Raw genomic sequence first — 113,149 nt, forward strand, 5'->3', positions numbered from 1 at the left:
GGCTTGGCCTCGACCTCGGCCTCCACCGTTTCCGGGGCGGTGGCCGCGGCCTTGCGGGTGCGACGGGGCTTGGTCGCCGGGGCGGCCTCGTCCGTGCCCTCGGCCGTCGCGACGGCCGTTTCGGCAGCCGGCTCGGCCGTCTTGCGGGTGCGGCGCGGCTTGGCCTCGGTCACCTCGGCGGCGGCCTCGGTCACAGGGGCGGCCTCGGTCACCGGAGCCTCGGTCACCTGGACCTCGGCTGCCTCGGCCGACTTCCGGGTGCGGCGACGGCGCGGCTTCTCCGGGGTCTCCAGCGCGGCCGGGCCCTCCGCCGTCTCGACGGCGGCCTCGGGCGTCACGGTCGCGGCAGCGGCCGGCACCGCCTCCGCCGGGGCTCCGGCGCGCGTGCGGCGACGGCGGCGCGGGGTGCGGGCCGCCGAGGGCTCCTCCGCGGCACCGGTCTCGGCGGCAGGCGCCGAGGCGGTCGTAGCGGGGGAGGCGTCCAGCGGAGTACCGCCCCGGGTGCGGCGGCGACGGCGCGAAGTGCGCGCCGGGCGCTCACGCTCGGCAGTGGCGGACTCGTCGCGGCCGTCGCGGCCGCCCCGGCCACCGCGAACGCGCGCATTGCGGCCACCGGTCTCGCCCAGGTCCTCCAGCTCCTCCGCGTCGAGCCCGGCGCGGGTGCGCTCCGAGCGCGGCAGAGTGCCCTTGGTGCCCTCGAGGATGCCGAGGTCCGAGAACAGGTGCGGGGAGCTCGAGTACGTCTCCACCGGGTCGTTGAACTTCAGCTCCAGCGCCTTGTTGATCAGCTGCCAGCGCGGGATGTCGTCCCAGTCGACGAACGTGATGGCCGTGCCCTTCGCGCCCGCCCGGCCCGTACGGCCGATGCGGTGCAGGTACGTCTTCTCTTCCTCGGGGGACTGGTAGTTGATGACGTGGGTCACGCCCTCGACGTCGATGCCGCGCGCGGCGACGTCGGTGCAGACGAGGACGTCGACCTTGCCGTTGCGGAAGGCCCGCAGAGCCTGCTCACGGGCGCCCTGGCCGAGGTCGCCGTGGACCGCGCCGGAGGCGAAGCCGCGGCGCTGCAGCTGCTCGGCGATGTCGGCGGCCGTCCGCTTCGTACGGCAGAAGATCATCGCGAGCCCGCGGCCGTCGGCCTGCAGGATGCGCGCGACCATCTCCGGCTTGTCGAGGGAGTGCGCTCGGTAGACGAACTGCTTGATGTTCGCGACCGTCGCGCCCTCGTCGTCCGGCGCGGTGGCGCGGATGTGGGTGGGCTGCGACATGTAGCGGCGCGCGAGGCCGATGACCGCGCCCGGCATGGTCGCCGAGAACAGCATGGTCTGGCGCCTGGCCGGCAGCAGATTGATGATCTTCTCGACGTCGGGCAGGAAGCCCAGGTCGAGCATCTCGTCGGCCTCGTCGAGCACCAGGCTCTTGATGTGGCTCAGGTCGAGCTTCTTCTGCCCGGCCAGGTCCAGCAGTCGGCCCGGGGTGCCGACGACCACGTCGACGCCCTTCCTCAGGGCCTCGACCTGGGGCTCGTAGGCCCGGCCGCCGTAGATCGCCGTCACGCGCACGTTACGGACCTTGCCGGCCGTCAGCAGGTCGTTGGTGACCTGGGTGCACAGCTCGCGCGTGGGGACGACGACGAGCGCCTGGGGGGCGTCGGTGAGGGCCTCGGGCCGCGCGCGGCCCGCCTCGACGTCGGCGGGGACGGTCACGCGCTCGAGGAGCGGAAGGCCGAAGCCGAGCGTCTTGCCGGTGCCGGTCTTGGCCTGGCCGATGACGTCCGTGCCGGAAAGGGCGACGGGGAGCGTCATCTCCTGGATGGGGAAGGGATTGATGATGCCGACGGCTTCCAGGGCCTCGGCAGTCTCGGGCAGGATTCCAAGTTCGCGGAACGTGGTAGTCAGGGTTATGCCTCTTCTGTGTGCGCGGTGCGAGGCGAGCGCGGGGGGTCATGACTGACCGTGTCGGGGACGTCGGCTGCCGTACGGACGAGCCACTTGGGCAAGCCGTAAGACACGGGACCACTGCCGACGCTCTAGCGCTCGTACCGCTGAGGGTGTCCCTCCGGTCGTCGTACGTAATGAGCCGTACGGCCGGGGAGGGCTGTCGGGTCGGAGCCGATCGGGCCACCGACCGGGCATCCTCATGCGTGCAGCCTGTCAGAAGACGTCGAACACCGTCGACGCACTCTCAGCAGGCGCATTACCACCATACCCCGGATTGGCGCACATGCGATGGCCGATTTGGTCACGTAGTCGTGGTCACAGTGGTTGGCCAGGGGCTTCCGAGGTACGGCAAGCGGGCTATTGTGCGCCTCATGACTAGCTCTGACAAGCCTGAGAACGCGTCCGCCGCACCCACCGAGCACACCGGTGTCGCCGCCCAGGACTGGGCGCAGGCCTCCGCCGACCCGCAGTACCGTGCCGCGGTGGTGGACCTCCTCGGCGCGCTCGCGTACGGGGAGCTTGCGGCGTTCGAGCGGCTCGCGGAGGACGCCAAGCTGGCGCCCACGCTCGCGGACAAGGCGGAGCTGGCGAAGATGGCCTCGGCCGAGTTCCACCACTTCGAGAGGCTGCGGGATCGGCTGACCGAGATCGGCGAGGAGCCGACCGCGGCGATGGAGCCCTTCGTGGCGGCCCTGGACGGCTTCCACAAGCAGACGGCGCCCTCGGACTGGCTGGAGGGCCTGGTCAAGGCGTACGTCGGCGACTCGATCGCGAGTGACTTCTACCGGGAGGTCGCGGCCCGCCTCGATTCCGACACGCGTGAGCTGGTCCTCGCCGTCCTCGACGACACCGGGCACGCCGGGTTCGCGGTGGAGAAGGTGCGCGCGGCGATCGACGCCGACCCGCGCGTGGGCGGCCGGCTGGCGCTGTGGGCGCGGCGGCTGATGGGCGAGGCGCTGTCGCAGTCGCAGCGGGTGGTCGCCGACCGGGACGCGCTGTCGACGATGCTCGTGGGTGGCGTTGCCGACGGGTTCGACCTCGCGGAGGTCGGCAGGATGTTCTCGCGGATCACCGAGGCGCACACCAAGCGGATGGCTGCGCTGGGCCTCGCGGCCTAAGCGCCGTCGCGCTCCGTGGGGGGTGGTTTCGGCCGATTCACGGTTGCGGGTGCGGCCCGGCTGGGCCCGCAGTTCCCCGCGCCCACCGGCGGCTGCGCCGCGCCGCCCCCTGTCCCGGTGCCTACGCCGTCGCTGATCGTCGGCGCAGGCGGGCTGACGGGCGCAGGAGCAGGGACAGCGACGCTGCCGAGACGATCGCCGCGCCCAGGAGGTTCAACAGGACGCTGCCCGAGCCGAGGGCGCTGTGGGTGACGAAGTCGCCGAAAAGGGCTCCGGCGACGCCTGTCGAGAACACCAGGGGCCGGGCGGGCAGGCGGTGTGACAGCCGGTGGGTCGCCGCCCAGGCGAGAATCAGACCGAGCACGGCGGATCCGATTGCTTCCAGGATCATCTCGGGGGTCCCTCCCACGGCCGGCCTGTGCTTCACGGTCGTAGCCGGTCATACCCGTGACCTGCGGATTGCAATCCTCCTCCGTGGGCGACTTGTGCTCCGTCCGTGCGCAGGCCGCACAGGCGGAAGGGCCCGACGGCACAGTGCCGCCGGGCCCTTCTCGAACCGGGTCTAGAGAGTGCCGAAGCCCACCTTGCGGACCGTCGGCTCGCCGATCTCCACGTACGCCAGGCGGTCCGCCGGGACCAGGACCCTGCGGCCGCGCTCGTCCACGAGGCTCAGCAGCTGCGACTTTCCGGCCAGCGCCTCGGCCACCACACGCTCGATGTCCTCGGCGCTCTGACCGCTCTCCAGAACGATCTCGCGGGGCGCGTGCTGCACGCCGATCTTGACCTCCACGGCTATGTCCCTCCGACGGTCAGTGAAGTGCGCGATCTTCCGCGCCGTACCCAGCACACATTAGCCCGGTGAGCGGACGTACACGCTGCGGGCCGGAACGCCAACAGCGAACACCGCACGGGAACAAATGCGCGTCAGTGGTTCTCGGTGCCGTGCAGCGGGAATCCGGCGATGCCCCGCCAGGCCAGCGAGGTCAGCAGCTGCACCGCCTGATCGCGCGGCACGCTGCGGTCGCTGTGCAGCCAGGAACGCGCCACCACCTGGGCGAGGCCGCCGAGCCCGGAGGCGAGCAGCATCGACTCCGCGCGCGAGAGGCCCGTGTCCTCGGCGATGACTTCGCAGATCGCCTCGGCGCAGTCGTTGGTGACCTTGTCGACCCGCTCGCGCACCGCGGGCTCGTTCGTCAGGTCCGACTCGAAGACCAGACGGAAGGCGCCGCCGTCGTCCTCGACGTACGCGAAGTAGGCGTCCATGGTCGCCCGCACGCGCTGCTTGTTGTCGGTCGTCGACGCGAGTGCGCCGCGCACGGCCTGGATCAGCGACTCGCAGTGCTGGTCCAGCAGGGCGAGGTAGAGGTCGAGCTTGCCGGGGAAGTGCTGGTAGAGCACCGGCTTGCTGACGCCCGCCCGCTCGGCGATGTCGTCCATCGCGGCCGCGTGGTAGCCCTGTGCGACGAAGACCTCCTGGGCGGCGCCCAGCAGCTGGTTCCGTCGGGCTCGGCGCGGCAGACGGGTGCCACGCGGGCGCGCCGCCTCAGTTTGCTCGATGGCTGTCACGCCGCCTCCCAGAGTCGTCCACATGCGGTGTCAGCCGCGCGGCCATCGTACTTTTCGGTAACCGTGGTGTGCGCGGTGCGAGCGCAGAATTTCACGTACCGGACGGCTACGAAAGCCACAAAGCCAGGCTTACACGGTCGGAGGGGTGCCGAGTCGTCCTGCGTGGTCAGCGGTAATCCTCTTCGTCGATCGCCACCACGCGCGCCTGTTCGATGAGATCGGCCTCGTTTCCGCGGGCCGGATCCACTCCCGTGAGCGGGTCGTCGCGCTCCGGCGTGATGTCGGCGTGCTGCTCGACGGCGTCACCCTCCGGGGCCTCCACGTCGATCGACGGGGTGTCGTCGGCCGGCAGATCCTCGATCACATCGGGCTCAATGGGGTCATAGGCCATGGTGGGCTCCCTTCCTACGAACGTCCCTGGAAGCAGCAGGGGCCACATGCGGGTGCCCTCGGTACGAGCCTAGGAGACACCTGATCCGGACGCCATGCCATGGACGCCCGTTCGCCGCATGGTTCCCCCGCCGCATGGTTCCCCGGTCCGGGTTTCCGTCACGACAGGTGTCAACCTGTGACGGCGAACACATGAGCCACAACGTGATCGTCTCGTAACATTGCCGCATGTCTTCGACCGAGTTGCCGTCCGTAACGGCCGCCAGTGTCCTCCCGAAGGTGGCGCCCGTCCGGGTCGGCGAGGGCGAGCGACTGAGGTCGGTGGGGCTGTCGGGGGTCACGCTGTCGGTCCGTTCGCGGCGCCCCGCGCGCGAGGGGCTGCCGTCGGCGCTGTACGTCCACGGGCTCGGCGGTTCCTCGCAGAACTGGTCCACCCTGATGAGGGAGCTGGACGGTGTCGTCGACAGCGAGGCGGTCGACCTGCCCGGCTTCGGTGACTCCCCGCCCCCGGACGACGGCAACTACTCCGTCACGGGGCACGCGCGCGCGGTCATCCGTTATCTGGACGCCGCCGAGCGCGGCCCGGTCCACCTCTTCGGCAACTCCCTCGGCGGAGCGGTCGCCACGCGCGTCTCCGCCGTGCGGCCCGATCTCGTACGCACCCTGACCCTGGTCTCGCCCGCCCTTCCGGAGCTGCGCGTGCAGCGCACCGCGATGCCCACGGCACTGCTGGGCGTGCCCGGGGTGGCCGGGCTCTTCACCCGGCTCACCAAGGAGTGGACGGCCGAGCAGCGCGTGCGCGGCGTGCTGGGGCTGTGCTACGGGGACCCCGGGCGCGTGTCGCCGGAGGCGTTCCAGCTGGCCGTGGAGGAGCTGGAGCGGCGGCTGGAACTGCCGTACTTCTGGGACGCGATGGCACGCTCCGCGCGCGGGGTGGTCAATGCCTACACCCTCGGGGGTCAGCACGGGCTGTGGCGCCAGGCCGAGCGCGTGCTCGCCCCGACCCTCCTGATCTACGGCGGCCGCGACCAGCTGGTCGGCTACCGCATGGCCCGGAAGGCCGCCCGCTCCTTCCCCGACTCCCGCCTCCTGTCCCTGCCGGAGGCGGGGCACGTGGCGATGATGGAGTACCCGGAGGTGGTGGCCGGAGCGTTCCGGGAACTCCTCGCGGACAAGGGCGAGTTCGGGGGCGCGGGCGAGTCCGGGACGGCCGGCGCTGCCCGGGGCGCGGACGCCGTGGCGCCCGGTGCCGGATCCGATACGACCACCGGGGGCGACGTCGCCGCCACGGGCGCGGGGAGCTGAGGGCCGAAGTGGGACGCCACAGCCGCCGCGGACCGGCCCCCAAGGACGACTCCGCCGACATAGCCGCCCGGCGAGGGGGTCGGGGCTCCGCCTCCGGCACTCCGCGCGAGACGCGACAGCCCACCCTGCCCGGCCAGCGCCAGGCACCCGAGGGCGCGCCCCAGGGGTACGGCACACCGCGCACCGCCCAGGGCACACCCGGTTTCCCGCCCGGGACCCCGGCGGGAGGCACACCGCGCTTCCCCGACGGCACTCCGGCCCAGGGGATGCCGCGCTTCCCTGGCGGCACGCCCGCCCACGGGACTCCGCGTCTGCCCGACGGCACGCCTGCGCATGGTGTGCCTCGGCTTCCGGACGGCACGCCCGCCCAGGGTGTCCCCCGGTTCCCAGGTGGGCCGGCGACGCAAGGCGGCCGGCGTGCGCCCGAGGGGACTTTGGCGCACGGGACTCCGCGTCCACCCGACGGCACCCCCGCCGCCGGCGTGCCTCGGCTTCCCGACGGCACCCCTGCCCACGGTGTGCCGCGGCTCCGCGGCGGTGCCGCGCCGGCCCGGGGCGGGCATCCCGAGCAGCGTGAAGTCGGCGGTGGCTGGGGAGAGTTCGCGGGAGCGGCCGGAACGGGCGTCGGGGTTGCCCCTGGAGGACGGCAGGGCTCCGGCGGGCCCGGTGCCGCCGTTCCGCGGCAGCGGCAGGGTGGGCCGGGTCGTTCCGGCGGTGGGCCCCGGCAGGACTACCTGGAGGCCTTCGAGGAGGACGCCGACGTCTTCACGCCCCGCTCCGGCCGGACGGAGTCCGCTCAGGAGCAGGAGTCGTACGACGCCGGTGCCGAGCCGGCGGCCGACGGGGGCGAGGCGCCGCCGGCCGGCCTGCCCGCGCAGCGTGGCGGCGGCAAGGGGCGGGCCTTCACCGGCATCGCGGCCGCGGCCGTGACCACCGTGCTCGCGGTCGTCGTCGCCGGGCAGGTCACCGACCGCCACGACGCCGACGTACGGTCGCAGTCCGCCACCGACCTGGAGCGCGGCACCCGGGTCCCCGGGCAGAGCGCCCCGTCCGCCGCACCGAGCGTGGCGACGCTGACGTACGAGCAGAAGATGGACCGGAAGTACCCGCTCGGCGCCACGCTGCAGGGCTCCGGAAAGTTCGACACCGTCCCCGGATTCGACAAGGCGCCCGGCAAGGGGCAGAAGTACACCTACCGCGTCGACATCGAGCAGGGACTCGGCCTGGACGGCGAGCTGTTCGCCGCGGCCGTGCAGAAGACGCTCAACGACAGCCGCAGCTGGGCCCACGGCGGCGCCCGTACCTTCGAGCGCGTCTCCTCCGGAAAGCCCGACTTCGTGATCACGCTCGCCAGCCCCGGCACCACCGCCAAGTGGTGCGCCAAGTCGGGCCTGGACACCACGGAGGACAACGTCTCCTGCGACTCGGCGTCCACGGAGCGCGTGATGATCAACGCCTATCGATGGGCGCAGGGCAGCAAGACATACGGGGACAAAATCCACCCGTACCGGCAGATGCTCATCAATCACGAGGTGGGCCACCGGCTCGGCCACGGCCATGTGTCGTGCCAGAAGGACGGCGAGCTGGCGCCGGTCATGCAGCAGCAGACCAAGTTCCTCGACCACGACGGAATCCACTGCCTGCCCAACCCCTGGCCCTACCCCGGGAGTTGACGGGCGCCGCTCGCGTCACATTGACATGAGCAGCAAGGTCGTTCATATTTTTGCGCATGTGGTCTAGTCATGCCGTCTCCGACAGCGCCGCCATCGAGCTGGCGCTGATCGGCGTGACCGCGCTCTGCGTGGCCGACATCCACTGTCACTGACGCCGCCTCCCTGGCGTTCGCGTCGCGACTCTCCTCCCCTTTTCGTCCGTGGCCGTGTCACGGATTTTTCGACGACCCGACGCCGGGGCCGACGTCTGCTCGCAGCCGTCTCACTCCTCGTCCACATGTCTCACTCTTCGAGAATTCCTCGATCAGTTCCCCGAGAGGTCGTCTTTCCGATGCGTCAACCGTCCGTCATAGCGCGCCGCGTGGCAGCGGCATCCGTCAGCCTGGTCGTGGCAGCGGGCGCCGCCGCCTGCGGCCCGAAGGACAACGATGCCAAGGGCTCCGGTGGCGACTCCGCGCCGCACAAGGGCGGCACGCTGACCGTTCTGAACTCCGAACCGCAGCAGGACTTCGACCCCGCCCGCCTCTACACCTCCGGCGGCGGCAACGTCCCCTCGCTCGTGTTCCGCACACTCACCACGCGCAACCGGGAGAACGGCGCGGCCGGCGCCAAGGTCGTCCCGGACCTGGCCACCGACACCGGACGCCCCAGCAAGGACGCGACCGTCTGGACGTACACCCTGAAGAAGGGCCTGAAGTACGAGGACGGCACCCCGATCACCTCGGCCGACATCAAGTACGGCATCGAGCGCTCCTTCGCCCCCGAACTCTCCGGCGGCGCACCGTACTTGAGGGACTGGCTGGTCGGTGCGGCCGACTACCAGGGCCCGTACAAGGACAAGAAGGGCCTCTCGGCGATCGAGACGCCGGACGCGCGGACCATCGTCTTCCACCTGAACAAGCCCGAGGGCGAGTTCCCGTTCCTGGCCACACAGACGCAGTTCACGCCCGTCCCGAAGGGCAAGGACACGGGCACCAAGTACGAGGAGCACCCGATCTCGTCGGGCCCCTACAAGGTCGTGAAGAACGAGAACGACGGTGAGCACCTGGTGCTCGAACGCAACACGTACTGGTCCACGGCCGTCGACGCCGAGCGCAAGGCCTACCCGGACACCGTCGACGTCCGCTCCGGCCTCGACTCCTCCGTGATCAACCAGCGGCTGTCCGCGTCTCAGGGTGCGGACGCGGCCGCGGTCACCACGGACACCAACCTCGGCCCGGCCGAGCTCGCCAAGGTGACCGGCGACAAGGAGCTGGCCGCGCGCGTGGGCACCGGCCACTTCGGCTACACGAACTACATCGCGTTCAACCCGAAGGTGAAGCCGTTCGACGACATCAGGGTGCGGCAGGCGATCTCGTACGCCATCGACCGGTCGTCCGTGATCAACGCGGCCGGCGGCTCCGCGCTCGCCGAGCCCGCGACCACCTACCTGCCCGACCAGAAGTCCTTCGGCTACGAGCCGTACGACCTCTTCCCGGCGGGCAGGGCCGGCAACCCGGCCAAGGCCGAGGAGCTGTTGAAGGAGGCCGGCCACAAGAACGGGCTGACCATCACCCTCACGCACTCCAACGACAAGAACTTCGAGACCAGCCCGGAGATCGCCACCGCCATTCAGGACGCCCTGAAGAAGGCCGGCATCACGGTCGAGCTCCAGGGTCTGGAGGACAACGACTACCGGGACAAGATCCACAGCGTGCGGACCGAGCCCGGCTTCTTCCTCGCGCACTGGGGTGCCGACTGGCCCTCCGGCGGTCCCTTCCTCGCCCCGATCTTCGACGGCCGGCAGATCGTCAAGGACGGCGCGAACTTCAACACGGGCCTGCTCGACGACAAGTCGGTCAATGACGAGATTGACGCGATCAACAAGTTGACCGACCTCGACGCGGCCGCCAAGCGGTGGGGTGCGCTGGACAAGAAGATCGGCGCGCAGGCCCTGACCGTGCCGCTGTTCCACCCCGTCTACAAGCGCCTGTACGGCAAGGACGTCAAGAACATCGTGATCAGCGACTGGACCGGCGTTCTGGACATCTCCCAGGTCGCGGTCAAGTAGCGCCGTGAGCGAGGCACTTGTCGCCACCCGGGCCCCCGGGACGGACACGCCCGTCCCGGGGGCCTCGGGGGCCCGTCAGTTCTGGCGGCGGCTGCGGGCGCAGCGCGCCGCCCTCGTCGCGGCGGTCGTCGTCGCGCTGCTCGTCCTGGTCGCGCTCGCCGCGCCGCTGCTCACCGCCCTGGAGGGCCAGGACCCGACCACGTACCACCCCTCCCTGATCGACTCCGCGCGCGGGGGCGTGCCCATCGGCTCCTTCGGCGGCGCCGGCGCCGGCCACTGGCTGGGCGTCGAACCGCAGACCGGGCGCGACCTGTTCGCGCGGCTGGTCTACGGAGCACGGGTGTCGCTGGGCGTCGCGCTGGCGGCGACCGTGGTGCAGGTCTCCATCGGGGTCGTGATCGGCGTGGCCTCCGCGCTCGGCAGCCGATGGGTTGATCAACTGTTGAGCCGTATCACGGACGTCATCGTCGCCATGCCGCTGATGATCATGTCCCTGGCGCTGCTGGCGATCGTGCCGTCGAGCTTTCCCCGGCCCGTCCTCGTCACCCTCGTCATCGGCCTCATCGCCTGGGGCAACATCGCGAAGATCGTGCGCGCCCAGACCCTCACCCTCAAGGGCCTCGACTACGTCTCCGCCGCCCGGCTGAGCGGGTGGGGCACCTGGCGGATCGCCCGCCGCGAGCTGCTCCCGGGGCTGGCCGCGCCCGTCATCACCTACGCGGCGCTGCTCGTCCCCATGAACATCTCGGTCGAGGCCGCCCTCTCCTTCCTCGGTGTGGGCGTGAAGCCGCCCACGCCGTCCTGGGGGCAGATGCTCACCAGCGCCGACGTCTGGTACCAGGCCGCACCGCAGTACCTGCTGCTGCCGGCCGGCGCCCTGTTCGTCACCGTCCTGGCCCTGACCGTCCTCGGCGACGGCGTGCGCACCGCACTCGACCCGCGCGCGGCCTCCCGCCTGCGCGTCGGCACCGGCCGAAAGAGCGAGAGCGGGACCGGGAAGGAGGAGACCGCATGAGCGGCTTCGGTGGGTTCGTGCTGCGCCGCGCCGTCGGCATGGCGGTCACCCTGCTCGCCATCTCGGTGATCGTCTACGTCGTCTTCTACGCCACCCCCGGCAACGTCGCCCAGATCACCTGCGGCCCGCGCTGTTCGCCGGAACAGGTGCACCAGGTCGCCGAGCAGCTCAGGCTCGGTGACCCGCTCTACCTGCGCTACTGGCACTTCCTGGAAGGCCTCGTCGCCGGCCGGGACTACTCCACGGGCACCTCGGTGGCGCACTGCTCCGCACCTTGCCTGGGGCTGTCGTACCAGAGCGACCAGCAGGTCATGGACATCATCCTGACCAAGCTGCCGGTCAGCCTGTCGCTCGTCCTCGGCGCGATGGTGCTGTGGCTCCTGCTCGGCGTCGGCACCGGCGTACTCTCCGCCTGGCGGCGCGGCCGGATCTCCGAGCGCCTGCTGACCGCCCTCACCCTCGCGGGCACCGCCACACCCGTCTTCGTCATCGGCCTCGTGCTGATGATCGTCGTCTGCGGCGAACTCCAGCTGCTGCCCTTCCCGCAGTACGTGAACTTCACCGACGACCCCGAGCAGTGGGCGTGGAACCTGCTGCTGCCCTGGCTCTCGCTCGCCCTCATCGAGGCGGCCGCGTTCGCCCGGCTCACCCGCGCCTCGATGCTGGAGACGCTCGCCGAGGACCACATCCGCACCTTCCGCGCGTACGGCGTGGGGGAGCGCTCGATCGTCGGCCGGCACGCCCTGCGCGGCGCGCTCGCGCCCGTCATCGCGCTGAACGCCAACAACGTCGGCTCGGCCGTCGGCGGCGCCGTCCTCACCGAGACCCTGTTCGGCCTGCCCGGCATCGGCCAGGAGCTGGTGCACGCGGTGAAGGTGGTCGATCTGCCGGTGGTCGTCGGCATGGTCCTGGTCGTCGGCTTCTTCGTCGTCATCGCCAACGCCGTCGCGGACGTCCTGTACGCGGTGGCCGACCGACGGGTGGTACTCGCATGAGCCTGGTGGACGTCACGGACCTGACGGTCGAGTTCGGCTCGCTGCGGGCCGTGGACGGGCTCTCCTTCCGGCTGGAGCAGGGCGCCGCCCTCGCGCTGGTCGGCGAGTCCGGCTCCGGCAAGTCCACGGTGGCCGGCGCCCTGCTGGGCCTGCACCGGGGCACCGGGGCGCGGGTCGGCGGCTCGGTGCACGTCGCCGGCACCGACGTACAGCAGGCCCCCGACGCGGAACTGCGGCGGCTGCGCGGTGCCGGGGCCGCCATGGTCTTCCAGGACCCGCTGTCCTCGCTCGACCCCTACTACGCGATCGGCGACCAGATCGCCGAGGTGTACCGCGTGCACACGCGCGCCTCGCGCCGCGCCGCACGCGCGCGTGCCGTCGAGGTGCTGGAGCGAGTGGGAATTCCGGACGCACAACGCCGGTCCCGGTCCCGCCCGCACGAGTTCAGCGGCGGCATGCGTCAGCGCGCCCTCATCGCCATGGCGCTCGCCTGCCGGCCGGACCTGCTGATCGCCGACGAGCCCACGACGGCCCTCGACGTCACCGTCCAGGCCCAGATCCTCGACCTGCTGCACACGCTGCGCGAGGAGACCGGCATGGGCCTGCTGCTCGTCACCCACGACGTGGGCGTCGCCGCCGAGAGCGTCGACGAGGTGCTGGTCATGCGGCACGGCCGGGCCGTCGAACACGGCCCGGTCGGCACGGTCCTGGCGGCGCCCGCGCAGGCGTACACCCGCGAACTGCTCGACGCCGTCCCGCGCGTGGACGCACGGCGCACCGCCTCCGAGGCGTCCGACGAGGTCGTGCTGGAGGCCACCGGGCTCCGGCGCGAGTTCGGGCGCGGCAAACGGGCGTTCGCGGCCGTGGACGACGTCTCGCTGACCGTCCGCCGGGGCGAGACCCTGGGCGTCGTGGGGGAGAGCGGCAGCGGCAAGACGACATTGGGCCGCATGCTGGTCGGACTGCTCGAACCGACCGCCGGCGACATCCACTACGCGGGGCGCCCGCACACCGGCGTGAACCCGGCCGTCCAGATGGTCTTCCAGGACCCCGTCTCCTCCCTCAACCCCCGCCGCAGCGTGGGGGAGTCGATCGCCGACCCGCTCCGCGCGCGGGGGAGGGACGAGCAGCAGATCCGGGGGCGCGTCGTCGAACTGCTGGAGCGCGTCGGGCTCGAAGCGGCCCACTACGACCGCTACCCGCACGAGTTCAGCGGCGGACAGCGCCAGCGCGTCGGCATCGCCCGGGCGCTCGCCGCCGATCCGCGTGTCATCGTCTGCGACGAGCCCGTCTCGGCGCTCGACGTCACGACACAGGCCCAGGTGGTCGAACTGCTCGGCGAGCTGCAGCGCGAACTCGGCCTCGCGCTGGTGTTCATCGCGCACGACCTCGCCGTCGTTCGCCAGGTCAGCGACCGGGTCGCGGTGATGCGCCGCGGACAGGTCGTCGAGTCCGGACCCGTCGACGAGGTGTACGACGCCCCGCGCGAGCCGTACACCAAGCAGCTCCTGGCCGCCGTGCCCGCGCTCGACCCGCAGCTGGCGGCGGAGCGGCGGGCGGCCCGGCGGGAGCCGGCCGTGGCGTAACGATACGTACGTGGCCGATCACCGTCCGATCGCCTAGCGCGGCAGAACGCGACCCGCACGCGAAAGTTACGACCGTTCACCCCTTTTGGTGGCGCGATGGACAACCGTCCGTCGCGCCACCGCCTTGTCCGCATACGTTCGTCCCGCTGCGAGCCGCCGGGACCAAGGCGGCTCCCACTCACGGGAGATCGGGGGTGCACACGTGCGCATCGGACTACTTACGGAGGGTGGCTATCCGTATGTGAGCGGTGACGCCGGGCTCTGGTGCGACCGGCTCGTGCGCGGGCTCGCACAGCATGAGTTCGACCTCTACGCGCTCAGCCGCAGCCGACAGCAGGAGGACGCGGGCTGGGTCCCGCTCCCCGAGCAGGTCAGCCGGGTCCGTACGGCCCCGCTGTGGACGGCCGAGGACGACGAAGTCACATACGGGCGGCGCGCACGCCGGCGCTTCACCGAGTGCTACGGGGAACTGGTCGGGGCCTTGTGCGCCGGATCCGACACCGCTTCCGGTGATGCGTCCGCTCACAAGGCGGACCGTTTCGGCAGCGCGCTGTACGGCCTCGCCGAACTCGCCCGCGACGAGGGCGGACTGGTCGGCGCGCTCCGCTCCGACACCGCCGTGCGCACCCTGGAACGCGCCTGCCGCGCGCCCGGGGCGCTGCGCACGGCACGCGAGGCGCGCGTACCCGACCTGCTCACCGTCACCGCACACCTCGAACGCGCCCTGCGCCCCCTCTCGCTCGACTGGTACGGCGACGACGACCTCGGCGCGGCCGACCTCTGCCACGCCACCGCCGGCGGCCCGGCCGCCCTGCCCGGACTGCTCGCCCGGCACTTCGCCGACGTACCCCTGCTGGTCACCGAGTACGGCGTGCAACTGCGCTCGCACTACCTGGCCCTCGGCCCCGACGCCGCCGCCCCCGCCGTACGCGCCCTGCTCGCCGCCTTCCACGGCCGGCTGGCCACCGAGGTCTACCGGCGGGCCGCGATCCTCACACCCGGCAACGCGCACGCCCGCCGCTGGCAGGAACGGTGCGGTGCCGACCGCACCAGGATCCGCACCGTCCACCCGGGCATGGACGCCTCCCGCTTCGCGGAGGTCGGCGAGTCCCCGGACCGCGCCGACGCGGACACGCTCGTCTGGGTCGGGCGCGTGGAACCCACCAAGGACCTGGTTTCCCTGCTGCACGCCTTCGCCGAGGTCCGCAGAGAGGCGCCGAAGGCCCGCCTGCGCATCGTCGGCGCGCCCGCGGGCCACGAGGGCCCGGCCTACCTGCGCCACTGCCGGGCCCTGGCCACCCAGCTCTTCCCGGACGAGGCGGAGGGCGTGCACGCGGTCGGCGACAACCCGGTCTCCTTCGAGGAGATCGGCGGCCCCGAGGCCCCGACGCTGCCCGACGCGTACGCCGGCGGCGCTGTCGTCGTCCTCTCCAGCGTCGTCGAGGGCTTCCCGATCAGCCTGGTCGAGGCCATGTTCTGCGGACGCGCCACCGTGTCCACCGACGTCGGCGCGGTGGTGGAGGTCATCGGCGGTACCGGCCTCGTCGTGCCCCCGCGCAATCCGCGGGCGCTCGCCGAGGCGTGCGTGGCGCTGCTGCACGACCCCGAGCGCCGTGAGCGCCTCGGTGCCGCCGCCCGCGCCCGCGCGCTCGAACTGTTCACCGTCGAGCAGAACATCACAGCATTTCACAGCATTTACCTGGAGATCGTCTCGCGCTGTCCGGTACGCCGCGTCGTCCTCGACGAGGCGGGCGCGCCCCTGCCGTTCGCCGCGCCGGCCGAGGCCCACGTCCCCGTCCGCTGGACCGGCCCCACGGCCCGCGTACTGACCCGGGGCGTTCCGGGCTGGGCGGCGGGCGGCCCGGTCCGCGCGACCCCGCTGGCGGCTCCGGAGGGGGCGCGGTGAACGGCTCCGGCGGGCTGGACGACACCCGCGACACCCGCGACGACTGGGACGTCATGAGCCGGCCGGGCCGACAGGACCGTCCCGCGATGCCGGGCGGCGCCGACGCCTGGGACGAGCGGTCGGGGGAGTGGCCGGCCGGTGCGGGGGCTTCCGCCGAACCGGGGCCCAAGCCGCCCTCGGCAGCGGAGACTTTCTCCGGAGCGGCTCACCCGCGGACGCCCTCGGCGCCGGTGCGGGCCGCAGCGGACTCCGGGTCCGGCAGGAGCCGTCGACCCACCGCCCGGCGCGGTGCCGCCGACCCCGTGAAAACCCTGCTGCACCGTCACCGGGAGCTGTGCGAGCGGGCCGTGGACCCGCTGGAGATCGCCGCCGGGCTGGAGGCCCACGGCGTCACCGACCGCACCGCCGCCCGCTTCCGGCACCGCGACGTCTTCTCGCTCGCCGAGGAGCTGTACGCGCGCGTGCCCCGCGACGGCACCCCACTCCCCCAGCCCGAGCTCCTGCGCGCACCCCGTGTCCGTGCCGACTGGGTCCTGCTCACCCTCCTGCCCGGAGCGCTCGGCGCGGCCGTCGTGACCGGGCTGCACCTCACGCAGGGCCGAACCCGCCTGCTGGTGGCCCTCGGCGGCCTCCTCGCCGTCGGCCTCGCCAGCCGCGCGGCCCTGCGCCGCGGCCCCCTCGCCACCGAACCCGGCGCACCCCCGTGGCGGACGGCGACCGGCACGCGCGCGTGCACCCTCTGGCTGCTCGGGTACGCCCTTCTCGGCGACGGACTCCTGAACGCGGTCGTGGCAGGCGGCCCCGACGACCTGCCCACCGGTGTCCCGGACGGCCCCTGGCCGATGGCCGTCGCCCCCGTCCTGGCCCTCACCCTGGCCTGCGCCCCGGCCGCCTGGTGCGCCCACCTCCTCACCGCCGGTGCCCGCCGCAGGCTCGCCGGCAGCCGGGGCCTGGAGGACTTCACAGCCGCCGCCCGACCCCTGCTGCTCGGCGCGTTCGCCCTGTTCCTGGCCGCCCTCACCGGCCTGCTCGCCCTGTGCGGCGCCGTCCTCGACGAGAACGCGGCCTACCCCCAGGCCCTCGCCCTCGGCGCCCTCCTCCTGCTCGCCCGCCTCCTCACCGTGCACCACCACCGGCACGCCCCCGCCCTGACCCTGGGTGCGGCGGTGGCCGTCGAGGTGGCGGCCCCCGCCCTGCTCCTGGCCGGCCGGCTGCCCGGCTGCACCGTCCTGGCGACCCCTGTCCAGACCCTGGTGGACGCCTGGGGCCCGGCCGCCGTCCCGGCGCTCGCCTGCGGCACCGCGGCCCTCGTCCTGCTGGTCCACGCTCTGCGCACCCTCACCCAGGCCTCGGCCCACGCGCCGACGGGAGCACCCGGGTGAACCTTCCGCCACCGGTCCGAAGCGAGCCCGCCGCCACCCGCCCCGAGCGCGTGGCAGCACCGGGCCGCGGACGAGGCCGCGGGCGCCCGGCCCACCGCCGGAGGCAACCGCACCACCCCTTCGAAGGAGAAGACGAGATGACCACCTCCCGACACGGAGCGCCCGGAGCGTCCGGAGCCTTGGGAGCAGCCGGAGCGCACACCCCGGGAGGCGCCCGATGAGGGTCCTGCTGATCGGAGCCAACGGATACATCGGCCGCTTCGTCGCCGACCGCCTGCTCGCCGACCCGGCCGTCCAGCTCACCGCGCTCGGCCGCGGCGACGACGCCGACGTCCGCTTCGACCTCGCCACCGGCAGCCCCGGAGCGCTCACCCGCTTCCTTGACGCGGTCCACCCCGGAGTCGTCGTCAACTGCGCCGGCGCCACCCGCGGCGGTGCCCGAGAGCTCACCCGGCACAACACCGTCGCCGTCGCCACCGTCTGCGAAGCCCTGCGCCGCAGCAGCTGCAGCGCCCGCCTGGTGCAGATCGGGTGCGGCTCCGAGTACGGCCCCAGCCAGCCCGGCTCCTCCACCGCGGAGGACGCCGTGCCCCGCCCCGGCGGCCCGTACGGCGTCAGCAAACTCGCCGCCACCGAACTGGTCCTCGGCTCCGGTCTCGACGCCGTCGTCCTCCGGGTCTTCTCACCCGCCGGACCCGGCACCCCGGCCGGCTCCCCGCTCGGCCGGCTCGCCGAGGCCATGCGCCGCGCCATGCAGTCCGGCGACGGTGAACTCAAACTCGGCGGCCTCGGCGTCCAGCGCGACTTCGTCGACGTCCGTGACGTCGCCCGCGCCGTGCACGCCGCCTCTCTCTCTGCCGCGCAGGGCGTCATCAACATCGGCTCCGGCCGTGCGGTCCGGCTCCGCGACGCCGCCGCCGTCCTCGCCCGGGTCGCCGGATACGGCGGCGCCCTGCACGAACTCGACTCCCCTGCCGTGCCTTTGCGCAGCACCATCGGGCACCCCCGCACCGACGCCGACCACGCGGCCCCGGTCGCCTATCCGTATCCGGACGGCTGCGGCAGCTGGCAGCAGGCCGATGTGCGCACCGCCCGCGACCGGCTCGGCTGGCGTCCCCGGATCAACCTCGAAGAATCCCTGGCCGACATCTGGATGGAGGCGGCATGCCGCATCTGACCAGCACCACAGCGGGCACCACCAGCACCGGCATCCGTACCGCCCTCGGTGTCCCCGGCTACGCGCATCCGCTCGTCGCCCCGGCCCAGTGGGCCGAACTCGCCCGCCCCGGCACCCCGCTGGACTGGGTCGTGCTCAACGTCGCCGCCGGGCCCGGCACCCGCCCCGACCCGCACTGCCTGGAAGCCGCGGGCCGGCTGCGCAACGCGGGCGTCCGCGTCCTCGGCCAGCTGGACCTCACCCACGGCGCCCGCCCCCTCGCCGACCTGCTCTCGGACGCGCACCGCCACCTCGACTGGTACCGCGTCGACGGCTTCCTGCTGGACCGCACCCCCACGGACCGCGCCGCGCTCCCCGAGGTCCGCCGTGCGGTCGGCGCGCTCCGGGCGATCAGTGACATGGCCCACATCGTCCTCGGCCACGGCAGCCACCCGCACCCGGGGTACGCGGAGAACGCCGACCAGCTGGTGACCTTCTCCGGCCCCTGGTCCGACTACCGCTTCTCGCAGGTCGCCGAGTGGACCGCCGACTATCCGCCCGACCGCTTCTGCCACTTCGTGCACGGCGTGCCCCGCGGTCATCTGGAAGAGGCGCTGCGCATCGCGCGGTGGCAGGGAGCGGCGACGATCTACTTCACGGACCGCACCGACCGCGGTGGCCGCACCGACCCGTGGGAGACGATGCCCGGCTACTGGGACGAAATCGTCTCGCGGGTCGGAACGGGTGTCTCGGAATGAAGAAGGCCGTGGCAGTGTTACGAGGAGAACAACCGTAGTGATTGACCGACCAACGGAGTCCCCGTGTCGCTGCCACCCCTGGTCGAGCCAGCTGCTGAGCTCACCGTAGACGAGGTCCGCCGGTACTCCCGCCACCTGATCATCCCCGACGTCGGGATGGACGGGCAGAAGCGGCTGAAGAACGCCAAGGTGCTGTGTGTGGGCGCCGGCGGCCTGGGCTCGCCGGCGCTGATGTACCTGGCCGCCGCGGGCGTGGGCACCCTCGGCATCGTGGAGTTCGACGAGGTCGACGAGTCGAACCTGCAGCGCCAGATCATCCACAGCCAGGCCGACATCGGCCGCTCCAAGGCCGAGTCCGCGCGCGACAGCGTCAAGGGCATCAACCCGTACGTGAACGTGATCCTTCACGAGGAGCGGCTGGAAGCCGACAACGTGATGGACATCTTCAGCCAGTACGACCTGATCGTCGACGGTACGGACAACTTCGCGACCCGCTACCTGGTCAACGACGCCTGCGTGCTGCTGAACAAGCCGTACGTGTGGGGCTCGATCTACCGCTTCGACGGCCAGGCGTCGGTCTTCTGGTCCGAGCACGGCCCCTGCTACCGCTGCCTGTACCCGGAGCCCCCGCCGCCGGGCATGGTGCCCTCCTGCGCCGAGGGCGGCGTGCTGGGCGTGCTGTGCGCATCCATCGGCTCCATCCAGGTCACCGAGGCGATCAAGGTCCTCACCGGCACCGGTGAGCCGCTGGTCGGCCGCCTGATGATCTACGACGCCCTGGAGATGCAGTACCGCCAGGTCAAGGTCCGCAAGGACCCGAACTGCGCGGTCTGCGGCGAGAACCCGACCGTCACCGAGCTCATCGACTACGAGGCCTTCTGCGGCGTCGTCTCCGAGGAGGCCCAGGAGGCGGCGCTCGGCTCGACGATCACTCCCAAGCAGCTCAAGGAGTGGATCGACGACGGCGAGAACATCGAGATCATCGACGTCCGCGAGCCGAACGAGTACGAGATCGTCTCCATCCCGGGCGCCAAGCTGATCCCGAAGAACGAGTTCCTCCTGGGCACCGCCCTCGAGGGCCTCCCGCAGGACAAGAAGATCGTCCTGCACTGCAAGACGGGTGTCCGCAGTGCGGAAGTCCTCGCCGTCCTGAAGTCCGCGGGCTTCGCGGACGCCGTCCACGTCGGCGGCGGCGTCATCGGCTGGGTCAACCAGATCGAGCCGCAGAAGCCGGTCTACTGATCACCGGTCCCGCTGACCGGCGGGACTGACGAAGCCCACGGCTCTGACCAGTTCAGATGCTGTGGGCTTCTGTCGTTGTCAGCCGGCAACCGCATGTCGCAGGCCGAACCTACTTGAGGTTGACGGTTTGCATTTCGGTGCCGGTGCTCGCCGGCCTCGTGATCGTGATGCTCTTGCCGAACGTGTGCGAGTCGTTGTCGCTGTCCACGCAGGTGACCTTGACGTTGGCCTGCAGGCCCTGCGTCGGAACCTTCGTGAAGGTCACCGAGTAGGACTCCGACACGTTCTCGCCGGAGAGCTGATCCGACGCGCTCTTCCCCTTGGCGGCTATGGTCACATCAGTCGCTGAGGAATCCTCGAATCGCTCGCAGCTCGCGGTTCCCGCCACGGTGACCCTGGCTGAGTTCGGATTGCCGTGTGCCGTACCGGTCGCTGCCGCAGGAACGACGACTGCCAGCGAGGCCACGACGATGGCGGAGCCGAGCCTGTTCGCCTTGCTGCTGAAATCCCGCATTCCAGTCTCCACTTGTCTGCTTCGGACCGCACTGACGAGGACGTCGGGCTGCGTGAGCCTGGGTACGGCGTCGCATCGCCACTGCGGCGTGCCGTCGCGTGGGTGGTTGCGCCTGCCCGTGGGCATGAACGAACTCACGCTGTTGGTGCGTGAGGCCGGGTGTGCTGCGCTCGGGGAGGCGCGGAGTGTCATGGTGGCCGGTGCGTTCCGGCTTCCGACGCCTGTCGATCCGCTTGCCGGCTGCGACGACGGCAACTGTGGCGCCTACAGTCCGACCGTAGCGACTCCTGGGTAGGATGTCCACTTATGGGCTAGTTGTTGTAATTGATTCCTCAACTGCCGTGCCCTGCTGCGTTTCTGGCCCGGAACGCGGGCCATCGGCAGGGTGCCGGCCGTCGTCATGAGCAGACCGTGCCGTCCTTGGGCACCGTCCCGTCGAGCAGGTAGGCGTTCACCGCCGAGTCGACGCAGCCGCTCCCGTTGCCGTACGCCCCGTGCCCCTCGCCCTTCCAGGTGAGCTCAACGCCGACGCCCTTGCCCAGTTCGTCGGCCATCCTGCGGGCACCCTCGTACGGCGTCGCCGGGTCCCCGGTGTTGCCGACCAGCAGGATCGGTGCCGCACCCGGCGCACCGACCTCGGGGGTGTCGTACTGGCCCGGCACCGGCCAGTCGTGGCACCAGCCGGCCGTGTCCCAGCCCAGGAAGTCCCCGAAGACGGGCGAGATCCGCTCGAACTCCGGCAGCAGCCTCTTCGTCTGCGCGAGCGTCGGCCGCTGCCTGTCGTCCAGGCACGATATGACCCGTTGGGCGTGGCCCCTCGTGCCGTAGTGCCCCGAGGCGTCCCGCTCGTTGTAGTCGTCCGCGAGCGCCAGCAACTGCGAACCGTCGCCCTGCTCGGCCGTCTTGAGAGCGCTGGTCAGCCGGGGCCACCCGGCCTCGCTGTAGAGCGGCACGATGATGCCGGTGACCGCGAGCGTCTGGTTCAGCTTCCGCCCGGACGACGTGGGCAGCGGTTTCGCGTCGAGCCGCCGGAGCAGGTCCACGATCTTCCGGGAACCCTGCTTCGGGTCCTGGCCGGTGGACTTCAGGTAGTCGTCCAGGGCCCGTTGGAAGCCACGGGCCTGGTTCTCGGCGTGGCCCACCGCGTCCGCGGTCGGGTCGACCACCGCGTCGAGGATCAGTCTGCCGACCCGCTTCGGGAACAAGTGGGCGTACACCCCGCCCAGTTCGGTGCCGTAGGAGATGCCGAAGTAGTGCATCGTCCGGTCGCCGAGCACCTGCCGCATCAGGTCCATGTCGCGTGCGGTGTCGGTCGTCGAGACGTGCGCCATCAGCGGGCCGGCGGCCTTCTGGCATCCCTCGCCGAAGGCGGTGGCGTCCTGCAGGTACGCCTTCTCCTCCGCCGGGGTGTCCGGGGTGATGTCCACGCCCTCCGCCGCCTCGATGTCCCGGTCGTCGCGGCAGCGGATGCCCTCGCTGGCGCCGACCCCGCGCGGGTCCCAGCTCACCAGGTCGTAGTGCTCGCGGAGCTTGGAGACGGTGGCCCCGTAGTACGGCATGACCGACACGCCCGAGCCGCCGGGGCCGCCGAAGTTGAACAGCAGCGAGCCGATCCGGTTGCTTCCGGTCGCCTTCGCGCGGATAAGGGCGAGGTCGATCGTTCTGCCGCCCGGCTTCGACCAGTCCAGCGGGACTTTGAGCGTGCCGCACCGCCATTCGTCGCTCGGTGCGCCCGAGTCCCCGGTGGCCTTGCAGCGACGCCAGTCGAGGTGCTGCGAGGTGAGCGAGGCAGGGAGGTCCACCGTGGCCGGTGGCGCCGATGCGTGAGCCTGGCCGGTCTCCCCGGCCGAGCCGGTCCCCTTGCCCTCGTCATGGCCCCCGTCCGACGAGCCGCCGCATCCGGCCACCAGCAGCGCTGCGGCCGCGACGGCCGTCCACCGCAGGAATCGAGACATGCGCACCCCCTCGCAGGCCCTCCGCGTCGTGCCGCGGCGGGCGTTCAGGCCATGGTAGGCGGAGCGCGATCAGCCCGCGCCAGCCTGTGGATAACCCTTTGACCTGCGACTTTGTAAGGGTGATCGGAGGTTTGTTCAGGGATTCCCGGATTCTAGGAGCAGACCGTGCCGGCCTTCGGCACCTTCCCGTCCAGCAGGTAGTCGTTCACCGCGCTCTGCACGCACTTGTTCTTGCTGTCGTACGCCCCGTGCCCTTGGCCCTTGTACGTCAGCTCGACGCCGACGCCCTTGCCGAGCGCGTCCACCATATTCTTCGCGCCCTCGTACGGGGTGGCGGGGTCGCCGGTGTTGCCGACGACGAGGATGGGCGCCGAGCCCGGCGCGCTGACGTCGGGGTGGTCGGCGGCCCCGGGCACGGCCCAGTCGGTGCAGCTGACCATGCCCCAGGCCAGGTAGTCCCCGAACACCGGGGAGGCGGCACGGAACTCGGGCACCGCCCCCTGGACGTGGTCCGCGGTGTACCGCGGCTTCTCGTCGGCGCAGTTGATGGCGATGTTGGCCGCGGTGATGTTGCTGTACTCGCCGTTCTCGCTGCGCCCGTTCATCGAGTCGGACAGCAGCATCAGGATCTTGCCGTCGCCCTCGTAGGCCTGCTCGAGCCCCTCGGTGAGGTACTCCCAGAAGTCCTTGGAGTACAGGGACTGCGCGATGCCGTTGGTCGCCGCGGTCTGGGTCAGCTGCCGCGGGAAGATGCCGGGGATCGGCTTCTTCTCCAGGTCCGCCAGCAGTTTGGCGATGCGGTCCTTGACCTCCTGCGGGGTGTCGCCGATGGGGCACTCGGTCGTCTTCGAGGTGCAGTCCTCGGCGAAGTTGTCGAGCGCGAGCTGGAAGCCCCTGGCCTGTCCGAGCGCGCTCTGCTCGGGGTTCAGGGTGGGGTCGACGACCCCGTCGAAGACCGCCCGGCCGACGTTCTTCGGGAACAGATGGGCGTAGACGCCGCCGAGTTCGGTGCCGTAGGAGATGCCGAAGTAGTGCAGCTTGTCGTCGCCGAGGACCTGGCGCATCAGGTCCATGTCGCGGGCCGCGTCGGTGGTGCGCACATGCGGCAGGATCGTCTTGGAGTTCTTCTCGCAGGCCGAGTTGAACTGTCTGGTGCGGTCCAGCAGCTGGGCGCGCTCGGCGCTGTCGTCGGGGGTCGCGTCCTGCTGGAAGAAATCGTCGAGCTGGGCGTCGTTCTTGCACTCCACGGGCGCGCTGCGGCCGACCCCGCGCGGGTCGAAGCTCACCAGGTCGTAGCGGGTGTTCAGGGCGGCGTAGTCCGCGCCGAAGGCGGGCAGCGTGGTGACGCCGCTGCCGCCGGGGCCGCCGAAGTTGAACACGAGCGAGCCGATCCGCCGGCTCGGGTCGCCGGTGGCCTTGGCGCGGATCAGGGCGATGTCGATGGTGCCGCCCTTGGGGTCGCTCCAGTCCCGGGGTGCCTTCATGGTGGCGCACTGCCACTTGGCGCCGCTGGGCAGCGGGGACGGAGGGGTGCCGCCGCCCTCCGCCTCGGACGGCACCGGGCAGTCCTTCCAGTCCAGCTTCTGAGCCGGCAGGTCCCCGTCCTTGGCACCCTCGCTGCATCCGGCCAGCAGAGCGGCCAGCACCACGGCGCTGGTGGTCAGAGCGGCGGCACGCAGCCGGAAGGGGTTCGCCATACATCCATCCTGCGCGCGCGCAGGCCGCGGCGCGCGGGACGCGAGCCGTACGAGGTACGCCCCTGGCCTGCTGCGCAGGCCTGTTCCGCGACGCCGCTCCTACAGGGCACCCTTGCGCGTGAGCTGGTTGAAGGCGAGCCAGCCGGGCAGCACCGGCAGCCACAGCGTCAGCAGCCGGAACAGCAGGACGGCCGGTGCGGCGACCTCCTTGGGGAGGCCGACGGCGATCAGGCCGAGCGTCAGGCTCGCCTCGACCGCGCCGACGCCGCCCGGGGTGGGCGCCGCGGAACCGAGCGCGTTTCCGGCGAGGAAGACCACGGCGACACTGGCGATGCTCAGCGAGGCCGAGTTGTCGCCGAAGGCCCGGATGGAGGCGTCCAGGCACATCACGAAGCAGAAGGTCAGCAGCAGCATGCCGCCGATGCCGGTGACCAGCTTCTGCGGCCGCTGGAGCACGTCGAGCATGCGCGGCACGACACCGGCGAACAGCGACCGTACGCGTGTGACGACGAATTTCCGCAGGAACGGCACCGAGGTCACCACGAGCACCAGTACCGCCACGGTCAGCAGCCCCGCGATGACCGTCCGGGACGGAGACAGCGACGGCGTCTTCTCGGTACCGGTCAGGTAGCCGAAGGACAGCAGCATCAGGATGTGGCAGCCGAGCCCGAACAGCTGCGAAGCGCCGACGCTCGCCACCGCGAGCCCCGGGCGCACGCCCTGGCGCTGCAGGAAGCGCGTGTTCAGGGCGACACCGCCGACCGCCGCAGGCGCGACGATCTTCACGAAGGACCCGGCGACCTGGGCTGCCGCCGTCCTCAGGAACGGCACCCGCTCCGGCACGAACCCCAGCAGGGCCATCGCGGCGGCCACGTAACTGAGCGCGGAGAACAGCACCGCGGCGATCACCCAGCCCCACTGGGCGTTGGCGATCAGCGGGCCGAACTCGATGTGGGTGAGCTGGGTCAGCAGGAAGTACGCACCGATGGCACCGGCGATGAAGCTGATCAGCGTGCGTGGCCGCACCCGCTCCAGACGGGCCGGCTCCACGGGGGCCTGCGGCCTGATCAGCAGCACCTCGTGGCGGATCTGCGTGAGCAGATCCTCCTCGCGGGCCTCGTCGAGTGCCTCGTCCAGGGCCCGCTTCTCGGCCCGCTGCTCGGCCCGGACCGTCTTCTTGTCGCGCTTTTCGAGCACGGGTCCGGCCGTCTCGGAGGCCTCCGCCAGCCGGGCCTGCTTGGCCTGCCGGGATGCCTCCAGCACCGCCTCGCGCTCACGCTGGGCCCGCTCGCGGGCCAGCTTGCGCAGCGTCGCGCGCGTGGAGCGCGTCAGTGCGATGGGCTGCAGCATCGGCAGGCAGTCGGCGACCGCGTCCGGGCCGAGCACCCCGACGGCCGAGGCCACGGCCCGCTCGGCGCCCACCCGCAGACCGAGGGTGGTGACCAGCTGCGCGACGTCCATGCGCAGCAGCAGATCGCCGGCCGCGATCTCGCCGCCGCGCAGCTCCGCGAGGATCACCTTGCCGGAACGATCCACCAGTATCGCGTCACCGGCCAGCCTGCGGTGCGCGATGCGCCGGGACTGCAGGGCCTGCACCTGGTGCCAGGTGTGGCGCAGCAGCTCGTCGGTGATCTCCTCGTCCGGCAGCGAGTCCAGCGTGCGTCCGCCGGTGTGCTCGTAGACGAGGATCACCGCGTCCGGGCCGAGTTCCGAGGTGGCGATCAGCTTGGGCGCGTTGGCGCCCGCCGCGATCGCCGCGTACGCGAGCAGTGCCTCCTGCTCCAGCGCCTGGCGCAGCGACTGGAGGCTGGAGCGGGTGGCGAAGCCGCGCAGGGTCAGATTGCGCCAGGCACGGTAGAAGAAGCCCTGGGCCTGCTGCTCCCGGTCGACGACCGTGACGTCCAGCGGCGGGCCGTCCTCCAGGGTGACGAAGTAGCGCCGTCCGCGGTCGCCGTTCTCCGTCTCCACGGACTCCTCGCGAGCCGCGCTGACGGGGTGGAAGCCGACGTGCCTGAGGCCAGCCATCAAGGTCCGGCCGGTGGGGCGGACATTGGGCGAGCCGACCGCGTACAGCGTGCCGTAGGCGACGGTCCAGCCGATCAGCACCGTCAGGATGATCGAGAACGGGGTCGTGTAGCCGGTGACCAGCATCGAGAACGCGTCGAGCAGCAGCACGATCCACAGCACCGCGCGCCATCTGGGTCTGCGGGACATGCCGACGGCCGTCATATAGGCGATGACGGGTGCGAGATAGCCGTGCACCGGGTCGGTCAGGGCGTGGATGTCGCCCGGTGAGGGCTGGGTCAGCGCCTCCTGGATGGAGCCCGGGGCGGCTCGGGCGACCCACAGGTCGGTGGCGAGGGTCACTCCGTGTGCGAGGACGGCCGCCAGGACGCCGTCGGCGATCCGCAGCCCGTCCCGTTTGATCAGCCGCTCGATCGCGAAGGCGACCGGCACCAGGAGGATCGCGATGCTGGACGCGAGTCCGGCGATCTTGATCAGCAGGTCCGGGGCCTGCCCGGTGCCCTTGTTGATGTCCTGTTCGAGGCCCGAGGTGGTGCCGTGCGCGAACGCGGCGATCGCGAGCAGCACGACGATGGCGCCCACGCCCACCAGAAAGCGCATGAGGTCGGAGGGGCGGTGCACGCGCGCGGGGAGCAGCGGTTCGTCGCCCTCGACCTCCTCCGGATGAGGATCCTCGGCACCGGAGCCCGGGCCCTCGTCGGAGCGCGGGCTCGCGGGGACGTGTGCCCCCCCGGCCGCCCCGGTGACGTCGCCACGCGCACGCGTGCCGTCGTCGCGCGCACCGTCGTCCGTGCGCACGTCCTCGCTCGGAGTACGCGGAGAACCGGTGTCGTCCGGGCCCGTGGCGCCGGTGTCGACCTGGCCGGAGCGGGCGGTCTTGGGACGCGCGGAAGCGTCAGGGGTGCCCTCCGCGCCTTCGGGGTGCACGCCCTGCTGCATCATGGTCTCTTCTTGGTCTCGTATCACCGGTCACTGCCCGCACGATGGTGGCATGCCCCACCGGCACACGCGGGCATCAGGGTGCGGATGGGCGGTCGGACAGTCTGCCGGAAGCGCCGCCCGAGGGCGAGGGGCCCGGTCCCGGACTTCCGTGCCGCGTTGTCGGTGGGGTGCGGCAGGATGGGGCGAATGAGCGAGCAGAGCCCTGCCGAGGACACCCGAGAGGGGTACGCGGACGCGTTGCCGGAGTACGCCGAGCGGGTCCTGGAGGTCGCCGAGCGCATTCCGCCGGGCCGGGTCATGACGTACGGCGATGTCGCCGAGTGGCTCGAGGAGGGCGGCCCGCGCCAGGTCGGCCGGGTCATGGCCCTCTACGGGGGAGCCGTCCCCTGGTGGCGCGTGGTGCGCGCCGACGGGGCGCTGCTTCCCGGCCACGAACTGAGTGCCCTCGATCACTACCGCGCGGAGGGCACGCCGCTGAAGGCGGCGGGCAGGAGCACCGAGGGCCATCTGCCGCGGCTCGACATGAGACGCGCGCGATGGGACGGCGGCACGGTCGCGGAGGGTCACACCTGACAGCTTCCGCCATCGGATGCCCCTGAGGGGAACCTGTGGCCCGTATGAGGGACACGGGGGACGCCCGTGGCATGACGTACGTTCGTGTGGTGAGGGACCCACGTGACACGAGGGCCACGAGAGCCGCGAGGGAAGAAGCGGAAGCCCTGCTTCTGTCCGAGGCGGCGGCGTAGCGTCGGCTGCACGTGTCCCCCTCACCCCGCGGCCACCGCCTCGCACGCGTGACCGCCCGCCCACCAGCACAACCACCAGGACCGGCGAACCACGTGAGCTCCTCATCCTCCATCAGGCGCCTGCCGCACCCCCCGGTGCGGCAGGGGAGCCGTGGCGCTTACCGACTGGTCCGTACCCCGCCTGCCGAAGTGGATCCCCCTCGTCTTGACGCGGCACAGCGCGCCGTGGTTGACCGCAGGACCGGACCACTCCTCGTTCTCGCAGGTCCGGGCACCGGCAAGACCACCACCCTGGTGGAGTCCGTGGCCGCACGAATCGCCCGTGGCGGGGACCCGGAACGGATCCTGGTGCTGACGTTCAGCCGCAAGGCCGCCGTCGACCTGCGCGACCGCATGGCCCTGCGCATCGGCGCGGCCCGCGCACCCCGGGCGACCACCTTCCACTCGTACTGCTACGCCCTGGTCCGAGCCCACCAGGACAGCGGCCTGTTCATGGAGCCGCTGCGCCTGCTCTCCGGCCCCGAGCAGGACGTCGCCGTGCGCGAGCTGCTGGCCGGGCAGCCCGAGCTGGAGCGGCTCGGCCTCGACCACGTGAGCTGGCCGGACGAGCTGCGCGCCTGCCTGACCACGCGCGGTTTCGCCGACGAGGTCCGTGCCGTCCTCGCCCGCAGCCGCGAGCTGGGCCTCGGCCCCGGCGCACTGGACGCCTTCGCCCGCCGCATCGGCCGCCCCGACTGGCGCGCGGCCGCCGCCTTCCTCGCCGAGTACCTCGACGTCCTCGACCTGCAGGGCGTCATCGACTACGCCGAACTGGTCCACCGCGCGGTGCTGCTCGCCCACCGCCCCGAGGTCGCGGCACGGCTCGCCGCCCGGTACGACGCCGTGTACGTCGACGAGTACCAGGACACCGACCCCGCCCAGGTACGGCTCCTGCAGGCCCTGGCCGGCGGCGGACGCACGCTGGTCGCCTTCGGCGACCCCGACCAGTCGATCTACACGTTCCGGGGCGCCGACGTGAACGGCATCCTGGACTTCCCGGCGGCCTTCCCCCACGCGGACGGCCGCCCGGCCCCCGTCGAGGTGCTGCGCACCTCCCGCCGCTCCGGCGCCGCCCTGCTGGCCGCGACCCGCCTGATCACCCAGCGCATGCCGCTGCCCCGGCTGCCCGCCGAGAAGGTACGCGCCCACCGCGAGCCGGCGGCCGTGCAGGACGGCGGCCGCGTCGAGGTCTACACGTACCCGACGGCAGGTACGGAACAGGACAACATCGCCGACATCCTGCGCCGCGCGCACCTGGAGGACGGCGTCCCCTGGAGCGACATGGCCGTCCTCGTACGCGCCGGCTCCCGCACCATCCCCACACTCCGCCGCGCCCTCACCGCGGCCGGCGTCCCCCTGGACATCGACGGCGACGACCTGCCCCTGCGCCACGAGCCGGCGGTCGCCCCCCTGCTGACGGCACTCAGAGCGGTGGCCACGGCAGAGGCCGCGCGGCGCCCCGCTGAGGAGGCGCGCGGAGAGGCAGAGGGGACGGAGGCCGACATGGACGGCGCTGCCGGCGTCGGCAGCGTTGTGCTTGCCGAGGCTGACGTGGATGGCGCTGTCGATGTCGGCAGCACTGTCGACGTCGCCAGGGATGCGCTTGCCGAGGCCGATGGGTACGGCGCTGCCCACGCCGACACCGATGCACTCGCCGAGGCCGACGCGGACAGCTCTGCCGAAGTCGGCCCCCGTGCGCCCGCCGCCGAGCCGGCCGCCGACGCGTACTGGCTCGACGCCGAGACCGCCCTCACCCTGCTCGCCTCCCCGCTCGCCGGCATGGACACCGCTGATCTGCGTCGACTCGGGCGTGCCCTGCGCGAGGAGGAGCGGGTCGCCGGGAACCCGCTGCCGCCGCCCTCGGACGAGCTGCTCGCGCGGGCGCTCGCCGAACCCGAGCGCCTGGTGACGCACGACCCGGCGTACGCGCGGGGGGCGCAGCGCCTCGGTGCGCTGCTCCGCAAGGCCCGTGAACGCCTCGCGGGCGGCGGTACGGCCGAGGAGGCGCTGTGGGACCTGTGGGAGGGCACGCCCTGGCCCACGCGTCTGGAGCGGGCCGCCCGGCGCGGCGGCGCGGCGGGCCGTAACGCGGACCGCGACCTGGACGCCGTGTGCGCCCTGTTCGCGACCGCCGCGCGCGCGGAGGAGCGCACCGGAGGACGCGGCGCCCTGAACTTCCTGGAGGAGATCGACGCCGAGGACATCGCCGCCGACACCCTCACCCGCCGTGCCGTGCGCCCCGACGCCGTACGCCTGATGACCGCCCACCGCGCCAAGGGCCTGGAATGGCGGCTGGTGGTCGTCGCCGGCGTCCAGGAGGGACTGTGGCCCGATCTGCGCCGCCGCGGCTCTCTCCTGGAGGCCGACCGCATCGGCCGCGACGGACTCGCCGAACCCCTCACCCCGGGCGCGTTGCTCGCCGAGGAGCGCCGTCTGTTCTACGTGGCCGCCACGCGCGCGCGTGACCGTCTGGTCGTCACCGCCGTCAAGGCACCGGCCGACGACGGCGACCAGCCCTCCCGGTTCCTGACCGAGCTGGGTGTCGAACCCCGGGACGTCACCGGCCGCCCGCGCCGCCCGCTCGCCGTGGCCGCGCTCGTCGCCGAGCTGCGCGCGACCACCGTCGACCCGCGCGCCTCCGCGGCCCTGCGGGAGGCCGCCGCCCGCCGTCTGGCGAGGCTCGCCGCGCTCGCCGACGAGGACGGCCGCCCCTTGGTGCCGTCCGCGCATCCCTACCGCTGGTGGGGCATGTTCGAGCCGACCGAGAGCAAGGTGCCGCTGCGCCACCACGACCAGCCTGTCGTGCTGTCCGGCAGCGCCCTCGACCAGCTCGCCAACACGTGCGCCCTGCAGTGGTTCCTGGGCCGCGAGGTGAAGGCCGACGCGCCCGCCACCGCCGCCCAGGGTTTCGGCAACGTCGTCCACGTCCTCGCCGACGAGGTCGCCTCCGGCCGCACCCCCGCCGACCTCGACGTGCTCATGGAACGCCTGGAGTCGGTGTGGAACGCGCTCGCCTTCGACGCGCCCTGGAAGTCGGCGCAGGAGAAGGGCAACGCGCGCGCGGCGCTCGAACGCTTCCTGAACTGGCATGTACTGGACCGCACCGGCCGCACCCCGGTGACGAGTGAGCAGGACTTCGACGTCACCCTCGAAGCGGGCGACTACCAGGTCCGCATCCGTGGCCAGATGGACCGTGTCGAGGCGGACGGCGAGGGCCGCGCCTACGTCGTGGACTTCAAGACCGGCAAACAGGCACCCAGTGCTGCCGAGGTGGCCCGCCATCCGCAGCTCGCCGTCTACCAGCTCGCCGTCCGTGAGGGCGCCGTGGACAACGCCTTCGACGGCGTACGCCCGGAGCCCGGCGGCGCGGAACTGGTGCACCTCAGGCAGGGCGCGGCCAAGCGGGACGGCGGCGAGAGCCTGCCCAAGGTGCAGGCACAGGAGCCGCTGGCGGGGGAGTGGGTCGGCGAGCTGCTGGCCACCGCCGCAGGGAAGGTCCTCGACGAGCAGTTCACCCCGACCGCCGGCCAGCACTGCACGCACTGTGCGTTCCGTGCCTCCTGCAGCGCCCGGCCCGAGGGGCGGCACGTGGTCGAGTGACCGGCGCCAGGGGCGAGGGTGACGTACGGCACCACAGGCGCTGACCTGCTTTTCTTCCTCCCCGAGCGGTCGATCCGTCCCCGGATGTCAGTGCCCGCCGCTAGCCTCTGACGACATGCCCGCCCGTATCACCGACCCCGAGCAGCTCAAGGAGCTCCTCGGCATCCCGTTCACCCCGGAGCAGACGGCCTGCATCACCGCGCCGCCCGCACCGCAGGTGATCGTGGCCGGAGCCGGGTCGGGCAAGACCACCGTGATGGCGGCCCGCGTGGTCTGGCTGGTCGGCACCGGCCAGGTCGCCCCCGAACAGGTCCTCGGCCTGACCTTCACCAACAAGGCCGCGGGCGAGCTCGCCGAGCGCGTCCGCAAGGCACTGATCAAGGCCGGCGTCACGGACCCCGACGTCATCGACCCGGACGATCCGCCCGGCGAACCGGTCATCTCGACGTACCACGCCTTCGCCGGCCGTCTGCTGACCGACCACGGCCTGCGCATCGGCCTCGAGCCGACCTCCCGGCTGCTGGCCGACGCCACCCGCTACCAGCTCGCCGCGCGCGTGCTGCGCGAAGCCCCCGGGCCCTACCCGGCGCTGACCCGCTCCTTCGCCGACCTCGTCAGCGACCTGCTCACCCTCGACTCCGAGCTGGCCGAACACCTCGTCGCCCCCGACGAACTGCGTACCTGGGACGCCGGACTGCTGCGCACCCTGGAGGGCGCCAAGCTCACCAACGCCGATCTGCGCAAGGTCCCCGACACCGCGACCGCCCGCCGGGAACTCGCCGACCTCGTCGTGCGCTACCGGGCCGCCAAGCGCGAACGCGACCTGCTCGACTTCGGCGACCAGATCGCCCTGTCCGCCCGCCTCGCCGGCGTCCCCGAGGTGGGCCGGCTGCTGCGCGAGGAGTTCCGTGTGGTGCTCCTGGACGAGTACCAGGACACCTCCGTGGCCCAGCGCGTCCTGCTGTCGGGCCTGTTCGGCGGCGGCACGGGCCACCCGGTGACCGCCGTCGGCGACCCCTGCCAGGCCATCTACGGCTGGCGCGGCGCCTCCGTGGCCAACCTGGACGACTTCCCCGAGCACTTCGCCCACGCCGACGGCAGCGCCGCCACCCGCCAGGCGCTCAGCGAGAACCGCCGCAGCGGCGGACGCCTCCTCGACCTCGCCAACGGCCTCGCCGAACCGCTGCGCGCCATGCACGCGGGCGTCGAGGCCCTCCGCCCGGCCCCCGGCGCCGAACATGACGGCACGGTCCGCTGCGCCCTGCTGCCCACCCACGCGGAGGAGATCGACTGGATCGCCGACTCCATCGCCCACCTCGTACGCACCGACAAGGCCCCCGGCGAGATCGCCGTACTGTGCCGCACCGCCACCGACTTCGCCGAGATCCAGGGCGCCCTCGTCGCCCGCGACATCCCCGTGGAGGTCGTCGGCCTCTCCGGCCTGCTGCACCTGCCCGAGATCGCGGACCTCGTCGCCGTCTGCGAAGTCCTCCAGGACCCCGGAGCCAACGCCTCCCTGGTCCGCCTGCTGACCGGCCCGCGCTGGCGCATCGGCCCCCGCGACCTCGCCCTCCTCGGCCGCCGCGCCCGCCTGCTCGTCGCCCACGCGCGCGTGGACGACACCGACGACCCCGACCGCAGACTCGCCGAGGCCGTCGAAGGCGTCGACCCGTCCGAGGTGATATCGCTCGCGGACGCCCTGGACACCTTCCTGGAGGCACCTCTCGACGACCGCGAAGGGGACGACGACGGGCTGCCGTTCTCCCCGGACGCGCGGGTGCGCTTCGCCCGCCTCGCCGCCGAACTGCGCGACCTGCGCCGCTCCCTGTCCGACCCGCTGATGGACGTCCTGCACCGCGTCCTCGCCGTCACCGGCCTGGAAGTGGAGCTGTCGGCGTCCCCGCACGCCCTCGCCGCCCGCCGCCGCGAGACCCTGTCCAACTTCCTGGACATCGCGGCCTCCTTCGCGGCCGGCGACGGCGAGGCCACCCTGCTCGCCTTCCTCGGCTTCCTGCGCACCGCCGCCCAGTACGAGAAGGGCCTCGACAACGCCCTGCCCGGCGGCGAGAACACCGTCAAGGTGCTCACCGCGCACAAGTCCAAGGGCCTGGAGTGGGACGTCGTCGCCGTCCCCGGACTGGTCCACGGCACCTTCCCCAGCGCCCAGGGCCGCGAGAAGTGGACCGCGCAGGCCAAGGTGCTGCCGCACGCCCTGCGCGGCGACACCGACACCCTGCCCGACGTCGACTCCTGGGACTCCCGGGGCATGAAGGCCTTCCACGAGGCCATGAAGGACCACCAGCACACCGAGGAACTCCGCCTCGGCTACGTCACCTTCACCCGCCCCCGCTCCCTCCTCCTCGGCTCCGGCCACTGGTGGGGTCCCAGCCAGAAGAAGCCACGCGGACCCTCCGACTTCCTCCAGGCCCTCCACGACCACTGCGCCGCCGGGTACGGCGAGATCGAGGCATGGGCCGACGAGCCCGCCGAGGACGAGGAGAACCCGGCCCTGCACACCGCCACCGCCGACCAGGTGTGGCCCCTGCCCCTGGACGACGCGGCCCTGGCCCGCCGCCGCGCGGCCGCCGAAACCGTCCTCACCCACCTGGACACCCTGGCCGCCAGGCAGGACGGCCAACCGCCCGCCACCCACGACCCCGCCGCCTTCGACGACCCGGACTGGCCCGCACCGCCGGACGAAGAAGACCCCGACTGGCCCGCCCCGGCGGACGACGAGGACCCGTACGCCGAAGCGTTCCCGTACGACGAGGACCCCTTCGCCGGGGAGACGCCGTACGACGAGGGCGTCACGTCCCCGGAGGAGCCCGCCGACTGGGACTCCTGGACCGGCCAGCGGCCGACCGTCCCCCACCAGGCGCCCGCCCCGGCCGAGCCCACCCGGGCCGGCGAACGTGCCGCCGAGCGCACCCACGCCACCGAGCCCGCGCACCGCACACGCTTCACCCCCGAGGAAGCCCGCGCCATCGCCTCCTGGGACCGCGACCTCGACGCGCTCACCGGCGAGCTGCTGCGCGCCCGGCAGACCGTCACGGACGTCCCCCTGCCGGCCACTCTGACCGCATCCCAGCTGCTGCTTCTCGCGGAGGACCCGGACGGGCTCGCACAGGAACTCGCGCGCCCCATGCCGCGCCCCCCGCAACCCGCCGCCCGCCGGGGCACCCGCTTCCATGCCTGGGTCGAGGCACGCTTCGAGGAACTGACACTGCCCATGCTGGAGCCGGACGAGCTGCCCGGCAGCGAGGCCGAGATCGCCGACGAACGCGACCTCGAAGCCCTCAAGGACGCCTTCGAACGCACCGAATACGCCCACCGCACCCCGTACCGGACCGAGGCCCCCTTCCAGCTCACCCTCGCCGGCCGCGTCGTACGCGGCCGCATCGACGCCGTCTACCGCACCGGCGACGGCGACGCGGCGACCTACGAGATCGTCGACTGGAAGACCAGCCGCACCCGCAGCGCCGACCCCCTCCAGCTCGCCGTCTACCGGCTGGCCTGGGCCGAGCAGCAGGGCCTGCCGCCCGAGTCGGTCACGGCCGCCTTCCTGTACGTGCGCAGCGGCGAGGTCGTACGCCCCGCGAACCTGCCCGACCGGGCCGCCCTGGAACGGCTGCTCACCGGTGACCCAACCGAGTGACATGCAAGAGCCACGTAAGGGATCCCGAGTGTGACGAACAGCCCGCCGAGGATGTCCGTGCGGGCCGATAGGCTCGTGAGCATGAGCCAGACCCCGGACAGCGCCGTCCGTACGTTCATCGAGCAGCAGCGCACCGCCTTCCTCGACGACCTCGCCGCATGGCTGCGCATCCCCTCCGTGTCGGCCCAGCCCGACCACGCGCCCGACGTACGGGACAGCGCCGACTGGCTCGCCGCCAAGCTCCAGGAGACCGGCTTCCCGACCGCGGAGGTCTGGCCCACCCCCGGCGCCCCGGCCGTCTTCGCCGAATGGCCCTCGGGCGGCCCGCAGGCGCCCACCGTCCTCGTCTACGGCCACCACGACGTCCAGCCCGCCGCCCGCGAGGACGGCTGGGACAGCGAGCCCTTCGAGCCCGTCATCCGGGACAACCGCCTCTACGCGCGCGGGGCTGCCGACGACAAGGGCCAGGTGTTCTTCCACACACTCGGCGTCCGCGCCCACCTCGCCGCCACCGGCCGCACCGCCCCCGCGGTCAACCTCAAGCTGCTGATCGAGGGCGAGGAGGAGTCCGGCTCCGAGCACTTCCGGGCCCTCGTCGAGGAGCGCGCCGACCGGCTCGCCGCCGACGCCGTGATCGTCTCCGACACCGGCATGTGGTCCGAGGACACCCCGACCGTCTGCACCGGCATGCGCGGCCTCGCCGAGTGCGAGATCCGGCTGTACGGCCCCGACCAGGACATCCACTCCGGTTCCTTCGGCGGCGCCGTCCCCAACCCGGCCACCGCCGCCGCCCGCCTGGTGGCCGCCCTGCACGACGAGCACGCGCGCGTGGCCGTCCCCGGCTTCTACGACGGCATAGCCGAGCTGACCGACCGCGAACGCGAACTCTTCGCCGAGCTGCCGTTCGACGAGGAGCAGTGGCTGCGCACCGCCAAGTCGTACGCCACCCACGGCGAGGCCGGACACACCACCCTGGAGCGCATCTGGGCCCGCCCGACCGTCGAGGTCAACGGCATCGGCGGCGGCTACCAGGGCCCCGGCAGCAAGACGATCATCCCCTCCTCGGCCTTGGTGAAGCTGTCCTTCCGCCTGGTCGCCGGCCAGGACCCCGACCACATCGAGAAGGCCGTCCGCGCCTGGGTCGCCGAGCAGGTACCCGCCGGGATCAGGCTCGAGATCAGCTTCGGCCCCGCCACGCGCCCGTGCCTGACCCCGCTCGACCACCCCGCGCTGCAGTCCGTGGTCCGCGCCATGGGCCGCGCCTTCCAGAGCCCGGTCCGCTACACCCGCGAGGGCGGCTCCGGACCCGCCGCCGACCTCCAGGAGGTCCTCGGCGCCCCCGTCCTCTTCCTGGGCATCTCCGTCCCCTCCGACGGCTGGCACGCCCCCAACGAGAAGGTCGAACTCGACCTCCTCCTCAAGGGCGTCGAAACCAGCGCCTACCTGTGGGGCGACCTCGCCGAGAACTGGCGTCACGCACCCTGACCGACAGGCGCCGTACGGGACCGCATCGCGCGCGGGGCACACTGGAGGGACCGCCCGCACGCCAGCCCGAGCCCGCCCCGGTGCCCTCCCGGCCCACGCCCGCCCGAAACCGCCCGCCGAAACGAACCTTTCCACTGGGGGAGTTGGAAGCACCGTGACCACCTGGACCGACGACACCGCCGACCGGCCCATCTCGCTGACCGCCCCGAGCGGCATCGACCGCGCCGCCCACCACCGGCTCGACGAGGCCTGGCTCGCAGCGGCATGGAGCCACCCCACCACCCGCTGCTTCGTGGTCTCCGGCGGCCAGGTACTCATCGACGAGACGCCCGACGGCCGGACCGAACTCGTCATGACCCCCTCCTTCGAGGCACCCCTCACCGAGGCCCACCGCTACTTCCTCGGCATCGACGAGGACGGCGTCAGCTACTTCGCCCTCCAGAAGGACGCACTGCCCGGCCGCATCGACCAGTCCGCCCGCCCGGCGGGCCTGCGCGAGGCCGGACTCCTGCTGTCACCGCGGGAAGCGGGCCTCATGGTGCACGCGGTCGGCCTGGAGAACTGGCAGCGCACCCACCGCTTCTGCTCCCGCTGCGGCGAGCGCACGGTCATCGCCGCGGCCGGCCACATCCGCCGCTGCCAGGCCTGCGGCGCCGAGCACTACCCGCGCACCGACCCCGCCGTGATCATGGCCGTCACCGACGAGGAGGACCGGATCCTGCTCGGCCGCCAGGTCCACTGGCCCGAGGGCCGCTTCTCCACGCTCGCCGGTTTCGTCGAGCCCGGCGAGTCCATCGAGCACTCGGTACGCCGCGAGGTCTTCGAGGAGGTCGGTGTCACCGTCGGCCAGGTCGAGTACGTGGCCAGCCAGCCCTGGCCCTTCCCGTCCAGCCTCATGCTCGGCTTCATGGCCCGCGCCACCTCCACCGACATCGACGTCGACGGCGACGAGATCCACGAGGCCCGCTGGTTCTCCCGCGAGGAACTGCACGCGGCCTTCGAGTCGGGAGAGGTGCTGCCCCCGTACGGCATCTCCATCGCCGCCCGCCTGATCGAGATGTGGTACGGCAAGCCGCTGCCGACGAGGAGCTTCATCTGAGGCCACGGGCACGCGCTCGTGTGGGACAGGACACAAAAAGGCGGCTCCCGAGGCACCACAGCCTCGGGAGCCGCCTTTCCCACAGGCCCGGACCGGCCTGTTACGCGGCGAGCTTCTGCTTCACCTGCGCCAGCGACGGGTTCGTCAGCGTGGAACCGTCGGCGAAGAGCACAGTCGGGACCGTCTGGTTTCCGCCATTCGCCTTCTCCACGAAAGCGGCGGACGCAGGGTCCTGCTCGATGTTGATCTCGGTGTAGCCGATGCCCTCTCGGTCCAGCTGCTTCTTCAGCCGCTGGCAGTAGCCGCACCAAGTCGTGCTGTACATCGTCACAGTGCCCTGCATATCTCTCGCGCTCCTCAGGCAGCTCGGGGAAGGTCGTCCAGGAGCACAACGTAAGGGACCGGGGGCGGCATTCCCGCCCGGGGTATCCGGCCCCGGCTGTGACACCTGCCGCATTAGTACGACCGCAAGGGCCCGCCTGTGGACAACCGGCACAGCAGTCCCGGACGACCTGGCAGCATTGCCGTGTGACAGCAGCAACGCACTCCACCCTCTTCCCGCGGACACCGGACTCGGCCGACGCGGTGCTCGAAGGGCTCGACCCCGAGCAGCGCGAGGTGGCCACCGCCCTGCACGGCCCGGTGTGCGTCCTGGCCGGAGCGGGCACGGGCAAGACCCGGGCGATCACCCACCGCATCGCCTACGGGGTCCGCGCCGGGATCCTCCAGCCCTCCAGCGTGCTCGCCGTCACCTTCACCAACCGCGCCGCAGGCGAGATGCGCGGCCGCCTCCGCCAGCTCGGCGCCCACGGCGTCCAGGCCCGCACCTTCCACTCCGCCGCGCTGCGCCAGCTCCAGTACTTCTGGCCGAAAGCGATCGGTGGCTCCATGCCCCGGCTCGTCGACCGCAAGATCCAACTCGTCGCCGACGCGGCCGCCGCCTGCAAGCTCCGCCTCGACCGCGGCGAGCTGCGAGACGCCACCGCCGAGATCGAATGGTCCAAGGTCACCCAGACCGTCCCCGCCGACTACCCGTACGCGGCAGCAAAGGCCGGCCGCGAAACCCCACGCGACCCCGCCGAGATCTCCCACCTCTACGCGGCCTACGAAGACCTCAAACGCGACCGCGCGGTCATCGACTTCGAAGACGTCCTGCTGCTCACCGTCGCCATCCTCCAGGACCGACACGACATCGCCGAACAGATCCGCGCCCAGTACCAGCACTTCGTCGTCGACGAATACCAGGACGTCAGCCCCCTCCAGCAGCGACTCCTGGACCTCTGGCTCGGCAAGCGCGACAGCCTGTGCGTCGTCGGCGACGCCAGCCAGACGATCTACTCGTTCACGGGCGCAACACCCGACCACCTCCTCGACTTCCGCGCCCGCCACCCCGGCGCCACCGTCGTCAAGCTTGTCCGCGACTACCGCTCCACCCCCCAGGTCGTCCACCTCGCCAACGGACTGCTCGCCCAGGCCAGCGGCCGCGCCGCAGACAACCGGCTGGAACTCGTCTCCCAACGCGCCTCGGGCCCCGACCCCGTCTACACCGAGTACACCGACGAGCCCGCCGAGGCCGAAGGCGCCGCCCGCCGCATCCGCGAACTCATCGACGCAGGCATCCCCGCCGCCGAGATCGCCATCCTGTTCCGCACCAACTCCCAGTCCGAAACCTACGAACAGGCCCTCGCCGACGCCGGAGTCCCTTACCAGCTCCGCGGCGCCGAACGCTTCTTCGACCGCCCCGAGGTGCGCAAGGCAGGCGTCGCCCTGCGCGGCGCAGCCCGCTTCGGCGGCAACGACTCCCTGCTCGACGACGCCGTCGACCTGCCCTCCCAGGTACGCGCCGTCCTCTCCGGAGAAGGCTGGACCAGCGAACCCCCCGCCGGCTCCGGCGCCGCCAGAGAACGCTGGGAATCACTCGCCGCCCTCGTCAACCTCGCCCACGACTTCGCCGCAGCCCACCCCAAGGCCACCCTCGGCGACTTCGTGGCGGAACTCGACGAGCGGGCGAACGCCCAGCACGCCCCCACCGTCCAGGGCGTCACCCTGGCCTCCCTGCACGCGGCCAAGGGCCTGGAATGGGACGTCGTCTTCCTGGTCGGCATCGCCGAGGGCATGGTGCCGATCACCTACGCCAAGACGGACGAACAGATCGAAGAAGAACGCCGCCTCCTCTACGTCGGCGTGACCCGCGCCAGAGAACGGCTCCACCTCTCCTGGTCCCTGTCCCGCTCACCCGGCGGCCGCCCCAACCGCAGGCCCAGCCACTTCCTCGACGGCCTGCGCCCCGGCTCCACCGCCACCGTCGGCCGCACCGGCACGGGAGCCACCGGAAGCATCGAACGCGGCACCCTCACCGAGATCCCGGCCGTCCCGCGCCGCACCCAGCGCACCCCGGCCCGCTGCCGCGTCTGTGGCCGCACCCTCACCGACGCCGGCGAGATGAAACTGATGCGCTGCGAGGACTGCCCCTCCGACATGGACGAAGGCCTCTACGAGCGGCTGCGCGCCTGGCGCGCCGTCGAGGCCCGGAGCAGCGGCCAGCCCGACTTCTGCGTCTTCACCGACCGGACCCTGATGGCCATCGCCGAGGCACGGCCCGACAGCCCGGCCGAGCTGTCCCGCATCCCCGGCGTCCTCAGCCGCAAGCTACAGCGCTACGGAACCGAAGTTCTGGCCATCTGCGCAGGTCAAGAAGGTGGAGAAGGCGACGAGGACGACTGATACGAACTCGTCGAAAAAATAGTTTGCGCATGCCCCAGCAATCCCCATAGGTTCTAGGCACGGGAACGGCGGCCTTCTCGAAGGCCCTGATCCCGTGTTGTACTTGCATATCCGAACGGACTGGCTCACCCCAGTCCCCAAGACGCCGAGAGGAGGCGAGTCCAGTGATCAGCATCAACACCAGCTCCATCAGCACGGCCAAACTGACCGATCGCTCGACCGTCTCCACGTGCATGCTCGGCGCCTCGAACCAGGGCACCGGTCTGTCCGGCATCCGTGCCGACCGTCCGGCGTCCTCTCTGTCTCTCGCGGGTCTTCCCATCCGTGAGCGCAATGAGCGACCGACCAAGGCACTGGAAGCGGTAGTGGCACGGGCGCATGCCTATGCCTTTGCGGCAGCCGGTGCCGGATTCCGGAAGCAGACGACGCAGCACCACCTGATGTGGGCCTTCCGTGGGCCAGAACCCTGGAGTGATCCAGCCTGATCGCCGATCAGGCCGGCGCCTTCAGGGCCGCGGAACCCCACCCGGGATCCGCGGCCCTTCTGTTTGCCCCGAACGGGGACGACAGAGCGAAGGGGCCTCGGGACAAGGAAAGAACCCGGTACCAAGCCGACACCCGGTCAACCGGCCGGAACGACCAGACGAGGAAGACCAACCGTGCAACTCGAAGCGCACGCCCCGTCCGTACCGCCTTCACAAACGATCCCCCCGCCCGGCCTCACGGAGGACTCCACCTTGACCCCCCTCACTGCGCTCACCGCGCTCGACGACGCCATCGAGAACCTCGGCGTACCCGTCCCCTGCCGCTCCTACGACCCGGAGGTCTTCTTCGCCGAGTCGCCGGCCGACGTCGAGTACGCCAAGTCCCTCTGCCGCACCTGCCCGCTGATCGAGGCCTGCCTCGCCGGCGCCAAGGAGCGGCGTGAGCCCTGGGGCGTCTGGGGTGGCGAGCTGTTCGTCCAGGGCGTTGTCGTCGCCCGCAAGCGGCCCCGTGGCCGCCCGCGCAAGAACCCGGTCACGGCATGAACACCGCAGGAACGATCGATCGCCCCCTCACGCACGACCCCAAGAAGCAGGCCCCGATGAAGCCGTCCACCAGCGAGCCCACCGGCTCCGCGACCCCAGACTTCACGATGAACGGCGCGACCGGCTCGCGTCAGAACAGGACCCGAGAGATGCAACTCATCCCAGAAGCCCTGGCCCGTGCGCATATGCACGAGCGCCTGCACGACGCCGCGCGGGAACGTCAGGCCCTGCGCCTGATGACCGCCCGACGGATGCAGCGCCGGGCGGAACGCGCCTCGCTGCGCGCCCGCCGTGCGCTCGCCATGGCCGTCATGCAGTAACCCAGCACACCTGAAGCGGTGGCCTCCCGGCCCAGGGAGGCGAAGCCTTCCCCGCGGGGGCCGGTCCGACCGAACGGACCGGCCCCCGCGGTGCGTTGTGCACGGCGATCCACCGGCCGGCGAGTTATCGTCGCCAGGTGACGAGTCCTCCCCGAGGAAGTGATCAGGGCGGCTCCACCACGGAGCCACGCCCCCTCGTGTGCGCCCGCTGCGGCACCCCCGCCGGCGGCCCCCAGCCGACCACCTGGACCTGCTCCGTGGAGAACGGCATCCGTCAGTACTTCTGCGACGTCTGCTCCCGGGAGAACCTGCGGGCGATCGAGGGGCGGCTGGACTCGTCCTGGTGGTGAGAACGCTTCTCCGGGGCCCTCCCCCCTCCCCACCCCCTCCCCCTCCCCCTCCCCACCCCTCACCGGCACCGTGGCAGCCCGGCAGCCCCGGTCACGCCTCCGCGGCCGGTTCCTCCTCCATCGGTTCGTCCTCGAGTACGAACCCGGGCAGCCACTCCTCCAGTTCGTCCCGCAGTCGTACCGTGGCGCCCAGTTGGCAGAGCACGCCGATGGTGCTCAGCGTCACCCGGTGTATCAGCAGATAGGCCGGTGGCAGGTTGAGCTGCTTGCCCAGCTGGTAGGCGGGAGAACGGGGGTCGGCGATGCGGGCGGCCTGGCTGCGCATCCATGAGCGGGTGAAGGTGAACGCCTCGACCCGGGCCGGCTCGATGATCGGCAGCAGGTAGTCGAGGACCGCGTCGGGGTCCAGCTCTATGGATTCCTTGACGAACCCCTCCGCGCACAACTGCTCGTAGACGGTTTCCGCCTCGTCGTCCAAAGTCATCCGCAGCGAGATGCCGATCGGTGCCGGCAGGCCGCCCGAGAGCCGGTCGACCGTGCCGAAGTCCAGGACGCCCAGACGCCAGTCGTCGTCGCCGTCCGGGCCGCCGGGCAGCAGACGGAAGTTGCCGGGATGCGGATCGGCGTGCAGCAGGCCGGTGCGGGCCGGTCCGGAGAAGAGGAAGCGGGCCAGGAGCTGGCCGGCGCGGTCGCGCTGCTCCTCGGTGCCGTCCGTGATGATCTCCGACAGCGGGATCCCGTCGATCCACTCCGTGACCAGGATCTGCTCGCACTGGTGCACCACGGCCGGAACCACCACGTCCGGGTCGTCCGCGAACTCCTGCGCGTGGGCGTCCTGGGCCTGGGCCTCCAGCGCGTAGTCCAGTTCCTCGGAGACGCGGTCCCGCATCTCCGCGATCAGCGGCTTGATGTCCATGCCGGGGATGAGCGGACCCAACAGCCGGGCGAAACGGCTCAGTTGACTCAGGTCGGACAGCAGGGCCTCGCCCGCGCCCGGGTACTGCACCTTGACCGCCACCTCACGGCCGTCGCGCCACACCGCCCGGTGCACCTGCCCGATGGAGGCCGCGGCCGCCGGCTTGTCCTCGAACTCCAGGAACAGCTCTCGCCAGTCCTCTCCCAGCCGCTCCTCGAGCACCGCGTGCACCGTGCGGGTCGGCATCGGGGGCGCCGCGTCCTGGAGCTTGGTCAGTGCCGCGCGGTAGGGGCCGGCGACCTCCTCCGGCAGGGCGGACTCGAAGACGGACAGGGCCTGCCCGAACTTCATGGCTCCGCCCTTCAGCTCGCCGAGGACTTTGAACAGCTGCTCCGCGGTGCGCTGTTGCAGCTCCCGGCCGACGATCTCCGCGGACTCGCCCACGATCCGCTTGCCCAGCCCCCAGGTCGCCCGGCCTGCGAAGCCGAGCGGGAGCGCGGCGAGCTTGGCGGTCCGGGTGACCGCCTTCCGGGGAAGATCAGACATGCGCCCTCCAAGTCCCAGTCGGCCGCGCCGCGCCTGCCTCGCGTCATCGCTCCGTCGACGGCCGTTGCACCGCCATTGTCGCGCGCGGCTCCCCGTCGGTTGAGGAGAGCTCCCCATTTCCTCTCTCCGCGGCCCCGCACCCGCATGCCGGGTGCGGCCGCACCGGTCGGGAATGCCAGTTCAGACCGGGCAGGGAGGTCTCCCAGCGGGCCCCCGTGCTGGACGGTGCTGCCCCGTCGAGGAAGGCGAGGGCGTGGGCGGCGGCCAGCCCGGCGACCGTGGTGGCGAGTGCCAGGTCGCAGGCGCCCACGCGGCGGGCCTTTCCGGAGCGCCACTGGGCGACCAGGCGGGGCCAGGCGGGGTCCCGGTCCGTCCGGTCCTGGTGCAGACAGCCGGCGCAGCTGGTCTCGCCGGGCAGGACGAGCGGTCCGACGATCCCGGTGCCTTCCACGACGCCTGCGTACAGGTGGGGTGTTCCCGAGGTCAAGAGGGGTTCGGCTGTGAACGGGTCCGGTGTGTGCACGGCGACGTCGTCCCTGGGGGCGAGGATCACCAGGGAGAGTCCGGGATCCTCCGTGCCGCAGCGGGTGGAGCGGGTGGAGCGGGTGCGGCGTGGTGGGCGGTCGGGGGCGGCGCGGCGGACGGCTGCCCGTGCCGCCTCGGCCCGGCGCTCGCGAAGGGAGTCGGCGGGCAGCCCGCCCGGGGCCACGTCCCACGGTTCCACGCGTCCCACGTCGCGCACGTCGACCTCGCCGACGCCGGCCCCGGACAGTACCGAGGCCAGTACGGCGCCGACCCGCCCCGCGCCTCGTACCTGCACCCGTAGGGAGCGGCGGGTCGCGAGCCGGCCGAGGGCGCCGCCGGGTTCGGGGGTGGTCAGGGAGAGGGAGGCGAGGTCGGGGCGGAGTCGCTCCAGGACGTCCGTCTTCTCGCGCAGGGTGTCCGCGGCGGGTCCGCCGCCGCGCGTGTCGTCGAGCAGGCCGGCCCGGGCCAGCCGGTCGAGGAGTGCGTCGACGTGGCCGTCCTGCAGGTCCATGTGCCGGCCCTCCTCGCGCAGCAGGGGGAGGGCGCGGGTGCCGTTGAGCAGTTCCAGGAAGCTGCCCGTGGCCGTGTCCATCGGTGCCAGTGTCATCGCGTGCGCCGGGGTCATGCCGAACTGCACGGTGTTGAGGTCGCGCCAGCCGCGCCGCAGCGCGGGTTTCACCATCGGATGCATGACAGGTCCCCCGTATCCCGTGAATTGCCCTGAAATATTCCTTGAGTCCATGGGTGTCCATGACATTCGTGGACATCCGTGTTGTCGGTGAAGCCGGTCATGCTCCGTCGACGCCTGCCAGCATGCCGGGTCGGGCTGACGGGAGGCGGGCGTTGTCCACAGGCGGGGGATGATCGTCGTACGAATGGGGTGTACCAGTCGGGCATATCGGTCGTACAAATCAAACGCATGGTGGGGCATCGGCATCGAACCGTTCCGGAGCCGGGACTTCGGTGCTGTCCAGCGGGTAACGTCGGGGCGTGCCCGCCGACCCCCTGCACCGCGCCGGAAAGCCACAGCGCAGCACGACGAGCCAGCCGCCGAGCGGCTCGGGGGCGAGCGCGATCGAGGTTCGCAGGAGTACCCGGCGCCGCCGCACGGTCTCCGCGTACCGCGAGGGCGATCGCACCGTCGTACTGATCCCCGCCCGGATGTCCGAGGCGGAGGAGCAGCGCTGGGTGACCGTCATGCTCGACAAGCTGGCCGCCCAGGAGAGCAAACGGGTGCTGGGCGACGCGGAGCTGACCGAGCGCGCCGAGCGGCTGTCGGACCAGTACTTCGAGGGCCGGGCGCGCCCCGCCTCCGTGCGCTGGGTCACCAACCAGAACACGCGGTGGGGTTCGTGCACCCCGGCCGAGGGCAGCATCCGGCTCTCGCACCGGCTGCAGGGGATGCCGGAGTACGTCGTCGACTACGTGCTGTGCCATGAGCTGGCGCATCTGCTGGTGCCCGGTCACGGGCCTGACTTCTGGCGGCTGCTGGAGTCCTACCCGCGCACCGAGCGGGCTCGCGGTTACCTCGAAGGGGTGGTGGCGGCCGAGCGGCTGCCGCATGTGCCCGGCGCGCGCGGGGAGTGAACGGGCGCCGTAGATCCGCCCCCGGGCGCGGTTGTGTACCGGGTCTGTACCGGCTGCGTCCGATGTCGGGGTTTGCCGTTAGCCTGGCGCGACGCACTCGCATTCGGGATGGGGGACGGTCGTAACGCATGGCCAGGGAATTCCAACGCGGCCACAAGGCCAGGATCAGTGACCTCACGGTGGGCACGGATCTGTACGTAGGCGTGCAGATCTCCGCCCCCGGACTGACCTTCGACATCAGCTGCTTCGGTCTGGACGCCGACGAGCGTCTCTCGGACGACCGGTACTTCGTCTTCTTCAATCAGCCGAAGTCCCCGGAGGAGTCCATCCAGCTGTTGGGTACCCAGTCGGGCGACACGGAGTCGTTCCGGGTCACCCTGGACCGGATCCCCTCCCAGATCCGCAAGCTGTCCTTCACGGCGACCATCGACGGTGCCGGGCAGATGTCGCAGATCAATCCCGGATACGTGCGCATCGTGGCCGGCGGCGAGGAGGTCGCGCGGTACTCCTTCAACGGCTCGGAGTTCTCCACCGAGCGGGCCGTGATGCTCGGCGACTTCTACTTCAAGGACGTGTGGCGGTTCGCCGCGGTCGGTCAGGGCTTCGACGGCGGCCTGGAGGCGCTGCTGAAGAACTTCGGCGGCGACGTGCTGGAGGAGGAGGCGCCCGCCGCCCCGCAGCAGCCGCAGTCCGGCGCCGCCCCCGGCTTCGCCCCGCCCGCGTTCGGCGCCCCGGCCGCACCGGCTCCCGCGCCCGCCCCTGCTCCGGCACCCGCGCCCGCTCCGCAGGGCTTCGCGCCGCCGAGCGCGACTCCGCCCCCGGCCCCGGCCCCGGCCCCGGCGCCCGCACCGAACGTGCACGCTGCGCCGACGATCATCGCCCCCCTGACCCCGCCCGCCGGCGGCACGGTCCATCCGCCGGCCCCGGCGCCCGCGCCCTACGGCCAGCCGCCGCAGCAGCCGTCGTACGGCGGCCAGCCCGGCGCGCCGATGCCCCCGGGCTACGGCCAGCAGCCCTCCTACGGCGGTCAGCCGGGCGCGCCCATGCCGCCTGGCTACGGCCAGCAGCCGCCCTACGGCCAGGTCCCGGGGCAGCAGGCCGCCTCCTACGGAGTGCCGCAGGGCGCTCCCCAGGGCGGTGCCGGTGTCACGGCCGCGCTCCAGGCGTTCAAGGAGACGCCCACCGGGCAGCGCTGGACGCAGCAGAACAAGAAGCTGATCCGTGTCGACCTCGGCATCGGCGGGCAGCCCGTGCTGGCCCGGCAGGGCAGCATGGTGCTCTACCAGGGCAAGGTCGACTTCAGCTACAAGGGCGCCGGGTTCGCCGGGCGGCTCGTGGGCAGCGCGACCGGCCAGGAGATGCAGCTGATGCGCTGCACGGGCAACGGCCAGGTGTTCCTCGCCGAGAACTCCACCCACCTGCACCCCGTCGAGCTGCAGGGCGAAGCGATCTGCGTGTCCGCGGAGAACGTCCTCGCCTTCGACGAGAGCCTCCAGTACGAGGTCCGCCGCATCGAGGGCCACGGCATCCCGGGCGGCGCGCTGTTCACCATGCAGTTCCAGGGCACCGGCACGATCGTAGTCAAGACGCACGGCACGCCCGTCGTGCTGCCCGTGACGCCGACGACCTTCGCCGACTGCAACGCGGTGGTCGCCTGGTCGGCGGCCTCCCAGGTGATCGTCTCCAGCCAGGTCCGGATGCGCCGCAACGCCTACCCGGGCGACACCGGCGAGAGCGTCAACCTGCAGTTCCGGGGCGCCCCCGGCAACTTCATCGTCGTCCAGCCGTACGAGGTCTGAGGGAGCCCGTCATGAACCAGCCGCTCGCGGGCTATGCCCCCGCACCCGTCACCGCCCGTATGGAGAACCACGGCGACCACATGCTGAAGGTCGCCCTGCAGACCGGGAACGACCTCCTCGCGCGCGTGGGGTCGATGGTCGCCTACGAAGGCTTCATCCAGTACGAGCCCAACCCGCCGGCCGTGCGCCAGATCGCCCGCGACTGGATCACCGGCGAGGGCGCGCCGCTGATGAAGTGCTCCGGCGACGGACTGCTCTACCTCGCCGACTACGGCGCCAACGTCGTCGTGATCAACCTCAACGGCGACGGCATCTCCGTCAACGCCACCAACCTGCTCGCCTTCGACGCCCACCTCAACTGGGGCGTGGAGCGCGTCAAGGGGCTCGCCAAGTTCGCCGGGCAGGGCCTGTGGAACACGAGGATCTCCGGGCAGGGCTGGGTCGCGCTGACCTCCCGGGGCAAGCCGATCGTCGTCGACTGCGGCGGCGGTGAGGACGAGACGTACGTCGACCCCGACGCGCTCGTCGCCTGGTCCCCGAACCTGAAGGTGAAGGGCAAGCGCAGCTTCAAGGCCCAGTCACTGATCGGCCGGGGCAGCGGTGAGGCCTACCAGATGGCCTTCTCCGGCCAGGGCATCGTCGTCGTCCAGCCCAGCGAGGACAGCACCGACCGCCTCCGGTTCCGGGGCTGAGGGGGAGCCAGAAACATCATGCAGAGCCCGCTTTTCGCGTACAACGACTCCCAGACACAGGAGCGTTGGAGCCTGCAGAACAAGCAGATGCTCCGGATCACCCTGGAGGGTCACGACGACCTCCTCGCCCGCAAGGGCACCATGGTCGCCTACCAGGGACTCGTCGAGTTCGACGCCGAGTACCGCAGCAACAGCCAGGCACGCGCGCGTGCGTACACCGGCGAGGGCCTGGACCTGATGCGCTGCCACGGGCAGGGCACGGTCTACCTCGCCAACCTCGCCCAGCACGTGCACGTCATGGAGGTCGAGCAGGACGGCCTGACGGTCGACAGCAGCTACGTCCTCGCCATGGACTCCTCGCTGCACCACGAGGCCATCGCCGTCGACAGCCTCTACGGCATCTCCGGGTCCGGGAAGTACCAGCTGAACATCACCGGGCGCGGCAAGGTGGCCCTGATGACCTCGGGCGCGCCGCTGCTGATGCAGGTCACGCCCGACAAGTACGTCAACTGCGACGCCGACGCCATCGTCGCCTGGTCCACCGGGCTGCGGGTGCAGATGCAGGCCCAGACCCACTCCTCGGGAGTGTGGCGGCGGCGTGGGAACACCGGTGAGGGCTGGGAGCTGAGCTTCATGGGCTCCGGATTCGCGCTCGTGCAGCCCAGCGAGCTGCTGCCGCCGCAGAACGCGCAGATCGGCCAGGGCCTCGCCGCACAGTTCGGCATGGGGCAGCAGGGGGCGCGCGGCCAGAACCAGGGCAACGTCTGGAGCTGACCGTCCGGAAGGCAAACGTAAGGGGCGACCGCTATGGCGGCCGCCCCTTACTTGTTCAGAGCCTGGCGCGGGTCGCGTCCAGCAGGCGTACGACCGACTCGTCCGCCACGTCCGCCACCTCGTCGTAGGCGAACCAGCGCACGTCCAGCGACTCGTCGCTGACCACGTGCTCGGCGTCGCTCGGGGCCAGCGCCGCGTACTGCACGTCGAAGTGCCAGTGGCACGGCGGCGGGATCGGATGCCGGTCCAGGCGCACCGGACCGCCGGGCAGCAGCGTCAGCCCCGCGATGCCGGACTCCTCGGACGCCTCACGCAGGGCCGCAGCGGCCAGCGAGGCGTCGCCCGGCTCGCAGTGGCCGCCCATCTGCAGCCACATCCGCAGCTTCCTGTGCAGCGTGAGCAGCACCCGGCCGCGCTCGGGGTCGATCACCAGGGCGCTCGCCGTGACGTGGCCCGCGTGGCAGGCCTTCCACATGCCGTCCGGGTGGGCCGCCAGATGGTCCAGGTAGGCCTGGCGCAGATCTTCCTGGCCCTCGTACCCCTTCAGGACGAGGGCCGCGTCGTCGTGCAGGCTCACTCGGCGTCGTCGCCCTTGTCCTCGTCGTCCTTCTTCAGGTTCGGCTTCTCGCCGGAGCCGCTCGCCGCCTCGCCGAGCATCTTGTCCAGCTCCGAGAAGTCCAGCTGCTCGCGGTGCACGAAGCCGTCCGGGTCGTCCAGGTCGGAGGCCGTCGGCAGCATGTCCGGGTGGGCCCACAGGGCGTCCCGGCCGTCGACTCCGCGCGCGTCCGTGAGCGAGGCCCACAGACGGGAGGCGTCGCGCAGCCGGCGCGGGCGCAGCTCCAGCCCGATCAGCGTGGCGAACGTCTGCTCCGCCGGACCGCCGGTGGCCCGGCGCCGGCGCAGGGTCTCGCGCAGGGCGTCGGCGGACGCCAGACGCGGCTTCGCGGCCGCGTGGACCACCGCGTCCACCCAGCCCTCGACGAGCGCCAGAGCCGTCTCCAGACGGGCCAGGGCCGCCTTCTGCTCGGGCGTGTCCTCCGGCTGGAACATGCCCTGCTGGAGAGCGTCCTGCAGCTGCTCGGGGTTCTGCGGGTCGAACTGGCCGACCACGTCCTCCAGCTTGGCCGTGTCGACCTTGATCCCGCGCGCGTACCCGTCGACCGCGCCGAACAGGTGCGAGCGCAGCCACGGCACGTGCGAGAACAGGCGCTGGTGCGCGGCCTCACGCAGGGCCAGGTAGAGCCGGACCTCCTCCTGCGGCACGCCGAGGTCCTTGCCGAAGGCCTCCACGTTGGCCGGGAGCAGCGCGGCCTTGCCGGCCGGGCTCAGGGGCAGGCCGATGTCCGTCGAACCGACGACCTCGCCCGCGAGCACGCCCACGGCCTGCCCGATCTGCGTGCCGAACATGGCACCGCCCATCGAGCGCATCATGCCGATCAGCGGGCCCGCCATGGCCTGCATCTCCTCCGGCAGGACGTCGCCCATGGCCGCGCCGACCCGCTCGGCGACCGGGTCGACCAGCTCCTGCCACGCGGGCAGGGTCGCCTCGACCCACTCCGCGCGGGACCAGGCCACCGCCGAGGCGGCGCCCGACGGCAGGGACGTCGCGTCGTCCAGCCACAGGTCGGCCAGGCGGACGGCCTCCTCGACCGCGGTGCGCTCGGCGGCGCCGACGCTCGCGTCCTTGACGCCGTCCGGGGTGCCCTGGGAGACCGTCTGGCGGGCGATCTGCTTGGCCATGTCCCAGTTCACCGGGCCGCCCTCGTAGGAGAGCATCTGGCCCAGCTGCTGGAACGCGGCGCCCAGGTCGGTGGGGTTCAGGGAACCGAACATCGCTGCGAGCGGATTGTCGGCGCCGGGGCCGCCAAAGCCTCCGGCTCCGGGCAGGCCGCCGAAACCGAACGGGTTGGCCGGTCCCTGCCCACCACCGCTCTGCTGGTCCTTCTTCTTGCCCTCGTCGCCGTCTTCCGGCTCCTCCGGCGGAAGGCCGAATCCGAATGGGGTGTCACTCACGGGGTTCCTCGGCTGGTAAGGCCACCGGTGATTCTCCGGCGGCGCGGCTGCCCGACATCACCACCCAGCGTAGACACCCGGACCCGATCGGGCCTCGGTGCTTCGTCCACAGAAGGCCTGCGGCAGGATGGATGCACCTGGTACGGCCGCGTCAGTCGCGCCCGTACTGAAGACAACCTCTGGAGACGCCAGGTGAGTTCCCCAGATCCGCAGGTTCGCGCAGCGCGAAACCCCTCAACCCCGCCCGCCGTGCGCGGACCCGTCGTCGCGGTCACCGGCGCCGCCGGCGGGGTGGGAGCCCTGCTCACCGAGCGGCTTGCCGCATCCGAGGAGATCAAACAGGTCATCGCCATCGACGAGCGGCGCGGGGAGTGCGCGGCCGCGCAGTGGCACATCCTCGACGTGCGCGACCCGTCGATCGCCGACAAGCTGCGCGGCGCAGACGTGGTGGTCCATCTGGCGCTCGACCTGGACCTCGGGAGCGACCCGGCCGCCCGCACCGCTTACAACGTCCGGGGGACACAGACCGTGCTGACCGCGGCCGCGGCGGCCGGGGTGCACCGGGTGGTGCTGTGCACGTCCGCGATGGTGTACGGGGCGCTGCCGGACAACGAACTGCCACTGTCGGAGGACGCCGAGCTGCGGGCCACGGCCGAGGCCACCGGGGTCGGGGATCTCCTGGAGATCGAGCGGCTGGCGCGCCGCGCGCCGCGGGCGCATCCGGGGCTGAACGTGACCGTGGTACGGCCCGCCGTGCTGGTCGGGGGCACGGACACCGCGCTGACCAGGTACTTCGAGTCGCCTCGACTGCTGGTCGTCGCCGGATCGCGGCCCGCGTGGCAGTTCTGCCATGTCGAGGATCTGTGCAGCGCTCTGGAGTACGCCGTCCTGGAGAAGGTCGACGGGGAGCTGACGGTCGGCTGTGACGGGTGGCTGGAGCAGGAGGAGGTGGAGGAGCTGAGCGGGATCCGGCGGATGGAGCTGCCGTCGGCGGTCGCGCTCGGCGCGGCGGCTCGGCTGCACCGGATCGGGCTCACACCGTCTCCGGCGGGGGACCTGGCGTACACGATGTACCCCTGGGTGGTCAGTGGGAGCCGGCTGCACGACGCCGGGTGGCGGCCGGGGTGGACCAACGAGGAAGTGCTCGCGGAGCTGCTGGGGGAGGTTTCCGGGCGGCATACGGTCGCAGGGCGTCGGCTGGGGCGGAAGGACGCGACGGCTGCGGGTGCGGCGGGGGCGACGGTGGCTCTGCTGGGCGCTGCCGCCGTGGTTCGGCGGGCTCGGAAGGCCCGGCGGCGGTGAGGCAGGGGGCTCCGCCCCTTGAACCTCGCCAGGGGGCTCCCGCCCCCTGGACCCCGGCCTGTGCCCACCCGGCACCCGACTCGGTGGGCTGACAACCGGCCGTGACCCCGCCCCGGTGGGTTGACGAGCCCCTGTAGAAGGCTCCAAAGCAGCACGCGCGTGTGCCTGGTGAAAGTCGTATTCCTCGTTGTCGGGGGCATGCGGCACGATGGACCCATGGCAGCTACGAACGAGCACCCCGGTGAGCAGGCGGCTCAGGATCCCATCAAGTTGATCGGCATCCGGGAGACCGCGCTGTCCGTGGACGAGGTGTTCCGGGCCGTCGGGGACGACGCCGCCGGCGGTGTCGCGCTGTTCGTGGGGACCGTGCGGAACCACGACGGGGGTGCCGACGTCGACGCGCTCGGATACTCCTGCCATCCCAGCGCCGAGGCCGAGATGCGGCGGATCGCCGAGAAGGTCGTCGCCGAGTACCCGGTGCGCGCGCTGGCCGCCGTCCACCGGGTCGGCGACCTCGGCGTCGGGGACCTCGCCGTCGTCGTGGGCGTGTCGTGCCCGCACCGGGGCGAGGCCTTCGAGGCGTGCCGCAAGCTGATCGACGACCTCAAGCACGAGGTGCCCATCTGGAAGCACCAGAAGTTCTCCGACGGGACCGAGGAGTGGGTCGGCTCCTGCTGACGACAGCCGCATCCGTGTTCACGTTCGGCCCACCACCCCCTCCGGTTGCGTAACCGCACCCCTGCCGTGAGCGTTGTCAGTGCGGATGGTTAATCTGCTGATCAGTCAGTCGCGGACGCTCAAGGGGTTGGGAGGTCGGCATGGCGGCGCTTGCCTGGTTGCTGATTCCGCTTGTGGCTGCGATCGGTGCCGGTCTGTGGGGCAGCTGGGCCAACCGGACTCGGCGGACCCGCAGTGACGGTCCCGAACTGGACGGGTACGCGCGCTTTCGCGAGGCCATGGAGAAGCCCCGCTCGGATGCGCGCGGCGCCTGACGGGGGTGCCCTGACGGTGCGCTGACAGAGGCGTCCCGTACTGTCGTTGCATGCCACGCCGCACCGCGACGATGCTCGCCTCCACCCTGATGCTGATCGCGCTCCTGTGCGCGGGAGTACTCATCCCCGTGCCGTACTCGGAGATGTCCCCGGGGCCGACCGTGAACACGCTCGGGGAGCACGCAGGCGAGCCGGTGCTGCAGATCGAGGGGCACAAGACCTACCCGACGGACGGGCATCTGAACATGACCACCGTCCGGGTCACCAGCGCCGACTTCCGGATGAACCTGGTGGAAGCCGTCTACGGCTGGCTGGCGCACGACACCAAGATCGTGCCGCACGACACGCTCTACCCGGACGGCAAGACGGAGGAGCAGTCCACCCAGGAGAACGCGGAGGAGTTCAGCCAGTCCCAGGAGAGCGCCAAGGTCGCCGCCCTGAAGGAACTGGGCGTCCCGGTGAAGTCCTGGGTGATCGTCTCCACCGTCGTCAAGGGCTCCCCGGCCGAGGGCCGGCTGCACGCCGGTGATGTGATCAAGGCCGTGGACGGTACGGCGGTGCGGCAGCCGGCCGACGTCGCCAAGCTCGTCACCAAGCACAAGCCGGGCCAGGACGTCGTCTTCACCGTGGTCCCGATCAAGGAGCAGGCCGCCGCCGAGAAGGAGCACAAGACGGCGACCAGGACGCAGGACGTGAAGATCACGACGGCGACCTCCGCCGACAGCGGCGTCAAGCGGGCCATCGTCGGGATCTCCGCCGGGACCGACCACACCTTCCCGTTCACCATCGACATCAAGCTCGCCGACGTCGGCGGCCCCAGCGCCGGCCTGATGTTCGCGCTCGGCATCTACGACAAGCTCACCCCGGGCAGCCTCACCGGCGGCAAGTTCGTCGCCGGCACCGGGACCATCGACGACAACGGCACGGTCGGGCCGATCGGCGGCATCGAGATGAAGACCGTCGGCGCGCGCAGCAAGGGCGCCCAGTACTTCCTGACGCCCGCCGAGAACTGCGCGGCCGCCGCCAAGGACACCCCCGGCGGGCTCACCCTGGTCAAGGTCAAGACCATCGGCGACGCCCTCGGCGCCCTGAAGGACATCCGCAGCGGCGACACCGCCGCCCTGCCGAAGTGCACCGCCAAGGGCTGACGAGCGGATTCCCGGTACACGGCTGGGGGCGCCCCTTGTGACAAGGGGCGCCCCCAGCGCCGTACAGGACCTGCGAGAAGAGGACGTCAGTCCGCGAACGTGGCCGACAGGGCGTCCGCCAGACCCGGCACCAGGTCCGGACCCGTCAGCACCTCCGTCGGGGAGTCCTTCTCGCGCAGCCGCAGCGCCGAGTCGCGGCTGCCGTCGCGCAGCACCGCGACCGTCATGCGGACCTCCTGGCGCTCGGGGTGGTCCGCCACCCACTTGGCCAGCCTGGCGTCGCTCAGCCCCTGCGGGACCTGCGCCTCGGCCGACGGAGGCAGCATCAGGCGCTCCACCGTCAGCGCGCAGCCGACCACCGCGTCCGGCCAGGCGATGGTGCCGAGGAACTCGTCGAGCGGCTTGTCCGTCGGGACCTCGTCCTGCTCGATCGGGGTGAGACCGGTGGTCTCGGGCTCGTCCTGCAGGCCGAGCTGGGCGGCGAGCGAGGGTTCCTGAGCCCGCAGCCGTGCGGTGTCTACAAGGGCGAAGAGGCGAGCGGGCTGGTCCCAGCCGAGGCCGGAGGCGTACTCGTCGATCTCGAGTACGGCCCGGGTGAGCGGGCTCGCTGCCATGGGAGTGTTGGACATGGTCACAATCCTGCCTCGTTACCGGCCGGAATCGGGAACCGAGTAAACCGTGAGTAAGTTGCATAGGTGTGGGCCCGCGATCACGGGGGGCCACGGAGGGCCCGCGAACACGAGGGCCTGACGGATCGACAGCGAACTTCGAGGTGCGCACCTTGGCTTTCCAGATGCCGGACCGCGGCGGAGGCCCGACGGGGCCACGGATCAGAGCGGGCCGCCCGTCCCGGCGCGCCCGGACCCTGCTCATGACACTGGGCGTCCTGTCCGTCCTCGGCATGGCGTTCACCATGTTCGCGGGCTTCTGGACGGACTGGCTGTGGTACCGGTCGGTGCACTACTCGTCCGTGTTCACCACCACGCTGTCGACCAAAATCGGGCTGTTCTTCGTCTTCGGTCTGCTGATGGCACTCGCCGTGGGCTTCAACATCTGGCTCGCGCACCGGCTGCGGCCCCCGCTGAGCGCCATGTCCATGGAACAGCAGAGCCTGGACCGCTACCGGATGGGCATCGCGCCGTACAAGACGTGGATGCTGCTCGCCGTCACCTCTCTCGTCGGCCTGATCGCGGGCGCCTCGGCGTCCAGCCAGTGGCGCACCTGGCTGATGTGGGTCAACGGCGTGCCCTTCCACCAGAAGGACCCGCAGTTCCACCTCGACGTCTCCTTCTACGCCTTCGATCTGCCCTGGTACCGGTTCCTGCTCGGCTTCGGATTCGCCACCGCGATCCTCTGCCTGATCGCTGCCGCGCTCACCCACTACCTGTACGGCGGGCTGCGCGTCACCAGCCCGGGCGCGCGCGCCACCGCCGCCGCGACCGGGCATCTGTCGGTGCTCCTCGGCATCTTCGTGGCGCTGAAGGCGGTCGCCTACTGGCTCGACCGGTACGGCCTCGCCGTCAAGTCCAGCGACTTCAAGGCGACCGGCAACTGGACCGGTCTGCGCTACGTCGACGCCAACGCCTATCTGCCGGCCAAGACGATCCTGTTCTGCATCGCCGTCATCTGCGCGCTGCTGTTCTTCGCCACCCTGTGGCGGCGCACCTGGCAGCTGCCCGTCATCGGCTTCGGCCTGATGGTGCTCTCCGCGATCCTGATCGGCGGCCTGTACCCGGCCATCGTGCAGAAGTTCCAGGTCCAGCCCAACGAGCAGGCCAAGGAAGCCCCGTACGTCCAGAAGAACCTCAAGGCGACCCGTGAGGCGTACGGCATCGACGACGCCAAGGTCAGCGAGTACCCGGGCAAGTCCGGCACCGCGGACAAGACCAAGCTGCGCGACCAGGTCGACGACACGGCCAGCATCCGCATCATGGACCCGAACGTCGTCTCGCCGACGTTCCAGCAGCTGCAGCAGATCTGGAACTACTACGGGTTCCCGACCAACCTCGACGTCGACCGGTACGCCAAGGACGGCAAGGACCAGGACACCGTCATCGGTCTGCGCGAGCTGAACCTCGACGGCATCCCGAAGAACAACTGGATCAACGACCACTTCCGCTACACGCACGGCTACGGCGTGGTCGCCGCCAAGGGCACCGAGGCCGACTCCGGGGGCCGGCCGGTCTTCACGGAGAAGAACCTGCCCTCCGAGGGCGACCTGGGGACGTACGAGCAGCGGATCTACTACGGCGAGAAGACCTCCGCGTACTCGATCGTCGGCGGTCCCCAGAAGGAGATCGACTACTCCGACGACCAGGGTGCGAAGACCACCAGCTACACCGGCAAGAGCGGGGTCAACCTCGACAACCCGATCAACCGGGCCGCATACGCGGTGGCGTTCAACGAGCCGCAGATCCTCTACTCCGGCGCGATCGGCAAGGGTTCGCGGATCCTGTACAACCGCACGCCCAAGGACCGCGTCGAGGCCGTCGCCCCCTGGCTGACCATCGACGGCGACGCCTACCCGGCCGTGGTGAACCACCGCATCCAGTGGATCGTGGACGCGTACACGACCACGAACGGATACCCGTACGCCTCCCGTACGACCCTCGGTGACACGACGGCCGACTCGCTGACCGCGAACAACAACTCCCGTGCGGTGGTGGCCCAGCAGAACCAGGTCAACTACATCCGCAACTCGGTGAAGGCGACCGTCGACGCGTACACCGGCCAGGTCACGCTCTACCAGTGGGACACCGAGGACCCGGTGCTGAAGACCTGGATGAAGGCCTTCCCCGGCACGGTGAAGTCCCGCGCGGACATCTCCCCGGACCTGATGGCCCATCTCCGCTACCCGCAGGACCTGTTCAAGGTCCAGCGCGAGCTGCTCACCCGCTACCACGTGACGGACGCGCAGACCTTCCTGAGCGGCAGCGAGGTGTGGGAGGTCCCGGACGACCCGACCAACGACTCCGGCAGTGCGGTACCGCCGTACTACCTGAGCATGAAGATGCCGGACCAGGCGGCGCAGGCGTTCTCGCTGACGACGACGTTCACGCCGAACGGGCGGGACAACCTCAGCGCGTTCATGTCCGTCGACTCCGATCCGCGGACCAGTGACTACGGCAAGATCAGAGTTTTGAAACTGCCGACGAGCACGACCGTCGACGGACCCAAGCAGGTTCAGAGCCAGTTCAACTCCCAGGCGGACATCGCCGAGACGATCAGCCTCCTGAGCAGAGGCCACTCGAAGGTCGAGTACGGCAATCTGCTGACCGTGCCGCTGGACGGGGGCCTGCTGTACGCGGAGCCCGTCTACGTACGCGGCGGTGAACTCAAGTACCCCTTGCTGCGCAAGGTGTTGGTCACCTACGAGGGCAAGACCGCCTTCGAGGACACCCTGGACGAGGCGCTCAACAAGGTGTTCGGAGTGCAGGGGACGACCACGCCGCCCGATACCGGCACCACCAACCCGCCCGGCGCCGGCAACCCGACGGTGAAGCAGGCGCTGGAAGACGCGCAGAAGGCCTTCGCCGCCGGGCAGCAGGCACTGAAGGAGGGGCCGGACTGGGACGCGTACGCCAAGGCACAGAAGGACCTGCAGGACGCGCTGCAGCGGGCCGAGGACGCACAGTCCAAGGCTGACAAGACGGCTGACAAGACAACCGACAAGACGGCCGACAAGAGCAAGAGTTGATCAAGGCCACTCTGTGCCGTGGTACTGTTACCAGGCAACGGCGCGGGGTGGAGCAGCTCGGTAGCTCGCTGGGCTCATAACCCAGAGGTCGCAGGTTCAAATCCTGTCCCCGCTACTGAAGTCGAAGGCCCGGATCCTGAGGGATCCGGGCCTTCGTGGTGTGCGAACTCATGTACAGACGGGGAAGGACGGCCGCGCCGCCGTGGGGAGTTGGGCGACCTGTGTTTGACTTATCTCTCTGTGGGCATGTCGACAAAACGCTGAAGTGACCTCACGGGCTGCGGTATACCGGGTGTACCCAGGTTGCAGGTGGTGCGACGATGGACGTTATGGGGGACAAGGCAACTCTGTTCGAGACAGGGCGATTTGTGCAGCCTTCGAGTGAGGAGCCGACGCGGGACGAGATGGGCGACATGGGGGAGGCCGCCGAGGAGGTACACCTCCGGCTCGCCGCGGAGACCGGCGACACCGAGGCGATGAGCGTCCTCGGTGCCATGCTGCTGCGCCGCGGTGATCTCGACGGAGCCGAGCCCCAGCTGCGTGCCGCCACCGCGGCCGGGGACCGGGCCGCCGCCAACAACCTGGGTGTTCTCCTGCACCAGCGCGGCTACCCCGAGGAGGCCGCCGGCTGGTGGCGGATCGCCGCCGTCGCCGGTTCGGCCGCCGCCGCGCACGCGCTCGGCCGGCACCACCGTGAGCGCGGGGACGAGCCCGCCGCCGAGTACTGGCTGCGCCAGTCCGCCGAGCAGGGCCACGTGCTGGGCGCGTACGCGCTCGCCGACCTGCTGGAGCACCGCGCGGACGCCGGTTCCGAGCAGTGGATGCGGGCCGCCGCCGATCGCGGGCACCGTGAGGCCGCCTACCGGCTCGCACGTGCGCTCGACCGCAGGGCCACGCACGAGGACGAGAGCGGGCCTGACAACGCTGTCGAGGAGATCGAGCAGTGGTACCGGCAGGCCGCCGCGCGCGGCCACCGGCGGGCCGCGCTGCACCTCGGCGCGATCCTGGAGAAGCGCGGCGAGCTGAAGGAGGCCGGGCGCTGGTACCTGACCTCCGCCAAGGACGGGGAAGCGCGCGCCGCCTGCGCGCTCGGGTTCCTGCTGCGGGACGCCGGGGACACCGAGAGCGCGGCCGTGTGGTGGCTCAGGGCCGCGCAGGACGGCGACGGCAACGCGGCCAACGCGCTGGGCGCGCTGCACGCCGAGCGCGGGGAGACACAGACCGCCGAGCGCTGGTACCGGGCCGCGCTGGACGCCGGGGACGACAACGGGGCGTACAACCTCGGGCTGCTCTGCGCCGAGCAGGGGCGGACCGCGCAGGCCGAGCAGTGGTACCGGCGGGCCGCCTACGCCGGGCACCGGGAGGCGGCGAACGCGCTGGCCATCCTGCTGCTCCAGGGCGGCGACACGAGCGGGGCGGAGCCCTGGTTCTCCAAGGCTGCCGAGGCCGGGAGCGTGGACGCCGCGTTCAACCTGGGGATCCTGCACGCCGGGCGGGGCGAGGATCAGTTCGCCCTGCGCTGGTACGAGCGGGCGGCCGCCGCCGGGCACACCGAGGCCGCGCTGCAGGTCGGGATCGCACGGCTGCGCGAGGGCGACGAGCCGGAGGCCGAGCGGCATCTGCGGTGCGCGGCCGGCGGCGGCAGCGCCGAGGCGGCGTACCGGCTGGCCACCGTGCTGGACGCGCGGCGGCCGCCGGAGCCCGCGCACGAGCTGGGCGAGATCGTGCACGAGAAGACCGAGTGCGAGGAGTGGTACGAGCGGGCGGCCTCCCAGGGGCACCGGCGGGCGCAGGTGCGCGTGGGCATGCTCGCGGCGGCCCGGGGTGACGTGGTCGAGGCGGCGCGGTGGTACCGGGCGGCGGCGGAGGCCGGGTCGCGCAACGGGGCGTTCAACCTGGGGCTCCTGCTGGCCCGGGAGGGCAGCGAGCCGGAGGCGGCCGTGTGGTGGACGCGGGCCGCTGACGCGGGGCACGGGCGGGCGGCTCTCCGGCTGGCCCTCGTCTACGCGCGTCGCGGGGAGCTGGCCGAGGGGCAGAAGTGGGCCGACCGGGCGGTGGCGCTCGGGCCCGCGGAGGTCACCGAACGGGCGGGGCGGTTGCGGGACGCGCTGCGTGAGGAGCTTTCTGCGTGACCCCGGCCACTCGCCCCCAATCGATTTGCTTCAGCGGGCTGCCCTCACGTAATGTCGTGTTCACCGACGCGGGGTGGAGCAGCTCGGTAGCTCGCTGGGCTCATAACCCAGAGGTCGCAGGTTCAAATCCTGTCCCCGCTACTGAAGGCCTAGGGCCGGAATCCAGAGATGGATTCCGGCCCTAGGCGTGTTCATGGATGCCTGCGCATCGGCCCGTGTTCACGATCGAGTGCTCATGACCAAGAACATGTTCATGAGCAAGAAAAAGGGGGGCTTGCGCCCCCCTCGTGTCACGCGTCCGCGCAGTTCGGGCACAGCCCCCGGTACGTCACCTCGACGTCCGACACCGTGAAGCCGAAGCGCTCCGTGTCGGGGAGGTCGGCGAGCGGGTTGCCCGTGGGGTGCACGTCACGGATCGCGCCGCACCGGGCGCAGACCAGGTGGTGGTGCGGCCGGTGGGCGTTCGGGTCGTACCGCTTGGCGCGCTTGTCGGTGGTGACCTCGAGGACCTCGCCGAGGGAGACCAGCTCACCCAGCGTGTTGTAGACGGTCGCCCGGGAGATCTCCGGCAGCTTCCCGACGGCCCGCGCGTGAACCTCGTCGGCGGTCAGATGGACATGGTCGCCGTCGAGAACCTCGGCCACGACGCGGCGCTGCGCGGTCATCCGCCATCCGCGTCCGCGCAGCCGTTCCAGAAGGTCGCTCATGCAGACCAGTGTAACGGAATCGAGACCAGGTTCCGAATAGGTGTGACTTTGGAATGTTGATGGACTTGGACTAAGTCCAATGTCGGGGTCTCATACGGGCACCTGCTGCCGTGCCGGCGCCCAGCAGCGGATGATGTCGCGGACCGAGACGATGCCGGCGGGCTCGCCGCGGTCGAGGACGACCAGATGCCGGAAGCCGCCGTGCGCCATGGCGCTGGCCGCCTCCTCCAGGGTCCAGGTCGGGGCCGCGAAGACGACGTCGGTGGTGGTGTGGGCGTGGATGAGCTCCGCGTCCGGGCTCTGGCCGAGACCCACGGAGTTGAGGATGTCGCGCTCGGTGATGATGCCGATGCCGCCGGCGTCGGGGTCGAGGATCACGGCGGCGCCGACGCGACGGGCGGACATCAGGGCAGCCGCCTGGCGGAGGGTGTGGTTGGGGCCGAGGGTGAGGACCATGGTGCTCATGGCGTCACGGACGAGCATGGGATGGGCCACCTCCTATGGGAATCCCCGGACCCGCGGCTCCGGCCGTTAGTTCAGGGATTCACAAGTTCACAAGTGGGGGTGGCCTCAGAGTGCCAGGTAAAGGGCGAGTCAACAAGAGGGCGCGCGTAGCCAGTTGAGGGCGTGCGCGGGCTTCTCTCCTTGCTCAGTAGCGCTGGTATTGAACTTTGCTTCCAGTGGGGTGCGGCGTGTAGGTCCCGTACCCCAGCGAGCGGGGATGCTGCGAAGCAAAGTCGCGCGGGCGTGCAACCTGCCGTGAGTGTTTGGGAGTACCTACGGGCGGACGTCCAAGCCGCGGCCACCGCTCCTGGTGGTCGCTGCAGGTCGGCACGCGGGCCCAGCGCGCCGGCCGTCGATGACCGCCCGGCGTGGCGTCGGGCGGCAGCTTTGAAGGAGAAATGCTCCGTGGCTCTCAGTTTTGCCAGGAAGGCAGCCATGGCGGCCGTCGCGGTCGCCGCGCTCGGAGGGGTCTCGTTCGGTGCCTCCGTGAGCGAGGCGGCGTCGGGCCAGGCCGCCCACCCGGCGTCCGCACCTGCCTCCGTCGTCGCCAAGCGGTCTGCTTCCGCTCACCGGCAGGTGCCGCAGGTGGTCACGCAGGTGATCGGCAGAGGCCGGGTGGACGGGCACCGTTGGTCGGTGGCGCTGGAGTTCCACCGGACGCTGCCCAAGGGCTACACCCGGCCCACACTCCCCGACGGAAGCACGGCTCCTGGCACTTCGCTGCTGTGTCAGCGCATGTACATCGGCGGCGTCCGGATCGACCATCAGGGCGGCCCGTGGGCCGACTGCCAGCTCGTCACGGGCACACAGGACCCGCATGCCGCAGGCGAATTGGGACTGTGGGGCCTGCACGACAAGGGGCTCAGCGGCAGCCGACTCATGGTCTCCAATCCCGAAGCCGAGGTCGCCTACGGCGTGGTCTCCCTCTCCGACGGCACCCAGGTCAAGGCGACCACCGTCACCGTCCCCGGCACCACCTACCGCGCCTGGGCCGCACCCATCCCCGACGGACGGACCATCACCGCCGTCGACCAGTACGACACCCACCACAACCGACTCACCCACGACACCAACTGGCGCTGACCAGCCAGGCGAAGGACGGGCACCTCCTGCTGTGCAGTCAAGTGATCGCAAGGCCGCGGACCGCGGACCGGATTCGGAGTTCACCCGGTTCGTCGCCGCCCGTTGGCGGGCCCTGACCCACACCGCGTATCTGCTCACCGGCGACTTCCACGAAGCGGAAGACCTGGTGCAGACGACGCTGGTGAAGGTGTACCCGCACTGGCAGCGACTGGAGCCGGAGCGCGCCGAACACTACGTTCGCCGCGCACTGGTCAACACCAACCGCAGCCGGCATCGCCGCCGCAGGATCACCCATCTCCTTCTCCCGTCGCTGCCCGACACCGGCCCCGTCCACGACGACGGGGCCGGTGTCGGAGGCGTGGACGTGTACGACGCCCTGGCTCGCGAGCTCGCCGACCTGCCCGAGCGGCAGCGGGCTGTCGTGGTGCTGCGCTACTGCGAGGATCTGTCCGTCGAGGAAGTGGCAGACGTCCTCGGCTGTTCGGTCGGCACCGTGAAGAGCCAGGCGTCCCGGGCCTTGGCCAAACTGCGCAGCCGGTCGACCCTCGCCTGCAACTACCCGCCCAGCCGCCCTGCAGAGGCACGATGACTCCAGATCACGGCCAAGAAGACTGGGCACGCGACGCCTTCGCCCGGTCACGCGAGGCCTACCCCTCGTCCCAGGCGCCCGTCGACCAGATCCTGACCACCGCGCGCACCCGCAGGAAACGCCGCCGTGCCGCGGCTGCCGTGGCAAGTGCCGCCTGCGTCCTCGGCCTCGGCCTGACGGTTGCGTTCCTGAAGCCACCGCCTGATGCCGTCGCCCCTGCGCGTCGGCCCTCACCCCCCGCAAGCTCCCCCTTCACCCCGACTCCCGGCCCGGTCAATGTCCGGGTGGCCGAGGGGACGACAGACGGGCACCGTTGGTCGGTGGCGCTGGAGTTCCACCGGACGCTGCCCAAGGGCTACACCCGGCCCACACTCCCCGACGGAAGCACGGCTCCTGGCACTTCGCTGCTGTGTCAGCGCATGTACATCGGCGGCGTCCGGATCGACCATCAGGGCGGCCCGTGGGCCGACTGCCAGCTCGTCACGGGCACACAGGACCCGCATGCCGCAGGCGAATTGGGACTGTGGGGCCTGCACGACAAGGGGCTCAGCGGCAGCCGACTCATGGTCTCCAATCCCGAAGCCGAGGTCGCCTACGGCGTGGTCTCCCTCTCCGACGGCACCCAGGTCAAGGCGACCACCGTCACCGTCCCCGGCACCACCTACCGCGCCTGGGCCGCACCCATCCCCGACGGACGGACCATCACCGCCGTCGACCAGTACGACACCCACCACAACCGACTCACCCACGACACCAACTGGCACTGACCACCACCGATGCCACAAGCCGTCCACGGGATCGGCAGGTTGGCCCACAGATGGCCCAGGGTACGGACATCGAGCCCGACGGGAAGCACGGTTCGACTCGAGCCGAGCTGATCCGGAAGACGCTGGATGACGCCCGTCAACGGGGCCCCCAGCCGCGCCCGATGCCGTGCGGCGGGCAGTTGGTCGTCGAGGCGGCGACGGGGAGCTGCCAGTGGTGGCACGTGACCCATGGGCACCAGCTACTACGTACGCAACCCCCGCCTGCGCGAACGGCTACCGGCCGGGCTGGCCAGGTGGCGCAACATGCGATCACCGGCCGAAAGGAGTACTCGTGGAATAGCGAGGGCTGCACGGCGCCAGTGACCCGGACCCCTATTTCGGGTGCCGTGCAACGCCTGTAGGAGGCCCAAAGCCGATCCGAGGGAGGAACGGCCCGTGGGTGGAGGGAAAAGCGGACGCGTCGCAAATGCGGCAGCGGTGAGGGCCGCGCAGAAGAGGACTGAGAAACAGCGGCAATCACGACCGTGGTGGCGGCGCGCCCATTGGAAGACGTGGGGCGCGACAGTGGGAGCTGTCGCAGCAATTGGGACGCTGCTCTTCACCGGCATCACCACCTATTATCAGGCGCGCGTGTCAATGAGTCAACTCTCACAGGCTGAAAGCGACACCGCGCGGGCAGCGCGCGACCAAGCGTCCCGCGTCAACTTCTGGATAGCCAAGGCGTCGAACGGTTCGGACTGGCTTTACCTGGAGAACCGCTCGTCAGACCCTGTCACTCGCATGATCCTCATGTTCGAGATTTTCACGGACATGACGAAGCCAGGGCAGCCGTCCGACATCTCTGTCCAAGTCGTACTGCCCTGGCTGCCTCCATGTTCCGAGTATGTTTTCAAGCCCGAGATGATCAAATATTCCGGGCATTATTATGACCGGAAGCATCTCTACGTTTCGTTTTCCGGGCGTGTTCCGCTCGGGGCGACTTTCAGCCAGCCTCGCGCCATATTCTCCGACGGGAACGGTAAGGAATGGCACCGCATTTACGACGGACAGCTTGAGCAAAGCGCAATAGGTAGCCTCTTCGAGTGGCCTGACATGGCCGATCCGCATTACGCGCGCGGGGAGTTGCGAGTCCCGATGGCAACAAAGGCGATTTCGTGCGGCTGAAAACCGTCTCTTGGCTTGGCCGACCTGTTTTCGTGGGCGTGGCCGGCGGCCCGACGGGTGGCGTGGTGGGGCCCAGGGGAAATGCGCAGGTCGGGCCGCAAGATGGCGTCAGTAGCGCTGGTTGAGATACCCCAGCAACTCGTCGTGCAGCAGTCCGTTGGACGCCGCCGCGTTGCCGCTGTGTGGGCCCGGGCGGCCGTCGAGGCCGGTGAAGGTGCCGCCGGCCTCGGTGACGACGACCGCGGTGGCGGCCATGTCCCACAGGGACAGCTCCGGTTCGGCGCAGAGGTCGACCGAGCCCTCGGCGACCATCATGTAGGGCCAGAAGTCGCCGTACGCGCGCGTGCGCCACACCTCGCGGGTGAGGTCGAGGAAGCCGTTCAGGCGGCCCTGCTCCTCCCAGCCGGAGAGCGAGGAGTACGCGAAGGAGGCGTCCGAGAGCTCGCCGACGTGGGAGACGTGGATGCGGGTCGCGGCGGACAGGCTGCGGCCGGTGAAGGCGCCGTGCCCCCTCGCGGCCCACCAGCGGCGGCCGAGGGCGGGGGCGGAGACCACGCCGACGACGGGGTGGTAGCCGCCCTCGCCCGCTTCCATCAGGGAGATGAGGGTGGCCCAGACGGGGACGCCGCGGACGTAGTTCTTGGTGCCGTCGATCGGGTCGATCACCCAGCGACGGGGGCCGGTGCCCTCGACGCCGTACTCCTCGCCGAGGATCGCGTCCCGGGGGCGGGCGCGCTGGAGTTGGCCGCGGATGAGCTCTTCCGCCGCCTTGTCCGCTTCGCTCACCGGGGTCATGTCCGGCTTCGTCTCCACCTTCAGGTCGAGGGCCTTGAAGCGGGCCATGGTGGCGGCGTCGGCCGCGTCCGCGAGGACGTGGGCGAGGCGGAGGTCGTCGAGGTAGTCCGGCATGTGAGGAACGGTATCCGGCGAGGGGGCACGGGGCTATAGGGGGCCCGGGGGACAGGGGCCGGGGAACTCCCTGCGGTGCATCGGTGACCGAGGGCGCCCCTCCGCACCACCGCGAACCCTTGACAGTGCATGTATGCGCGTCAAATCTGGGCGCAGAGTTGCTCGCCCCAGGGAGGCGATGATGCCTGCAGCCCGGGAATCGCTACTGGACGCCGCCTATACGGCGCTCGGGCGTCGGCCGTGGTCCGCGGTGCGGATGGTCGACGTGGCAGCGGCGGCCGGCGTGTCCCGGCAGACGCTGTACAACGAGTTCGGGAGCAAAGAGGGGCTGGCCAGGGCGCTGGTGCGGCGGGAGGCCGACGGGTATCTCGCCGGAGTGGAGCGGGCCCTCGCCGCGTACACCGATCCGCGGGACCGGCTGACCGCCACCGCCGAGTGGACGGCCGCGGCCGCCCGGGACAACGCGCTGGTGCGTGCCATGCTCACCGGCTGCTGGAGCGAGCGTCTGCCCACGCCGACCCTGTCCGCCGTGCCGTCCTCCTCCGTCGTACCCGCGCAGCGGCGGGCGGACGGACCGCTGCCCTCGCCCCGCGACTTCGTGCAGATCGTGCGGGACCGGGCGGTGACGGTGCTGGCCGGTCCCACCGCGGCCACGGCGGACACCGCCGAGCTGGTCCGGTCCTGCGAGCTGGCCGTACGGGTCGCCCTGTCGTGCGTCGCGGCCCCGCCGGGTGAGGGGGGAGTGGCCGAGCTGGTGCGCAGCGCCCTGGTGCGGCAGCGCGTCGGCTGAACCTCGTGATCAGTACACCTAGTGCGCCGACCCCGACAGCTGCAGGCCGATCACGCCGACGATCACCAGGGAGATCGAGACGATCTTCAGGGTCGACACCAGGTCGCCGAGGAAGACCATGCCGTAGATCGCGGTGCCCGCCGCGCCGATCCCCGTCCACACCGCGTACGCGGGGCCGACGTCGAGCTTCTTCAGCGAGAGGGTCAGCAGACCGAAGCTGCCCAGCGCGAAGGAGGCGAAGGCGACCGTCGGCCACAGGCGGGTGAAGCCGTGGGAGAGCTTGAGGCACACGGCGAAGCCGGTCTCCAGAAGCCCGGCCACGATGACCAGCAGCCACGCCATGTGCTGTCCTCCCGTAGGTCCGGCCGTCCGGCTGGGTGCGATTATGCACTTACCGTCCCGGCACCCCGGCAAACAACGCGGTGCTCAGTCGCCTTCCCGACGCTCCCGCGTGGCCAGCAGCCGGCGCAGGGAGAACAGCCGCGCCGGGTCCGCGTGCCCCTCCTCGACCCACGCGTCCAGCGCGCAGTCCGGCTCGTCGTGGCTGCACGCGCGCGGGCAGCCCTCGGTGCCCGGTACCAGGTCCGGGAAGGCGTGGATCACCCGGGACGGGTCGATGTGCGCGAGACCGAAGGAACGCACGCCGGGGGTGTCGATGACCCAGCCGCCCGCACTGCTCAGGGGCAGCGCCAGCGCCGAGGTGGTGGTGTGCCGGCCGCGCCCGGTCACCGCGTTGACGTGTCCCGTCGTACGACGGCGGTCCTGCGGGACCAGCGCGTTGACCAGGGTCGTCTTGCCGACGCCCGAGTGGCCCACGAAGGCCGTGATCTTGCCGTTCAGGTGTTCGCGCACCTGGTCCGCCGCGTCGCCGTTCTCCAGCTCCTCGCGGCTGGTCACGACGTAGGGGATGTCGAGGGCGCCGTACAGCTCCAGCAGTTTGTCCGGCGGGGCCAGGTCCGACTTGGTCATCACCAGCAGCGGTTCCAGACCGCCGTCGTAGGCCGCGACCAGACAGCGGTCGATCAGCCGGGGGCGGGGCTCCGGGTCCGCCAGGGCCGTGACGATGGCCAGCTGGTCCGCGTTGGCGACGACCACGCGCTCGTAGGGGTCGTCGTCATCGGCCGTACGACGCAGCAGCGAGCTGCGCTCCTCGATGCGCACGATCCGCGCGAGCGTGTCCTTCTTGCCGGACAGGTCGCCGACCAGGGCCACCCGGTCCCCGACCACGGCCGCCTTGCGGCCCAGTTCGCGGGCCTTCATCGCCAGGACCGGGCGGTCGTCGACCAGGCAGGTCAGCCGGCCCCGGTCGACGGTGAGGACCATGCCCTCGGCCGCGTCCTCGTGCTTGGGCCGGATGTTCGTGCGCGGCCGGTTGCCCTTGCGGTTGGGGCGGCTGCGGATGTCGTCCTCGTCGGTGTGCTTGCCGTAGCGGCGCATGGTTCCAGTCCGCCCGTCAGTTCCCCAGCATCCCGGTCCACAGGTCGGGGAAGTCCGGCAGGGTCTTCGCCGTCGTCGCCACGTTCTCGATCTGCACGCCCTCGACCGCCAGGCCGATGATCGCGCCGGCCGTCGCCATGCGGTGGTCCTCGTAGGTGTGGAAGGTGCCGCCGTGCAGCGTGCGCGGGCGGATGTGCAGGCCGTCGGCCGTCTCGGTGACGTCGCCGCCGAGTTCGTTGATCTCCTTGGTGAGCGCGGCCAGCCGGTCCGTCTCGTGCAGCCGCAGATGGGCCACGCCACGAAGGGTGGAGGGGGAGTCCGCGAGGGCCGCGACCGCCGCGATGCCCGGAGTCAGCTCGCCGACGTCGCCCAGGTCGACGTCGATGCCGTGGATGGCGCCCGAGCCGGTGAACTCCAGCCCGTACTCGGTCAGTTCGCAGGAACCGCCCATCTCGGTGAAGATCTCCCGCAGCCGGTCACCCGGCTGGGTGGTGCGGGCCGGCCAGTCCGGGATCAGCACCTTGCCGCCGGTGACCAGGGCCGCCGCCAGGAACGGCTGGGCGTTCGACAGGTCCGGCTCGACCGTCAGGTCCCGGCCGAGCAGCGCGCCCGGCGTCACCCGCCACACGTTCGGCTCGCCGCCCGACTCCGGGGTGTCCACCTGGGCGCCGACCGCGCGCAGCATGTCCACGGTCATCCGGATGTGCGGCATGGAGGGCAGGGACGCGCCGGTGTGGCGGACCTCGACACCCTGGTTGAAGCGCGGGCCGGACAGCAGCAGCGCCGAGACGAACTGGGAGGACGAGGAGGCGTCGATCGACACCGGGCCGCCGTCCAGCGCCCCGCTGCCGTGCACAGTCAGCGGCAGCGCGCCCCGGCCGTCGTCGTCGATCCGGGCGCCGAGCACGCGCAGCGCGTCGATCACGCCGTTCAGCGGGCGCTCGTAGGACCGCGCGTCCCCGTCGAACCGGATGGGACCGTCGGCCAGCGCGGCCACCGGCGGCAGGAAGCGCATCACCGTGCCGGCGTTGCCGACGTCGACGGTGGCCGGACCGCGCAGGCCCGTGGGCAGCACCCGCCAGGCCTCACCGGAGCCGTCCGGGCCCACCCCCTCCTCGATCTCCACGCCCATGGCCCGCAGGGCACCGGCCATCAGCAGCGTGTCGCGGGAGCGCAGCGGGCGGCGCAGCCAGCCGGGCTCGGAGGCCAGGGCGGCGAGTACGAGGGCGCGGTTGGTGACCGACTTGGACCCGGGCACGTGGACCGTCGCGTTGACGGCTCCGCTCGCGTGCGGGGCGGGCCAGAGGGCGGGCTGGGCGGTGTTCGGGGCCATGGGGCCACTTTATAAGGAGGGCCCGGAGTCAACCTGCCAGCAGCCAGCGGCCTCCACCGATGAGCGAACACAGCGACACCGCGTGGAACAGGAACAGCCACAGCCCCGCCGGTACGTGCGTCAGCCGCGACAACTGGTCCGCGTCCGAGTCCCCGGCGCCTCCCCGCGCCCGCTTCGCCTGCAGCTCGAAGGGCGGTCGTACGCCCCCGAAGAGCAGGAACCACACCACCGCGTACGCGAACCCCGCCTGCACCTGCGGTCCCGCCAGCCAGGACACCAGCAGGAAGGCGCCCCCGGTGAGGACCACGGTCAGGACCCCGTACGCGTTGCGGATCATCACCAGCATCACCACGAGCAACGCGGTCGCCACCCACAGCAGCAGCGTGATGTGGCCCGCTGCCAGGAGCGCGGCGCCGCCGAGGCCCAGCAGCGAGGGGGCCGTGTAGCCCGCGGCCGCCGTGAGGATCATGCCGAGGCCGTACGGCTTGCCCCGGCTGACCGTGAGGCCGCTGGTGTCGGAGTGCAGGCGTATGCCGGTGAGCTGCCGGCCCGTGAGCAGGGCCACCAGCCCGTGGCCCCCCTCGTGCGCGATGGTGATCGCGTTGCGCGAGAGCCGCCACAGAGAGTGCGGGACGACGACGGCGAGGGCGGCGACGAGGGTGGCGAGCACCACCCACAGGTCGGGGTCGGGCTGGGCGCCGGTGAGCCGGTCCCAGAGGTCGGGCAGCGCGGTGGCGGCGAGGCTGTCCATTCCGGCGGTGGCTCCCTGTCGTCGAGATCAGTAGGGGTCGGCGCGAAGCGCCGTCGTTGAGGGGTGGTGGTCGGGTGACGGGTGGGCCTGGCAGTGTGGCACGTATGTGCGGACGGTATGCATCCAGTCGTAGGCCCGAGGATCTCGCAGGAGTCTTTGAGATCGAGAAGTGGGAGCCCGAGGAGACCTTGGAGCCGGACTACAACGTGGCTCCGACCAAGGAGGTCTACGCAGTCCTGGACCGTCCCCTGAAAGACGCGTCCGAGCCGCGGCCGGTTCGGCAGCTGCGCAGGCTCAAGTGGGGACTCGTGCCCTCCTGGGCCAAGACGCCCGAGGGCGGCGCCCGGATGATCAACGCGCGCGCGGAGACCGTGCACGAGAAGCCGTCCTACCGCCGCGCCTTCGCCGCCCGGCGCTGCATCCTGCCCGCCGACGGCTACTACGAGTGGGTCACCGGCAAGGACGAGCGGGAGCTGGAGGTCGAGGGGAAGAAGAAGCGGCCCCGCAAGCAGCCGTACTTCGTGCTGCCCGCCGACGGCTCGGTGTTCGCGATGGCCGGGCTGTACGAGTTCTGGCGCGACCGGACCCTGCCCGACGACCACCCGCAGGCCTGGTGGGTCACCTGCTCGGTGATCACCACGGAGGCGGAGCACACCCCGCTGGCCGTCGCCCCCGCCGAGGGCCCGCACACCCTCGCCGAGATCCACCCCCGGATGCCGCTGATGCTCACCCCGGACCGCTGGGACGCCTGGCTGGACCCCGCCCGCACCGACCCGGACGACCTGCGCGAGCTGCTCGCCCCGCCCCCGCCCGGCCTGATGCGCGCCTACCCGGTCGGCACGGCCGTCAGCAACGTCCGCAACAACGGCCCGGAGCTGCTGAAGGAGCTGGAGGCACCGGAAGTGGGCACCCTCTTCTAGCCTTCTGGTGTGATCGAGATTGTCGAGACCGACGCCGGGACCGCCCGCATCACCTGGCACCGGGCGAAGAAGGCACGGCTGGTGCTGGCCGTCAGCCACGGGGCCGGCGGTGGCATCGAGGCGCGGGACCTGCAGGCGCTCGCCCAGGTGCTCCCGGGGCACGGTGTGACCGTGGCCCTCGTCGAGCAGCCCTGGCGGGTCGCGGGCAAGAAGCTCGCGCCCGCGCCGAAGACCCTGGACACCGGTTGGCGCGGCATCTGGCCCGCGCTGGCCGGGATGGCGCTGCCGGTGATCTCCGGTGGCCGCAGCGCGGGTGCCCGGGTCGCCTGCCGCACCGCGACGGAGCTGGGCGCGCATGGCGTGCTCGCGCTGAGCTTCCCGCTGCACCCGCCGGGCAGGCCGGAGCGCTCCCGCGCCGACGAGCTGCTCGGCGCCGGGGTGCCCACGCTCGTCGTCCAGGGCGGAAACGATCCCTTCGGCAAGCCGGACGAGTTCCCCGAGGGGACCTACGGGCTGGTCGAGGTGCCGTACGGCGATCACGGGTTCGCGGTGCCGAAGCGCGCGGAGATCACGCAGGAGCGGGCGCTGGAGATCGTCACCGGCGGTGTCGTGGAGTGGGTCGAGTCACTCGGCTGACCCCCGGGAATGTTGCACGGTGGAGTGCTGTTGTGGCGGACAGGAGTGCTGAAGCACCGGCACCGACGTCGTGGAGAGGAAGTCCGCCGCATGGGTTCGACCATCTGCCCGAGCCGCAGCAGCCGCACTGACCTGGACTGGACGGTGCTGCACGCGGCCAAGGCCGCTCCTATTCGAGCGGCGGCAGGCACGGGTCGTGTTCTATCCTCCGAAACGAGTGGGATCGGTTTCGGTCCTGCCCGTGATCTTGAGGAGGTGGGTCCGGTCACTGGGACCGACGCAGGGACCGACAACGGCCAGGCGGAGCTGCCCGAGGGCCGGGGCGACAGCGCGGAGACGACCGCCGAGCGCAGTGCGCGCTTCGAGCGGGACGCGCTCGAATTCCTCGACCAGATGTACTCGGCCGCGCTGCGCATGACGCGCAACCCGGCGGACGCCGAGGACCTGGTGCAGGAGACGTATGCCAAGGCGTACGCGTCCTTCCACCAGTTCCGCGAGGGCACCAACCTCAAGGCGTGGCTGTACCGGATCCTCACGAACACCTTCATCAACTCGTACCGCAAGAAGCAGCGCGAGCCTCAGCGCAGTGCGGCCGAGGAGATCGAGGACTGGCAGCTCGCCCGTGCCGAGTCGCACATGTCGACGGGTCTGCGCTCCGCCGAGTCGCAGGCGCTCGATCACCTGCCCGACTCGGACGTGAAGGAAGCGCTGCAGGCGATCCCCGAGGAGTTCCGCATCGCCGTCTATCTCGCGGACGTAGAGGGCTTTGCGTACAAGGAGATCGCGGACATCATGGGGACACCCATCGGTACGGTGATGTCCCGGCTGCACCGGGGCCGCCGTCAACTGCGCGGCATGCTCGAGGACTACGCCCGTGAGCGCGGACTGGTCCCGGCCGGCGCCGGAGAGTCGAACGAAGCGAAAGGCTCGGGCTCATGAGCTGCGGAGAGCCGCACGAGACTGACTGCAGTGAGGTCCTCGACCACCTGTATGAGTTCCTCGACAGCGAGATGCCGGACGTCGATCGCGACAAGTTCCAGCACCACTTCGAGGAATGCTCTCCGTGCCTGGAGAAGTACGGTCTGGAGCAGGCCGTGAAGAAGCTGGTCAAGCGCTGCTGCGGCCATGACGACGTGCCGGCCGACCTGCGCGCCAAGGTGATGGGGCGGATCGACCTGATCCGCTCCGGGCAGACCGTCCCCGAGCACGACGTGACCGCCACGCCTCAGGAGAGCTGAGAACCGGCCATCACCCGAATGTGCTAATCCTCGGGTCATAAGCTCCCGGACCCCCCGATTCCCGCCCTAGGCTCCGAGCCCGGACAGGCGCGGTCGGGGGAGGGGTGTCATGGAGGCGGTTCCGGCGAGGGCACGGGGCTATGTGGCCTGTGTCGCCCTGCTGGCCGTGGTCTGTGTCCTGCCCCTGTCGGCCACCCACCCGCCCTGGTGGGCGCTCGCCCAGCTCACCGCCCTGTACACGGTTTGTGAGCACACCGTGCGGCGGCGCCTGGGCGGCACCTTCTACCCCGTCCTGCTCGCCGGGGCGTTCCTGCTGCCCCCGCCCGTCGCCGCCCTCGTGCCGGTGCCGGCCGCCCTGCTCGCCCGCGTCGAGGAGCGGCCGGTGGGGCTGCGCCGCATGTGGCGGGCCGCGCAGCCCTCGCTCGCCGTGTGGGGCGCGGCCCAGGTGCACTGGGCGCTCGGCGGCCGGGACACCGTCGTGGCCTGCGACTTCCCCCATGCGCTCGTGCCCGCCGGGGCGGCCGTGCTCGCCTTCTGCCTGGTGCTCACCGCGCTCGACGGCGGCCTCCTCGCGGCGGGCGTGGGGGTACCGCCCACGCCTCTGCGGCAGTGGGGAAGGGCGCCCCTGCGCCGGGCCTGGCACGGGCTGCTGTCCCGCTCCCTCGCGCCGGTCGCCGCGCACGGACTCGCCGGCCTGATGATGGCTGTGCTGTGGCGCAGCCGGTACGGGCCCGTCGCCGCGCTGCTGGTGCTGCTGCCGATGTGCGTCTCCTGCTGGGTCTTCGCCCAGTACCACCGGGAGCGGGCCGCCCACCAGGCCACCATCCGCGCTCTGGTGCAGGCCGTCGACCTCAAGGACGGCTACACCCGCGGCCACAGCGAGCGGGTCGGCCAGGCCTCGGTGATGATCGCCCGCGAACTCGGCATGGACGACGAACGCGTCGAGGTACTGCGCTTCGCCGGCATCCTGCACGACGTCGGCAAGCTCGGCGTCCCCACTCGGCTGCTGCGCAAGGACGGCCCGCTGACCCCCGAGGAACGGCGGATCATCGAGCTGCACCCCGAGTACGGCCACGAGATGGTCCGCGGGATCTCCTTCCTCGGCGAGGCCCGCGCGGCGATCCTGCACCACCACGAGCGGCTCGACGGCAGCGGCTACCCCTACGGACTGGTGGGCGGTCAGATCCCCGAGTGCGCCCGCGTGGTGGCCGTGGCGGACGCCTTCGACGCGATGACCTCCACCCGCTCCTACAGCAGGGCCCGCCCGGTCGAGGTGGCCGTCACCGAGCTGGAGCGGTGCGCAGGAACCCAGTTCGACCCGCGCATGGTCACGGCGCTCGCCCGGGCCCTCGACCGCCACGGCTGGCACCCGGCCGTCACGGCCGACGAGACGGCGCAGCGGATCCCGGACCGGCAACCGGTGGCCGGCAGCCCCAGCGGGGCGTCCCGATGACCGCCCTCCGGCTCATCCACGCCTGTGCCGCCCTCACCGCCGCCGTCTCCCTCGCCGTCACCCTCTGGACCGGCATAGCGGACCGGCCGGTCGCACTCGCCTTCGGAGTGCTCATAGCCGTCGGCGAGCTGACCCGGTGGAGCGGAGCCCGGGTACGGCAGGCCGCGCCGCTGGGCACCGCCGGATCGCTGTCGTACGCCCTGCTGGGCGCCGACGCGGGACATCCGACGCTCCACGACGCGCCGCAGGTCGTCACCATAGTCCTCGCCGCCTCCCTGCTCGGCGGTGTCCCGCACATCTGGTGCGGACGCACCCCGACCCTCGACCACCTCGCCCGCCGCGTCCTGAGCGTCGGCTTCGCCGCCATCTGCTTCCAACCCCTCTACAACGAAGGCGCGTTCGAGTCCTGGAACGGCGCCGCCTACGCGCTGCTGCTCATCGCCCTGCTCGTCCTCACCGCCCTGTGCGACGCCGTCCTCGCCGCCGCCCTCGCCCACTCCCGCACCCACTGGCCCTTCGGCCCGCTCCTGCGCGACGAACTGCGCGGACTGCTCGGCATCGGATCCGCCGTCTGCGCGACCGGCGCGGTGATGGCGCTCGGGGTCGCCGTGGTCGGGCTGTGGGCGCTGCCGGTGTTCTGCCTGCCGCTGCTGCTCGCCCAGCTCTCCGTCCGCCGCTACGCCGCCGTGCGCGCCACCTACCGGCAGACCATCGCCTCCCTCGCCCGGGCCACCGAGATCGCCGGATACACCCCGACGGGGCACGCCCGCCGGGTCGCCACGCTCAGCCTGGCCGTCGGCCGGGACCTGGGCCTGTCCGGGCCCGGGCTGACCGTCCTGGAGTACGCGGCCCTCATGCACGACATCGGCCAGCTCAGCCTGGTCGACCCCGTGCCCGCCGGCGCCACCGCCGTCCTGCCCCGGGAGGAGCAGCGGCGTATCGCACTGCTCGGCGGGGCCGTCGTACGGCAGACCGGGGTGGACGCGGCCGTCGCCGTGGTGGTGGAGCGGCAGGCCGACCCCTGCCGGGAGCAGCCGCTCGCCGCGCGGATCGTCAGGGCCGTCAACGCCTACGAGGAGAAGGCCCGGGACGCGGGGCCCGACGGGCCGCTCAGGGCCCTGGAGGAGCTGCGCCTGGCCACCGCCGGGGACTACGCTCCCGAGGTCGTGGAGGCGCTCGCCCGGGTTCTGGCCCGGGACTGTCTGACGCTGCCCACGGCGGGGTAACCCATGGGTAATGAGCGGCTCTCCCGCCGTACGTGGTTGGATGCGAGGGAGAGGGTGTCCGGGGGCACAAGCCAGCCCACGTGCGGAACTGGAACTGGCAGGCGGGAATCGTGAGGATCTTCGGCAAGGGACGGCACCGGCCCTCCGCCTCCTGGCGGCAGGCCACCGACCGCGCGTTCACGCTCATCGGCGACGGCCGGTACGAGGACGCGGGCGAGCTGCTGACACGCGCCGCCGACCTGGAACCCTGGCTGGCCGAGTCCTGGTTCAACCTCGCCCTGCTGCACAAGTTCCGGCACGACTGGGAGCAGGCCCGCGCCGCCGGCCTGCGCGCCGTGGCCCTCCTGGACCGGGAGTCCGGCGCCCCCGACTGGTGGAACGTGGGCATCGCCGCGACCGCGCTGCAGGACTGGCCGCTGGCCCGCCGCGCCTGGCAGGCGTACGGACTGCGGGTGCCCGGCGGCGCCGCGGCCTCCGGCGAGCCGGTCGGCATGGAGCTGGGCAGCGCGGCCGTACGGCTCTCCCCGGAGGGCGAGGCCGAGGTCGTGTGGGGCCGCAGGCTGGACCCGGCCCGGATCGAGGTGCTGTCCATCCCGCTTCCCTCGTCCGGGCGGCGCTGGGGCGAGGTCGTCCTGCACGACGGCGTACCGCACGGCGAGCGCACGACGTCCGCCGGGCACTCCTACCCGGTCTTCGACGAGATCGAGCTGTGGGCGCCCTCGCCGGTCCCCACCTGGGTGGTGCTGCTGGAGGCGGCCACCGAGGCGGACCGGGACGCGCTGGAGCAGCTGGCCGCGGACGCGGGGTTCGCCGCGGAGGACTGGTCGTCCTCGGTGCGGCTGCTGTGCCGGATGTGCTCGGAGTCGCGGATGCCGTCGGACGAGGGGGACGGGGTCCATCTGGATCCGCATGATCACAGCGAGCCGGGTCATCCCGGGCCGCTGGGGCATCGCACGGACGGGCAGCTCTGGGTTCCCGAGCGGGAGTGCGGGGTGGCTGCGCCGGCTTCGCTCGTGAGGGGGTTGCTGGACGGCTGGGTTGCGGACAGTCCGGACTCCAGGGACTGGCGGGATCTCGAAGAGGTTTGCTGAGACCACGGCCGGCCGCGGGTCCGATGTGGCTGGTCGCGCAGTTCCCCGCGCCCCTTCGGGGCTCGCCCACGTACCCTGTACCAGCAACTTCACCCCTTGTTTTCCTGAGGAAGGCGTACGTCGGTCATGGCGCAGCAGGACACCGATCAGCAGCACGCGGGCGTGCTCCCCGTCGACGACGAGGGTTATGTCGTCGACACGGAGGACGGTGAGGAGCGCGAGAACGCCTGGCGCGAGCGCGGCACCTCGCGGCCGATCACGGTCGTCGGCAACCCGGTCCTGCACAAGGAGTGCAAGGACGTCACCGAGTTCGGTGCGGAGCTGGACCAGCTGGTCGCGGACATGTTCGCCAGCCAGCGCACCGCCGAGGGCGTGGGCCTGGCCGCCAACCAGATCGGTGTCGACCTGAAGGTCTTCGTCTACGACTGCATGGACGACGAGGGCGTCCGGCACGTCGGTGTGGTGTGCAACCCGAAGCTGGTCGACCTGCCCGCCGACAAGCGCCGGCTCGACGACAGCAACGAGGGCTGCCTGTCCGTGCCGACCGCGTACGCACCGCTCGCGCGTCCCGACTACGCCGAGGTGACCGGCCAGGACGAGAAGGGCAACCCGATCAAGGTCCGCGGTACCGGCTACTTCGCTCGCTGTTTGCAGCACGAGACCGACCACCTGTACGGGTACCTGTACATCGACCGGCTGTCCAAGCGCGACCGCAAGGACGCGCTGCGGCAGATGGCCGAGAACGAGCCACGCTACCCCGTCGTCGCCAACGACTGAGACGGCCGGTCCGACCGTACGGACACCGTACGAGAGCAGCAACGACGCACGTTACGACGCCCGTTCGGGATCCTTCCCGACCGGGCGTCGTTCATTTGTTCGTCGCATGGTTCCCGGCATCTGGGGTGGTGAGTGAAGCAAATCCGTTCCCATAATGGTCAGTTGTGGTGCTGAATGGGAAGGGCGGGGATACGCAACGGCGCACGCCCGGCACGGAACGGAGGGGTGTGCGCTCCTGGCGACTGAGAGGGGACTGTTCGTGCACGCTTTCTCACACGGCACCACATCGTCGACAGCGGTCGCAGTACCGCCGTCTCTCGCCCTCCCGGTGATCGAGGACGCGATTCCCCGACAACTGCACCCGTATTGGCCAAAGCTTCAGGAGAAGACCCGGCAGTGGCTCCTGGAAAAGCGGCTGATGCCGGCGGACAAGGTGCGGGAATATGCCGACGGTCTTTGCTACACCGACCTGATGGCGGGGTACTACACCGGCGCCCCCGACGAGGTCCTGCAGGCCATTGCGGACTACAGTGCCTGGTTCTTCGTCTGGGACGACCGACACGACCGGGACCGGGTGCACGGCCGGGTGGCCGACTGGCGCCGGCTGCGGCACCGCCTACATGCGGCCCTCGACGCACCCCGGCACCATCTGCACCACGCGGACCCCCTGGTTGCGGGGTTCGCGGACAGTGTCCTGCGGCTGTACTCGTTCCTGCCGCACACCTGGAACCTGCGGTTCGCCCGGCACTTCCACGACGTGATCGAGGCCTACGACCGCGAGTTCCGCAACCGGAGCGCGGGGTACGTCCCGAAGGTCGAGGAATACCTCGCCCTGCGGCGGCGCACCTTCGCGCACTGGATATGGACGGACCTGCTGGAGCCGAGCGCCGGATGCGAACTCCCGGACTTCGTGCGAAAACATACGGCGTATCGCCGTGCAGCCCTGCTGAGCCAGGAATTCGCTGCCTGGTACAACGACCTCTGCTCACTGCCGAAGGAAATAGCGGGCGACGAGGTGCACAATCTCGGCATCAGTCTCATCACTCATGAGGGGCTGACGCTCGAAGAAGCGGTGGAGGAAATCAGGCGGCGCGTCGAGAAATGCATCGCCGAATTCCTCGAAGCCGAGCGGGACGCCCTGCAGTTCGCCGGCGAACTCGCCGACGGCACGGCCCGCGGAAGGGAATTGAGCGCCGCCGTCCGATCCTGTGTCGGCTATATGCGGAACTGGTTCAGCTCCGTCTACTGGTTCCACCACGAGTCCGGCCGCTACATGGTCGACAGCTGGGACGACCGGTCCACGCCCCCGTACGTCAACAACGAAGCGGCAGGTGACGAATGACGGTCGAGTCTGTGAAGCCCGTGGTCCCCGAGAGCACCGGACTGCGCGAACCGCCCCTCGCCGGCGGCGCCCTCCCGGTCCTCGGCCACGGCCTGAAACTGGTCCGCGACCCGCTCGCCTTCATGTCCGGGCTGCGCGTGCACGGTGAGGTCGTACGTCTGAAGCTCGGTCCCAAGACGGTGTACGCCGTCACCGCACCGGCGCTCACCGGCGCACTCGCGCTCAGCCCCGACTACAAGATCGACGGACCGCTGTGGGAGTCCCTCGAAGGCCTGCTCGGCAAGGAGGGCGTGGCCACCGCCAACGGGCCCCGGCACCGCCGCCAGCGGCGCACCATCCAGCCCGCCTTCCGGCTCGACGCGATCCCCGCGTACGGCTCGGTCATGGAGGAGGAGGCGCATGCGCTGACCGAGCGCTGGAAGGTGGGCGAGACCATCGACTGCACCTCGGAGTCGTTCCGGGTCGCCGTGCGCATCGCCGCCCGCTGTCTGCTGCGCGGCGACTACATGGACGAGCGCGCGGAGCGGCTGAGCGTCGATCTCGCCACCGTCTTCCGCGGTATGTACCGCAGGATGGTCGTCCCGCTGGGGCCGCTGTACCGGCTGCCGTTCCCCACCAACCGCGAATTCAACCGGGCGCTGGCCGATTTGCATCTGCTGGTCGACGAGATCGTCGACGAGCGGAGGGCATCTGGTCAAAAGCCGGACGATTTGCTGACGGCATTGCTGGAGGCGAAGGACGACAATGGCGACCTCATCGGGGAACAGGAGATCCACGACCAGGTGGTCGCGATACTCACCCCCGGAAGTGAAACAGTCGCCTCCACGATCATGTGGCTGCTCCAGGTCCTCGCGGAACATCCGGAACACGCCGAGAAGGTGCGCGCCGAGGTCGAATCCGTGACCGGCGGCCGGCCCGTTGCATTCGCGGACGTCCGGGAGCTCAGGTACACCAACAATGTCGTCGTCGAGGCCATGCGGCTGCGGCCCGCCGTATGGATATTGACGCGACGCGCGGTGACCGACACCGCGCTCGGCGGCTATCGCATTCCGGCGGGGGCGGACATCGTCTACAGCCCGTACGCCATCCAGCGCGACGGCCGTTCCTACGACCACCACCTCGACTTCGACCCCGACCGCTGGCAGCCCGAGCGGGTGAAGGAGGTGCCCAAGTACGCGATGAGCCCGTTCAGCGTGGGCAACCGCAAGTGCCCCAGCGACCACTTCTCCATGTCCCAGCTGAGCCTGATCATCGCGGCGATCTCGGCGAAGTACCGCTTCGAGCAGGTCGGCGGGTCGAACGACACCACCCGTGTGGGCATCACGCTCCGGCCCCACCGGCTGCTGCTGCAGCCCGTGGAGTGGTGAGCGAGTGGTGAGAGACGTGTGGTGAGCGACGAGTGGTGAACGACACCCGCCGACGACCGGCGCGCGCTCAGGTGGCTTGCGAGCCCCGGAACGCGCGCCGGATCGATGGTCGGCCGAGGGCGACCGGACTCAGAAGTCCTCGTCCAGGTCGACCGTGCCCTCCACGGCCACCTGGTAGGCCGACGGGCGACGCTCGAAGAAGTTGGTCAGCTCCTGAACGCCCTGCAGCTCCATGAAGGAGAAGGGGTTCTCGGAGCCGTACACCGGGGCGAAGCCGAGGCGGGTGAGGCGCTGGTCGGCGACGCACTCGAGGTACTGCCGCATCGAATCGGTGTTCATGCCCGGCAGGCCGTCGCCGCACAGGTCACGCGCGAACTGCAGCTCGGCCTCGACGGCCTCCCGCAGCATGTCCGTGACCTGCTGCTGCAGCTCGTCGTCGAAGAGCTCCGGCTCCTCCTTGCGGACGGTGTCGACCACGTCGAAGGCGAACGACATGTGCATCGTCTCGTCGCGGAACACCCAGTTGGTGCCGGTGGCGAGACCGTGCAGCAGACCCCGGCTGCGGAACCAGTAGACGTACGCGAAGGCGCCGTAGAAGAACAGGCCCTCGATGCACGCGGCGAAGCAGATGAGGTTGAGCAGGAAGCGCCGGCGGTCCGCCTTGGACTCCAGGCGGTCCAGCTTCTCGACCTCGTTGATCCACTTGAAGCAGAACCCGGCCTTCTCACGGATCGACGGGATGTTCTCCACGGCCGCGAAGGCGGCGGCGCGGTCGTCCGGGTCGGGCAGGTAGGTGTCGAGCAGCGTCAGATAGAACTGGACGTGCACGGCCTCCTCGAAGAGCTGGCGCGACAGGTACAGGCGCGCCTCCGGGGAGTTGATGTGCTTGTACAGCGTCAGCACCAGGTTGTTCGCGACGATCGAGTCGCCCGTCGCGAAGAAGGCCACCAGACGGCCGATCAGGTGCTGCTCGGCCGGCGTCAGCTTGGCGAGGTCGGCGACGTCCGAGTGGAGGTCGACCTCCTCGACGGTCCAGGTGTTCTTGATGGCGTCCCGGTAGCGCTCGTAGAAGTCGGGGTAGCGCATGGGACGCAGGGTCAGTTCGAAGCCCGGGTCGAGCAGGTTCTGGTTACGGGTGGTCATTACTGGCAGGCCTCGCAGGACTCGGGGTTCTCAAGGGAGCAGGCGACGGCGTCGGGGTCGGCGGCCTGCTGCACGGGGATGGGTGTCTGGCTCTGCGCCTGGGCGGCGCGGGCGATGCGGGTCGCCGGGCGGGAGCGCAGGTAGTACGTCGTCTTCAGGCCCTGCTTCCAGGCGTACGCGTACATCGAGGAGAGCTTGCCGATCGTCGGCGTCTCCAGGAACAGGTTCAGGGACTGCGACTGGTCCAGGAACGGGGTGCGGGCCGCGGCCATGTCGATCAGGCCGCGCTGCGGGATCTCCCACGCCGTGCGGTACAGCGCCCGCACGTCGGCCGGGATCCACACGAAGTCCTGCACCGAGCCGTTGGAGTCGCGCAGCGCCTCACGGGTGCGCGCGTCCCAGACGCCCAGCTCCTTGAGGTCCTGCACCAGGTAGGAGTTGACCTGCAGGAACTCGCCGGACAGCGTCTCGCGCTTGAACAGGTTGGAGACCTGCGGCTCGATGCACTCGTACACGCCCGCGATGGAAGCGATGGTGGCGGTCGGGGCGATCGCCAGCAGCAGCGAGTTGCGCATGCCGACCGCGGCGATCCGCTCGCGCAGGGCCGCCCAGCGCTCGGGCCAGGTCAGCTCGGCGTCGTAGTGGTCGGGGTGCAGGACACCCCGGGCGGTCCGGGTCTTCTCCCAGGCCGGCAGCGCGCCGTTGCGCTCGGCCAGGTCGGTGGAGGCCTCGTACGCGGCGAGCATGATCCGCTCGGCGATCCGCGTCGACAGCGCCTTGGCCTCGGCGGAGTCGAAGGGCAGGCGCAGCTTGAAGAAGACGTCCTGCAGACCCATCGCACCCAGGCCCACCGGACGCCACCTGGCGTTGGAGCGGCCCGCCTGCTCGGTCGGGTAGAAGTTGATGTCGACCACGCGGTCGAGGAAGGTGACGGCCGTGCGGACCGTCTCGTCGAGGCGCTCCCAGTCGATGTCCCCGCCCCGCACGAAGGCACCGAGGTTGACCGAACCCAGGTTGCAGACCGCCGTCTCGCCGTCGTCGGTGACCTCCAGGATCTCCGTGCAGAGGTTCGAGGAGTGCACGACGTGGCCCGCCTCGGCCGTCTGGTTGGCGGTGCGGTTGGCGGCGTCCTTGAAGGTCATCCAGCCGTTGCCGGTCTGCGCGAGGGTGCGCATCATGCGGCCGTACAGGTCGCGGGCCGGGATGGTCTTCTTCGCGAGCCCGTTCGCCTCCGCCTTGCGGTACGCGGCGTCGAACTCCTCGCCCCACAGGTCGACCAGCTCCGGCACGTCCGCCGGGGAGAACAGCGACCACTGCTCGTCGGCGTTGACCCGGCGCATGAACTCGTCCGGGATCCAGTGCGCGAGGTTGAGGTTGTGGGTACGGCGGGCGTCCTCACCGGTGTTGTCGCGCAGCTCCAGGAACTCCTCGATGTCGGAGTGCCAGGTCTCCAGGTACACCGCGGCCGCGCCCTTGCGCCGGCCGCCCTGGTTCACGGCGGCCACCGAGGCGTCCAGGGTCTTCAGGAACGGGACGATGCCGTTGGAGTGCCCGTTGGTGCCGCGGATCAGCGAACCGCGGCTGCGGATCCGGGAGTACGACAGCCCGATGCCGCCGGCGTGCTTCGAGAGGCGGGCGACCTGGTGGTAGCGGTCGTAGATGGAGTCCAGCTCGTCCAGCGGGGAGTCGAGGAGGTAGCAGGACGACATCTGGGGGTGCCGCGTGCCGGAGTTGAAGAGGGTGGGGGAGGAGGGCAGGTAGTCGAGGCGGCTCATGAGCCCGTAGAGCGCGGCGACTTCGTCGACGGAGCGGGTCGTGTCGTCCTCGGCGAGACCCGCGGCGACGCGCAGCATGAAGTGCTGGGGCGTCTCGATCACCTTGCGGGTGAAGGGGTGGCGCAGCAGGTAGCGGCTGTGCAGGGTGCGCAGGCCGAAGTAGCCGAAGCGGTCGTCGCCGTTCGCGTCGATCAGCGTGTCGAGACGCGCGGCGTGCAGCCGTACGAACTCCGCCGTGCGGTCGGCGACCAGGCCCTCGCGGTGGCCCACGGCGACGGACTCGGTGAAGGACGTCACGCCCTGCGAGGCGGCCTCGGCGCGGATCGAGACGGTCAGCAGCCGGGCGGCCAGCCGGGAGTAGGCGGGGTCCTCGGAGATGAGGCCGGCGGCCGCCTCCGTGGCCAGCTCGCGCAGCTCCGCCTCGTCGGCCCGGGCGGACCGGCCCCGCAGCGCGGCCGCGGCGACCCGGCCGGGGTCGGCGTCGGGGAGGTCGGCGGTCAGCTCGGTCAGGGTCCGCAGCAGCGCGGCACCGGGACCGTCGGTCTCCACCGGAGCTGCGGTCGCCTGGACGGCTGAAGCCGGGTCGGCTGGCGCGATGGTCACGTGGGGCTCTCCCTCGCTCGGCACAGGGCCTGGCGGAGGGCAGGGGGCAGCACGAGCGCGCACGGCGTCGCGTCCACCAGCCCACTCCACGAGGCCCGGACGTCTGAAGGCACCCGGACCGGACGGCCGGGCGCGCGCTGGCGACAGGTCCTCGGACTGAACAGGCGTGCGGATGCACGCAAGTACACCGTTGCGGGACAGTTCCGGATTCGCACCGGATTCCCCTGTGGCGACAGCGAGGATGAGCATACATCTAGTGCCGGGTCGTGGTGTCACCCCCAGATGTTGTGTCTGTTGCGTGTTGCGGCGGCTTCAGAGGGTCAACAGCGGGCCGCCGTGGTGCGTGTTGTCGGCGGCCCGCTGCGGGTGGATCGTGGTTGCTCGCGCCCCTTCGGGGCGCGTCTCAGTGCCCGGCGCCTGCCGTGGCCGGCGGAAGTTCCACCTGAACTCCCGCGTCGCCCGCGTCCGCCGTGTAGTCCTCGGGGCGGGTCTCGTCGAGGCCCTCAGGGGCCTTCAGGGCCTTCAGGACGAAGGTCAGGACCACCGTGACGGCGACGTTCAGGACGAAGGCCGTGAGGCCGATGTAGCCGATCTCACCGATGCCCGGGATCTCCTTGGCGGAGCCGCCGAAGTGCTTCTGGGTCGGCGAGGCCACCCCGTAGGCGGCGACCGTGCCGTAGACCATGCCGACCGCCCAGCCGGCGAGCAGCGCCCAGCGGTGGAACCAACGGGTGAACAGGCCGCCGACCAGGGCCGGGAAGGTCTGCAGGATCCAGATGCCGCCCAGCAGCTGGAAGTTGATGGCGACCGTCTTGTCCATGGTGAGGACGAAGACCAGCGCGCCGACCTTGACCAGCAGCGACACGAGCTTGGAGACCTGGGCCTCCTGCTTCGGCGTGGCGTCCGGCCGGATGAAGTCCTTGTAGATGTTGCGGGTGAAGAGGTTCGCCGCGGCGATGGACATGATGGCCGCGGGCACGAGGGCACCGATGCCGATCGCCGCGAAGGCCACGCCCGCGAACCAGTCCGGGAACATGTTCTCGAACAGCTGCGGGATCGCCAACTGCCCGTTGGTGACGTTCACCCCGGCCGCGATCGCCATGAAGCCGAGCAGCGCGAGCAGGCCCAGCATCAGCGAGTACAGCGGCAGGATCGTGGTGTTGCGCCGGATCACCTCACGGCTCCGGGACGAGAGCGTCGCGGTGATCGAGTGCGGGTACATGAACAGCGCGAGCGCCGAACCGAGCGCCAGCGTGGCGTACGTCCACTGGCCCGCAGGGGCCGGTACGAGCCCGCCCGCACCCGCCTTCGTGAACTTCTCGCCGGCCTTGGCGAAGATGTCGTCGAACCCGCCCAGCTTGATCGGGATGTAGATGATCGCCACCGTGATGACGATGTAGATCAGCGTGTCCTTGACGAACGCGATCAGCGCGGGGGCGCGCAGACCCGACGAGTACGTGTACGCGGCCAGCACGCCGAAGGCGATGAGCAGCGGCAGGTCCTTCACGAACCAGTTGGTGTTCTCGCCGCCGCCGACGCCCATCACGTCCAGCACCGCCTGGATGCCGACGAGCTGGAGCGCGATGTACGGCATCGTCGCGAGGATGCCGGTGAGCGCCACGGCCAGCGACAGGCCCTTGGAGCCGAAGCGGCCGCGCACGAAGTCCGAGGTCGTCACATAGCCGTGCTTGTGCGAGACCGACCAGAGGCGGGGCAGGAACGTGAAGATCAGCGGGTAGACCAGGATGGTGTACGGCACGGCGAAGAAGCCGGCCGCCCCCGCCGTGTAGATCGCCGCCGGCACGGCGACGAAGGTGTACGCCGTGTACAGGTCGCCGCCGAGCAGGAACCAGGTGATCCAGGTGCCGAACGACCGTCCGCCCAGGCCCCATTCGTCCAGGGAGTGCTCGTTCTCGGCCCTGCGCCAGCGGGCGGCCAGGAAGCCCATGACCGTGACGGCCAGGAAGAAGAAGATGAAGACGCCGAGCGCGACGCCGTTGACGCCGTTCTTCACTGCGCCGCCCCCTTGTCCTGAGTGGCCCTGCGGGCGCTCTGGTCACGCTGCCAGAGCTGGTACGCGAGCATCGTGAGCGCAGTGGAGACCAGCACCCACAGCATCTGGTACCAGTAGAAGAACGGGATCCCGATGAACGCGGGGCCCGTCTTGGCGTACGAGCCCACCCACAGCATCGCCACGAAGGGCGCGACGAGACACAGGCCGATGATCACGCGGGCCGGCGTCACCACCGGTGGTCTCACTTCAGGCGTTTCGGACATGCCACGGCTCCGTCCCCTGGTTGATCACCTGTGTAATGCGCAGGCAATCTAGGTGACGGTGTCGTGGCAGCGGAAGACCTCGTCCGTACAACGGTATGTCGATTTGGAGGTTGTGGCGTGAAGACGCCAACTTCCCTCAGTCCTGCGGGCGCTTGAGCCTCGCCACGAACTTGTACCGGTCGCCCCGGTAGACGGAGCGCACCCACTCCACCGGCTTGCCCTCGCGGTCCAGGGAGTGACGGGAGAGCATCAGCATCGGCAGGCCCACGTCGGTGCCCAGCAGGCCCGCCTCGCGCGGGGTGGCCAGGGAGGTCTCGATGGTCTCCTCGGCCTCGGCGAGATGGACGTCGTAGACCTCGGCGAGCGCGGTGTACAGGGACGTGTACTTCACCAGCGAGCGCCTGAGCGCCGGGAAACGCTTGGCCGAAAGGTGGGTGGTCTCGATCGCCATCGGCTCGCCGTTGGCCATGCGCAGCCGCTCGATGCGCAGCACGCGTCCGCCGGCCGTGATGTCGAGCAGCTCCGCGAGCCGGTCGTCGGCCGTGATGTAGCCGATGTCGAGCAGCTGCGAGGTGGGCTCCAGGCCCTGGGCTCGCATGTCCTCCGTGTACGAGGTGAGTTGCAGCGCCTGCGAGACCTTCGGTTTAGCGACGAAGGTGCCCTTGCCCTGGATGCGCTCGAGGCGGCCCTCGACGACGAGCTCCTGCAGGGCCTGACGGACGGTGGTGCGGGAGGTGTCGAACTCGGCCGCCAGCGTGCGCTCGGGCGGGACCGGCGTGCCCGGCGCCTGTGTCTCCGTCATGTCGAGCAGATGCTTCTTCAAGCGGTAGTACTTGGGCACGCGCGCGGTACGGACCGTCGTCCCGGCCTCGTTCTCCGCACTGCCGACGTCGGTGCTCATGCTCTGCCTTCCCGGCTCCTGATGCCGAAAGCGACCGACATCCCATCGGCCACGGCTCACATCGTGGCACGGCTTCGCGCGTCAGGGCTCCACCCGCACGCTCCGTGATCTCCTCTATATACCGTCGCACCCATTGTTGGTCTAGTCCAACGGATGGTGCGCCGGTACCGGTGCGGGTGCCGGTACCGGCGCCGGTGTCCGGGCTAGATCCCCTGCCAGTCCGGCTTGTTCGCATAGGTGTGCCGGAAGTAGTCGGCCAGCTTGAGCTTGGACGCGGCGGCCTCGTCGACGACCACCGTGGCGTGCGGGTGCAGCTGGAGCGCGGAGGCCGGGCAGACGGCCGCGACCGGGCCCTCGACGGTCGCGGCGACCGCGTCCGCCTTGCCCTCGCCGGTCGCGAGCAGCACCAGGTGCCGGGCGTCCAGGATGGTGCCGATGCCCTGGGTGATCACGTGATGCGGCACCTGCTCGATGTCGCCGTCGAAGAAGCGCGCGTTGTCGATCCGGGTCTGCTCGGTCAGCGTCTTGATCCGGGTGCGCGAGGCGAGCGAGGAGCAGGGCTCGTTGAACCCGATGTGCCCGTCCGTCCCGATCCCCAGCAGCTGCAGGTCCACGCCGCCGGCCTCGGCGAGCGCCCTGTCGTACGTCTCGCACGCGGCCCGGACGTCCTCGGCCGTGCCGTCGGGCCCCATGAACGCGTCCATCCCGATACCGAGCGGCTCCAGCACCTCCCGGCGCAGCACCGAGCGGTAGGACTCGGGGTGCTCGGCGGGCAGTCCCACGTACTCGTCGAGCTGGGCTATTCGGGCCCGCGCGGTGTCCACGGCGCCGGAGCGCACCTTGGCGGTCAGCGCCTGGTAGATGGGCAGCGGGGTCGAGCCGGTGGCCACACCGAGCAGGGCGTCGGGCTTGCGCCGCAGCAACTGGGCCATGGCCTCGGCGATCAGCTCGCCGCCCGCCGCCGCGTCCGGAACGATGACAACTTCCACGCTGGGCCTGCCGTTCTGAAGAGGGCCTGGAGAACAGGGGAGAGGTCGGAGCAAGACTCTCTATGTGGTTTAGACCAATCTAACAGAATCGGACTCCCGGGCCCAGGCGAGACGTCCGCTATGTCGGCGAACCCCCGACTGTGATGCCGCGGGGGCCCAGCACCTTCGACAGGTCGCGGGCGAAGACGTACAGCGCGCCCTTGGTCATCGCGTAGGCCGTCTTGTCCGGCATGGCCGCGGTCCGGGCCGGCCCGGACGAGATGTTGACGACCCGCCCGCCGTCCCGCAGCCGCGACAGGACGTGCTTGACGAGGAAGAACGGTGCCGTCACATTGACCGCGAAGACCCGCTCGAACTCCTCCTCGGTGATCTCGTCGATCGGGGACGCCGTGCCGATCCCGGCGTTGTTCACCAGGATGTCCAGCCCGTCCGCCTGCCGGTCGAACTTCTCCCACAGTCGCCCGGCGTCGGCCGGCGCGCCCAGCTCCGCCCCGATCGCGAACGCCGAACCGCCCGCCGCCTCGATCGCGGCCACCGTCTCCCCGGCGGCCGCCTCATTGCTCCCGTAGTGCACCGCCACCCTCGCTCCGTCGCGCGTCGGCCGCTCGGCGATGCCCCGCCCGATGCCCCGGCTCGCCCCCGTGACCAGTCCCGTCCTCCCCGTGAGCACACCCATGTCCGCCACCCCTCCACATTTGTCTAGTGATCGCTACACAAAAACCGTACAACACTTCCCCGACATTTCTCTAGGGGGCGCTATAAAATGCACCCCATGGTGACCAGCGAGGACGCGAAAGCGCAGGCCAAGACCGCCAGGACGCGCGGGCGCCCGCGTTCCTTCGACCGTGCGACCGCGCTGGAGAAGGCGCTCATGGCCTTCTGGGAGCACGGCTACGAGGCCACCTCCGTCTCGGATCTCACCCGGATCATGGGTATCGGCGCCCCGAGCCTCTACGCGGCCTTCGGAGACAAACGCAGCCTGTTCGAGGAGGTCGTGCGGGTCTACGCCGACACCCACGGCGCCTTCGGTGACCGCGCCCTCGCCGAGGAACCCACCGCCCGCGCCGCCGTCGAACGCACGCTGCACGAGGCCGCCGCCGAGTACACCGACCCCGCCCACCCCTACGGGTGTCTGGTCGTCCACGCGGCCACCAACTGCACCAGCCCCGAGGTCGAGCAGCTGCTGCGAGAGCGGCGCAACGCGGGCATCGCCGCCCTGGAGTCCCGCATCCGGGCCGACGTGGCCAAGGGGCGACTGCCGGCCGGCACCGACGCGGCAACGCTCGCGCGGCACACCGGAGCCATGATCCAGGGCATGTCCCAACAGGCCCGGGACGGCGCGAGCCGGGCGGAACTGGCGCCACTCGCGGAAATTGCCATGGCCATCTGGCCCCGCGGCTGACCCCGGCGGGCTAGGCTGCGTGGCATCGCGTGCCAGCAGACTTCAACGCATACTCCCACGCGCATGGACACGCCATCGTGGTCTAGTCCAGAATGCACAGGGAGAAATCGTAGGGAAAACTGAACAGCTTCCGTCTTCCCCGCACAGGAGGACGGACGAGGAACCGGCGCTCTCTGCCCTGACTGCCCCGGCTCCTCGACCTTCGGCCGACCGGGACCGCACACCCCACGGCCGATGATGCTCCGGGCTGCGGTGCCGGGAGGGCTGAGGGTCCCTCCCAGGCGCCGCGGCCCGCGGGTGTTTTTTCGGCCATCACCGGGCCCCGGGTACGCTCACAACGTGCCCTCCATGAACGAACTCGTACGCCAGCACACGGCCCTCGACGACTCCGACCTCGAGTGGCTCCACCTGCTGGTCTCGGAGTGGCAGCTGCTCTCCGACCTCTCCTTCGCCGACCTGGTCCTGTGGGTCCCCACCCTTGACGGCACCCGGTACGTCTCGGTTGCCCAGATGCGCCCCAACACCGGCCCGACCTCCTACCAGGACGACATGGTCGGCCACCTGGTACCGCGCGGCCGGAGGCCCATGCTGGACGCGGCGCTGGACGAGGGCCGGATCGTGCGCGAGGGGGACCCGGAGTGGCGCGAAGAGGTCCCCGTCCGGGTCGAGTCGATCCCTGTCCGGCGTGAGGGCCGCGTGCTGGGCGTCATCGCCCGCAACACCAACCTGCTGACCGTCCGCACCCCGAGCCGCCTCGAACTGACCTATCTCCAGAGCGCCTCGGACCTGGCGCAGATGATCGCGGCCGGCTCCTTCCCCTTCCCCGGCCAGCAGGTCGACATGGACGCCTCCCCGCGCGTCGGCGACGGCCTGATCCGGCTGGATGCGGACGGCATCGTCCAGTACGCCTCCCCGAACGCCCTCTCCGCCTACCACCACCTCGGCCTCGCCGCCGACCTGGTCGGCCAGCACCTGGGGCAGACCACGGCCGAACTCGCCCCGACCCGGGGTCCGGTGGACGAGGCGCTCGCCAAGCTGGCGAGCGGCTGGGCGCCGCGCGAGTTCGAGATCGAGGCGAACGACGGGGTGATCCAGTTCCGGGCCATTCCGCTCAAACCCAAGGGCACCCGTATCGGTTCCCTGGTGCTGCTGCGGGACGTCACCGAACTCCGCCGCCGCGAGCGCGAGTTGATCACGAAGGACGCGACCATCCGGGAGATTCACCACCGGGTGAAGAACAACCTCCAGACCGTCGCGGCCCTGCTGCGTCTGCAGGCCCGGCGCATCGACTCCGAGCGCGGCCGGGAGGCCCTGGAGGAGGCCGTGCGCCGCGTCGGCTCGATCGCGATCGTCCACGAGACGCTGTCGCAGAACCTCGACGAGCGGGTGGAGTTCGACGACATCGCCGACCGGGTCCTCGCGATGGTCGCCGAGATCTCGCCGGGCAAGGTGACCGGTCGGCGCAGCGGACGCTTCGGGATCCTCGACGCCGAGGTCGCCACCCCGCTGTCGATGGTTCTCACCGAGATCTTGCAGAACGCGCTGGAGCACGGCTTCCGCGAGGGCGAGACCGGCACGGTCGAGGTCTCCGCGGTCCGCGGCGGCACCACCAAGGAGGCCCGCCTCCTCGTCACCGTCCAGGACGACGGCGTCGGCCTGCCCGAGGGCTTCGACCCGCAGACGGCGGGCAATCTGGGGCTGCAGATCGTACGGACGCTGGTGGAGGGCGAGTTGGGCGGCACCTTCGACATGGTCCCGGCGCCGGAGCGGGGCACACAGGTGATTCTGGACATTCCGGTGCGCTCGCAGAAGTAGGAACCATCCGCCAGGCGTGACGCACAGTGGCCCGAACAGCATTGAGCCCCGGGCCACTTGGTGGTCCGGGGCTTAAAGCTCGTTGCTGCTCTGCTTGTCGCTAAGCGCATCGGGGGTACTGCGCGCTGCGGCTCGGGGGCGGGAGATGCGTACTCGCTGTACGCGCCGCCAAGCTCAGGCTGTCAGCAGGGGTGGGACTGTCAGGCGGAGGCCTGACGGGCCCGGTTGCGGGCGGCGCGGCGCTTCATGGCACGGCGCTCGTCCTCGCTGAGACCACCCCAGACGCCGGAGTCCTGGCCGGACTCGAGCGCCCACTGCAGGCACTGCTCCATGACGGGGCAGCGACGGCAGACGGCCTTGGCTTCCTCGATCTGCAGCAGCGCAGGACCGGTGTTGCCGATGGGGAAGAAGAGCTCGGGGTCTTCCTCGCGGCAAACGGCGTTGTGACGCCAGTCCATGGCTGCTACCTCTCCTTGGTATTACATGCAAGTTGCTTGTGAATGTGAACGCTTTCACGAATCCCTCAACAAGTGAAGGGCCGACCGCAGAGTCTTCCCCGGCGTGGTCCTTGGTTTGAAGAGGGGTTCTGATGATCAGTGGAGGCCGGTGTTGCGGGCCGTCCCGATCGCCACGTAGAGACTCGCAAACCTCAGCGACGGATACAACCCCTTCCGGAAAGTTTTTTTTGATTCCTCGGTGTCGACTGGGTCACAGCCGTACTTCCATGGGGTGGACCCTGGCCTAAACGTTCGAGTGAAAGGACTTTGGCCCGTTCCGCTCACACAATCACACGCAGTGCGCGGCGTACGCCTGTGAACGTCACGCTCGTACGCAGTCCGAGGTGGTCGCCGTCCATCTGAAGGGGGAGGGGAGCCTTCGAATGCAAGGTGAACTGGTCCAGGTCGTGCAGCGAGACCGCATGCCTGCCATGGGGTCCGCGCTCGGGGGACGAAGTGAGCAACTGCGTGCCATACCGGGCAACCGCGGCCGTCGACAGCCGGCTGAGACCGAGTACGTCGATGCCCGTATCGAACGACGCCTTAGGTGACGTGTACATCGGGCGATTGCCGAGATACGTCCAAGGGGACGTGTTCGAGACTATGGCGACAACAAGATCGGTGATCGGGTCGGCGCCGGGTCGCTCCAGGGTGATCGCGCCGTGCCGGCGGTGCTGCTCGCCGAGGAACTGCCGGACCACCTGTCGGACGTACAGCGCGTGGGTCGACTTCCTGCCGCGCTCGCGCTGCTGCTCGACCCGGCCGACCACACCCGCGTCGAAGCCGAGCCCGGCGTTGAAGGTGAACCAGCGGTCCGGCACCGCCTCGTCCTCGGTGCCGGGCGTGCCCGAGGTCAGACCGAGCCCGACGACCCGCTCCGTTCCGTCGCGCAGCGCGTCCAGCAGGGCGCCGGTGGCCTCGACGGGGTCGTTGGGCAGACCCAGGGCGCGGGCGAAGACGTTGGTCGAGCCGCCGGGGACCACGGCGAGGCCGGGCAGACGGTCCAGGTCGGGGCCGGAGTGCAGCAGGCCGTTGACGACCTCGTTGACGGTGCCGTCGCCGCCGAGGGCCACGACCAGGTCGATGTCGTCGCTCTCCGCTGCCTGCCGGCCGAGGTCGCGTGCGTGGCCGCGGTACTCGGTGGTGACCGCCTCCAGCTTCATCTCGCTGGCGAGTGCGTGGATCAGCACGTCACGCCTGCGTGCGCTTGTGGTGGTTGCCGCCGGATTGACCACGAGAAGTGCACGCATGGATGGCAGCGTACCTACTGGGGGGTACCCGGCCCAGACCGAGGTAGGGATCAGGTAAGAGGCGAGGGCGTGAGCCTGGACACTCACCACCGCGCCGGACCCGGGGCGGAGGCGGCCGTCGCGGGGGGCGGGGCTACGCTTCTGGCGTGAGCAGTGAGCAGAAATCCGCCCCGGAAACGACCGAAGCCGCCGAGCCCCGCCCGCGCCGGCTGACGTACGCGGCGGCGCTGGCCGGGCTGGAGGGTGCCGCCCTGGTGATCGGCGGCGTCTGGATCCTCGTCCTCGGACTCACGGGCGATCCCGACGACCGGCAGCAGGCCGTGACCGGCGGGATCACCCTGGCGGTGCTCGCGCTGCTGCCGCTGCTCGCCGCGCGCGGTCTGCTGCTCAGGCGCAGCTGGAGCCGTGGCCCCGCCGTCATCACGCAGATCATGGCGCTTCCGGTGGCCTACAACCTGCTCAAGGCCGACAGCATGGCCATCCCGGGCGGCATCGCCCTGGCCGTCGTGGCGATCGCCGCGCTGGTGCTGCTCGTGAACTCGGCGACGACCCAGGCCCTCGGGATCAAGGGACCGGGCCGGGCCGAGTAGGGCTCACCCGCCGACGCTCACTCCTCGACGAGCAGCTTCTCCCGCAGCTGGGCGAGGGTCCGGGCGAGCAGTCGGGAGACGTGCATCTGCGAGATGCCGACCTCCTGCGCGATCTGCGACTGGGTCATGTTCCCGAAGAAGCGCAGCAGCAGGATCCGCTTCTCGCGCGGCGGCAGGTCCTCCAGCAGCGGCTTGAGGGACTCGCGGTACTCCACGCCCTCCAGCGCCTCGTCCTCGGCACCGAGGGTGTCGGCGACCGCCGGGGACTCGTCGTCGGTGTCGGGGACGTCCAGGGACAGCGTGGAGTACGCGTTGGCGGACTCCAGGCCCTCCAGGACCTCCTCCTCGGAGATGGCCAGCTTCTCGGCCAGCTCGTGGACCGTGGGGGAGCGGCCGTGCTGCTGGGACAGCTCGGCCGTCGCCGTCGTCAGCGCGAGGCGCAGCTCCTGCAGCCGGCGCGGCACGCGGACCGCCCAGCCCTTGTCGCGGAAGTGCCGCTTGATCTCGCCGACGACGGTCGGGGTGGCGTACGTGGAGAACTCCACGCCGCGCTCGGGGTCGAAGCGGTCGACCGACTTGATCAGGCCGATCGTGGCGACCTGGGTGAGGTCGTCGAGCGGCTCGCCACGGTTGCGGAAGCGGCGCGCCAGGTGCTCGACGAGCGGCAGGTGCATACGGACCAGCTGATTGCGCAGCTCCGCGTACTCCGGGCTGCCCTGGTTCAGCTTGCGCAGCTCGACGAACATCGCACGCGCCCCGCTGCGGTCCTGCGGGTCGTGCTGGGTGGCCTGCACGGCCTCCGCGCCCAGCGCGGCGTCCTCGGCGTATCGCTCGTGCTCGCTCATCGTCCCGCCCGTAGCCCTTCCCCGAGCCCTCGCCTCCGCGCGGGCGGCGGATCCGATCCCGCCGCGTCCCTCCGGAGGCGCGCTCTGCACGGCACCGTCGCTGCCGGCCTCGGCGGAGTCCTCCTCCGGGTGCGGCCTGGCCTGCTCGGGGATGCCGTCGATGCCGTCCGCCATGCGTCGGGAACCGTCCGCCGGGCCTCGGTCCCCCGTCGGCAGCTCCCGTGTGCCGCGCTCTTCGTCCCGCACCGGCCCGTCCCCGTTCCTCACGCCGGCCCGGGGCCCGCGCCGCGCTGTTTGTAGAGGCTGATCGACACGGTCTTGTCCTTGTCGACGGCGGACGAGACCTTGCCCGCGAGGGCCGAGAGCACCGTCCAGGCGAAGGTGTCCCGCGAGGGGGCGTGGCCGTCGGTGGTCGGCGCCGACACCGTGACCTCCAGCGAGTCGTCGACGAGCCGGAAGACGCAGCTGAGCACGGAGCCGGGCACGGCCTGCTGCAGCAGGATCGCGCAGGCCTCGTCCACGGCGATGCGCAGGTCCTCGATCTCGTCCAGGGTGAAGTCCAAGCGGGCCGCAAGACCGGCCGTGGCCGTCCGCAGCACCGACAGGTAGGCACCCGCAGCCGGCAGCCGGACTTCCACGAAGTCCTGGGTCGCGGGCTCGCCTGCGATCTGGGACACCCTCACCTCCATGGTGGTACAAGCTTTACGGGGCCGAGGGTCGCCCCTCGGGGTAACGCACATGTGGTTCCGCGGTGACGCTATCGCGCTCCGAACGGTCCTGTCCCGGGACCCCAACCCCCTGGCGTCACTCACAGTAAAGCTGTGGATACGCTCCGTGTCTAGAGGGTCTGCGGGCCCAAATGGGAAGAGCGCGCGCCGGGTTGACGTACCCCGGTGTCAGACGCTCGAACCGTCCACGGCCGCGGCCGTATGCCGTGTCAGTGCAGTGTCACACGAGAACGTGGTCGACGAAGCACCACCGCCAGTCCTCGCCGGGTTCGTAGGTCCGCATCACCGGGTGACCGGACGTCTCGTGGTGCTCCGTCGCGTGTCTGCCGGGCGAGGAGTCGCAGCAGCCGATGTGGCCACAGGACAGGCAGAGCCGCAACTGCACCGGATGCGTCCCGCGCGCGAGACACTCCGGGCAGGTCTCGCTCAGCGGCTCCGGCTCGGGGTGCGGCAGCGCGTCGGAGTGCGTGCACTGTTTCATGATTGCCAGATTACGACGGGCGTGCGGGTGGCCGCGCGGAAAAACGAGGGTGGGCGAGGACCATGGATGTGATGCCGCTGCTGTTGCTGGTGGCGGGCAGCGCCGCGGTGGCGGGGGCCGCCCGGCGCACCCCGGTGCCGGCACCGCTGCTGCTGGTCGCGGTCGGTCTGGCGGTCTCCTACGTCCCCAGGATGCCGGACTACACCCTCGACCCCAAGATCGTCCTGCCGCTGCTGCTGCCCCCGCTGCTGTACACCTCGGCCACCGACAGCTCCTACCTCGACCTGCGGGCCCAGATCCGGCCCGTGGCGCTGCTGTCGGTGGGCTACGTGCTCTTCGCGACCGTCGCCGTCGGCTGGGCCGCCTACGTGCTCATCCCCGGGATGCCGCTGACCGCCGCCCTGGTGCTGGGCGCGGTGGTGGCGCCGCCGGACGCGGTGGCCGCCACGGCGGTCGCGCGCAGGGTTGGCCTGCCGTCCCGGATCACGACGATCCTGCAGGGCGAGTCGCTGCTGAACGACGCCACCGCGATCACCGCCTACAAGGTGGCCGTCGCCGCGGTCGTCGGCGAGGGCGCCACCTGGGCGGGCGGGATCCGCGAGTTCCTGCTCGCGGCGGTCGGCGGTGTCGGGGTCGGCCTCGTCCTCATGGCACCCCTGCACTGGCTGCGCACGCACCTGAAGGAACCCCTCCTGCAGAACACCCTCTCCCTGCTGATCCCGTTCGTCGCCTACGGCGTCGCCGAGCAGCTGCACGCCTCAGGGGTCCTCGCGGTCGTGGTCGTCGCCCTCTACCTCGGTCACCGCGCGTGGGAGGTCGACTTCGCCACCCGGCTGCAGGAGGAGGCGGTGTGGAAGATGGTCGCCTTCATCCTGGAGTCGGCGGTCTTCGCCCTGATCGGCCTGCAGCTGCCGGTCGTCCTCAAGGGGCTCGGGGGGTACGAGGGCGTCAAGGCGACCTGGTACGCCGTCGCCCTCTTCCTCGTCGTCGTCCTCGCCCGGTTCGTCTGGGTGTATCCGGGGACCTTCCTGCCCCGCCTGCTGTCGGCGCGCATCAGGGAACGCGAGGAGAACCCCACCTGGCGCGGGGCGATGGTCACCTCGTGGGCCGGCATGCGCGGTGTGGTCTCCCTGGCCATCGCCTTCTCCATCCCGAGGATGCACGACGGCCACGCCTTCCCGCAGCGCAACCTGATCCTCTTCCTGACCTTCACCACCGTCATCGGCACCCTGGTCGTGCAGGGTCTGACCCTGCCCCCGCTGATCCGCCTGCTGAAGTTCCCCGGCCGCGACCGGCAGGCCGAGACGCTCGCCGAGGCCAACGCCCAGGCACAGGCCTCCCGAGCCGCCGAGAACCGCCTGGACGAGCTCCTCTCCGACGAGCGCAACGCCCTGCCCCCGCCGCTCGCCGACCGCCTGCGCACGGTCCTGGAGCGCCGCCGCAACGCCGTCTGGGAGCGCCTCGGCCAGGTCAACCCCGTCACCGGCGAGTCCGTGGACGACACCTACCGCCGCCTGTCCCGCGAGATGATCGGCGCCGAACGCGAGGTCTTCGTCCGCCTCCGCGACCACCGCTACATCGACGACGAGATGCTCCGCGCCCTGCTCCGCAGACTCGACCTGGAGGAGGCGGCCGCCTACCGGGAGGCGGGCTAGCGCCTGTCCCGTCGGCCAGGCCCGTGTACTCGGCTCCTCGCCGAGCGCCACGGGGCGGAGTGTCCACGCGGTCCTGGGCCTACGGGAAGGGCCGCCCGGTGACGACCGCTGCGATCGTCGTACCGCGCGTGAAGGCGCCCTCCTCGGTCAGCGCGGCAAGTCCGTACAGCAACTTGGCGACATAGAGACGTTCCACAGGCAGTCCGTGGCGCTGCTCGAAGTGCTCCGCGAAGGCGTCGAGTTCGGGGGTCGTGCGGGCGTAGCCGCCGAAGTGGAACCGGTCGTCGAGGGACCAGGTGCCGGTACGGCTGCCGAAGGCGTGCTCCTGGAGGGTCCGTATGTCCGTCTCCAGGAAGCCGCCCTTCAGGACCGGTATGCCCAGCGCGCGCTGTCCGGGGGCCAGGCCGGCGGCGAGTCCGGCGAGGGTGCCGCCGGTGCCGCAGGCGACCGCGACGACGTCGGCGCGGCCGCGCAGTTCCTCGCCCAGGGCCCGGCAGCCGCGTACGGCCGCGGCGTTGCTGCCTCCCTCGGGGACGACGTACGCCCCCTCGGCGCCGGCCTCGCGCAGGATCGCGGCCAGGGTCGCCGGCTCGCTCTTGCGCCGGTATGTCGATCTGTCGACGAAGTGCAGCCGCATGCCGTCGGCCGCGCAGCGGGACAGGGACGGGTTGAGCGGGCGGTCGGCCAGCTCCTGGCCGCGGACCACGCCGATCGTGGGCAGACCGAGGAGGCGGCCCGCGGCGGCGGTGGCCCGCAGATGGTTGGAGTACGCCCCGCCGAAGGTGACCAGCTCGCGGCCGCGCACCGCTTCGAGGTTCGGCACCAGCTTGCGCCACTTGTTGCCGATCAGCTCCGGGTGGATCAGGTCGTCCCGCTTGAGCAGCAGACGGAGGCCGTGCCGGGCGAACCGGTCGTCCCGGACCTCGACAAGAGGGGAGGGCAGGCGCGGGGCGAGCGGGCCGGTGCTGGTCACCGCCTCATTGTCGCCCGGCGCCGGCCCGGTCCGGCAACCACACCTACGCCTTCAGGCGCTCCTCGATCCGATCCCGCAGCCACGCCATCGAGAAGCCGCGCGGGTCCACCTTGCCCGGCTGCCACTCCAGGTGGCCGATGACCGAGCGCTCCGTCCAGCCGTGATGCCGGCACACCGCCGCTGCGGCGCGCACGATCGCGTCCAGCTGGGCCATGGGCCAGGGATCCTCGCCGTCGCCCAGGTTCTCGCACTCGAAGCCGTAGAAGTGCCGGTTGCCGTCGGTGTTCACCTCGTTCTCCGGGGGCAGCCGTTTCTCGGCGATCACCGCGCGCAGGACGTCGTCGTCGCCGAGGCCGGCGTGGTTGGCGCGGCCGTAGCCGACCAGATGGACCGTGCCGTCCTTGGTGATCACTCCATGGCACAGCGGGCCCGGCAGCTCCGCGTGGCCGGCCCGGCAGAGCTCCACGGTGCGGGCGCTGCCGCGGGTCACCGTGTGGTGGATCATCACGCCGTGGACGGGGCCCCAGGGGCCCTTGTGATTGCGGTTGTGGGTCCGCCAGTCGCCGACCTCGACGATCTGGACGCCCTCCGCTCGAAGCGCGTCCAGGAACCCGTTCGCGGACATGGGTGGGGCCATGACCGCCTCCTTCGTGCTGTGCCCGGTGGCCGCGGGGAGCGGCCCTGTCGTACCGCTGCTTCTACCGAAACCGGACGTCCCGGACTACATCGTTCGCACGCTGTGCGAGCCGATCCGGACAGGTCACACCGGGTGGGGCGCTGGACAGGGTCCCTCTTTCTGCCCAGTAGTCCGATGATCCATTCCCGCTCTTTCGGGTAATGGCGCGAGTACTTTCCGTAATGGAAGGCTCGCTCGCGAGACCGGTGTGCGATTCGGCGCCGGACCTACAGGAGAGGGCATTTTCTTATGTCGGTAGGCGAAGAGGTCCGCACGGAGCAGGGCAAGCCGCAGCAGTCTCTCGGCACGGCGGCAGCGCGGAACCTGGCCACCACGACCAAGTCCGCCCCGCAGATGCAGGAGATCACCTCCCGCTGGCTGCTGCGGACGCTGCCCTGGGTGGATCTACAGGGCGGCACGTACCGGGTGAACCGGCGGCTGACGTTCGCCGTCGGCGACGGCCGCATCACCTTCGTGAAGACCGGCGACCAGGTGGAGGTGATCCCCGCCGAACTCGGCGAGCTCCCGGCGCTGCGGTCGTACGAGGACCACGAGGTGCTGACCGAGCTGGCCCGGCGCTGCCGGCAGCGGGACTTCGCGCCCGGCGAGGTCATCGCCTCCTTCGGCAACCAGACCGACGAGGTGTACCTGCTGGCCCACGGCAGGGTCGAGAAGATCGGCACGGGCCCGTACGGCGACGACGCGGTCCTCGGCGTCCTCGCCGACGGCGCCTACTTCGGCGAGGCGGCACTGCTGGACCCGGACGCCATCTGGGAGTACACGGCCCGCGCGGACACCACGTGCACGGTGCTGATCCTCGCCCGCCAGGACTTCGAGCAGGTCGCGGAGCGCTCCGACTCGCTGCGCGAGCACGTCCAGCAGCTGCGCGCGCTCCCGGAGCAGCGGACCAACAAGTACGGCGAGAAGGAGGTCGCGCTGGCGGCCGGCCACAGCGGCGAGCCGGAGATCCCGCACACCTTCGTCGACTACGAGGCCCGGCCGCGCGAGTACGAGCTGAGCATCGCCCAGACCGTGCTGCGCATCCACACGCGCGTGGCCGACCTGTACAACCAGCCGATGAACCAGACCGAGCACCAGCTGCGGCTCACGGTCGAGGCGCTGAAGGAGCGCCAGGAGCACGAGCTGATCAACAACCGCGAGTTCGGGCTGCTGAACAACTGCGAGTACGACCAGCGGCTCCAGCCGCACGACGGCGTGCCCAGCCCGGACGACATGGACGAGCTGCTCAGCCGCCGGCGCGGTACCAAGCTCTTCCTCGCCCACCCGCGCGCGATCGCCGCGTTCGGGCGCGAGCTGAACAAACGCGGACTGGTCCCGGAGACCGTGGAGATCGGCGGCAACCGCATCCCCACCTGGCGCGGTGTGCCGATCTACCCGTGCAACAAGATCCCCGTCACGCCGGAGCGCACGACCTCGATCATCGCCATGCGTACCGGCGAGGACGAGCAGGGCGTCATCGGCCTGCGGCAGTCCGGCATCCCGGACGAGATCGAGCCGAGCCTGTCCGTGCGGTTCATGGGCATCAACGAGCAGGCCATCATCAACTACCTGGTGACGGCGTACTACTCGGCCGCCGTCCTGGTGCCCGACGCGCTCGGCGTGCTGGAGAACGTCGAGATCGGCCGGTGGAGGTGACGTTTCCGCACTTCGCGGCCGTGTTCCCGCCCTTCGGGGCGGGTACACCCTCGGGGTATGCGTCCAGCCGGAGCGGAAGCACCACCGTCCGCGGACTGTGCGAGGGGGACTCATGGCCGAGTTCATGACGGAGACCAAGCAGCGTTCACCCGCGACGGGTGAACGGCGCGGGCCGGACGCCGACGCCGGGGCCGGTCCGCTCGACGGGCAGGAGGCGGCCGCGCTGCTGGAGCGGACCCGGGCCGTCGTCGACCCGGAGCTGCGTGCGACCGTCGAGTCGCTGCCCGGCTCGATGCGCCGGATCGCGCTCTACCACTTCGGGTGGGAGCACGCGGACGGCACTGCGGCGGCAGGCAACGCGGGCAAGGCCATAAGGCCCGCGCTGGTCCTCGCCGCGGCCGCCGCGCTCGGCGGCCCGCGGGCGCGGACGGCGGCCGTCCGGGCGGCCGTGGCGGTCGAACTGGTCCACAACTTCACCCTGCTGCACGACGACGTGATGGACCGGGACACCTCCCGCAGGCACCGGCCCACGGCCTGGACCGTCTTCGGCGACGCGGACGCCATCCTCGCCGGGGACGCCCTGCAGGCGCTGGCCCTGCGGCTGCTCGCCGAGGATCCGCACCCGGCCTCGGGCGCGGCCGCGGTCCGGCTCGCCGACTGTGTCGTGGAGCTGTGCGCCGGACAGCACACCGACACGGCCATGGAGCGGAGCGCGCCGGACGAGGTCACCCTGGACGAGGCGCTCGCCATGGCCGAGGCGAAGACGGGCGCACTGCTGGGCTGCGCCTGCGCGCTCGGCGCGCTGTACGCGGGCGCCGATGCGCACGACGTGGCGGCACTGGACGGCTTCGGCCGCCAGGCGGGGCTCGCGTTCCAGCTGATCGACGACGTGATCGGCATATGGGGGGACCCGCAGCGCACCGGCAAGCCCGCCGGTGCGGATCTCGCGGTCCGCAAGAAGTCCCTGCCGGTGGTGGCCGCGCTCGCGTCCGGCACCCCGGCGGCCGCGGAACTCGCCGTGCTGTACGGGAAGCCGTACGTGCAGGGGGAGTGCGGGGACGGCGGGGAGATCGCGCGCACGGCCCTCGCCGTCGAGCAGGCCGGCGGCCGGGACTGGGCGCAGGCCGAGGCGGCCGACCGGATGGCCCGGGCCATGCAGGAGCTGGCCCGCGCCGTGCCCGCGCCGGAGGCGGCGGGCGGTCTGCTGGCCCTGGCCGAGTTCGTGACCCGGCGCAGCAGTTGAGGCCGCGGTGACTCGCGGCCGGTAAGGACCCCGGAGCCACCGGGACCGTGCGGCTCCTGACCCCGCACGACCTCCCGGGGGCTCCGGCCGGAGGGCCCCGCACATCCCCACGGTGTGCGGGGCCCGCCCACTGCCCGGTCGGGGTGAGTCCTCGCTGCCGGCGTCGGCAGGTGCCGCTTTCCTGGGGGGCGAGTGGTTCGCCGGGCTACCCCTCCGGCACGATCGTCGTCACGATCCGGTCGACCAGCCCCTCCGGTACGCCGACCCCGTCCAGGACTCCGTCCAGGACGCCCGGCAGGGTCAGGTGTTCCAGGATGAGGCCGAGCATCGCGAGGTAGAGCACGGTGACGGTCTCGTCGCCACCGGGCAGGCCGGACTGCCGGTGGAAGTCGATGCCCTGCTCCAGGTCTCCGCGCACCGACCTGGTGAAGGAGGCCCGCAGTTCGGGGCGCCGGGTGGCCTCCAGCCGCATCTCCAGCAGGGCCAGATAGCCGGTCCGGTCGCGGGTGGCCCGGTCCATGATGTCCTGCATGAGGGCTCTGACCAGGGAGCGGTCACGGGGCCGGCGCAGCAGTGCCTCCATCACCTCGGGATCCGGTGCGAGCCGTACGTGCAGCCGGGCGTCGATCTGGCGGAGCAGGTCCTCGCGGCCGGTGAAGTAGTTGGAGGCGGTACCGGTGGGCACGCCCGCCTCGCCGTCCACCGCGCGGAACGTCAGCCCGCGCGCGCCCTCCCGCGCGAGCACCTCGATGCCGGCGTCCACCAGCGCCGCCCGCCGTTCCGGATTGCCCGCCATGCGGAACCCCTTCTCTTACTTGTCCTCGGTGCCGACAGCATCCCGGAAAAAGCTTGCCACCACTACATCCGGAGTACTACAACTGAAGCACTACAAGCGGAGTGGTTGACCGATCGCCCCGCAGCCTACGGAAAGAGACCGGCTTGCGAAAGCTCACGTACTTCGTCGCCTGCTCGCTCGACGGCTTCATCGGCGACGAACACGGCGAAGCCACCGCGATGTTCCGCTTCCTGGACGAGGAGTACCTCGACTTCCTCAAGACGGAGTTCGCGGAGACCCTGCCCACCGCTGCCCGCCGGCAGTTCGGCATGGAGCACCTGGAGAACCGGCGGTTCGACACCGTCATCCAGGGCCGGGCCAGCTACGAGGTGGCGCTGAAGGAGGGCATCACCAGCCCCTACGGCCACCTGCGCGAGTACGTCGCCTCGCGCACCCTGGGCACCTCGCCCGACCCGAACGTCGAGATCATCGACGGCGACCTGACCGGCCGGGTCCGCGAACTCAAGGCGGAGGACGGCGGGTTGGACATCTATCTGTGCGGCGGATCCCAGCTCGCGGGAGCCCTGCTCGACGAGATCGACGAACTCGTCATCAAGACCTACCCGATCGTCTACGGCACCGGCATGCCGATGTTCGGCACCGGCCTCGACATCAAGGAGTTCACCCTGGACTCGGTGCGCACCTTCGACAACGGTGTGCTCGTGCGCACGTACCGCAGGAAGCGCTGAGACCCCGCCCGCCCTACCCTGGGGGCATGGACAGCGAAGAACACGTCTGTCCCGTCTGCGGACAGCCAGTCGACACGGTCGTCCGGCGGCACAAGACGCTGGGCATCTGGGTCCCGCTGTGGGGCCCCGGCCCCTGTTACAACCCGAAGTGCGCGGCCCACACCGACCTCGCCGTCGGGCAGGAGCACCCCGCCCCACAGGACTCCGCCGCGAAAAAGGCCTGAACCCGTGTCGAGAATCCCGGCCCGGCTCCGACGTCCCCTGCGAGAGCCGCCCGCAGGAGGCGGCCCCCGAGCCGAAGGAGCGGACCATGAAGTACCTGGTGATGGTGCAGGGCACGCAGGCGGACTACGACGCGATGGCCGGCAAGGCCTCCGAGCACGCCCCGTCCTGGACCGAGGCGGAGCTCAAGGCCATGTACCTCTACATGGGTGCGATCAGCGACGACCTCGCCGAGTCCGGTGAACTCGTCGACGCCCAGGGGCTGGCCGAGCCCGCCCGGACCCGGCTGGTCGCGCGCGGCAGGGACGGCCGGACCGTGATCACCGACGGCCCGTACGGCGAGACCAAGGAGCTGATGGCCGGCTACTGGGTGGTGGACTGCGCGAGCCTGGACCGGGTCACCGAGATCGCGGAACGCGTCACCCGCTGCCCCGGCCCCGAGGGCCTGACCGACTACCCCGTGGTGATCCGGCCCATCATGGACGGCGCCGGGGACATCTGCGCCAAATGACCGGCCCGACCGGCCCGACCGGCATCGAGGACCTGCGCACCAGCGCGCCGCAGGTCCTCGGCGCGCTGGTGCGCCGGTACGGGCACTTCGAGACGGCCGAGGACGCCGTACAGGAGGCGCTGCTGGCGGCGGCCCGGCAGTGGCCGCAGAACGGGGTGCCGGACAACCCGCGCGGCTGGCTGATCAGGGCGGCGTCCCACCGGCTGACCGACGCGCTGCGCGCGGACGAGGCCCGGCGGGCGCGGGAGGAGCGGGCGGCGGCCCTCGCCGGCCGACCGGGCGCCCAGCGAGGGGGAGCGTCAGCCGGGCCAAGCAGAAGGTGCGGGACGTGCGGTTCGGGCGGCCCGACAACTGGGCCGAGCGGCTGCCCGCCGTCCTGCAGATCCTCTATCTGATCTTCGACGAGGGCTACACCGCGACCTCCGGAACCAGCCTCCAGCGCCGTGACCTGGCCGCCGAGGCGATCCGGCTGACCCGCACCGTCCACCGGCTGCTCCCGGACGACGGCGAGGTCGCGGGCCTGCTCGCGCTGATGCTGCTCACCGACGCCCGGCGCGCCGCACGCACCGGCCCGCACGGCGAACTGGTCCCGCTCGACGAACAGGACCGCGGCCGCTGGGACCCGGCCGCGATCGAGGAGGGCGGCGCCCTCGTCACCCGGGCGCTGTCCCAGGGCCCCGCCGGACCGTACGCGCTGCGCGCCGCCGTCGCCGCCGTGCATGACGGGGCACCCTCCGCCGAGGCCACGGACCGGCGCGAGATCCTCGGCCTGTACGACCTCCTCGTCCGCCAGGTCCCCGGCCCCGTGGAGCGCCTCAACCGCGCGGTCGCCGTCGCCATGGTGCACGGCCCCGAGGCCGGCCTCGCCGAACTCGACGGACGGGAGCGGGCGCTGGGCGACAGCCATCGCCTGGACGCGGTGCGCGGGCATCTGTGGGAGCGCGCGGGAGCGTACGACCGTGCCCGCGCCGCGTACGCCTCGGCGGCGGCCAGGACGCTCAGCCTCCCGGAGCGGCACTACCTGCAGACGCGTGCGGCACGGCTGAAGCCGTAGCGTGGCCGCATGCCGAAGCTTCCGCACATCGTCCACATCACCGAGCGCTCGCTGTGGGAGGCGGCCCGCGAACGCGGCACCTACGAGGTGTCCACCCGTGGCCGCACCCTCCAGGAGGAGGGGTTCATCCACTTCTCCACCCGTGAACAACTCCCGCGCATCGCGGCCTTCCTGTACGGCGACCACGAAGGCCCCGACGAGCTGGTGGTACTGGTCGTGGACCCGGCCCTGCTCGATGTACCGCTGAAGTACGAGGCCATGTCGCCGAACGGCGAGGAGTTCCCGCACGTGTACGGGCCGGTGCCGGTCGACGCCGTGGTGGACGTGGAGCCCTGGGGGTGAGCGAACAGCGCGGCGCGCGCCGCCGGTTATGGCGCTGGGCCGTCTGCGCCTGGGCCGTGGCGGTGGTCGCCGGGGGGCGGGCTCACCCGTACGTGACTACGCGTCGTTGACCGCCGCCGGCAGTCCGCCGGTCTCGGGGTCCCGGCCGGTCAGGCAGTACGTGCCGCCGGCCGGGTCGCGCAACACCGACCAGTGCGGGCCCTGGTGGACGCGGACGGCGCCCAGCCGCTCGTGCCGGGCCCGGGTCGTCGCGATGTCCGCGCAGGCGAGGTCCAGGTGGGCGGAGGCCGGGCGTTCGTCGTCGAGCCGCTGGAGCAGGATCCGGACGGGCAGGCCCGCGGGCGGCCTGAGCACCCGGAACTCCGGCAGGGAAACCGTCAGCAGCTCCCAGCCGGTCAGCGCGGCCCAGAACGCGGTCTCGGTGTCGTACGCCGAGGGCGGGACGTCCAGGCACACCTGGTCCAGGCGGCTGCCGTCGACCACCGGTGGCCGCACCGTCTCCGTGTGCCACGGCACGGCGCAGAACAGCTGACCGGCGGGCGAGCGCAGCACTGCCCAGTCGCCGTGATCCGCCACGAGCCCCGCGCCGAGGTCCAGGGCCGCCCGGACCAGGGCCGCCGGGTCATCGAGGCAGAGGTCGAGGTGCGCGCCGCCCGCGCCCTCGGTGACGCCCTGGAGTTTCACGCACGCGTCCGTCCCGTCGGGCAGCAGCGTCATGAATTCGCCCTGATCACCGCGCGGTTCGGAGGGCCGGGTGCCGGTGACGGCCGTCCAGAAGGCACGGGCCTCGGCGAGGCGGGCGGCGGGGCGGTCGATGAAGGCGTAGGTCCAGCGGATGGTGTTCATGGCGGGGATCGTAGGCAGCCGACCCCGCCGCGCCGGGGGAATTTCAGTCCGCGGGCCGCTGCAGGAACCGCAGCATGTTCCCGGCCGGGTCCCGGAAGGCGCAGTCGCGGACCCCGTACGGCTGGTCCGTCGGCTCCTGGAGCACGTCGCCGCCGGCCTCCCGGACCCGCTCGTACAGCCCGTCGCAGTCCTCGGTGGTGAAGATGACCCCGCGCAGCAGCCCCTTGGCGAGCAGCTCGGCGATCGCCTGCTTGTCGGCCGGGGAGATGTCCGGGCTCGCGCCGGGCGGCTCCAGCACGATCTCCACGTCCGGCTGGAGCGGCGAGCCCACGGTGACCCACCGCATCCCCTCGAAGCCCACGTCGTTGCGGACCTCCATGCCGAGCACGTCACAGTAGAAGTGGAGCGCCTTGTCGTGGTCGTCCACGGCGATGAAGCACTGCTTGAGTTTCAGGTCCATGGCTTCACGCTAGGGCCAGACGCGTCCGGCCGCTTCAGTACGGCCGGCGGCGCGGGCGGGTGAACGTACGGGCCACGCAGGACGGGATCACCGCGCTCTCCTCGTGCGGGCGGGCCCGGTAGGCGCTCGGTGTCTCGCCGACCAGCTCGGTGAACCGGGAGCTGAAGGAGCCGAGGGAGGTACAGCCCACCGCGAAGCACACCTCGGTCACGGTGAGGTCGCCGCGGCGCAGCAGCGCCTTGGCCCGCTCGACCCGGCGGGTCATCAGATAGCTGTACGGCGTCTCCCCGTACGCCTTGCGGAAGCTGCGCTGGAAGTGGCCGGGCGACATGTGGGCGCCACGCGCCAGCTCGGTCATGTCGAGCGGCTCGGCGTACTCGCGGTCCATGCGGTCGCGCACCCGCCGCAGCCGTACCAGGTCCTCCAGGGTCACCTCCCCAGCTTGGCACAGCGCGCCCTGGGCCCGGCCGGAACGTCCACGTCCGGCCGGAACGCATTCACCAACGGATGCTCGTGGACGACGGCGTCGACCTGGTCAAGTTCTGGTTCTCCGTCTCGCAGAGCGAGCAGCGCACCCGCTTCACGATCCGTCAGGTCGACCCCGTACGGCAGTGGAAGCTCAGCCCGATGGACCTGGCCTCGCTGGACCGCTGGGACGACTCATCGGCGCGAAGGTCGTCTTGTTCCGCGAGACGGACACCGAGCACGCCCCGTGGACCGTCGTGAAGAGCAACGACAAGAAACGCGCCCGCGTCGAGGCCGTGCGCAGCGTCCTGGCCCGCTTCGCCTGCACCGACAAGGACGAGGAGGTCGTCGGCACGCCCGACCCGCGCATCGTGGGTGCGGCGGCGGGGCTCCTGGAGGCGGGGGAGGACGACCGCGCCCACCAGGCCCGGCCCCAGGGACGGGGCGCATCGCGAGGGCCTCCTGGTCAGGCGCGAAAAAACCGCACCCGGCCCCCAGGCACGCCGTGTTCGGCGGCCCCGGGGACCGGGTGCGGGAAGGCGGGATGCTCAGGCCTTCTTGGTCTCCCAGAAGATCTTGTCGATCTGGGCGATGTAGTCCAGAGCCTTCTGGCCCGTGGCCGGGTCGGTCGACGCCTTGGCGGCCGAGAGGGCCTTCAGGGTGTCGTTCACCAGCTGGTGCAGCTCCGGGTACTTCTCGAAGTGCGGGGGCTTGAAGTAGTCGCTCCAGAGCACGGAGACGTGGTGCTTGGCCAGCTCCGCGCGCTGCTCCTTGATGACGGTGGCACGCGCCTGGAAGTGCGGGTCGTCGTTGGCGGCCATCTTGTCCTGAACGGCCTTCACGGACTCCGCCTCGATGCGGGCCTGGGCCGGGTCGTACACACCGCAGGGCAGGTCGCAGTGCGCGCTGACCTTGACCTTGGGGGCAAACAGGCGGGAAAGCATGGAGCATTCCTTCCTCGTGATCGTCTTCTCAGGTGCGACATTACTCCCTGAGGGACGGGTTTTCGTGAGTGCCCCCTAGGGCTTAGGACAAAAGTCCAGGGTCAGACTGAGACTGGTGGAGGAACGGACCGGGGAGGTGCCGGGGATGCCGGAGCTGTCGCAGGAGACCGAGCGGGGGAGGGCCGGGGCGCCCTTCGGGCTGGCCGAGGTGACCGGCCCGTCCATGGTTCCCACGCTGCATCACGGAGACCGGCTGCTGTTGCAGTACGGGGCCGCGATCAGGCCCGGGGACGTCGTCGTCCTGCGTCATCCCTTCCAGCAGGACCTGCTGGTCGTCAAGCGTGCCGTGGAGCGGCGCGACGGCGGCTGGTGGGTGCTCGGGGACAATCCCTACGCGGGCGGGGACAGTACCGACTACGGGGTCGTGCCCGAGGAGCTGATCCTCGGCAAGGCGCGGTTCCGGTACCGGCCGCTCAAGGACGGTCAGCGCTCGCCGCTGGCGGTGGCGCGCTGGGTGCTCTCGGCCGCCAGGCCGCTGCTGCCCGACCGGTCGGCCTCCAGGCGCTTGCGGGCGCGGTAGGCGGCCACGTTGGCGCGGGTCGCGCAGCGGTCCGAGCAGTAGCGCCGGGAGCGGTTGGTGGACGTGTCGAGGTAGGCGTTGCGGCAGGGCGCGGCCTGGCACAGGCCGAGGCGGTCGACGCCGTACTCGGTCAGGTGGAACGCCAGGCCCATCGCCGCTATGGCGGCGTAGCCCGCGGTGGCGTTGGACGGGTGGTCGGCCAGGTGCATGTGCCACAGGGGGCGGCCGTCCTCGTCGCGGTAGTCGTGCCCGGAGATCTGCGGGCTCACCGGGAACTCCAGCAACAGGGAGTTCAGCAGGTCCACGGCGAGCGTCTCGTCGCCCTGGTCCGCCGCCTCGAAGACCGCGCGCAGCCTGCCCCGTACCGAGCGGAAGCGCGTGACATCGGCGTCGGTGGCGCGGCGGCCCGCCGACGCGTTCACCCCGAAGAGGTCGCGGACGGCCTCGACCGAGGTCAGCGAGTCCTTGCCCCGGACCGGTTCCTCGCTGTTGACGAGGCGTACGGCGTAATCCGAGTAATAGGCCAGTTCCACTTGTAGTCCTTACGGAGGCGCTCTATGGTCATGTCTGCGGTCGGGTAACAGCCGGTCGTGCTTCCAGGGTATTACGCATGCATGAGGGGACGGGGAATCGATGACCACCAGCACCGGAACCGACTGGGCCGCCTGGCAGGAGAGCTGGGACCGGCAGCAGGAGTGGTACATGCCGGACCGCGAGGAGCGGTTCCGGATCATGCTCGACATGGTCGAGGCGCTGGTCGGCACGGCCCCGCGCGTGCTCGACCTCGCCTGCGGCACCGGCACCATCACCGCCCGGCTGCTGGCGCGGTTCCCCGAGGCCACCAGCACCGGCGTCGACCTCGACCCGGCCCTGCTCGCCATCGCGCGCGGCACCTTCGAGGGCGACGACCGCGTCTCCTTCGTCACCGCGGACCTCAAGGACCCCGACTGGCCGGCGCGGCTGCCGTACGACTCCTACGACGCGGTCCTGACGGCCACGGCCCTGCACTGGCTGCACAGCGAACCCCTCGCGGCCCTCTACGGTCGGGTCGCGGGGCTGGTCCGCGACGGCGGTGTCTTCATGAACGCGGACCACATGATCGACGAGAGCACGCCCCGGATCAACGCGGCGGAGCGCGCCCAGCGGCACGCGCGCATGGATCAGGCCAAGCAGGACGGTGCCCTGGACTGGGCCGAGTGGTGGCAGGTGGCGGCGAAGGACCCGGTCCTCGCCGAGCCCACCGCCCGCCGCTTCGAGATCTACGGCGAGCACGCCGACGGGGACATGCCGTCCGCGGCATGGCACGCGCGCGTGCTGCGCGAGAAGGGCTTCGCCGAGGCACGGCCCGTGTGGTGCTCGCCGTCGGACACGCTGCTCCTCGCACTGAAGTAGCCGCACCGGAGCGGGCGCACCCACGGAGAAGGGCGGTACGGGGATCCCGTACCGCCCTTCTCGTGGTGGAGCGTCAGAGCACCTTGGACAGGAACGACTGGGTCCGCTCGTGCTGAGGGTTCGTCAGCACGTCGCGGGGATGGCCGGATTCGACCACCACGCCGCCGTCCATGAAGACCAGGCTGTCGCCCACCTCGCGGGCGAAGCCCATCTCGTGGGTGACGACGACCATCGTCATGCCCGACTCGGCGAGGTCGCGCATGACGTCCAGGACGTCGCCGACCAGCTCCGGGTCGAGGGCCGAGGTCGGCTCGTCGAACAGCATCAGCTTCGGGTCCATGGCGAGGGCGCGGGCGATGGCGACGCGCTGCTGCTGGCCGCCGGAGAGCTGCGAGGGGTAGTTCCCGGCCTTGTCGGCCAGGCCCACACGCTCCAGGAGCTGCATGGCACGCTCCTTGGTCTCGGCCTTGGAGGCGCCCTTGACCTGGACCGGCGCCTCGATGACGTTCTCCACGGCCGTCATGTGCGGGAACAGGTTGAAGCGCTGGAAGACCATGCCGATGTCCCGGCGCTTGAGCGCGACCTCGCTGTCCTTCAGCTCGTACAGCTTGTCGCCCTTCTGGCGGTAGCCGACCAGCTCGCCGTCCACGTACAGACGGCCCGCGTTGACCTTCTCGAGGTGGTTGATGCACCGCAGGAAGGTCGACTTGCCGGAGCCGGAGGGGCCGATGAGGCAGAACACCTCGCCCGGCTTCACCTCCAGGTCGATGCCCTTGAGGACCTCGACGGGACCGAAGGACTTGTGCACGCCCTCGGACTTGACCATCGGGACGGACGAGTGCTGCGGGGTGGAGTCCGTCTTGCTCAGCTTGTCGGTCATGCCGTGACCTTCCTGCTCGAGAAGGTCGTCAGGTGTGCCCTGACCTTCTGCCACGGAGTGGGCGGCAGGCTGCGGCTGGAACCGCGGGCGTAGTACCGCTCGATGTAGTACTGGCCGACGCTGAGGATCGACGTCATGATCAGGTACCAGGCCGCGGCCAGGAAGTACATCTCCACCGGGGCGCCGGAGTTCTGGCCGATGTCCTGGGCGTAACGGAAGAGCTCGGGATACTGGACGGCCGCCACGAGCGAGGTCGTCTTCAGCATGTTGATGACTTCGTTGCCCGTCGGCGGCACGATCACGCGCATCGCCTGCGGGATGACGATCCGGCGCAGCGTCTTGCTGTGGCTCATGCCCAGCGCGTGGGCCGCCTCGGTCTGGCCCTCGTCGACCGCGAGCAGGCCGGCACGGCAGATCTCCGCCATGTACGCGGCCTCGTTCAGGCCGAGGCCGAGCAGCGCCGTCAGCAGCGGCGTCATGAAGTCCGACCAGTAGTTCTTGTAGATCGGACCGAGGTTGATGTACTCGAAGACCAGGCCCAGGTTGAACCACAGGAACAGCTGGACCAGGACCGGGGTGCCGCGGAAGAACCAGATGTAGAACCATGCGATCGACGAGGTCACCGGGTTCTTCGACAGGCGCATCACGGCGAGGCCGATGCCGCCCAGGATGCCGATCAGCATCGACAGGACCGTCAGCAGGAGGGTCTTGTAGACACCGGTCAAGATCCGGTCGTCGAAGAAGTAGTCCGGAACCGCGTGCCAGTTGATCTTGCCCTGGCCGAACGCGTAGATGATCGCGACGAGGATCGCGATCGCGATGACGGCGGTGACGTACCGCCCGTAGTGCCGGACCGGGATGGCCTTGATGGCCTCCGGGCCGGCCGGCGGGGTGTCCGCCGGCTCCGCCGTCTTCTCGATGTCAGTCACGGGTGTTGCCTCTCGGTGGCCGCTCGGGTGCCGCGGGTCACTTGCCGCCGTTGATCGCGGACTCCTTGACGGCGCCGTCCTCGGCGCCCCACTTCTCGAGGATCTTCTGGTACTCGCCGCTCTTGATGATCGCGTTCATCGCGGCCTGGAGCGCGTCCCGCAGCTGGGTGTCGCTCTTGGCGACGGCGATGCCGTACGGGGCCGCCTCGACCTGGTCACCGACGATCTGGAAGTCCTTGCCGCCGCCCGAGGTCTTCACCGCGTACGCGGCGACCGGGAAGTCGGAGGAGGCCGCGTCCACGCCGCCCGAGCGCAGCCGGGTCTGGGACTGCTGGTCGTCGTCGAACGCCTCGATGGAGAGCTTCTTGCCGCTCGGACACTTCTTGGCCTCCTGCTTGGCCAGGTCCTCCGAGACGGTGCCGCGCTCGACGGCGATCTTCTTGCCGCACAGGTCCGTCCAGGACGTGATGCCCTTGGTGTCGCCCTTGCGGGTGTAGATCGAGACACCGGCGGTCAGGTAGTCGACGAAGTCGACACCCTCGCCGACCTTCTTGCCGGTGTCCGGGTCGACGCCCTCCTGACGGTTCTTGTTGTCCGTCATCGCCGACATCGCGGTGTCGTAGCGGCCGGAGCGCAGACCGGTGAGCAGGGCGTCGAAGGTGCCGTTCTCGAACGTGAGCTTCACGCCGAGCTGCTTGCCCATGGCCGCCGCGAGGTCGGGGTCGAGGCCGACGACGTTGCCGGAGGAGTCCTTGAACTCGACCGGGGCGTAGGCGATGTCCGAACCGACCTTGATCTCGCCCTTGTCGCGGATCTCCTTGGGGAGCTTGTCGGCGAGCGGGGCATTGCTGGTGGACGCACTGCCGGAGCCGTTGTCCTTGCCCTTGGTCTGGTCACCGCAGCCGGTGAGCAGCAGGGCGCCTGCGACCGCGATCGCACCGACCGCGGTGAGCCGGGAGTGCGCGGCGGTCGTACGACGGGTGGAGCTTGCGGTCATCGTGGTTCCTCCGGCGGAAGGGAAGAGGTGCCGATG

At 71.1% G+C, this 113,149-nt stretch carries 103 protein-coding genes, 2 tRNA genes, 4 pseudogenes and 1 riboswitch; of the genes and pseudogenes, 64 read left to right on the forward strand and 45 right to left on the reverse strand.

Features of this window, described 5'->3' with window-relative positions; all coding sequences use genetic code 11:
- Window positions 1–1,805 (reverse strand): annotated as a pseudogene (locus ACIRVH_RS10820) (DEAD/DEAH box helicase); the annotation flags it as partial.
- A gap of 506 nt (window positions 1,806–2,311) precedes the next feature.
- On the opposite strand from ACIRVH_RS10820, the gene ACIRVH_RS10825 reads away from it, so the two are divergent.
- Entirely contained in the window at window positions 2,312–3,058 is a 747-nt protein-coding gene (locus ACIRVH_RS10825; RefSeq protein ID WP_336113564.1) for a ferritin-like fold-containing protein, read from the forward strand.
- A 121-nt stretch (window positions 3,059–3,179) separates the two neighbouring features.
- Here the strand turns inward: ACIRVH_RS10825 and ACIRVH_RS10830 are convergent, their stop codons facing one another.
- From ACIRVH_RS10830 to ACIRVH_RS10845, 4 genes are all read right to left on the reverse strand, one after another.
- The gene (locus tag ACIRVH_RS10830; RefSeq protein WP_403950692.1) at window positions 3,180–3,449 is read right to left on the reverse strand and encodes a hypothetical protein; all 270 of its coding nucleotides are present in this window, start codon (window positions 3,447–3,449) and stop codon (window positions 3,180–3,182) included.
- A gap of 171 nt (window positions 3,450–3,620) precedes the next feature.
- Window positions 3,621–3,848, reverse strand: coding sequence for a DUF3107 domain-containing protein (locus tag ACIRVH_RS10835; protein ID WP_403950694.1), 228 nt, complete (start codon window positions 3,846–3,848; stop codon window positions 3,621–3,623).
- Between the two features lie 134 nt (window positions 3,849–3,982).
- On the reverse strand, window positions 3,983–4,624 hold the full coding sequence (locus ACIRVH_RS10840) for a TetR/AcrR family transcriptional regulator (RefSeq protein WP_393468804.1): 642 nt from the start codon (window positions 4,622–4,624) through the stop codon (window positions 3,983–3,985).
- 166 nt (window positions 4,625–4,790) lie between these two features.
- Entirely contained in the window at window positions 4,791–5,015 is a 225-nt protein-coding gene (locus ACIRVH_RS10845) for a hypothetical protein (protein WP_403950696.1), read from the reverse strand.
- Between the two features lie 227 nt (window positions 5,016–5,242).
- On the opposite strand from ACIRVH_RS10845, the gene ACIRVH_RS10850 reads away from it, so the two are divergent.
- The 12 genes from ACIRVH_RS10850 (at window position 5,243) to moeZ (ending at window position 20,082) form a co-directional block, all read left to right on the forward strand.
- Entirely contained in the window at window positions 5,243–6,319 is a 1,077-nt protein-coding gene (locus ACIRVH_RS10850) for an alpha/beta fold hydrolase (RefSeq protein ID WP_403950698.1), read from the forward strand.
- 8 nt (window positions 6,320–6,327) lie between these two features.
- Window positions 6,328–7,992 carry a DUF3152 domain-containing protein gene (locus ACIRVH_RS10855; protein WP_403950700.1) on the forward strand — a complete coding sequence of 555 codons (1,665 nt, stop codon included), beginning with the start codon at window positions 6,328–6,330 and terminating at the stop codon, window positions 7,990–7,992.
- A 56-nt stretch (window positions 7,993–8,048) separates the two neighbouring features.
- Complete coding sequence (locus ACIRVH_RS10860; protein WP_391334877.1) at window positions 8,049–8,144, forward strand: Ms4533A family Cys-rich leader peptide; 96 nt, start codon at window positions 8,049–8,051, stop codon at window positions 8,142–8,144.
- 179 nt (window positions 8,145–8,323) lie between these two features.
- Entirely contained in the window at window positions 8,324–10,042 is a 1,719-nt protein-coding gene (locus ACIRVH_RS10865) for an ABC transporter substrate-binding protein (RefSeq protein ID WP_403950703.1), read from the forward strand.
- A gap of 4 nt (window positions 10,043–10,046) precedes the next feature.
- Window positions 10,047–11,057: an ABC transporter permease gene (locus ACIRVH_RS10870; RefSeq protein ID WP_403950705.1), complete on the forward strand. Its 1,011-nt coding sequence runs from the start codon at window positions 10,047–10,049 to the stop codon at window positions 11,055–11,057.
- A complete protein-coding gene (locus ACIRVH_RS10875; RefSeq protein WP_403950707.1) occupies window positions 11,054–12,052 on the forward strand; it encodes an ABC transporter permease in 999 nt (332 codons plus the stop codon). The genes ACIRVH_RS10870 and ACIRVH_RS10875 overlap by 4 nt, the downstream gene beginning before the upstream one ends.
- A complete protein-coding gene (locus tag ACIRVH_RS10880; RefSeq protein WP_403950710.1) occupies window positions 12,049–13,638 on the forward strand; it encodes a dipeptide ABC transporter ATP-binding protein in 1,590 nt (529 codons plus the stop codon). The genes ACIRVH_RS10875 and ACIRVH_RS10880 overlap by 4 nt, the downstream gene beginning before the upstream one ends.
- A gap of 241 nt (window positions 13,639–13,879) precedes the next feature.
- Window positions 13,880–15,544 (forward strand): glycosyltransferase, encoded by a 1,665-nt coding sequence (locus ACIRVH_RS10885; protein WP_403950713.1) that lies wholly within the window; start codon window positions 13,880–13,882, stop codon window positions 15,542–15,544.
- 53 nt (window positions 15,545–15,597) lie between these two features.
- On the forward strand, window positions 15,598–16,926 hold the full coding sequence (locus ACIRVH_RS10890) for a hypothetical protein (RefSeq protein WP_403950990.1): 1,329 nt from the start codon (window positions 15,598–15,600) through the stop codon (window positions 16,924–16,926).
- 217 nt (window positions 16,927–17,143) lie between these two features.
- Window positions 17,144–18,103, forward strand: coding sequence for an NAD-dependent epimerase/dehydratase family protein (locus ACIRVH_RS10895; protein ID WP_403950716.1), 960 nt, complete (start codon window positions 17,144–17,146; stop codon window positions 18,101–18,103).
- Complete coding sequence (locus ACIRVH_RS10900) at window positions 18,091–18,840, forward strand: spherulation-specific family 4 protein (RefSeq protein WP_403950719.1); 750 nt, start codon at window positions 18,091–18,093, stop codon at window positions 18,838–18,840. The genes ACIRVH_RS10895 and ACIRVH_RS10900 overlap by 13 nt, the downstream gene beginning before the upstream one ends.
- Window positions 18,841–18,903: 63 nt before the next feature.
- Entirely contained in the window at window positions 18,904–20,082 is a 1,179-nt protein-coding gene (gene moeZ, locus ACIRVH_RS10905; protein ID WP_403950722.1) for an adenylyltransferase/sulfurtransferase MoeZ, read from the forward strand.
- 109 nt (window positions 20,083–20,191) lie between these two features.
- Here the strand turns inward: moeZ and ACIRVH_RS10910 are convergent, their stop codons facing one another.
- From ACIRVH_RS10910 to ACIRVH_RS10925, 4 genes are all read right to left on the reverse strand, one after another.
- Window positions 20,192–20,596 carry a hypothetical protein gene (locus ACIRVH_RS10910; protein WP_403950725.1) on the reverse strand — a complete coding sequence of 135 codons (405 nt, stop codon included), beginning with the start codon at window positions 20,594–20,596 and terminating at the stop codon, window positions 20,192–20,194.
- 398 nt (window positions 20,597–20,994) lie between these two features.
- Entirely contained in the window at window positions 20,995–22,551 is a 1,557-nt protein-coding gene (locus ACIRVH_RS10915) for an alpha/beta hydrolase (protein ID WP_403950727.1), read from the reverse strand.
- A gap of 152 nt (window positions 22,552–22,703) precedes the next feature.
- Window positions 22,704–24,248 (reverse strand): alpha/beta hydrolase, encoded by a 1,545-nt coding sequence (locus tag ACIRVH_RS10920; protein ID WP_403950730.1) that lies wholly within the window; start codon window positions 24,246–24,248, stop codon window positions 22,704–22,706.
- 99 nt (window positions 24,249–24,347) lie between these two features.
- Window positions 24,348–27,215 (reverse strand): lysylphosphatidylglycerol synthase domain-containing protein, encoded by a 2,868-nt coding sequence (locus tag ACIRVH_RS10925; protein WP_403950733.1) that lies wholly within the window; start codon window positions 27,213–27,215, stop codon window positions 24,348–24,350.
- Window positions 27,216–27,401: 186 nt separating this feature from the next.
- Here ACIRVH_RS10925 and ACIRVH_RS10930 point away from each other — a divergent pair, with 186 nt between their 5' ends.
- From ACIRVH_RS10930 to nudC, 5 genes are all read left to right on the forward strand, one after another.
- Window positions 27,402–27,788, forward strand: coding sequence for an MGMT family protein (locus ACIRVH_RS10930; protein ID WP_403950736.1), 387 nt, complete (start codon window positions 27,402–27,404; stop codon window positions 27,786–27,788).
- A gap of 266 nt (window positions 27,789–28,054) precedes the next feature.
- Window positions 28,055–31,600, forward strand: coding sequence for an ATP-dependent helicase (locus ACIRVH_RS10935; protein WP_403950739.1), 3,546 nt, complete (start codon window positions 28,055–28,057; stop codon window positions 31,598–31,600).
- Window positions 31,601–31,715: 115 nt separating this feature from the next.
- A complete protein-coding gene (locus ACIRVH_RS10940) occupies window positions 31,716–35,255 on the forward strand; it encodes a UvrD-helicase domain-containing protein (RefSeq protein ID WP_403950742.1) in 3,540 nt (1,179 codons plus the stop codon).
- A gap of 81 nt (window positions 35,256–35,336) precedes the next feature.
- Window positions 35,337–36,740, forward strand: coding sequence for a dipeptidase (locus ACIRVH_RS10945; protein WP_403950745.1), 1,404 nt, complete (start codon window positions 35,337–35,339; stop codon window positions 36,738–36,740).
- Between the two features lie 154 nt (window positions 36,741–36,894).
- The gene (nudC, locus tag ACIRVH_RS10950; RefSeq protein WP_403950747.1) at window positions 36,895–37,839 is read left to right on the forward strand and encodes an NAD(+) diphosphatase; all 945 of its coding nucleotides are present in this window, start codon (window positions 36,895–36,897) and stop codon (window positions 37,837–37,839) included.
- 100 nt (window positions 37,840–37,939) lie between these two features.
- On the opposite strand, the gene ACIRVH_RS10955 is transcribed toward nudC, so the two are convergent.
- Window positions 37,940–38,182, reverse strand: coding sequence for a mycoredoxin (locus tag ACIRVH_RS10955; RefSeq protein ID WP_403950750.1), 243 nt, complete (start codon window positions 38,180–38,182; stop codon window positions 37,940–37,942).
- 98 nt (window positions 38,183–38,280) lie between these two features.
- Between ACIRVH_RS10955 and ACIRVH_RS10960 the strand changes: the two genes are divergently transcribed.
- The 5 genes from ACIRVH_RS10960 (at window position 38,281) to ACIRVH_RS10980 (ending at window position 42,261) form a co-directional block, all read left to right on the forward strand.
- Window positions 38,281–40,563 (forward strand): ATP-dependent DNA helicase UvrD2, encoded by a 2,283-nt coding sequence (locus ACIRVH_RS10960; RefSeq protein ID WP_403950753.1) that lies wholly within the window; start codon window positions 38,281–38,283, stop codon window positions 40,561–40,563.
- Between the two features lie 164 nt (window positions 40,564–40,727).
- Window positions 40,728–41,048, forward strand: coding sequence for a hypothetical protein (locus ACIRVH_RS10965; protein WP_403950756.1), 321 nt, complete (start codon window positions 40,728–40,730; stop codon window positions 41,046–41,048).
- A 174-nt stretch (window positions 41,049–41,222) separates the two neighbouring features.
- A complete protein-coding gene (locus tag ACIRVH_RS10970) occupies window positions 41,223–41,591 on the forward strand; it encodes a WhiB family transcriptional regulator (protein WP_023546912.1) in 369 nt (122 codons plus the stop codon).
- Window positions 41,588–41,911, forward strand: a complete 324-nt coding sequence (locus ACIRVH_RS10975; protein ID WP_403950759.1) for a hypothetical protein — start codon at window positions 41,588–41,590, stop codon at window positions 41,909–41,911. Before ACIRVH_RS10970 ends, ACIRVH_RS10975 begins: the two co-directional genes overlap by 4 nt.
- Before the next feature lie 137 nt (window positions 41,912–42,048).
- Complete coding sequence (locus ACIRVH_RS10980) at window positions 42,049–42,261, forward strand: hypothetical protein (protein ID WP_403950762.1); 213 nt, start codon at window positions 42,049–42,051, stop codon at window positions 42,259–42,261.
- A gap of 91 nt (window positions 42,262–42,352) precedes the next feature.
- Here ACIRVH_RS10980 and ACIRVH_RS10985 read toward each other — a convergent pair whose 3' ends face one another.
- Both ACIRVH_RS10985 and ACIRVH_RS10990 read right to left on the reverse strand, forming a co-directional pair.
- The gene (locus tag ACIRVH_RS10985; RefSeq protein ID WP_403950764.1) at window positions 42,353–43,723 is read right to left on the reverse strand and encodes an ABC1 kinase family protein; all 1,371 of its coding nucleotides are present in this window, start codon (window positions 43,721–43,723) and stop codon (window positions 42,353–42,355) included.
- Between the two features lie 43 nt (window positions 43,724–43,766).
- Window positions 43,767–44,939: a TOMM precursor leader peptide-binding protein gene (locus tag ACIRVH_RS10990; RefSeq protein WP_403950767.1), complete on the reverse strand. Its 1,173-nt coding sequence runs from the start codon at window positions 44,937–44,939 to the stop codon at window positions 43,767–43,769.
- Between the two features lie 299 nt (window positions 44,940–45,238).
- Between ACIRVH_RS10990 and ACIRVH_RS10995 the strand changes: the two genes are divergently transcribed.
- The 4 genes from ACIRVH_RS10995 (at window position 45,239) to ACIRVH_RS11010 (ending at window position 49,100) form a co-directional block, all read left to right on the forward strand.
- A complete protein-coding gene (locus ACIRVH_RS10995) occupies window positions 45,239–45,835 on the forward strand; it encodes a M48 family metallopeptidase (protein ID WP_403950770.1) in 597 nt (198 codons plus the stop codon).
- 128 nt (window positions 45,836–45,963) lie between these two features.
- Window positions 45,964–47,634 carry a TerD family protein gene (locus tag ACIRVH_RS11000; protein WP_403950772.1) on the forward strand — a complete coding sequence of 557 codons (1,671 nt, stop codon included), beginning with the start codon at window positions 45,964–45,966 and terminating at the stop codon, window positions 47,632–47,634.
- An 11-nt stretch (window positions 47,635–47,645) separates the two neighbouring features.
- Window positions 47,646–48,326: an AIM24 family protein gene (locus ACIRVH_RS11005; RefSeq protein WP_403950775.1), complete on the forward strand. Its 681-nt coding sequence runs from the start codon at window positions 47,646–47,648 to the stop codon at window positions 48,324–48,326.
- An 18-nt stretch (window positions 48,327–48,344) separates the two neighbouring features.
- The gene (locus ACIRVH_RS11010; RefSeq protein WP_403950777.1) at window positions 48,345–49,100 is read left to right on the forward strand and encodes an AIM24 family protein; all 756 of its coding nucleotides are present in this window, start codon (window positions 48,345–48,347) and stop codon (window positions 49,098–49,100) included.
- A 55-nt stretch (window positions 49,101–49,155) separates the two neighbouring features.
- On the opposite strand, the gene ACIRVH_RS11015 is transcribed toward ACIRVH_RS11010, so the two are convergent.
- Both ACIRVH_RS11015 and ACIRVH_RS11020 read right to left on the reverse strand, forming a co-directional pair.
- Entirely contained in the window at window positions 49,156–49,677 is a 522-nt protein-coding gene (locus ACIRVH_RS11015) for an NUDIX hydrolase (protein ID WP_403950778.1), read from the reverse strand.
- Entirely contained in the window at window positions 49,674–51,113 is a 1,440-nt protein-coding gene (locus tag ACIRVH_RS11020) for a zinc-dependent metalloprotease (RefSeq protein WP_403950781.1), read from the reverse strand. The genes ACIRVH_RS11015 and ACIRVH_RS11020 overlap by 4 nt, the downstream gene beginning before the upstream one ends.
- A 192-nt stretch (window positions 51,114–51,305) precedes the next feature.
- Between ACIRVH_RS11020 and ACIRVH_RS11025 the strand changes: the two genes are divergently transcribed.
- From ACIRVH_RS11025 to ACIRVH_RS11040, 4 genes are all read left to right on the forward strand, one after another.
- Window positions 51,306–52,415 (forward strand): SDR family oxidoreductase, encoded by a 1,110-nt coding sequence (locus ACIRVH_RS11025; RefSeq protein ID WP_403950783.1) that lies wholly within the window; start codon window positions 51,306–51,308, stop codon window positions 52,413–52,415.
- Between the two features lie 216 nt (window positions 52,416–52,631).
- The gene (locus ACIRVH_RS11030; RefSeq protein WP_403950785.1) at window positions 52,632–53,093 is read left to right on the forward strand and encodes a molybdenum cofactor biosynthesis protein MoaE; all 462 of its coding nucleotides are present in this window, start codon (window positions 52,632–52,634) and stop codon (window positions 53,091–53,093) included.
- A gap of 140 nt (window positions 53,094–53,233) precedes the next feature.
- Window positions 53,234–53,407, forward strand: coding sequence for a hypothetical protein (locus ACIRVH_RS11035; protein ID WP_403950787.1), 174 nt, complete (start codon window positions 53,234–53,236; stop codon window positions 53,405–53,407).
- Between the two features lie 50 nt (window positions 53,408–53,457).
- On the forward strand, window positions 53,458–54,555 hold the full coding sequence (locus ACIRVH_RS11040; RefSeq protein WP_403950790.1) for a PDZ domain-containing protein: 1,098 nt from the start codon (window positions 53,458–53,460) through the stop codon (window positions 54,553–54,555).
- 86 nt (window positions 54,556–54,641) lie between these two features.
- On the opposite strand, the gene ACIRVH_RS11045 is transcribed toward ACIRVH_RS11040, so the two are convergent.
- On the reverse strand, window positions 54,642–55,184 hold the full coding sequence (locus tag ACIRVH_RS11045) for a PPA1309 family protein (RefSeq protein WP_403950793.1): 543 nt from the start codon (window positions 55,182–55,184) through the stop codon (window positions 54,642–54,644).
- A 164-nt stretch (window positions 55,185–55,348) separates the two neighbouring features.
- Between ACIRVH_RS11045 and ACIRVH_RS11050 the strand changes: the two genes are divergently transcribed.
- The 4 genes from ACIRVH_RS11050 (at window position 55,349) to ACIRVH_RS11065 (ending at window position 60,525) form a co-directional block, all read left to right on the forward strand.
- The gene (locus ACIRVH_RS11050; RefSeq protein WP_403950993.1) at window positions 55,349–58,252 is read left to right on the forward strand and encodes a UPF0182 family protein; all 2,904 of its coding nucleotides are present in this window, start codon (window positions 55,349–55,351) and stop codon (window positions 58,250–58,252) included.
- Window positions 58,253–58,293: 41 nt separating this feature from the next.
- Window positions 58,294–58,367, forward strand: a tRNA-Met gene (locus tag ACIRVH_RS11055).
- Between the two features lie 205 nt (window positions 58,368–58,572).
- Window positions 58,573–60,384 carry a tetratricopeptide repeat protein gene (locus ACIRVH_RS11060; RefSeq protein ID WP_403950795.1) on the forward strand — a complete coding sequence of 604 codons (1,812 nt, stop codon included), beginning with the start codon at window positions 58,573–58,575 and terminating at the stop codon, window positions 60,382–60,384.
- Between the two features lie 67 nt (window positions 60,385–60,451).
- Window positions 60,452–60,525 (forward strand) — tRNA-Met (locus ACIRVH_RS11065).
- A 149-nt stretch (window positions 60,526–60,674) separates the two neighbouring features.
- Here the strand turns inward: ACIRVH_RS11065 and ACIRVH_RS11070 are convergent.
- Both ACIRVH_RS11070 and ACIRVH_RS11075 read right to left on the reverse strand, forming a co-directional pair.
- A complete protein-coding gene (locus tag ACIRVH_RS11070; protein WP_403950798.1) occupies window positions 60,675–61,091 on the reverse strand; it encodes a Fur family transcriptional regulator in 417 nt (138 codons plus the stop codon).
- Between the two features lie 90 nt (window positions 61,092–61,181).
- Window positions 61,182–61,574: a cyclic nucleotide-binding/CBS domain-containing protein gene (locus tag ACIRVH_RS11075; protein ID WP_403950800.1), complete on the reverse strand. Its 393-nt coding sequence runs from the start codon at window positions 61,572–61,574 to the stop codon at window positions 61,182–61,184.
- 426 nt (window positions 61,575–62,000) lie between these two features.
- Here ACIRVH_RS11075 and ACIRVH_RS11080 point away from each other — a divergent pair, with 426 nt between their 5' ends.
- From ACIRVH_RS11080 to ACIRVH_RS11095, 4 genes are all read left to right on the forward strand, one after another.
- Entirely contained in the window at window positions 62,001–62,678 is a 678-nt protein-coding gene (locus tag ACIRVH_RS11080; RefSeq protein WP_403950802.1) for a hypothetical protein, read from the forward strand.
- Window positions 62,679–62,709: 31 nt separating this feature from the next.
- On the forward strand, window positions 62,710–63,267 hold the full coding sequence (locus ACIRVH_RS11085; protein ID WP_403950804.1) for a SigE family RNA polymerase sigma factor: 558 nt from the start codon (window positions 62,710–62,712) through the stop codon (window positions 63,265–63,267).
- Window positions 63,264–64,034 (forward strand): hypothetical protein, encoded by a 771-nt coding sequence (locus tag ACIRVH_RS11090; RefSeq protein WP_403950806.1) that lies wholly within the window; start codon window positions 63,264–63,266, stop codon window positions 64,032–64,034. Before ACIRVH_RS11085 ends, ACIRVH_RS11090 begins: the two co-directional genes overlap by 4 nt.
- 564 nt (window positions 64,035–64,598) lie before the next feature.
- A complete protein-coding gene (locus tag ACIRVH_RS11095; protein ID WP_403950808.1) occupies window positions 64,599–65,198 on the forward strand; it encodes a hypothetical protein in 600 nt (199 codons plus the stop codon).
- A 108-nt stretch (window positions 65,199–65,306) separates the two neighbouring features.
- On the opposite strand, the gene hisN is transcribed toward ACIRVH_RS11095, so the two are convergent.
- Complete coding sequence (gene hisN / locus ACIRVH_RS11100) at window positions 65,307–66,107, reverse strand: histidinol-phosphatase (RefSeq protein ID WP_403950811.1); 801 nt, start codon at window positions 66,105–66,107, stop codon at window positions 65,307–65,309.
- A 178-nt stretch (window positions 66,108–66,285) separates the two neighbouring features.
- Here hisN and ACIRVH_RS11105 point away from each other — a divergent pair, with 178 nt between their 5' ends.
- Window positions 66,286–66,897 carry a TetR/AcrR family transcriptional regulator gene (locus ACIRVH_RS11105; RefSeq protein WP_403950813.1) on the forward strand — a complete coding sequence of 204 codons (612 nt, stop codon included), beginning with the start codon at window positions 66,286–66,288 and terminating at the stop codon, window positions 66,895–66,897.
- 18 nt (window positions 66,898–66,915) lie between these two features.
- Here the strand turns inward: ACIRVH_RS11105 and ACIRVH_RS11110 are convergent, their stop codons facing one another.
- The 4 genes from ACIRVH_RS11110 to ACIRVH_RS11125 form a co-directional block, all read right to left on the reverse strand.
- A complete protein-coding gene (locus tag ACIRVH_RS11110; RefSeq protein WP_361228994.1) occupies window positions 66,916–67,239 on the reverse strand; it encodes a multidrug efflux SMR transporter in 324 nt (107 codons plus the stop codon).
- Window positions 67,240–67,323: 84 nt separating this feature from the next.
- Window positions 67,324–68,334, reverse strand: coding sequence for a ribosome small subunit-dependent GTPase A (rsgA, locus tag ACIRVH_RS11115; protein ID WP_403950816.1), 1,011 nt, complete (start codon window positions 68,332–68,334; stop codon window positions 67,324–67,326).
- Window positions 68,335–68,350: 16 nt separating this feature from the next.
- Window positions 68,351–69,667 (reverse strand): 3-phosphoshikimate 1-carboxyvinyltransferase, encoded by a 1,317-nt coding sequence (aroA, locus tag ACIRVH_RS11120; protein WP_403950817.1) that lies wholly within the window; start codon window positions 69,665–69,667, stop codon window positions 68,351–68,353.
- A gap of 28 nt (window positions 69,668–69,695) precedes the next feature.
- Window positions 69,696–70,418 (reverse strand): M50 family metallopeptidase, encoded by a 723-nt coding sequence (locus tag ACIRVH_RS11125; RefSeq protein WP_403950819.1) that lies wholly within the window; start codon window positions 70,416–70,418, stop codon window positions 69,696–69,698.
- Between the two features lie 104 nt (window positions 70,419–70,522).
- Here ACIRVH_RS11125 and ACIRVH_RS11130 point away from each other — a divergent pair, with 104 nt between their 5' ends.
- From ACIRVH_RS11130 to ACIRVH_RS11175, 10 genes are all read left to right on the forward strand, one after another.
- The gene (locus tag ACIRVH_RS11130) at window positions 70,523–71,338 is read left to right on the forward strand and encodes an SOS response-associated peptidase (protein ID WP_403950822.1); all 816 of its coding nucleotides are present in this window, start codon (window positions 70,523–70,525) and stop codon (window positions 71,336–71,338) included.
- 9 nt (window positions 71,339–71,347) lie between these two features.
- Complete coding sequence (locus tag ACIRVH_RS11135) at window positions 71,348–71,974, forward strand: alpha/beta family hydrolase (protein ID WP_403950824.1); 627 nt, start codon at window positions 71,348–71,350, stop codon at window positions 71,972–71,974.
- Between the two features lie 255 nt (window positions 71,975–72,229).
- Window positions 72,230–72,913 carry an RNA polymerase sigma factor SigR gene (gene sigR, locus ACIRVH_RS11140; protein WP_403950827.1) on the forward strand — a complete coding sequence of 228 codons (684 nt, stop codon included), beginning with the start codon at window positions 72,230–72,232 and terminating at the stop codon, window positions 72,911–72,913.
- Window positions 72,910–73,212 (forward strand): mycothiol system anti-sigma-R factor, encoded by a 303-nt coding sequence (rsrA, locus tag ACIRVH_RS11145; protein WP_351799508.1) that lies wholly within the window; start codon window positions 72,910–72,912, stop codon window positions 73,210–73,212. The genes sigR and rsrA overlap by 4 nt, the downstream gene beginning before the upstream one ends.
- A gap of 109 nt (window positions 73,213–73,321) precedes the next feature.
- Window positions 73,322–74,665 carry an HD-GYP domain-containing protein gene (locus ACIRVH_RS11150; RefSeq protein WP_403950829.1) on the forward strand — a complete coding sequence of 448 codons (1,344 nt, stop codon included), beginning with the start codon at window positions 73,322–73,324 and terminating at the stop codon, window positions 74,663–74,665.
- Window positions 74,662–75,891, forward strand: coding sequence for an HD-GYP domain-containing protein (locus tag ACIRVH_RS11155; RefSeq protein ID WP_403950831.1), 1,230 nt, complete (start codon window positions 74,662–74,664; stop codon window positions 75,889–75,891). Before ACIRVH_RS11150 ends, ACIRVH_RS11155 begins: the two co-directional genes overlap by 4 nt.
- A gap of 110 nt (window positions 75,892–76,001) precedes the next feature.
- Window positions 76,002–76,982 (forward strand): tetratricopeptide repeat protein, encoded by a 981-nt coding sequence (locus ACIRVH_RS11160; RefSeq protein ID WP_403950995.1) that lies wholly within the window; start codon window positions 76,002–76,004, stop codon window positions 76,980–76,982.
- A gap of 126 nt (window positions 76,983–77,108) precedes the next feature.
- Complete coding sequence (gene def / locus ACIRVH_RS11165; RefSeq protein ID WP_403950834.1) at window positions 77,109–77,759, forward strand: peptide deformylase; 651 nt, start codon at window positions 77,109–77,111, stop codon at window positions 77,757–77,759.
- A gap of 259 nt (window positions 77,760–78,018) precedes the next feature.
- Window positions 78,019–79,101: an epi-isozizaene synthase gene (gene cyc1, locus ACIRVH_RS11170; protein WP_403950837.1), complete on the forward strand. Its 1,083-nt coding sequence runs from the start codon at window positions 78,019–78,021 to the stop codon at window positions 79,099–79,101.
- Complete coding sequence (locus tag ACIRVH_RS11175; protein WP_403950839.1) at window positions 79,098–80,468, forward strand: cytochrome P450; 1,371 nt, start codon at window positions 79,098–79,100, stop codon at window positions 80,466–80,468. The genes cyc1 and ACIRVH_RS11175 overlap by 4 nt, the downstream gene beginning before the upstream one ends.
- Window positions 80,469–80,597: 129 nt before the next feature.
- On the opposite strand, the gene ACIRVH_RS11180 is transcribed toward ACIRVH_RS11175, so the two are convergent.
- The 7 genes and pseudogenes from ACIRVH_RS11180 to ACIRVH_RS11210 form a co-directional block, all read right to left on the reverse strand.
- Entirely contained in the window at window positions 80,598–81,611 is a 1,014-nt protein-coding gene (locus ACIRVH_RS11180) for a ribonucleotide-diphosphate reductase subunit beta (protein WP_403950841.1), read from the reverse strand.
- Complete coding sequence (locus tag ACIRVH_RS11185; protein ID WP_403950843.1) at window positions 81,611–83,989, reverse strand: ribonucleoside-diphosphate reductase subunit alpha; 2,379 nt, start codon at window positions 83,987–83,989, stop codon at window positions 81,611–81,613. The genes ACIRVH_RS11180 and ACIRVH_RS11185 overlap by 1 nt, the downstream gene beginning before the upstream one ends.
- A 124-nt stretch (window positions 83,990–84,113) precedes the next feature.
- A riboswitch (cobalamin riboswitch) is annotated at window positions 84,114–84,273 on the reverse strand.
- Window positions 84,274–84,392: 119 nt separating this feature from the next.
- Entirely contained in the window at window positions 84,393–86,003 is a 1,611-nt protein-coding gene (gene mctP / locus ACIRVH_RS11190; protein ID WP_403950846.1) for a monocarboxylate uptake permease MctP, read from the reverse strand.
- Window positions 86,000–86,266, reverse strand: a complete 267-nt coding sequence (locus tag ACIRVH_RS11195) for a DUF3311 domain-containing protein (RefSeq protein ID WP_403950849.1) — start codon at window positions 86,264–86,266, stop codon at window positions 86,000–86,002. Before ACIRVH_RS11195 ends, mctP begins: the two co-directional genes overlap by 4 nt.
- Before the next feature lie 136 nt (window positions 86,267–86,402).
- Window positions 86,403–87,167 carry a GntR family transcriptional regulator gene (locus tag ACIRVH_RS11200; protein WP_145883119.1) on the reverse strand — a complete coding sequence of 255 codons (765 nt, stop codon included), beginning with the start codon at window positions 87,165–87,167 and terminating at the stop codon, window positions 86,403–86,405.
- A 203-nt stretch (window positions 87,168–87,370) separates the two neighbouring features.
- Window positions 87,371–88,156 (reverse strand): glucosamine-6-phosphate deaminase, encoded by a 786-nt coding sequence (gene nagB, locus ACIRVH_RS11205; protein ID WP_403950853.1) that lies wholly within the window; start codon window positions 88,154–88,156, stop codon window positions 87,371–87,373.
- A gap of 136 nt (window positions 88,157–88,292) precedes the next feature.
- Window positions 88,293–88,832, reverse strand: a pseudogene (locus tag ACIRVH_RS11210) (SDR family NAD(P)-dependent oxidoreductase); the annotation flags it as partial.
- A gap of 96 nt (window positions 88,833–88,928) precedes the next feature.
- On the opposite strand from ACIRVH_RS11210, the gene ACIRVH_RS11215 reads away from it, so the two are divergent.
- Window positions 88,929–89,558, forward strand: a complete 630-nt coding sequence (locus tag ACIRVH_RS11215; RefSeq protein ID WP_403950856.1) for a TetR/AcrR family transcriptional regulator — start codon at window positions 88,929–88,931, stop codon at window positions 89,556–89,558.
- 348 nt (window positions 89,559–89,906) lie between these two features.
- Entirely contained in the window at window positions 89,907–91,373 is a 1,467-nt protein-coding gene (locus ACIRVH_RS11220) for a sensor histidine kinase (protein WP_403950858.1), read from the forward strand.
- 200 nt (window positions 91,374–91,573) lie between these two features.
- On the opposite strand, the gene ACIRVH_RS11225 is transcribed toward ACIRVH_RS11220, so the two are convergent.
- Together ACIRVH_RS11225 and ACIRVH_RS11230 are read right to left on the reverse strand one after the other, a co-directional pair.
- Window positions 91,574–91,831 (reverse strand): WhiB family transcriptional regulator, encoded by a 258-nt coding sequence (locus tag ACIRVH_RS11225; protein ID WP_016639615.1) that lies wholly within the window; start codon window positions 91,829–91,831, stop codon window positions 91,574–91,576.
- A 320-nt stretch (window positions 91,832–92,151) separates the two neighbouring features.
- Window positions 92,152–93,120, reverse strand: coding sequence for a diacylglycerol/lipid kinase family protein (locus ACIRVH_RS11230; protein ID WP_403950861.1), 969 nt, complete (start codon window positions 93,118–93,120; stop codon window positions 92,152–92,154).
- Window positions 93,121–93,266: 146 nt separating this feature from the next.
- On the opposite strand from ACIRVH_RS11230, the gene ACIRVH_RS11235 reads away from it, so the two are divergent.
- Window positions 93,267–93,710, forward strand: a complete 444-nt coding sequence (locus ACIRVH_RS11235; protein ID WP_403950864.1) for a hypothetical protein — start codon at window positions 93,267–93,269, stop codon at window positions 93,708–93,710.
- Between the two features lie 17 nt (window positions 93,711–93,727).
- Here the strand turns inward: ACIRVH_RS11235 and ACIRVH_RS11240 are convergent, their stop codons facing one another.
- The 3 genes from ACIRVH_RS11240 to ACIRVH_RS11250 form a co-directional block, all read right to left on the reverse strand.
- Window positions 93,728–94,822, reverse strand: coding sequence for an RNA polymerase sigma factor SigF (locus tag ACIRVH_RS11240; RefSeq protein ID WP_403950866.1), 1,095 nt, complete (start codon window positions 94,820–94,822; stop codon window positions 93,728–93,730).
- Complete coding sequence (locus ACIRVH_RS11245) at window positions 94,819–95,232, reverse strand: hypothetical protein (protein ID WP_003992877.1); 414 nt, start codon at window positions 95,230–95,232, stop codon at window positions 94,819–94,821. The genes ACIRVH_RS11240 and ACIRVH_RS11245 overlap by 4 nt, the downstream gene beginning before the upstream one ends.
- A gap of 271 nt (window positions 95,233–95,503) precedes the next feature.
- Entirely contained in the window at window positions 95,504–95,764 is a 261-nt protein-coding gene (locus ACIRVH_RS11250) for a UBP-type zinc finger domain-containing protein (protein WP_403950868.1), read from the reverse strand.
- A 62-nt stretch (window positions 95,765–95,826) separates the two neighbouring features.
- On the opposite strand from ACIRVH_RS11250, the gene ACIRVH_RS11255 reads away from it, so the two are divergent.
- Complete coding sequence (locus ACIRVH_RS11255; RefSeq protein ID WP_403950870.1) at window positions 95,827–97,419, forward strand: Na+/H+ antiporter; 1,593 nt, start codon at window positions 95,827–95,829, stop codon at window positions 97,417–97,419.
- 79 nt (window positions 97,420–97,498) lie between these two features.
- On the opposite strand, the gene ACIRVH_RS11260 is transcribed toward ACIRVH_RS11255, so the two are convergent.
- Window positions 97,499–98,392, reverse strand: a complete 894-nt coding sequence (locus ACIRVH_RS11260) for a 1-aminocyclopropane-1-carboxylate deaminase/D-cysteine desulfhydrase (RefSeq protein WP_403950872.1) — start codon at window positions 98,390–98,392, stop codon at window positions 97,499–97,501.
- A gap of 43 nt (window positions 98,393–98,435) precedes the next feature.
- A complete protein-coding gene (locus tag ACIRVH_RS11265; protein WP_403950875.1) occupies window positions 98,436–99,029 on the reverse strand; it encodes an N-acetylmuramoyl-L-alanine amidase in 594 nt (197 codons plus the stop codon).
- 288 nt (window positions 99,030–99,317) lie between these two features.
- Here ACIRVH_RS11265 and ACIRVH_RS11270 point away from each other — a divergent pair, with 288 nt between their 5' ends.
- Together ACIRVH_RS11270 and ACIRVH_RS11275 are read left to right on the forward strand one after the other, a co-directional pair.
- The gene (locus tag ACIRVH_RS11270; protein ID WP_403950877.1) at window positions 99,318–100,724 is read left to right on the forward strand and encodes a family 2B encapsulin nanocompartment shell protein; all 1,407 of its coding nucleotides are present in this window, start codon (window positions 99,318–99,320) and stop codon (window positions 100,722–100,724) included.
- 112 nt (window positions 100,725–100,836) lie between these two features.
- Window positions 100,837–101,967, forward strand: coding sequence for a family 2 encapsulin nanocompartment cargo protein polyprenyl transferase (locus ACIRVH_RS11275; RefSeq protein ID WP_403950879.1), 1,131 nt, complete (start codon window positions 100,837–100,839; stop codon window positions 101,965–101,967).
- A gap of 205 nt (window positions 101,968–102,172) precedes the next feature.
- Here the strand turns inward: ACIRVH_RS11275 and ACIRVH_RS11280 are convergent, their stop codons facing one another.
- On the reverse strand, window positions 102,173–102,763 hold the full coding sequence (locus ACIRVH_RS11280) for a TetR/AcrR family transcriptional regulator (protein WP_403950881.1): 591 nt from the start codon (window positions 102,761–102,763) through the stop codon (window positions 102,173–102,175).
- A 143-nt stretch (window positions 102,764–102,906) separates the two neighbouring features.
- Here ACIRVH_RS11280 and ACIRVH_RS11285 point away from each other — a divergent pair, with 143 nt between their 5' ends.
- From ACIRVH_RS11285 to ACIRVH_RS11305, 5 genes and pseudogenes are all read left to right on the forward strand, one after another.
- The gene (locus ACIRVH_RS11285) at window positions 102,907–103,491 is read left to right on the forward strand and encodes a dihydrofolate reductase family protein (RefSeq protein WP_403950883.1); all 585 of its coding nucleotides are present in this window, start codon (window positions 102,907–102,909) and stop codon (window positions 103,489–103,491) included.
- Window positions 103,492–103,517: 26 nt separating this feature from the next.
- Window positions 103,518–103,715 (forward strand): hypothetical protein, encoded by a 198-nt coding sequence (locus tag ACIRVH_RS11290; protein ID WP_403950886.1) that lies wholly within the window; start codon window positions 103,518–103,520, stop codon window positions 103,713–103,715.
- Between the two features lie 86 nt (window positions 103,716–103,801).
- Window positions 103,802–104,224 carry a YciI family protein gene (locus ACIRVH_RS11295; protein ID WP_403950888.1) on the forward strand — a complete coding sequence of 141 codons (423 nt, stop codon included), beginning with the start codon at window positions 103,802–103,804 and terminating at the stop codon, window positions 104,222–104,224.
- A pseudogene (locus tag ACIRVH_RS11300) lies at window positions 104,221–105,278 on the forward strand (RNA polymerase sigma factor). The gene ACIRVH_RS11295 and the pseudogene ACIRVH_RS11300 overlap by 4 nt, the downstream one beginning before the upstream one ends.
- Window positions 105,279–105,287: 9 nt before the next feature.
- Window positions 105,288–105,620 carry a DUF952 domain-containing protein gene (locus tag ACIRVH_RS11305; RefSeq protein WP_403950890.1) on the forward strand — a complete coding sequence of 111 codons (333 nt, stop codon included), beginning with the start codon at window positions 105,288–105,290 and terminating at the stop codon, window positions 105,618–105,620.
- A gap of 96 nt (window positions 105,621–105,716) precedes the next feature.
- On the opposite strand, the gene ACIRVH_RS11310 is transcribed toward ACIRVH_RS11305, so the two are convergent.
- Genes ACIRVH_RS11310 through ACIRVH_RS11320 form a run of 3 tightly spaced genes read right to left on the reverse strand, consistent with a single transcriptional unit; the run spans window position 105,717 to window position 107,359 of the window.
- Window positions 105,717–106,466 carry a VOC family protein gene (locus ACIRVH_RS11310; protein WP_403950892.1) on the reverse strand — a complete coding sequence of 250 codons (750 nt, stop codon included), beginning with the start codon at window positions 106,464–106,466 and terminating at the stop codon, window positions 105,717–105,719.
- Window positions 106,467–106,509: 43 nt separating this feature from the next.
- On the reverse strand, window positions 106,510–106,926 hold the full coding sequence (locus ACIRVH_RS11315) for a VOC family protein (RefSeq protein WP_389181477.1): 417 nt from the start codon (window positions 106,924–106,926) through the stop codon (window positions 106,510–106,512).
- 34 nt (window positions 106,927–106,960) lie between these two features.
- A complete protein-coding gene (locus ACIRVH_RS11320) occupies window positions 106,961–107,359 on the reverse strand; it encodes a helix-turn-helix transcriptional regulator (protein ID WP_386578279.1) in 399 nt (132 codons plus the stop codon).
- Between the two features lie 68 nt (window positions 107,360–107,427).
- Here ACIRVH_RS11320 and ACIRVH_RS11325 point away from each other — a divergent pair.
- Window positions 107,428–107,804 (forward strand): annotated as a pseudogene (locus ACIRVH_RS11325) (polyphosphate kinase 2); the annotation flags it as partial.
- 135 nt (window positions 107,805–107,939) lie between these two features.
- On the opposite strand, the gene sodN reads toward ACIRVH_RS11325, so the two are convergent.
- Window positions 107,940–108,335, reverse strand: a complete 396-nt coding sequence (gene sodN, locus ACIRVH_RS11330; protein ID WP_019075224.1) for a superoxide dismutase, Ni — start codon at window positions 108,333–108,335, stop codon at window positions 107,940–107,942.
- 145 nt (window positions 108,336–108,480) lie between these two features.
- Between sodN and sodX the strand changes: the two genes are divergently transcribed.
- A complete protein-coding gene (sodX, locus tag ACIRVH_RS11335; RefSeq protein WP_403950998.1) occupies window positions 108,481–108,915 on the forward strand; it encodes a nickel-type superoxide dismutase maturation protease in 435 nt (144 codons plus the stop codon).
- On the opposite strand, the gene ACIRVH_RS11340 is transcribed toward sodX, so the two are convergent.
- A complete protein-coding gene (locus ACIRVH_RS11340; protein ID WP_403950895.1) occupies window positions 108,819–109,448 on the reverse strand; it encodes a CGNR zinc finger domain-containing protein in 630 nt (209 codons plus the stop codon). The two genes, sodX and ACIRVH_RS11340, sit on opposite strands and share 97 nt — an antisense overlap.
- Window positions 109,449–109,548: 100 nt before the next feature.
- On the opposite strand from ACIRVH_RS11340, the gene ACIRVH_RS11345 reads away from it, so the two are divergent.
- Window positions 109,549–110,307: a class I SAM-dependent methyltransferase gene (locus ACIRVH_RS11345; protein ID WP_403950898.1), complete on the forward strand. Its 759-nt coding sequence runs from the start codon at window positions 109,549–109,551 to the stop codon at window positions 110,305–110,307.
- A gap of 73 nt (window positions 110,308–110,380) precedes the next feature.
- Here ACIRVH_RS11345 and ACIRVH_RS11350 read toward each other — a convergent pair whose 3' ends face one another.
- From ACIRVH_RS11350 to ACIRVH_RS11360, 3 genes are read right to left on the reverse strand one after another with little or no spacing between them, the layout of a single operon-like run.
- Window positions 110,381–111,133 (reverse strand): amino acid ABC transporter ATP-binding protein, encoded by a 753-nt coding sequence (locus ACIRVH_RS11350; RefSeq protein WP_145883205.1) that lies wholly within the window; start codon window positions 111,131–111,133, stop codon window positions 110,381–110,383.
- Between the two features lie 50 nt (window positions 111,134–111,183).
- Window positions 111,184–112,116: an amino acid ABC transporter permease gene (locus tag ACIRVH_RS11355; RefSeq protein ID WP_403950901.1), complete on the reverse strand. Its 933-nt coding sequence runs from the start codon at window positions 112,114–112,116 to the stop codon at window positions 111,184–111,186.
- Window positions 112,117–112,153: 37 nt separating this feature from the next.
- Window positions 112,154–113,113: an ABC transporter substrate-binding protein gene (locus ACIRVH_RS11360; protein ID WP_403950904.1), complete on the reverse strand. Its 960-nt coding sequence runs from the start codon at window positions 113,111–113,113 to the stop codon at window positions 112,154–112,156.
- Window positions 113,114–113,149: the final 36 nt, after the last annotated feature.

This window comes from Streptomyces sp. NPDC101165 (assembly GCF_044768135.1).
GTDB lineage: Bacteria > Actinomycetota > Actinomycetes > Streptomycetales > Streptomycetaceae > Streptomyces.

Coding starts and splice junctions, on each gene's coding strand:
- ACIRVH_RS10825 (WP_336113564.1), top strand. CDS start 2,312: ATGACTAGCTCTGACAAGCCTGAGAACGCGTCCGCCGCACCCACCGAG.
- ACIRVH_RS10830 (WP_403950692.1), bottom strand. CDS start 3,449: ATGATCCTGGAAGCAATCGGATCCGCCGTGCTCGGTCTGATTCTCGCC.
- ACIRVH_RS10845 (WP_403950696.1), bottom strand. CDS start 5,015: ATGGCCTATGACCCCATTGAGCCCGATGTGATCGAGGATCTGCCGGCC.
- ACIRVH_RS10850 (WP_403950698.1), top strand. CDS start 5,243: ATGTCTTCGACCGAGTTGCCGTCCGTAACGGCCGCCAGTGTCCTCCCG.
- ACIRVH_RS10860 (WP_391334877.1), top strand. CDS start 8,049: ATGTGGTCTAGTCATGCCGTCTCCGACAGCGCCGCCATCGAGCTGGCG.
- ACIRVH_RS10865 (WP_403950703.1), top strand. CDS start 8,324: ATGCGTCAACCGTCCGTCATAGCGCGCCGCGTGGCAGCGGCATCCGTC.
- ACIRVH_RS10875 (WP_403950707.1), top strand. CDS start 11,054: ATGAGCGGCTTCGGTGGGTTCGTGCTGCGCCGCGCCGTCGGCATGGCG.
- ACIRVH_RS10880 (WP_403950710.1), top strand. CDS start 12,049: ATGAGCCTGGTGGACGTCACGGACCTGACGGTCGAGTTCGGCTCGCTG.
- ACIRVH_RS10890 (WP_403950990.1), top strand. CDS start 15,598: ATGAGCCGGCCGGGCCGACAGGACCGTCCCGCGATGCCGGGCGGCGCC.
- ACIRVH_RS10895 (WP_403950716.1), top strand. CDS start 17,144: ATGAGGGTCCTGCTGATCGGAGCCAACGGATACATCGGCCGCTTCGTC.
- ACIRVH_RS10900 (WP_403950719.1), top strand. CDS start 18,091: ATGCCGCATCTGACCAGCACCACAGCGGGCACCACCAGCACCGGCATC.
- ACIRVH_RS10910 (WP_403950725.1), bottom strand. CDS start 20,596: ATGCGGGATTTCAGCAGCAAGGCGAACAGGCTCGGCTCCGCCATCGTC.
- ACIRVH_RS10915 (WP_403950727.1), bottom strand. CDS start 22,551: ATGTCTCGATTCCTGCGGTGGACGGCCGTCGCGGCCGCAGCGCTGCTG.
- ACIRVH_RS10920 (WP_403950730.1), bottom strand. CDS start 24,248: ATGGCGAACCCCTTCCGGCTGCGTGCCGCCGCTCTGACCACCAGCGCC.
- ACIRVH_RS10925 (WP_403950733.1), bottom strand. CDS start 27,215: ATGATGCAGCAGGGCGTGCACCCCGAAGGCGCGGAGGGCACCCCTGAC.
- ACIRVH_RS10930 (WP_403950736.1), top strand. CDS start 27,402: ATGAGCGAGCAGAGCCCTGCCGAGGACACCCGAGAGGGGTACGCGGAC.
- ACIRVH_RS10940 (WP_403950742.1), top strand. CDS start 31,716: ATGCCCGCCCGTATCACCGACCCCGAGCAGCTCAAGGAGCTCCTCGGC.
- ACIRVH_RS10945 (WP_403950745.1), top strand. CDS start 35,337: ATGAGCCAGACCCCGGACAGCGCCGTCCGTACGTTCATCGAGCAGCAG.
- ACIRVH_RS10955 (WP_403950750.1), bottom strand. CDS start 38,182: ATGCAGGGCACTGTGACGATGTACAGCACGACTTGGTGCGGCTACTGC.
- ACIRVH_RS10975 (WP_403950759.1), top strand. CDS start 41,588: ATGAACACCGCAGGAACGATCGATCGCCCCCTCACGCACGACCCCAAG.
- ACIRVH_RS10985 (WP_403950764.1), bottom strand. CDS start 43,723: ATGTCTGATCTTCCCCGGAAGGCGGTCACCCGGACCGCCAAGCTCGCC.
- ACIRVH_RS10990 (WP_403950767.1), bottom strand. CDS start 44,939: ATGCATCCGATGGTGAAACCCGCGCTGCGGCGCGGCTGGCGCGACCTC.
- ACIRVH_RS11000 (WP_403950772.1), top strand. CDS start 45,964: ATGGCCAGGGAATTCCAACGCGGCCACAAGGCCAGGATCAGTGACCTC.
- ACIRVH_RS11005 (WP_403950775.1), top strand. CDS start 47,646: ATGAACCAGCCGCTCGCGGGCTATGCCCCCGCACCCGTCACCGCCCGT.
- ACIRVH_RS11010 (WP_403950777.1), top strand. CDS start 48,345: ATGCAGAGCCCGCTTTTCGCGTACAACGACTCCCAGACACAGGAGCGT.
- ACIRVH_RS11030 (WP_403950785.1), top strand. CDS start 52,632: ATGGCAGCTACGAACGAGCACCCCGGTGAGCAGGCGGCTCAGGATCCC.
- ACIRVH_RS11035 (WP_403950787.1), top strand. CDS start 53,234: ATGGCGGCGCTTGCCTGGTTGCTGATTCCGCTTGTGGCTGCGATCGGT.
- ACIRVH_RS11040 (WP_403950790.1), top strand. CDS start 53,458: ATGCCACGCCGCACCGCGACGATGCTCGCCTCCACCCTGATGCTGATC.
- ACIRVH_RS11045 (WP_403950793.1), bottom strand. CDS start 55,184: ATGTCCAACACTCCCATGGCAGCGAGCCCGCTCACCCGGGCCGTACTC.
- ACIRVH_RS11050 (WP_403950993.1), top strand. CDS start 55,349: ATGCCGGACCGCGGCGGAGGCCCGACGGGGCCACGGATCAGAGCGGGC.
- ACIRVH_RS11060 (WP_403950795.1), top strand. CDS start 58,573: ATGGACGTTATGGGGGACAAGGCAACTCTGTTCGAGACAGGGCGATTT.
- ACIRVH_RS11070 (WP_403950798.1), bottom strand. CDS start 61,091: ATGAGCGACCTTCTGGAACGGCTGCGCGGACGCGGATGGCGGATGACC.
- ACIRVH_RS11075 (WP_403950800.1), bottom strand. CDS start 61,574: ATGCTCGTCCGTGACGCCATGAGCACCATGGTCCTCACCCTCGGCCCC.
- ACIRVH_RS11090 (WP_403950806.1), top strand. CDS start 63,264: ATGACTCCAGATCACGGCCAAGAAGACTGGGCACGCGACGCCTTCGCC.
- hisN (WP_403950811.1), bottom strand. CDS start 66,107: ATGCCGGACTACCTCGACGACCTCCGCCTCGCCCACGTCCTCGCGGAC.
- ACIRVH_RS11105 (WP_403950813.1), top strand. CDS start 66,286: ATGATGCCTGCAGCCCGGGAATCGCTACTGGACGCCGCCTATACGGCG.
- ACIRVH_RS11110 (WP_361228994.1), bottom strand. CDS start 67,239: ATGGCGTGGCTGCTGGTCATCGTGGCCGGGCTTCTGGAGACCGGCTTC.
- rsgA (WP_403950816.1), bottom strand. CDS start 68,334: ATGCGCCGCTACGGCAAGCACACCGACGAGGACGACATCCGCAGCCGC.
- aroA (WP_403950817.1), bottom strand. CDS start 69,667: ATGGCCCCGAACACCGCCCAGCCCGCCCTCTGGCCCGCCCCGCACGCG.
- ACIRVH_RS11125 (WP_403950819.1), bottom strand. CDS start 70,418: ATGGACAGCCTCGCCGCCACCGCGCTGCCCGACCTCTGGGACCGGCTC.
- ACIRVH_RS11130 (WP_403950822.1), top strand. CDS start 70,523: ATGTGCGGACGGTATGCATCCAGTCGTAGGCCCGAGGATCTCGCAGGA.
- rsrA (WP_351799508.1), top strand. CDS start 72,910: ATGAGCTGCGGAGAGCCGCACGAGACTGACTGCAGTGAGGTCCTCGAC.
- ACIRVH_RS11150 (WP_403950829.1), top strand. CDS start 73,322: ATGGAGGCGGTTCCGGCGAGGGCACGGGGCTATGTGGCCTGTGTCGCC.
- ACIRVH_RS11155 (WP_403950831.1), top strand. CDS start 74,662: ATGACCGCCCTCCGGCTCATCCACGCCTGTGCCGCCCTCACCGCCGCC.
- def (WP_403950834.1), top strand. CDS start 77,109: ATGGCGCAGCAGGACACCGATCAGCAGCACGCGGGCGTGCTCCCCGTC.
- ACIRVH_RS11175 (WP_403950839.1), top strand. CDS start 79,098: ATGACGGTCGAGTCTGTGAAGCCCGTGGTCCCCGAGAGCACCGGACTG.
- ACIRVH_RS11180 (WP_403950841.1), bottom strand. CDS start 81,611: ATGACCACCCGTAACCAGAACCTGCTCGACCCGGGCTTCGAACTGACC.
- ACIRVH_RS11195 (WP_403950849.1), bottom strand. CDS start 86,266: ATGTCCGAAACGCCTGAAGTGAGACCACCGGTGGTGACGCCGGCCCGC.
- ACIRVH_RS11200 (WP_145883119.1), bottom strand. CDS start 87,167: ATGAGCACCGACGTCGGCAGTGCGGAGAACGAGGCCGGGACGACGGTC.
- ACIRVH_RS11215 (WP_403950856.1), top strand. CDS start 88,929: ATGGTGACCAGCGAGGACGCGAAAGCGCAGGCCAAGACCGCCAGGACG.
- ACIRVH_RS11220 (WP_403950858.1), top strand. CDS start 89,907: ATGAACGAACTCGTACGCCAGCACACGGCCCTCGACGACTCCGACCTC.
- ACIRVH_RS11225 (WP_016639615.1), bottom strand. CDS start 91,831: ATGGACTGGCGTCACAACGCCGTTTGCCGCGAGGAAGACCCCGAGCTC.
- ACIRVH_RS11230 (WP_403950861.1), bottom strand. CDS start 93,120: ATGCGTGCACTTCTCGTGGTCAATCCGGCGGCAACCACCACAAGCGCA.
- ACIRVH_RS11250 (WP_403950868.1), bottom strand. CDS start 95,764: ATGAAACAGTGCACGCACTCCGACGCGCTGCCGCACCCCGAGCCGGAG.
- ACIRVH_RS11255 (WP_403950870.1), top strand. CDS start 95,827: ATGGATGTGATGCCGCTGCTGTTGCTGGTGGCGGGCAGCGCCGCGGTG.
- ACIRVH_RS11265 (WP_403950875.1), bottom strand. CDS start 99,029: ATGGCCCCACCCATGTCCGCGAACGGGTTCCTGGACGCGCTTCGAGCG.
- ACIRVH_RS11270 (WP_403950877.1), top strand. CDS start 99,318: ATGTCGGTAGGCGAAGAGGTCCGCACGGAGCAGGGCAAGCCGCAGCAG.
- ACIRVH_RS11275 (WP_403950879.1), top strand. CDS start 100,837: ATGGCCGAGTTCATGACGGAGACCAAGCAGCGTTCACCCGCGACGGGT.
- ACIRVH_RS11280 (WP_403950881.1), bottom strand. CDS start 102,763: ATGGCGGGCAATCCGGAACGGCGGGCGGCGCTGGTGGACGCCGGCATC.
- ACIRVH_RS11290 (WP_403950886.1), top strand. CDS start 103,518: ATGGACAGCGAAGAACACGTCTGTCCCGTCTGCGGACAGCCAGTCGAC.
- ACIRVH_RS11295 (WP_403950888.1), top strand. CDS start 103,802: ATGAAGTACCTGGTGATGGTGCAGGGCACGCAGGCGGACTACGACGCG.
- ACIRVH_RS11305 (WP_403950890.1), top strand. CDS start 105,288: ATGCCGAAGCTTCCGCACATCGTCCACATCACCGAGCGCTCGCTGTGG.
- ACIRVH_RS11310 (WP_403950892.1), bottom strand. CDS start 106,466: ATGAACACCATCCGCTGGACCTACGCCTTCATCGACCGCCCCGCCGCC.
- ACIRVH_RS11315 (WP_389181477.1), bottom strand. CDS start 106,926: ATGGACCTGAAACTCAAGCAGTGCTTCATCGCCGTGGACGACCACGAC.
- sodN (WP_019075224.1), bottom strand. CDS start 108,335: ATGCTTTCCCGCCTGTTTGCCCCCAAGGTCAAGGTCAGCGCGCACTGC.
- sodX (WP_403950998.1), top strand. CDS start 108,481: ATGCCGGAGCTGTCGCAGGAGACCGAGCGGGGGAGGGCCGGGGCGCCC.
- ACIRVH_RS11345 (WP_403950898.1), top strand. CDS start 109,549: ATGACCACCAGCACCGGAACCGACTGGGCCGCCTGGCAGGAGAGCTGG.
- ACIRVH_RS11350 (WP_145883205.1), bottom strand. CDS start 111,133: ATGGTCAAGTCCGAGGGCGTGCACAAGTCCTTCGGTCCCGTCGAGGTC.
- ACIRVH_RS11360 (WP_403950904.1), bottom strand. CDS start 113,113: ATGACCGCAAGCTCCACCCGTCGTACGACCGCCGCGCACTCCCGGCTC.